This window comes from Hydrocarboniphaga sp. (assembly GCF_028291725.1).
Lineage (GTDB): Bacteria > Pseudomonadota > Gammaproteobacteria > Nevskiales > Nevskiaceae > Hydrocarboniphaga.
Genome location: NZ_JAQGNT010000044.1, coordinates 1 through 87,331 on the forward strand (window position 1 = coordinate 1; position 87,331 = coordinate 87,331).

General features: G+C 62.4%; 71 protein-coding genes. 29 read left to right on the forward strand and 42 right to left on the reverse strand.

The genetic code is table 11. The features are described 5' to 3' along the window. The 10 genes from JWQ90_RS12520 to JWQ90_RS12565 form a co-directional block, all read right to left on the reverse strand. Positions 1 to 538 (reverse strand): energy transducer TonB (locus JWQ90_RS12520; RefSeq protein ID WP_299694318.1); only part of this gene is annotated, 538 nt, incomplete at its 3' end. Between the two features lie 390 nt (positions 539 to 928). Then, positions 929 to 1,420 (reverse strand): VOC family protein, encoded by a 492-nt coding sequence (locus JWQ90_RS12525; protein ID WP_299694321.1) that lies wholly within the window; start codon positions 1,418 to 1,420, stop codon positions 929 to 931. A 33-nt stretch (positions 1,421 to 1,453) separates the two neighbouring features. Further along, positions 1,454 to 2,149, reverse strand: coding sequence for a TetR/AcrR family transcriptional regulator (locus JWQ90_RS12530; protein WP_299694324.1), 696 nt, complete (start codon positions 2,147 to 2,149; stop codon positions 1,454 to 1,456). A gap of 126 nt (positions 2,150 to 2,275) precedes the next feature. Beyond that, a complete protein-coding gene (locus JWQ90_RS12535; protein WP_299694327.1) occupies positions 2,276 to 3,169 on the reverse strand; it encodes a fumarylacetoacetate hydrolase family protein in 894 nt (297 codons plus the stop codon). A 34-nt stretch (positions 3,170 to 3,203) separates the two neighbouring features. Continuing rightward, a complete protein-coding gene (locus JWQ90_RS12540) occupies positions 3,204 to 4,421 on the reverse strand; it encodes an acyl-CoA dehydrogenase family protein (protein WP_299694330.1) in 1,218 nt (405 codons plus the stop codon). Positions 4,422 to 4,431: 10 nt separating this feature from the next. Continuing rightward, a complete protein-coding gene (locus JWQ90_RS12545; protein WP_299694333.1) occupies positions 4,432 to 5,262 on the reverse strand; it encodes an enoyl-CoA hydratase/isomerase family protein in 831 nt (276 codons plus the stop codon). Beyond that, positions 5,262 to 7,445 (reverse strand): acetate--CoA ligase family protein, encoded by a 2,184-nt coding sequence (locus JWQ90_RS12550; RefSeq protein WP_299694336.1) that lies wholly within the window; start codon positions 7,443 to 7,445, stop codon positions 5,262 to 5,264. Before JWQ90_RS12550 ends, JWQ90_RS12545 begins: the two co-directional genes overlap by 1 nt. 7 nt (positions 7,446 to 7,452) lie before the next feature. Then, positions 7,453 to 8,286: an enoyl-CoA hydratase/isomerase family protein gene (locus tag JWQ90_RS12555; protein WP_299694339.1), complete on the reverse strand. Its 834-nt coding sequence runs from the start codon at positions 8,284 to 8,286 to the stop codon at positions 7,453 to 7,455. Continuing rightward, positions 8,283 to 9,440 (reverse strand): acyl-CoA dehydrogenase family protein, encoded by a 1,158-nt coding sequence (locus JWQ90_RS12560; protein ID WP_299694342.1) that lies wholly within the window; start codon positions 9,438 to 9,440, stop codon positions 8,283 to 8,285. The genes JWQ90_RS12555 and JWQ90_RS12560 overlap by 4 nt, the downstream gene beginning before the upstream one ends. A gap of 37 nt (positions 9,441 to 9,477) precedes the next feature. Then, the gene (locus JWQ90_RS12565) at positions 9,478 to 10,704 is read right to left on the reverse strand and encodes a CoA transferase (RefSeq protein ID WP_299694345.1); all 1,227 of its coding nucleotides are present in this window, start codon (positions 10,702 to 10,704) and stop codon (positions 9,478 to 9,480) included. Positions 10,705 to 11,026: 322 nt separating this feature from the next. Between JWQ90_RS12565 and JWQ90_RS12570 the strand changes: the two genes are divergently transcribed. The 10 genes from JWQ90_RS12570 to JWQ90_RS12615 all read left to right on the forward strand — a co-directional run bounded on the left by JWQ90_RS12570 (position 11,027) and on the right by JWQ90_RS12615 (position 21,937). Next, the gene (locus JWQ90_RS12570) at positions 11,027 to 11,674 is read left to right on the forward strand and encodes a sigma-70 family RNA polymerase sigma factor (protein ID WP_299694349.1); all 648 of its coding nucleotides are present in this window, start codon (positions 11,027 to 11,029) and stop codon (positions 11,672 to 11,674) included. Continuing rightward, positions 11,671 to 12,684 carry a FecR domain-containing protein gene (locus JWQ90_RS12575; RefSeq protein ID WP_299694352.1) on the forward strand — a complete coding sequence of 338 codons (1,014 nt, stop codon included), beginning with the start codon at positions 11,671 to 11,673 and terminating at the stop codon, positions 12,682 to 12,684. Before JWQ90_RS12570 ends, JWQ90_RS12575 begins: the two co-directional genes overlap by 4 nt. A 153-nt stretch (positions 12,685 to 12,837) precedes the next feature. After that, the gene (locus tag JWQ90_RS12580; RefSeq protein ID WP_299694355.1) at positions 12,838 to 13,173 is read left to right on the forward strand and encodes an STN domain-containing protein; all 336 of its coding nucleotides are present in this window, start codon (positions 12,838 to 12,840) and stop codon (positions 13,171 to 13,173) included. A 117-nt stretch (positions 13,174 to 13,290) separates the two neighbouring features. Continuing rightward, entirely contained in the window at positions 13,291 to 15,915 is a 2,625-nt protein-coding gene (locus JWQ90_RS12585; protein WP_299694358.1) for a TonB-dependent receptor, read from the forward strand. A gap of 164 nt (positions 15,916 to 16,079) precedes the next feature. Beyond that, the gene (locus tag JWQ90_RS12590) at positions 16,080 to 17,405 is read left to right on the forward strand and encodes an MFS transporter (RefSeq protein WP_299694361.1); all 1,326 of its coding nucleotides are present in this window, start codon (positions 16,080 to 16,082) and stop codon (positions 17,403 to 17,405) included. A 295-nt stretch (positions 17,406 to 17,700) separates the two neighbouring features. Further along, positions 17,701 to 18,639, forward strand: a complete 939-nt coding sequence (locus tag JWQ90_RS12595; protein ID WP_299694364.1) for an SDR family NAD(P)-dependent oxidoreductase — start codon at positions 17,701 to 17,703, stop codon at positions 18,637 to 18,639. 82 nt (positions 18,640 to 18,721) lie between these two features. Beyond that, on the forward strand, positions 18,722 to 19,909 hold the full coding sequence (locus JWQ90_RS12600; protein ID WP_299694367.1) for a cytochrome P450: 1,188 nt from the start codon (positions 18,722 to 18,724) through the stop codon (positions 19,907 to 19,909). 37 nt (positions 19,910 to 19,946) lie between these two features. Further along, entirely contained in the window at positions 19,947 to 20,699 is a 753-nt protein-coding gene (locus tag JWQ90_RS12605; RefSeq protein ID WP_299694370.1) for an enoyl-CoA hydratase/isomerase family protein, read from the forward strand. Positions 20,700 to 20,728: 29 nt separating this feature from the next. Beyond that, positions 20,729 to 20,932, forward strand: coding sequence for a tautomerase family protein (locus JWQ90_RS12610; RefSeq protein ID WP_299694373.1), 204 nt, complete (start codon positions 20,729 to 20,731; stop codon positions 20,930 to 20,932). 15 nt (positions 20,933 to 20,947) lie between these two features. Further along, positions 20,948 to 21,937, forward strand: a complete 990-nt coding sequence (locus JWQ90_RS12615) for an aldo/keto reductase (RefSeq protein ID WP_299694376.1) — start codon at positions 20,948 to 20,950, stop codon at positions 21,935 to 21,937. Positions 21,938 to 22,030: 93 nt separating this feature from the next. On the opposite strand, the gene JWQ90_RS12620 is transcribed toward JWQ90_RS12615, so the two are convergent. From JWQ90_RS12620 to JWQ90_RS12630, 3 genes are read right to left on the reverse strand one after another with little or no spacing between them, the layout of a single operon-like run. Next, the gene (locus JWQ90_RS12620) at positions 22,031 to 22,948 is read right to left on the reverse strand and encodes an oxidoreductase (RefSeq protein ID WP_299694379.1); all 918 of its coding nucleotides are present in this window, start codon (positions 22,946 to 22,948) and stop codon (positions 22,031 to 22,033) included. A 29-nt stretch (positions 22,949 to 22,977) separates the two neighbouring features. Next, positions 22,978 to 24,177 carry a DUF1214 domain-containing protein gene (locus tag JWQ90_RS12625; protein WP_299694383.1) on the reverse strand — a complete coding sequence of 400 codons (1,200 nt, stop codon included), beginning with the start codon at positions 24,175 to 24,177 and terminating at the stop codon, positions 22,978 to 22,980. 1 nt (position 24,178) lies between these two features. Further along, positions 24,179 to 25,339: a sulfotransferase gene (locus JWQ90_RS12630; RefSeq protein ID WP_299694386.1), complete on the reverse strand. Its 1,161-nt coding sequence runs from the start codon at positions 25,337 to 25,339 to the stop codon at positions 24,179 to 24,181. Between the two features lie 285 nt (positions 25,340 to 25,624). Here JWQ90_RS12630 and JWQ90_RS12635 point away from each other — a divergent pair, with 285 nt between their 5' ends. The 11 genes from JWQ90_RS12635 to JWQ90_RS12685 all read left to right on the forward strand — a co-directional run bounded on the left by JWQ90_RS12635 (position 25,625) and on the right by JWQ90_RS12685 (position 39,923). Beyond that, positions 25,625 to 26,983: a hypothetical protein gene (locus tag JWQ90_RS12635; protein WP_299694389.1), complete on the forward strand. Its 1,359-nt coding sequence runs from the start codon at positions 25,625 to 25,627 to the stop codon at positions 26,981 to 26,983. Beyond that, positions 26,980 to 28,392 (forward strand): acyl-CoA reductase, encoded by a 1,413-nt coding sequence (locus JWQ90_RS12640; protein WP_299694392.1) that lies wholly within the window; start codon positions 26,980 to 26,982, stop codon positions 28,390 to 28,392. Before JWQ90_RS12635 ends, JWQ90_RS12640 begins: the two co-directional genes overlap by 4 nt. After that, positions 28,392 to 29,762 (forward strand): hypothetical protein, encoded by a 1,371-nt coding sequence (locus tag JWQ90_RS12645; protein WP_299694395.1) that lies wholly within the window; start codon positions 28,392 to 28,394, stop codon positions 29,760 to 29,762. Before JWQ90_RS12640 ends, JWQ90_RS12645 begins: the two co-directional genes overlap by 1 nt. A gap of 100 nt (positions 29,763 to 29,862) precedes the next feature. Next, on the forward strand, positions 29,863 to 31,128 hold the full coding sequence (locus JWQ90_RS12650; protein ID WP_299694398.1) for a sulfotransferase: 1,266 nt from the start codon (positions 29,863 to 29,865) through the stop codon (positions 31,126 to 31,128). After that, complete coding sequence (locus JWQ90_RS12655; protein WP_299694401.1) at positions 31,118 to 32,020, forward strand: SDR family NAD(P)-dependent oxidoreductase; 903 nt, start codon at positions 31,118 to 31,120, stop codon at positions 32,018 to 32,020. The genes JWQ90_RS12650 and JWQ90_RS12655 overlap by 11 nt, the downstream gene beginning before the upstream one ends. Then, complete coding sequence (locus tag JWQ90_RS12660; RefSeq protein ID WP_299694404.1) at positions 32,017 to 33,660, forward strand: hypothetical protein; 1,644 nt, start codon at positions 32,017 to 32,019, stop codon at positions 33,658 to 33,660. The genes JWQ90_RS12655 and JWQ90_RS12660 overlap by 4 nt, the downstream gene beginning before the upstream one ends. A gap of 19 nt (positions 33,661 to 33,679) precedes the next feature. Then, positions 33,680 to 34,195, forward strand: coding sequence for a VOC family protein (locus tag JWQ90_RS12665; RefSeq protein WP_299694407.1), 516 nt, complete (start codon positions 33,680 to 33,682; stop codon positions 34,193 to 34,195). Between the two features lie 262 nt (positions 34,196 to 34,457). Continuing rightward, positions 34,458 to 35,402 (forward strand): AraC family transcriptional regulator, encoded by a 945-nt coding sequence (locus JWQ90_RS12670; protein ID WP_299694410.1) that lies wholly within the window; start codon positions 34,458 to 34,460, stop codon positions 35,400 to 35,402. Positions 35,403 to 35,504: 102 nt separating this feature from the next. Further along, positions 35,505 to 37,856 carry a TonB-dependent receptor gene (locus JWQ90_RS12675; protein WP_299694413.1) on the forward strand — a complete coding sequence of 784 codons (2,352 nt, stop codon included), beginning with the start codon at positions 35,505 to 35,507 and terminating at the stop codon, positions 37,854 to 37,856. A 39-nt stretch (positions 37,857 to 37,895) separates the two neighbouring features. After that, positions 37,896 to 38,639 (forward strand): glucose 1-dehydrogenase, encoded by a 744-nt coding sequence (locus tag JWQ90_RS12680; RefSeq protein ID WP_299694416.1) that lies wholly within the window; start codon positions 37,896 to 37,898, stop codon positions 38,637 to 38,639. A 399-nt stretch (positions 38,640 to 39,038) separates the two neighbouring features. Further along, positions 39,039 to 39,923, forward strand: coding sequence for a bile acid:sodium symporter family protein (locus JWQ90_RS12685; RefSeq protein WP_299694419.1), 885 nt, complete (start codon positions 39,039 to 39,041; stop codon positions 39,921 to 39,923). A 151-nt stretch (positions 39,924 to 40,074) separates the two neighbouring features. Here JWQ90_RS12685 and JWQ90_RS12690 read toward each other — a convergent pair whose 3' ends face one another. The 8 genes from JWQ90_RS12690 to JWQ90_RS12725 form a co-directional block, all read right to left on the reverse strand. Further along, complete coding sequence (locus JWQ90_RS12690; RefSeq protein WP_299694422.1) at positions 40,075 to 40,425, reverse strand: DUF4286 family protein; 351 nt, start codon at positions 40,423 to 40,425, stop codon at positions 40,075 to 40,077. Positions 40,426 to 40,586: 161 nt separating this feature from the next. Beyond that, positions 40,587 to 41,915 (reverse strand): OmpA family protein, encoded by a 1,329-nt coding sequence (locus JWQ90_RS12695; RefSeq protein WP_299694425.1) that lies wholly within the window; start codon positions 41,913 to 41,915, stop codon positions 40,587 to 40,589. Positions 41,916 to 41,987: 72 nt separating this feature from the next. Beyond that, entirely contained in the window at positions 41,988 to 44,552 is a 2,565-nt protein-coding gene (locus JWQ90_RS12700) for a TonB-dependent receptor (protein ID WP_299694428.1), read from the reverse strand. Positions 44,553 to 45,040: 488 nt separating this feature from the next. After that, positions 45,041 to 46,336, reverse strand: a complete 1,296-nt coding sequence (locus JWQ90_RS12705; RefSeq protein WP_299694431.1) for an outer membrane protein transport protein — start codon at positions 46,334 to 46,336, stop codon at positions 45,041 to 45,043. Positions 46,337 to 46,426: 90 nt separating this feature from the next. Further along, a complete protein-coding gene (locus tag JWQ90_RS12710; protein WP_299694433.1) occupies positions 46,427 to 47,410 on the reverse strand; it encodes an aldo/keto reductase in 984 nt (327 codons plus the stop codon). A 79-nt stretch (positions 47,411 to 47,489) separates the two neighbouring features. Further along, positions 47,490 to 48,317 (reverse strand): CbbQ/NirQ/NorQ/GpvN family protein, encoded by an 828-nt coding sequence (locus JWQ90_RS12715; protein ID WP_299694436.1) that lies wholly within the window; start codon positions 48,315 to 48,317, stop codon positions 47,490 to 47,492. A gap of 100 nt (positions 48,318 to 48,417) precedes the next feature. Then, a complete protein-coding gene (locus tag JWQ90_RS12720; protein WP_299694439.1) occupies positions 48,418 to 49,557 on the reverse strand; it encodes a spirocyclase AveC family protein in 1,140 nt (379 codons plus the stop codon). 108 nt (positions 49,558 to 49,665) lie between these two features. Further along, positions 49,666 to 51,390 (reverse strand): VWA domain-containing protein, encoded by a 1,725-nt coding sequence (locus JWQ90_RS12725; protein WP_299694442.1) that lies wholly within the window; start codon positions 51,388 to 51,390, stop codon positions 49,666 to 49,668. A 240-nt stretch (positions 51,391 to 51,630) separates the two neighbouring features. On the opposite strand from JWQ90_RS12725, the gene JWQ90_RS12730 reads away from it, so the two are divergent. Continuing rightward, positions 51,631 to 52,287, forward strand: coding sequence for a TetR/AcrR family transcriptional regulator (locus JWQ90_RS12730; RefSeq protein ID WP_299694445.1), 657 nt, complete (start codon positions 51,631 to 51,633; stop codon positions 52,285 to 52,287). An 18-nt stretch (positions 52,288 to 52,305) separates the two neighbouring features. On the opposite strand, the gene JWQ90_RS12735 is transcribed toward JWQ90_RS12730, so the two are convergent. Together JWQ90_RS12735 and JWQ90_RS12740 are read right to left on the reverse strand one after the other, a co-directional pair. Continuing rightward, positions 52,306 to 53,397 (reverse strand): CaiB/BaiF CoA-transferase family protein, encoded by a 1,092-nt coding sequence (locus JWQ90_RS12735; RefSeq protein ID WP_299694448.1) that lies wholly within the window; start codon positions 53,395 to 53,397, stop codon positions 52,306 to 52,308. Between the two features lie 29 nt (positions 53,398 to 53,426). After that, on the reverse strand, positions 53,427 to 53,975 hold the full coding sequence (locus JWQ90_RS12740; RefSeq protein WP_299694451.1) for a carboxymuconolactone decarboxylase family protein: 549 nt from the start codon (positions 53,973 to 53,975) through the stop codon (positions 53,427 to 53,429). Positions 53,976 to 54,304: 329 nt separating this feature from the next. Between JWQ90_RS12740 and JWQ90_RS12745 the strand changes: the two genes are divergently transcribed. From JWQ90_RS12745 to JWQ90_RS12760, 4 genes are all read left to right on the forward strand, one after another. Further along, positions 54,305 to 55,519 (forward strand): amidohydrolase family protein, encoded by a 1,215-nt coding sequence (locus JWQ90_RS12745; protein ID WP_299694454.1) that lies wholly within the window; start codon positions 54,305 to 54,307, stop codon positions 55,517 to 55,519. An 18-nt stretch (positions 55,520 to 55,537) separates the two neighbouring features. Beyond that, entirely contained in the window at positions 55,538 to 56,707 is a 1,170-nt protein-coding gene (locus JWQ90_RS12750; protein ID WP_299694457.1) for a CoA transferase, read from the forward strand. Then, complete coding sequence (locus JWQ90_RS12755; protein WP_299694460.1) at positions 56,704 to 57,144, forward strand: PaaI family thioesterase; 441 nt, start codon at positions 56,704 to 56,706, stop codon at positions 57,142 to 57,144. The genes JWQ90_RS12750 and JWQ90_RS12755 overlap by 4 nt, the downstream gene beginning before the upstream one ends. 221 nt (positions 57,145 to 57,365) lie before the next feature. Beyond that, positions 57,366 to 58,439, forward strand: coding sequence for a Gfo/Idh/MocA family oxidoreductase (locus JWQ90_RS12760; RefSeq protein ID WP_299694463.1), 1,074 nt, complete (start codon positions 57,366 to 57,368; stop codon positions 58,437 to 58,439). Positions 58,440 to 58,616: 177 nt separating this feature from the next. Here the strand turns inward: JWQ90_RS12760 and JWQ90_RS12765 are convergent, their stop codons facing one another. Beyond that, positions 58,617 to 60,056: an efflux transporter outer membrane subunit gene (locus JWQ90_RS12765; RefSeq protein WP_299694466.1), complete on the reverse strand. Its 1,440-nt coding sequence runs from the start codon at positions 60,054 to 60,056 to the stop codon at positions 58,617 to 58,619. A gap of 3 nt (positions 60,057 to 60,059) precedes the next feature. After that, a complete protein-coding gene (locus tag JWQ90_RS12770) occupies positions 60,060 to 60,587 on the reverse strand; it encodes a MarR family winged helix-turn-helix transcriptional regulator (protein WP_299694469.1) in 528 nt (175 codons plus the stop codon). A gap of 116 nt (positions 60,588 to 60,703) precedes the next feature. Between JWQ90_RS12770 and JWQ90_RS12775 the strand changes: the two genes are divergently transcribed. Both JWQ90_RS12775 and JWQ90_RS12780 read left to right on the forward strand, forming a co-directional pair. Then, positions 60,704 to 63,964 carry an efflux RND transporter permease subunit gene (locus JWQ90_RS12775; protein WP_299694472.1) on the forward strand — a complete coding sequence of 1,087 codons (3,261 nt, stop codon included), beginning with the start codon at positions 60,704 to 60,706 and terminating at the stop codon, positions 63,962 to 63,964. Continuing rightward, complete coding sequence (locus JWQ90_RS12780; RefSeq protein ID WP_299694474.1) at positions 63,961 to 65,013, forward strand: efflux RND transporter periplasmic adaptor subunit; 1,053 nt, start codon at positions 63,961 to 63,963, stop codon at positions 65,011 to 65,013. Before JWQ90_RS12775 ends, JWQ90_RS12780 begins: the two co-directional genes overlap by 4 nt. A 55-nt stretch (positions 65,014 to 65,068) precedes the next feature. Here the strand turns inward: JWQ90_RS12780 and JWQ90_RS12785 are convergent, their stop codons facing one another. The 17 genes from JWQ90_RS12785 to JWQ90_RS12865 form a co-directional block, all read right to left on the reverse strand. Next, complete coding sequence (locus tag JWQ90_RS12785) at positions 65,069 to 66,667, reverse strand: GMC family oxidoreductase N-terminal domain-containing protein (RefSeq protein ID WP_299694476.1); 1,599 nt, start codon at positions 66,665 to 66,667, stop codon at positions 65,069 to 65,071. 163 nt (positions 66,668 to 66,830) lie between these two features. Continuing rightward, complete coding sequence (locus JWQ90_RS12790) at positions 66,831 to 67,628, reverse strand: TonB-dependent receptor (protein ID WP_299694520.1); 798 nt, start codon at positions 67,626 to 67,628, stop codon at positions 66,831 to 66,833. Then, entirely contained in the window at positions 67,513 to 69,156 is a 1,644-nt protein-coding gene (locus tag JWQ90_RS12795) for a TonB-dependent receptor plug domain-containing protein (RefSeq protein ID WP_299694479.1), read from the reverse strand. Before JWQ90_RS12795 ends, JWQ90_RS12790 begins: the two co-directional genes overlap by 116 nt. Before the next feature lie 210 nt (positions 69,157 to 69,366). Beyond that, positions 69,367 to 70,500: an acyl-CoA dehydrogenase family protein gene (locus tag JWQ90_RS12800; RefSeq protein WP_299694482.1), complete on the reverse strand. Its 1,134-nt coding sequence runs from the start codon at positions 70,498 to 70,500 to the stop codon at positions 69,367 to 69,369. 17 nt (positions 70,501 to 70,517) lie between these two features. Beyond that, positions 70,518 to 72,710 (reverse strand): 3-hydroxyacyl-CoA dehydrogenase NAD-binding domain-containing protein, encoded by a 2,193-nt coding sequence (locus JWQ90_RS12805; protein ID WP_299694484.1) that lies wholly within the window; start codon positions 72,708 to 72,710, stop codon positions 70,518 to 70,520. Positions 72,711 to 72,733: 23 nt separating this feature from the next. Further along, on the reverse strand, positions 72,734 to 73,939 hold the full coding sequence (locus tag JWQ90_RS12810; RefSeq protein WP_299694487.1) for an acetyl-CoA C-acetyltransferase: 1,206 nt from the start codon (positions 73,937 to 73,939) through the stop codon (positions 72,734 to 72,736). 51 nt (positions 73,940 to 73,990) lie between these two features. After that, positions 73,991 to 74,695, reverse strand: coding sequence for a DUF2889 domain-containing protein (locus tag JWQ90_RS12815; protein WP_299694490.1), 705 nt, complete (start codon positions 74,693 to 74,695; stop codon positions 73,991 to 73,993). A gap of 38 nt (positions 74,696 to 74,733) precedes the next feature. After that, a complete protein-coding gene (locus tag JWQ90_RS12820) occupies positions 74,734 to 75,459 on the reverse strand; it encodes a TetR/AcrR family transcriptional regulator (RefSeq protein WP_299694493.1) in 726 nt (241 codons plus the stop codon). Between the two features lie 26 nt (positions 75,460 to 75,485). Beyond that, positions 75,486 to 77,009 (reverse strand): AMP-binding protein, encoded by a 1,524-nt coding sequence (locus tag JWQ90_RS12825; RefSeq protein ID WP_299694496.1) that lies wholly within the window; start codon positions 77,007 to 77,009, stop codon positions 75,486 to 75,488. A gap of 148 nt (positions 77,010 to 77,157) precedes the next feature. Then, positions 77,158 to 78,198 carry a Rieske 2Fe-2S domain-containing protein gene (locus JWQ90_RS12830; protein WP_299694498.1) on the reverse strand — a complete coding sequence of 347 codons (1,041 nt, stop codon included), beginning with the start codon at positions 78,196 to 78,198 and terminating at the stop codon, positions 77,158 to 77,160. A gap of 102 nt (positions 78,199 to 78,300) precedes the next feature. Beyond that, positions 78,301 to 79,476 (reverse strand): thiolase family protein, encoded by a 1,176-nt coding sequence (locus JWQ90_RS12835; protein WP_299694501.1) that lies wholly within the window; start codon positions 79,474 to 79,476, stop codon positions 78,301 to 78,303. Between the two features lie 41 nt (positions 79,477 to 79,517). Further along, positions 79,518 to 80,369, reverse strand: coding sequence for an acyl-CoA thioesterase II (locus JWQ90_RS12840; RefSeq protein ID WP_299694504.1), 852 nt, complete (start codon positions 80,367 to 80,369; stop codon positions 79,518 to 79,520). 8 nt (positions 80,370 to 80,377) lie between these two features. Further along, entirely contained in the window at positions 80,378 to 80,800 is a 423-nt protein-coding gene (locus JWQ90_RS12845; RefSeq protein ID WP_299694507.1) for an OB-fold domain-containing protein, read from the reverse strand. Positions 80,801 to 80,813: 13 nt separating this feature from the next. Continuing rightward, positions 80,814 to 83,015 (reverse strand): TonB-dependent receptor, encoded by a 2,202-nt coding sequence (locus tag JWQ90_RS12850; RefSeq protein ID WP_299694510.1) that lies wholly within the window; start codon positions 83,013 to 83,015, stop codon positions 80,814 to 80,816. Between the two features lie 446 nt (positions 83,016 to 83,461). After that, positions 83,462 to 83,674, reverse strand: coding sequence for a ferredoxin (locus JWQ90_RS12855; protein ID WP_299694512.1), 213 nt, complete (start codon positions 83,672 to 83,674; stop codon positions 83,462 to 83,464). Positions 83,675 to 83,752: 78 nt separating this feature from the next. After that, the gene (locus tag JWQ90_RS12860) at positions 83,753 to 84,931 is read right to left on the reverse strand and encodes a cytochrome P450 (protein ID WP_299694515.1); all 1,179 of its coding nucleotides are present in this window, start codon (positions 84,929 to 84,931) and stop codon (positions 83,753 to 83,755) included. A gap of 62 nt (positions 84,932 to 84,993) precedes the next feature. Continuing rightward, on the reverse strand, positions 84,994 to 86,421 hold the full coding sequence (locus tag JWQ90_RS12865) for an aldehyde dehydrogenase family protein (protein ID WP_299694516.1): 1,428 nt from the start codon (positions 86,419 to 86,421) through the stop codon (positions 84,994 to 84,996). Between the two features lie 375 nt (positions 86,422 to 86,796). On the opposite strand from JWQ90_RS12865, the gene JWQ90_RS12870 reads away from it, so the two are divergent. Continuing rightward, a partial coding sequence (locus JWQ90_RS12870; protein ID WP_299694518.1) for an electron transfer flavoprotein subunit beta/FixA family protein occupies positions 86,797 to 87,331 on the forward strand: 535 nt, incomplete at its 3' end.

Below are 87,331 nucleotides of genomic sequence, written 5' to 3' on the forward strand. Positions count from 1 at the left end.
TGCAGCGCGACAAGGCCTGCTGTGCCGCCTTGTCCAGACGCTCGAAGCCGCTCGAGGTCTGCACCTTGCTGTCGGTGACTTTGCCGTCGATGCCCACCAGCAACTGCAAAGTGACCGAGCCGGTTTCGCCCAGACGCTCGGACACCGCGGGATAGTCCGGCTCCTTGCAGGCTTTGGCTTTGACCACCGGCGCCTTGGTGACACCGCTGGCCACCGGCTTGGGCGGCGCCGGCGGCGCCGGCTTGCTCGACGTGGTGATCGTGTTCGTCGATACCGGTGCCGATGCGATGTTGATTTCCGGCGGCGGCACGAACGGCGGCGGCGGAATGTCCAGCTTCGGCGGCGGGGGCGGCGGAGGCGGTTCTTCGTCCGTCTTCACTTCATCCAGGATCTTGGTCTCGATCGGCGGCGGCAGCAGCTCAATCGCCTTGCGCGCCAGTCCGTTCACCAGACCGTACACCAGCAGGATGTGAAAAATCACAACGCCGGTAATGCCGATGATGCGTCGCTTCGGATCTTGGCGTTGGCCAAATTCCATCTTGCCTCCATCGATTAATCGTGCCGATTCTCTTCGGCACTGCATGAAGATCGCTGGCTGGCACTCTCCATGGCTTTCCGACTTTCGTGCACGCCGATAGTCGAAGCCCCGGGAATTTCAGCTGTTTTCGTACGACCCGGCACGGACTCGGCAAGCAATCGGGCAAAAAAACCCCGTTGCAGAACAAGGTCGCAATTTCATTTCCATCATCTCCGCCACGCACATCAGGGATTTCGATGGAACCGCACTGCACAAGTGCCCGCTCAGCATCATCCCAAACTTTCTACTACTCCGTTCTATTTATGAACCAAACGGTTGGTTTCATTTTACACGTGATTATTTCGGTGTCAAGGCGGGGAAGCGACGGTTCAGCACCGCGGCCCTGCTGCGTTAGCCAGCTTGCGCCGCCAACGGCAAATGCTTGGAGTGATAGACATGTTCGCTGTCAGGGCGGAACTCGATCAGTTCGATCGAGTTGCCGTCGGGGTCACGCCCATAGATCGCGCGGACCGGGTCTCCGGGCTGGCCGGGAGGCGGCCCGTGAAACCGCATCCCGCAGCTTTGCAGCCGCTGGTACTCGCTGTCGATCTCGGTGACGGCAAAACAGAAATGCGTATATCCAGGATCACAAAGCCGGGCATCCGCAAGCTTTATACCCCGAGGCTCGCTGTATTCAAACAGCTCCAGAAACAGATTGTCACGCTGCAGCATCCAGCTCAACGCCGCCGATCCTTTAACTCCGGTAACGAGTTCGTGGCGCACCGAATCGCGTTCCCAGCCACCGGTTTTTATTAGTCTGAAATCAAATGCCTGGCAGTAAAAGTCCGCAAGACGCTTGATATCGAACGTGGCGATGGCTACGTGGTGTACGCCCAGTATCATGAAACGACCGCTCCTTCCTGAGCCCCGCGGACCTCAACCGGCCTCGTTTTCCAACAGGCCCTTGAATTCCGCGATGACCTCGTCGACTGCAGCGAAGCGCGAACCCATCTTGGTCCGTGTCTCCGGTGATTCGACCGAAGCCAAGATAAACGCCGCTGCCTCGCGGCCGATCGTATGCGGCGTAATCTGGCCGCCCGGTTTGTACCAGCGTATGTAGGACGTGATTACGCCGAATATGGCGAAACTACACATCCTCGGATCCAGCTCAGGATCGAACTGCCCCGCCTTCTGTCCCCGCGCCACGATATCGCGCAGATAGACCGTATAGCTATCGCGATCCTTGGTCACCAGATTGCGCTTTTTCACGGGCAGATATTTGCTGTCGTGAAGAAATACGATGCCGCGATGCATCCGTTCGACCACCGCATTAAGAAAGATGTGGCCGTAGCTGAAAGCCGTAATCTGCCGGAGCGGATCCGACGCAAACTGCTCGGCCAGCCGCATATTCTCATGCAGGCCTTCATGCGCGACCTTGACCACGTCGAAAAGCAGATCTTCTTTTGAGCTGATGTAGTGGTACAAACTGCCCTTCAGAACACCGACCGAATCCGCGATGTCGTTCAGGCTGGTGCCGTTGAACCCTTTCTCGGCGAACAATTCACCCGCGATGTGGACGATATCCTCATAGCGTCTCTCGTTGTTCTCTTTCCGCCCTTTCCGCGCTGCCATCGACGTCCTTCATTGAGTGCCTGTTGGCACAAGGATAGCGAAATAGCCGTTTAAGCATAAGGCGACCAACCGTTCGACTGGTTCGGGCCCCGGGGGCCGGCGGCCCCCAAACCTGAACAAGCCTGCTTACGCCGCCTTACCGATCGTGTTGCGGAGCGTGCCCAGCTTGGGCGCTTCCAGCTCCACGACATCGCCGGCGACCAGCCAGTGGTGCTTCTCTTTGCCACTGGTGATCCGCAGTTCGATGATGCAGCCGCTGCCGCAGGTCCCTGAACCAATGACGTCGCCCGGAACCAAGCTCACGTCTGCCGAGGCGTGTGACAGGACGCGCGGCCAATTGAAGTACATCTCGGACAGCTGCCCGTTGGACCAGGTTTCGCCGTTGACGCGTGCCGTCAGCGGCAGCTTGAGCCGGCCGCCCTCCTCCTCGAACTCGTCCGGAGTGACCAGCCAGGGGCCGAACGAGGTCGCGAAATCCTTGGCCTTGACCGGGCCCATGTACAGCTGCATTTCCTTGGAGCCCAGATCGCGCGCCGACCAGTCGTTCATCAGGAAGAAGCCGGCGATCGGCGCCAGCCAGTCGCTACCGTCGGCGGGGTAGTCGCGCACCTCGGCGCCGATCAGTGCCGCGACTTCGAGTTCGTAGTCGATCGACTTGGCTTTCTTCGGCGGCAGCACCGTATCGCCGTCGCCGATGATGCAGTTCGGGTTGCTGAAATAGAACACCGGGATTTCGTACCACAGCGGGTTCATCTTGCCGCCGATGCCCTCGGTGCAGTTCTTGGTGTGCGCCTCGAACGCCGAGAAGTCGCGCAGCGACGTCGGCCGCGCCACCGGCGGCAGAAACCTGACCTCGCTCTGCGCAAAACTCCGGCCGTCCTGCCAGGCACCTTTGCCGCGAGCCATCGCGACCTTGATCAGATCGGCCTCGGTCACGCCGGTCAGCTCCGTGACCTTGTCCTCATCGATCCGCACCAGCCTGATTTCGCCCGTGGGCAGTACTGCACGTCCTAATTTCATTTCTCTGTTCCTTTGGATGTCTGATCGCTGCCAATCAGCGCCGCGCGAGCGACGCTGCAATGTTTCGCCGCATGATTTCAGCGCTGCCGTCGGCGATGCGGACGATGCGCGACTGCTGCCAGCCCTCGTACAACTTGAGCTCGTTGGTCAAGCCCATGCCGCCGTGCACCTGCATGCAACGGTCGTAGACGCGCGTGCCGAGTTCGGTGGTGTAGACCTTGACCATCGCGACCTGGTCGTTAACCGATTCGCCGCGCTCGAGCCGACGCGCGCAATCGCGCGTCATGCTCTCGGCGGCATAAATCTCGATCGCCGAATCGGCGAGCTGGAACGACACGCCCTGATACTGATCGATGGTCTTGCCGAAAGTCTTGCGTGTGCCGGCGTATTCGCTGGCCTTGTCCAGCGCCCATTTCGACAGGCCGATGCAGCGTCCGGCGTTGTACATGCGGCCGGTGTTGACGCCGGCCATCGCCAGCTTGAAGCCCTGGTTCAATTCGCCGACCAGCGCCGTTGATGGCACGCGCACGTCGCGGAACGACAGGATGCCTTCGTCGCCGCCGATGTGGCCGAACAGCTTGAGCACGCTATCGACCTGGAAGCCCGGCGTCGTCACCGGCAGCGCGAAGCAGCTGACGCCGCCCTTGCGGGTGCGTCTCAGCTCCTCGTCGGTCACGGCCCAGACGAATACCCAGTCGGCCACCGGCGAATTGGTGATCCATTGCTTGGTCCCGGTGATCAGCCAGTCGTCGCCGTCGCGGACCGCCCGGGTGCGCATCGCCAGCGCGTCCGAGCCGGCGTCGGGTTCGGACATGGCGAAGCAGGACGTGATCTGGCCGGCCATCAGCGGCTGCAGCAGCTGTTCCGAAATCTGCGGCGTCAGATACGAGCACAGCAGACTCGGCCCATAGCTCCAGTGCGCGACCGAGGCATACGGCAGCAGACGCGCCGGCCCGTAACGGTGATACAGCGCATCCCATACGCGATACAGCATGTACGCGCCGAAATCGCCGCCACCGATCGATTCGGGCACGAACATGTTGTAGTAGCCGGCCTCGGCCGACTGCTGGCGCACTTCGCGCTTGAGCTTCTTCAGCTCCGGCGAGTAGGCGCCGCGTTCGTCGTAATGCAGGCGCGGATCATCGAGCAGTTTTGCGTGCTCCTTTTCCAGCGGCAGCACCACGGCGTCGACGAAGCCCAGAAGATTCTCGACGACGTCTTCGACTTCCGTTTCGTCCATTTCTACCGACATCAAGGCCTCGCTAAGCTTTCTTGTTGGGTTCGTCGCGCACCGGCTTGGCCGCCGCGCGCGCCTGGAATTCGCGACGGGCGCGATCCGCTTCCGGGCCGTTCTGGCACAGTGCGGCCGTGACTCGTTCCAGTTCGTAATAAGCCTTCAATTCCAGGGTTTCGGCGGCATCGAGCAGGCGCTTTCCAAGCTCCATCGCATGCCCATACGCAGCCGGCAGGCTCGCCGCGTACTCGAGCGCTGCCGCCACCACCGTGCCGCCGGCGACGGCGCGATTCGCCAGTCCCCAGGCGACGGCTTCATCACCGAGCAGCGGCCGGCCGCTGAACAGAAGCTCGGCCGCGCGATGGCGCCCGACGCGCTGAGCCAGGAACCACGCCGCACCGCCATCCGGCACCACACCACGCGATACGAAGGGAGCGACGAACGCCGCGTCGCTCGCGGTGAACAGCAGATCGCAGGCCAGCGCCAGGCTCCAACCCAGACCGGCAGCGCCGCCTTCGACGGCCGCGATGATCGGCAGCGGGAAGCTGCGCATCTTCAGCATCGTCCGCTGCGCGGCATCCAGACGCGCGACCGATGCGGTCGCCCGAAAGCCCGCTGCCGGCGTGCTCTTCAGATCGCCACCGGCGCAGAAATAGGCACCCTCGCCGCTCAGTACCACGGCGCGCAATTCCGGGTTTTCCGCAGCCGCATCCAGCGCCTGCTCCAAGGCCAGCCAGCTGTCCATCGTCAGCGAATTGCGCGCCTGCGGCCGGTTGAGCTTGATCAGCAAGACACCGCCAAGCGGATGCTCGATCTTGATCGGGCTATCCGTCGCATCCGCGGCCGGCCTCGTGCTCATTACGCGAGCACCACAAGAGCATCGAGTGCGACCAGCGTGCCGTCGTCGCTCTGCACCACTGGATTGATATCGATCTCGGAAATCGACGCATCGATCAACGCCGCCGCGCCGAGCTTCTGCATCACCACGATCAACTGGGTCTCCAGCTGATCGGCCTTGGCCGGATGCTTGTGCTGCAGGCTCTGGAACGCGCGGACACTGTGTAGCGCGCGCCGCGCCGCGGACTCGGTGACTGGCGCAACGCAGCGACCGACGTCCTTCAGCTCTTCGACCGCGCCGCCGCCCGCCCCGCACAGAATCACCGGACCGAACACCGGATCGCGCACCAGGCCACACATGAACTCGGTACCGCCACGTACCATCTCGACGATCAGCACGCCTTTCAGATCGGCCTTCGGAACATGTGCATGCACGTCGCGCATGATCTGCTCGAAAGCGTCGCCGACCGCGGTTTCGCTGCCCAGATTCAATTTGACGCCGCCCGCAGCGGCCTTGTGCGGCACGTCCGCCGAAACGATTTTCGCGACCACCGGAAAACCGAATCGCTTGGCCGCAGCGGCGGCCTGTTCGCGGCTCGTTGCGACTTCGGCGCCCGGCATACGCAGGCCCAAAGCGGCGAGCACCTCGCGCGAAGCCGCTTCGCTCAAGGCGCCGCTCCGTGCTTCGTCGCTGCGCGCCTGCGACAGAGCCGAGCTCAACGCCCCGGCTTCGGCAGCGCTCAGAGCCAGCGTCCTGTCGACTTGCGCAGTACGCGGCCGCTCGTTCCAGTTCATCCAGTGGCGGACGGCGCGCAGACAGCGGTCGCTGGAGCGGAACACCGGCAGCCCGGGCTCCGCGTCGAGGATTTCGCTGCCGGGGCATTCCAGCCAGCTGCTGAGCCAGACCGCGGCGATCGGCTTCTTGGAGTTGCGTACCGCTTCGACGATCGATGCCGGGCGCTTCGCCGTGGACGGACCGGTCTGCGACGCGGCGAGGATAATCCCGGCCGAATAGCCTTCGTCGTCGGCGATCGCTTCCAGACACTGGCGCAGCACGTCGTCGGTCGGCGAAGCGGTGGTGTCGATCGGATTGCCGAAGGCGGCGAACGACGGAATCAGCTGGCCGAGACGTTCCAGCGTCCTCGCTGACGGCGCCGGCAGTGGCACGTTCTCGTCGTCGGCCGCGTCGGCCGACATCACGCCGGGGCCGCCCATCGTGGTCAGTATGCCGACGCCGCCGGGCACGTACGGCTTGCCGGCCCAGCGCGCGAACAGCTGACCGGTTTCGATCAGTTCTTCGGTGGTCTTGAACAGCATGATGCCCGCGGCATCGGCCGCCGCCTGGAACACGTCGTAGCTGCCGGCCAGGCTGCCGGTGTGCGATACCGCGGCGCGTCCGCCGGTCTGCGTACGGCCGGTTTTCAGCGCGAGGATCGGCTTGCCGACACGGCGCGACTTGCGGCCGATCTCGGCAAGACCGGTCGGATTGTCCAGGCCCTCGATCACCAGCAGCACCACATCGGTGGCCGGATCATCGAGCAGGAAATTGACATAGTCGAATGCGGTAACGTCCACCGAATTGCCGGTGGTGATCGTGTACGACACGCCGAGACCGCGATTGCGGCGATGGCCTAGATGCGTCGCCAGACCGGCGCTCTGCGACACGATCGCCAGATTGCCCGAGGGAAGATCCATGCGCAGGTCGGGCACGAAAGTCAGCGGCAGATTCTCGCGATAGTTCAGCACGCCCGCGGTATTCGGGCCACCCAGACGCATGCCGGTCTCGATCGCCAAAGCGCGAAGACGCGCTTCCGCGGCGGCGCCGCCTTCGGTCTCGCCGAAGCCCGCCGAAAAGATGATCGCGCTTTTGCAGCCGCGGCCGGCGGCTTCGCGAATCACGCCTTCGACCGCGTCCGCAGGAACCGCGATCAGCAGGCAGTCCACGTCTCGCGGCAGATCCGCGATCGAAGCGACGCCGAGCGCAGCTTCCGGCGCTTTTTCTTTGGCGAAGCGTGGATGGATCAGGTACAGCGGCCGCCCGATATGCGCCTCCAGCAGCTGCCGCTGCGCCGATGCACCAAAGCCCTTGCCCGCGGACGAGGCGCCGATGATGGCGATCGACTTGGGGCTGATCAGCGGCTGCAGCTCCTCGGAACTGTAGAGCCGTTGACGGACACTGCCTGCGGTATCGGATATCGGCGTCATACGTCGATCAGCTCACCGGCGCCCAGTTCGGCTTGCGCTTTTCCATCCAGGCTTTCGCACCTTCTGTGGAATCCGGATGACTCATGTGCGCGTCGAGGTTCTTGTCGGCCTTGGCGACGATCGCGGCTTCGTGCGACGGATGAGACAGGCCGATCATCATGTCGAAGGTCTTCTGCACCGCGGTCGGCGAAGCGGAGGCGATGACCTCAGCCGTCTTGCGGGCGGCGGCCACGGCTTCGGCCGGCGTGTCGAACAGTTCGTTGACCAAGCCGAGCTGATAGGCGCGCTCCGCAGAAAGCGCGCCGCCGCCGATCGCGATCCGCTTGGCTTCGCTCGGGCCGATGATGTTGACCAGGCGCAGCGCGCCATAGCCGCAGATCTGGCCGACCTGCACATGTGTATCGACGAATTTGGCGTTGCGCGAGGCGAACACGATATCGCCATCGGTGACGAAGCCGAGACCACCACCGGCGACGGTACCGTTGACCGCGACCACCACGGGCTTGGTGATACCGGCCATGCGCCAGGTCAGACGCCAGCCTTCACCGGTAGCCTCGCCCGGCAGGCGCAACGAGCCCTGCGACTTGAGCGCGGACACGTCGGCGCCAGTGCAGAAGAAGCGGTCGCCGCTTGCGGTAAACGTGATGACCTTGACCTCGGGATTCTTCTCCAGCGCTTCCCAGGCGTCGCGCAGCTGCACATAGATGTTTCGGGTCAGCGAGTTGCCGGCCTTGGGGTTGTATAACTCCAGCGCAGCGATGCCGCCCTCGATGGAGATCTTGAGGCGCGGCGTGGTGTCATCCACACCATTGGCGGCAGCATTGGTGGCGGTGTCGGTCACTTGAGTAGTTCCTTGGCGATGATGTTGCGCTGGATTTCGGAGGTACCACCGGAGATGCGCAGCACGCGCACGTCGCGATACATCTGGCAGATCGGCGATTCGGCCATGAAGCCGGCGCCGCCGAACACCTGCAGGCAGCGGTCGACGACGCGATTCGCCATCTCGGCGCAGAACACCTTGACCATCGCGGCCTCGGGCGGCGAGACGACGCGATGATCGAGCTGGCGCGCGAGTTCGAAGGTCATCGAGCGCGCGGCGGTGAGTTCGATTACGCAATCGGCGAGCGAGTGCTGCAGCGCCTGATATTCGGAAAGGAAGGAGCCGAAAGTCTTGCGCGTTTTCGCGTAGTCGACGGCGAGTTCGATCGCGCGGCGCGCGGTGCCGAGTGCAGTGGTTGCCATCGTCACGCGCTCTTCGGCGAACGTCGGGAACACGCACTTCAGTCCCTTGCCGACGCCGCCCAGAATCGCGGAATCCAGAACTTCGCAATTGTCGAACAGCAGTTCGGTCTGCTCGAGCGGCTTGCCGCTCATGTTCTCCTGCATGCGTGCGATCTTCAGGCCGGGATTGCCCTTGTCGACCAGGAACAGCGTGAACCCGGCCGACCCCGCCTCCTTGCCCGCGGTGCGTGCCAGCACGAACAGCACATCGGCGCGCGCGCCGAACGTGATGTAGTGCTTGCTGCCGTTGATGACCCAGCCCTTGCCAGTTTTTTCGGCGCGCGACTTCAAGCCCTGCACGTCGGAGCCAGCCTGTGGTTCGGTAACCGCAATCGCCGGCTGCAAAGTGCCGGCGGCGATGCCCGGCAGATATTTCTGCTTCTGTTCTTCGGTAGCCGACAGCTGCAGTACACGCGCCGCGACGCCGTTGGCGACGTTGATCGGGTTCCATAGCGGCTTCGGGCCGCGCGTCAGTTCTTCGTGCACGGCCAGAAAACCGAGATGCGACAAACCCGATCCACCGTATTCCGGAGCTATGGTCAGGCCGAAGTAACCGAGATCGCGCATCTCCTGCAGGATGTCGGCCGGCACTTCACCCGTGGTATAGATTGCGACTTCGCGCGGCAGCACGCGCTTGGTGATCCAGTCGGCGGTCGCCGTTTTGATCGCCTGGATTTCATCGGGAAACGCGATCTGACTTTCTAGGAGGTTCATCGGAGTTCGTTCGATATCGTCGCTTGTGATGGTCGGTCTAGCTGGCTCGTCTGACCGCAGGCTTCACGGCCTCGCGCCCAAGCAAAGCCTGAGTATCCGCTCCAAGCTCTGGCGCCAGCGAAGCTTTGGTCGAACGGCGGCCCAGAATCCGGAACGGCGCGAGCACCGCGCGGATCACCGAGGGGCCGAAAGCCAGGTCGCCGACCATGTCGTTGGCCGCCACCTGGCGGTCCTGCATCAGCTCGGCCGGTGTCGCCACCTTCTCCCACCAGACACCCTCGCGATCGAAACGCTCGGTCCAGTATTCGAGGTTTTTCTGCAAGAAAGCCTCGTCGAAAATCGCGATCAGCGCGGCTGCATTGGTTCGCATGGCTGACGCGCCGGTGAAGCGCTCGTCCCGGCTCAGTTCGGGCCGGTCGATCGCACGGCAGACGCTGTCCAGATGGCGGCCGGCTTCGACCGCGGTCAGGAAGAACCAGCGGTGGTCGGCCGTCTGGTAAGTGTTGACCAGCGGTGTGGAGCTTTTGGCACGCGGGCGTGCTTTCGGCGCGCGGCCGAACGCGGACTGCGCCGCGACGTCGCCCGACAGCAGCCAGCCACCGGTCTGCAGCAAGGACGCCTCGACAATGCCACCCCTGCCGGTTTTTTCGCGATCGAACAGCGCCACCATCGTCGCACTGAATAGCGACAGCGACGTCATCAGATCGCCATAACCACCGACCGGCGCCAGCGGTTCGCTGCCATCGGCCGTGACCTGATGCAGCATGCCGCTGCGCGCCCAGAACGCCCCGGTGTCGAAGCCGGGACGTTCGCGATCCGGTCCGCTGAGGCCGAGACCGGTCAGCGAGCCGTAGACCAGGCGCGGAAAGCGCTGCGTCACCGATACTGGATCAAGACTGGCGCGCTCAAGCGCGCCGTTGCGCATGTTGGTGATCAGTACGTCGGCGGCAGCCAGCAAGGTATCGAGCTCCTGCCGGCCAGCGTCGGTGGTGATGTCCAGTGTCACGCTTTTCTTGTGGCGATTGAGCAGGGTGAAGCCGGGCGACTGCTCCTCGCCGCCGCGCATCGAGCCGGGGAATTTCCGCAGCGGATCGCCGCTCGCGGGTTCGACCTTGATCACTTCGGCGCCGAGATCGGCGAACAAGGCGGCGGCGCTGGGTGCCGCCAGCCAGGTGCCCAGCTCGACCACCCGCAGCGGTCCGAATGCGGCCAGCGCGTCACGAGTGGAATTGGGGTCCGACCCCGGTTGTTTGTGGTCTGTCATGCCAGTCCTGAATTCCCACCGAACATCTATAGTTCTTACGCGGACACCCCATGCTTCGGGCGTACGGTTGCCGGTCTCCCCCGACGATGCCTTTATTCTACCGACCGTTTGGTGCATTCGTAAAGTATGCGCGCTATATTTTGTCGGCGAGCCCATCGGCGAGCCCAGTAGAAGCAAAACGCGGCTGCGGTTTCCAGCCCTGGAAGCTGCAAGCGCACCGGCGTTGATGGAGGAGAAAAGCGATGCCGCAGATCACCCCGACCATTTCTCTGGCTTCTGAAAAGACGGCATTCCCAGAATCATCGGCTCGTTCGTTCTCTTCATGGAAATCGCCAGAATAGAGCGAGACGTGCAAGCCAGGAGAGAAAATCTGTCAGCGCAGACCGCTGCGTCTACGCCAGGCGTCGTAGTGCCGTTCCGGCCCGTGCAGCGGCCGGATTCGGTGCTGCTGCCTGGAATCCGTTCCGAGTTGGAGGCACTGTTCCGCGAGCATCATGTGCGCCTGGTCCGCTTCCTAAGCTTGCGGCTGGGCTCTCGGGAGGAGGCTCAGGAGGCGGCACAGGAAGCCTACATCCGCCTTCTGCAGCGTGAAGGTTCGCCTGCGGACGACAACATCCGTGCACTGCTCTATGTCACCGCACGCAACATCGCCATCGATCGCCTGCGTGAGCGGCGTCGCCACGGGCTTTGGGCTGAAGCGCAGCTACAGGCATCGGATGCGGAGTCGGGGCACGATGCGGCGACGCCCGAACGCATCGTCGCGGGCCAGCAGCAATTGGGACGCCTTCAGCGGCTGATCCAGGATTTGCCGCCCAAGTGCCGCTACGCCTTCATTCGCTACAAATTTCACGGAAGCGACTACGCGATCATTGCCGGCGAACTTGGATTGACCGAGAGCATGGTCCGTAAATATGTGCTGAAGGCGGTGGCTTACTGCGCCCTGCACCTCGATGCGAAAGATGCCTTATGAAGTCATCCGAACTTCCGTCGGCGATCGACGAACAGGCCGCGCGCTGCTACCTGCGGCTACAGGACCCGGAGGTCAGCGGCCCGGATATCGAGGCCTGCCTCGACTGGCTGGAGTTCAGCCACGAGCACCAGGCCGCGTATGAGCGGGTCGAGGCCTTGTGGAAGGTCAGCGCCAAGCTGCCGGCGCCGCCGTTGCCGCAGCTGGAAATGCGCCGCGGCGAGAACCCCGCCGAGCCCGTCCGCGGCCGATTCGGCTGGCTGGCGGTCGCCGCGGCGCTGTTGATCGCAGTGGGTATCGCCGGCGGTTGGCGCTATGCCTTCGAGCCGCAGGCCAAAACGCTGATCTACACCACGTCGGTCGGCGAAAACCGCAGCGTCGCGCTGGACGATGGCTCGACCGTCGTGCTCAGCGGCGCCAGCACGGTGGTGGTCGATTACTCGCGCGCCGAACGCCGCGTGACGCTGTCGGACGGCCAGGCGCTATTCAACGTGGCCAAGGACAGGCTGCGTCCATTTATCGTCTCGGCTGGTGGCGGCCAGGTGCGTGCAGTCGGCACCGCTTTCGATGTGCGCCGCGGCTTGCAGGGCGTCACCGTCACCGTCGTCGACGGCGTGGTGCAGGTCGATCCGCATTCGGGTGTCGACGGGCGCAGGGCCAAGCGGCTCGAAGCCGGCTATCAGCTGAGCTATTTCGCCGATGGCAGTCTCGGTGCCGTCATGCGCGTGCCGCCGGAGCAGGCGCTGGCCTGGCGCGACGGCAAGCTGATCTTTTTCGATCGTCCGCTGGCCGACATCGTGGTCGATCTCAACCGCTATTCGCGGCGCCATGTCGTGTTGCAGGGCGAAGAGATCCGCGCGCTGCGCTTCACCGGCGTCATCATGGTCGACCGGATGCAGGACTGGTTGCGCGGGCTGGAGAAGAGCAGTCCGGTGGTGCTCGTCGAATCCGACGAAGCGCTGGTGCTGAGACAAGTGGCGGCGAGTCCCGGCAAGAGCCGCAAGAAAAAATAATTCCGCCATGCCGCTGATCTTCCCACCCCGGCTGCTATTGGGAGGGGCAGGAGCCCTGCTCGCCGCTCCCTGGTTTTGAACCACGTTCAAATCGCACTCCCAAAATCCAGGCATGAAACGTTCTTCCATCGGGTCAGCAAATGGAAGTTGCCGATGTCGCTTGGTTCGTTCATGCGAAGAATGGTGATCGCAGCTGGGGTTCTGACGGCCGCTACCGCATTCGCACAGAGCAGTGCACTGGATGCACGGGAGATCGTGTTCGACGTGCCGCGGCAGCCATTGGAAACAGCGCTGCTGGTTTACGCCGAGCAAGCGCAAGTACAACTGGTGGTGGCCTCGGGCACGGTTGACAGGCCGCAGATGGCGGGGCTGCAGGGGCGCTATCCCGCGCGCCGCGCGCTCGAGTTGCTGCTCAGAGACACCGGGCTGATGTTCGAGATCGCTTCCCCTGAAACGATCGTGATCTACGGTTTGAAGCCTGACGGCTGAATCCCGGCGCGCCAGTGAGTTTCTACATTCCCAAATAAGCTGTTCAAAACGTTCTTGTGAACCGATCGCCGATGGATGGCCAAGCGGTATCACCTATAAAAATATGAGGAGAGTTTCATGAGAATGCTGCTTCCATCGAAGATCGCACCGGCATCGCGACACCTTTTCGCACCGTTCTGTGCTGCGTTGCTGTTGTCGGTGGCCGGATCGGCGGTCGCTGCTGAAGCTCTGCAACCCGAGCCGCTCGACTTCGATATTCCAGCGCAGGGCTTGCAAGCCGCATTGGTGAAATATGCCGATCAGGCCGGGCTGCAGCTGGCGCTGCCGGCACAGATCGGCGACGGCCTTAAAGTCAGCGGTATCCAGGGCCGCTATACCCGTGCCGATGCGCTCGATCGGCTGTTGGCGGGCTCCGGCTTCGGATACCAGGTAACGGACAACACGCTCACGCTGGAGCCGGCCCGGATCGCGGCAGAGCCCGCCGCACCGGTGCCGGCAGAAACCCAAGCCCCGCCGGCTCAGGCACAGGAAAGCGGTGCTATCGAAGAAATCACCGTGACGGCACGCCGCGTCGAGGAAAAGCTTCAGCAGATTCCCGTCGCGGTTACCGCCGTCACGGAAGCGGCGTTGAGCCAGATGTCGATTCACGAGATGCGGGATCTTTCGGCGGTCGCGCCGAACCTCAATATCAAGCAGTCGTCGAACGACGGCCAATCCGCGCTGGTATCCATTCGCGGCCAGTTGCCGGCCGGCGTTCTGCTGACCACCGACAGCGCTGTCGGAATCTATGTCGACGGCATCAACAACCCGCGTGCAAACGGTTTTCGTTCGGCGCTGGTCGACGTGGCGCGAGTCGAAGTGCTGCGAGGCCCGCAGGGCACGCTGTATGGGCGCAATACGACGGGCGGGGCGATCAGCGTCATCACCAACGCGCCGACCGACAAGTTTGAAGGCTCCGTCAGTCTGACGGGAGGCAACTATGATTCCATCAATGGCGTCGGCATCGTCAACCTGCCACTGAGCGACGAGATCGCGATGCGCCTGGTCGCTCAGCGCGCGGTGCATACGGGTTACGGCAGAGACTTTGACGGCAAGGATCTGGCAGACGAAGACAGCACGTATCTGCGCGGCAAGCTGCGGTTTCAGAACGATGCCCTGTCGGCGGTGCTGAGCACCGACTACCAGAGCGACAAGACGGGTGGCCCGATTTTCAGGCTCAGTGGCCTGACGCAATACACCACACCGGTCGGCGGTCCTGCGACTCGTGAAGTGACGCAGGAACTGGGTTTGGCGCAGACACCCGAGAACTGGGCGATCGCGGCAGCGCAACTTCAGCAGTATGTCTACGACGGCCATGGCAATGCCTATCGCAGCGGCCTTCAGGATAGCTATTCCGACTTCACCGGCAACAGCTCGGGCCTCGACGTCAACTGGACGCTTTCGGACACGCTCTCGCTGCGTTCCCTGACGGGCTATCGACACACCAGGCGCCGCAATCTTCAGGACATCGACAGCACGCCGTTTTCGATCCTCACCGTGCCCTACAAAGTGGATGACGACTTCTACAGCGAAGAGCTGCAGATTCTCGGCAATTTGGGCAGCGTAAATTTCGTCGGCGGCCTGTTCGGGAGCTACGAGGATGGCTATGAGACCAGTGCTCCCGGCTCTCTGGCCGCGCTGACCGCCGCCGCCGGGCGATCGCTCTATTCCACGCAAGGCGGCTTCGTCAAAAGCAGCAGTTACGCAGCCTTCGGCCAGGCCAACTGGAAGGCCACAGACCAGCTGACACTGACTCTTGGCCTGCGTTACACGACGGACATAAAAGAACTGACCGCGGTGTCGCACACCAACCAGGATTACATCTCCGACCCGCTGCCGAGCGGCGCGGCTGGTTGTTCGATTCCTGCTTCACTGCTGAAGTCGCCCGAGCTTTGCCGCGCCGGTTTCAAAGACACGTTCTCCGATCCATCCTGGTTGACGTCGGCGGACTACAAGCTCACCGAGGATATGCTGGTTTACGCCAAGGTGGCGCGAGGCTTTCGCGCCGGCGGCGAGAATCTGCGGGGTCTGAACGCGATCGCACTGCAGCCATTCGGCCCCGAAACCATCACGGAGTACGAAGCCGGATTCAAGGCGGATTTCCTGGACAAGCGTGCACGGTTCAATCTGGCGCTGTTCCACGACGACTACAGCGGCGTGCAGCGTACCGTGTCGCTGTTCAATGGGAGCACCACCACAACCCTCGTCTCGAATGCGGCGCAAGCCAACATCGACGGCGTCGAAGTCGAAAGCATCCTGAGGCTGACGCAGCGCATCACGCTGAGCGCCAATATCGGCTACACCGATGCACGCTACGTGAAGTTCGTCGATGCCACCGGCGACCGCTCGGATGAAGATTGGCCGACGCCGGATTGGACCTATGCGCTTTCGGCCCGCTACGGGGTGCCGCTCAGCACTGGAGAACTGGCCTTCCAGGCCGACTACCAAGGCCAGAGCAAGCAAAACCTCTACCCCGCCGTGGCGAAGCAGCCGGAGGACGTCACTCAGGATGCGTATGGCCTGCTCAACGCCCGCATCAGCTATACCCATGATGCAGCGGACCTTGAGGTTTCGATCTTCGGCCGGAACCTGCTCGACGAGGTTTACGCCGAGAGCGGTCTTTCCACCGAGGGCCTGGGCACGAACTTCCTGAACATCGGCGAGCCTCGCACCTATGGCGTGCAGCTGGTCAAGAAGTTCTGAGGCATGGCCTGAACCGGGCGCCGAACCAGCGGGAACCGCACTGGCCATATCGCACTACGATTCCGAGGCGAGTTCAAGCCCCGGAGTCGTAGTGCGATCCGCGTGCGCGGACATCCGCTGCATTAGCCGAAAGATGAAGCACTCCCTGAGCGGGAATGGAGAGTATGGAAGCGCCCCCGACTACACCGAACGCAAGCTCGTCGACACCGGCAGAACCCACCCCTTATCGTCTGGGCGCCTATGGGCTATTCGTGCTGATGATCGTCTACATGCTGAATTTCCTCGATCGGCAGATCGTCAACATCGTCGCCGAATCGATCAAGGCCGATCTTCATATCAGCGACAAGCAGCTCGGACTGATCACCGGGCTATCGTTCGCACTGCTGTATACGACACTCGGCATTCCGTTGGCGCGGCTCGCCGAGCGCCGCAATCGGGTTCACGTCATCGGCGGCAGCCTGCTGTGCTGGAGCGGATTCACCGTCGCCTGCGGCCTGGTCAATACCCTGGGCGGGCTGTTGCTGACGCGTATCGGTGTCGGCATGGGCGAAGCCGGCTGCTTGCCGGCGGCCCATTCGATGATCGCCGAGTACACGCCGCCCGCGCGACGCGCTCGGGCCATTTCGATCTTCATGGTCGGATCGCCGCTGGGCGTGCTGCTGGGCATGGCGATGGGCGGCATCGTCAGTGAGGCTTATGGCTGGCGCCTGTCATTCATCATCGCCGGCGTGCCGGGGGTTTTGCTCACTGGCCTGCTACTGGCGACGCTGAAGGACCCGAATCGCGCCGGTGCCGGGTCACGATCGGCCCTGCCGCCCAGCCTGAAGCTGACGATGACCGAACTGCTCGGCAAGCCGGCCTACTGGCTGCTGACCGCCGGCGCTTCATTCGGCGCTCTGGTCACCTATGCGCAGGGCGCTTTCATCGCCTCGTTCTTTATGCGCGTGCACCACGATGCGCTGGCCGGTGTGAGCGCGGCTATGGGGCCGCAGGCCGTCATCGGTGTCATTCTCGGCTTGATCCTGGGCATCGGCGGTGCCATCGGCATGGTCAGCGGCGGTCTGATCGCCGACCACTACGGACGGGGGCGCGTGCGCGGCTACGCGATCGTCGCCGCTATTTCTTGTGTGACGGTTGCACCGATGTTTCTGCCGGTGGTGCTGGTCAAGAGCTTCTGGCTGGCGGTCACGCTTCTGATCCCGGCGGCCATCCTCAACACACTCTGGCCGGGCCCGCTGTACGCATCGATCCAGACCATCGTCTCGGAGCGCTCACGCGCGACCGCCGCAGCCATCTCCTTGCTCGTCACCAGTCTGGTCGGCCTGGGCCTGGGCCCGGTTTCGGTCGGCGCCATCAGCGACGCATTGAGCGCCTCCATGGGACCCGCCGAAGCCTTGCGCTGGGCGCTCGCGGTGACGCCCATCGTCAGCCTGCTCGCTGCAGCGATGTTCTGGCTCGCAAGCCGCCGACCCGAAGCCAATCCCCCATGAGCAAGCTCGACGCTCGGCCGACGATTGCACCGGCAATATCGCGCTGTTACCATACCAAACGTTTGGCTCATATCGGTTTCCGCGTTGCGTAACGGGTTGATCAACGCTGCCGCACCTCGATGCTCGGCGTCGCCGGTATCGAAGCGACGTGGCAGACTCCGAGGACATCGAGCCGGTAGGCGGTAGCGGCTTCGGCTCGCATGAATCCGCGGGACATGCTGGACCCGACGCCGGACCCGACGATGTACAGAATCGCGGTTATAAAAATATAGATTCAAGACGTGAGGAGAGCGAGATGAAGCTGCTGGAGGGCAAGGTGATTCTGGTCACTGGCGCGGGCCGCGGCCTTGGCCGCGCACACGCGTTGCTGTTCGCCCAGCAGGGCGCGAGCCTGGTGATCAACGACCTCGGCACCGACATGAGCGGTGCAGGCAGAAGCTCGGAGCTGGCGGAAAGCGTCGTCGGTGAAATTCGCGCCATCGGCGGAGCCGCGGTCGCCAACACCGACGATATATCGAGCTGGAAAGGCGCCGAAGCCGCGGTGCGCGCCGGCATCGACCAGTTCGGCAAACTCGACGGTCTGGTCAACAACGCCGGCAACCTGCGCAAGGTAGAACTGGCCGATCTGACCGAAGACGATTTCGATGCGATTACACGTGTGCATCTTAAAGGCACGTTCGCGATCACCCATCATGCCTGCCACTACTGGCGCGAACGTTTCCTGAGAGGCGATAACCCGAAAGCCTCGGTGATCAACACGATCTCCGACGCGCTGCTGGTGAGCCTGCCTAACTACACGATCTACGGTGCGGCCAAGGCCGGCATCGCACACCTGACCACCTGCGGCAGCCGCGAAGCCCTGGCCTACGGCGTACGCATCAATGCCTATGGGCCCCGCGCGCTGACGCGCATGGCCGGGCCGGCTTTCGCCCAGGCGGAATCGTCGAGCGCCGACGCGATGCATCCCATGGACGCCGGCAATTCCTCGCCGCTGCTGGCCTGGCTGTTGTCGGACCAGTCGCAGCACGTGTCCGGGCAGGTGTTCAACACCGTCGGCGGCGGCATCGGCCTGTGTACGCCGTGGCGAGCCGGCGAGCTGCACTGGCCACCGGAAGGCCATGTGCGCTTTGAGCCGGAGGCGGTCGGTCCGATGATCAATGCCGACATGTTCGGCTGCCGATTTCCGGATCTGAAGCTGGGCGAACCACCCGGCATGGCCGCGCTCAAGAAGTAGCTGCGCCGAACCCTTAAAAAGAGAGGCGGCGAATTCGCGACGCCACTCGCATGCACGATTCACTTCAGGAGTGTCATTGCCTATGACCACCAAGACCTTCAATCCGCTCAGCGCGGATTACCAGCAGAACCCTTACGAAGCCTATAAGTATCTGCGCGAACAGCGCGTGCTGTTTGTTCCGGAACTGAACAGCTGGTGGGTCGGCCGCTATGAAGACGTGCGCGGGATCGCCAACCAGCCCGGCGTTTTTTCCAACGAGAAATTCCACGAGATCAGCCTCGGCGAATTCGACTACGCGCCCGAGGCGGAATCACTGGTCGCGTCCGATCCGCCCATCCACACACGTCTGCGCCGCCTGGTGAATCCTGCGTTCCGTCCGGCGCGGCTGCTGTCGCTGGCAGAGAAGATCAAGAAGATCATCGACTCCAAGATCGATCCGCTGGTCACGCCCGGACACACTTTCGATTTCCAGCACGATTTCTCCGAGTTGATTCCGCTCGACGTGATCGCGCTGTTCATGAACACCGACCTGAGCCGCGTCCAGGACTTCCGGCGCTGGAGCAGCACGATGCTCAGCGCCAGTCAGCGCGCGTCGATGACGCCGGCCCAGCACGACAACATCCGGCTGGCAATCAGGGAGTCGCGCGCGTACTTCCTCGCGCTGATCGCGGAGCGGCGCAAGAATCCGGGCGACGATGTGATCTCCGATTTCGTCCGCGCTGCGGATGCCGGCGACAGCCTGACCGACGAAGAGATTCTGTCGCTGGCGATCCTGCTGCTGAATGGCGGCAACGAAACCACGGCACATCTGCTCGGCAGCGTGATGGCGGTACTCTGGGATCATCCGGAGCAGTTCGAGATCATCAAGAACAACCCGGCACGCATTCCAGATGCGATCGACGAAGTGCTGCGCTATGAGGCGCCGGTGCAGACCGTGTTCCTGTGGACGATGCGCGAGGTCGAAGTCGGCGGCGTGACGATCCCGAAAGACGCAGCAGTGATCGGCTGCTGGGGTTCGGCGAACCGCGACGAGCGCCAGTTCAAGGATCCGGACACATTCAACATCGACCGCGAAAAGCGCGGCCACATGGCTTTCGGCTTCGGCCCACATTTCTGCCTCGGAAACATGCTCGGCCGACAGGAGGTCATCGCGTCGCTGGCGCGTGTGATGGAGCGCATGCCGACGCTGCGTCGCGCCACCACCGGGCCGATCGAGTGGTTGCCTTCCTACTGGGTTCGCGGACCGCGTACGCTGATGGTCACGGTCTGAGTCAGAACTGGCCACAACGCGCAACGCGGAGTTCTGTATGGCATTCGAGCAGGTCCCGGATTGGAAGCATCTTAAACTGAGCCGCAGCGGTGGCGTCACCGAAGTGCTGCTGCATACCGGCGGCGGGCCACTGATCTGGCAGGCCAGCGCCGAGCGCGAACTGATCGAACTGTTCGCCTGGCTCGCGCTGGATCGTCAGACCAGCGTGCTGATTCTGGCCGGCACCGGCGACGTGTTCTGCGCCAACATCGAAGCCACCGAATTTCGCAAGATGTCGTGGCGAGACATATGGTCGGGCGGGCGGCGCCTGCTGTGCGGGCTACTCGATCTGGACATCATCGTGATCGCGGCAGTCAATGGGCCGGCACTCGTGCATTCGGAGATCGCGGTGATGGCCGACATCGTGCTCGCCTGCCCCGAAGCCGAGTTCGCTGACCGCGCCCACTTTCCTCGCAACGTGGTACCCGGTGATGGTGTGCAGCTGGTGTGGAGCGATCGCCTCGGCCCCAGCCGCGCCGCCTATTTTCTGCTGACCGGCAACAGCATCGACGCGAACGAGGCGCTGCGTCTGGGTTTCGTGCACGAACTGCATGCTCGCGAGCAGCTGCTGAGCCGCGCTCACGAACTCGCCGCGGCTATCACCGAGAAAGCACCGGCCGTGATCGCCTACACGCGCGCCGCATTGCGCTCGCGCGAGCGTCGCGGCTTTCGCGAAGACCTCAGCTACGGTCTCGCGATCGAGGGACTTGGCCAGCATGCGATCGGCGTTCGCGGACCCGAGCAGAACTGAATATTCGTCGCCACTTGTAGGAGCCTCAGATGCCGCTGGTTCACATCCACATCTCGGAAGGCAAGACCGATCAGCAGAAGCATGATCTGATGCTCGCCATCACCGAGGCGATCGAGAAAAGCATCAACGCGAATCGCTCGGCGATCCGCATCTTTCTCCACGAACTGCCGCTGACCCATATCATGGTCGCGGGCAATATTCCGGGCGGCGCCAAACCGCCGGCCGCTGGCTGACAAGAGGAAAGCCGCATGAATCGCGTCAAGCTCGGTACTTTGGAAGTATCGGAACAGGGGCTCGGCTGCATGGGCATGAGCGAGTTCCGCGGACACAGCGACTGGGACGAATCGGTCGCGACCATCCAGCGCGCCGCAGATCTCGGCGTGACGTTCTTCGACACCTCCGACATCTACGGTTCGGGCCACAACGAAGTGCTGCTGGGCCGCGCCGTACACGGCTTCCGCAAGAAGGTGGAGATCGCGACCAAGTTCGGCATCGACCGCACCGGCGGTGATCTGGCGTGGACGGTCCGCGGTGATCGCGCCTACGTCAGGCGCGCCTGCGAAGCCTCGCTGGTGCGCATGGAAACCGACTACATCGATCTGTATTACATCCACCAGATGCCGCGCAACGCCGAGATCGAAGAGACCGTCGGCGCGATGGCGGAACTGGTCAAGGAAGGCAAGGTTCGTGCAATCGGCCTGTCCAACGTGACGGCCGACATCGTGCGCCGCGCCTGCGCGGTCGCTCCGATCGCCGCCGTCCAGCAGGAATATTCGATGTGGACGCGTGAAGTCGAAACGATCACGCCGACGATGGCCGAGTTCGGCGTCGGCCTGGTTCCATTCGGCCCGCTGGGCCGCGGATTTTTGACCGGCGCGCTCGAGATAGACAAGCTCGAAGACAGCGATCTGCGCAAGGTCAATCCGCGTTTCACCGGCGACGCGGCGGCCGCGAACCAGGCGATCGTCGACTCGGTGCGCGACGTCGCCAGACGCTATGGCGTGCCGACTTCGCATGTCGCGCTCGAATGGGTGCGTGCACAAGCGCAGCGGCTCGGCGTCAGCGTGGTCGCGATTCCCGGCACCAAGCGCCGCAGGTGGCTGGAAGAAAATGTCGCAGCGCTCGATTTGAAGCTGAGCAAGCAGGACCTGCTGGAACTCGACACCGTCGCCGATCGTGCCGTCGGCGCATCGTTCGAGTTTCAGAAGCGCGTCGCCTGGAGCGACAACAAAAGTTGAGATGCTGCGCGCATCGCCCTGCCGATCAGGCCCGGAACCGGGTTGGTCAATGCGATCAGCAGGCTCGTCGTCATTTCATAACCTCGCATCGTCTTAAAGCGGAAACTGCAGGTTCGCGGCCTGCTCCGACATCCGCCAGAGCTTGTCCTGCAGATTGGGGCTGCCGGCACGGCCTGGCATACGCACACGCACCGGCAAACCCCAGAGCTGCATCGGCCCGCCGGGTGCAAAGAACTCGCCGCCTTTTGCCTGCGGATCGAGCGCCGCGCGCAGCGCCGGCAACGCGCCTTTTTCAGCGCTCTGAAATTGCAGCAGGCTTTTCGCCAGCGAGGGTTTCATTCCCCCCATCGGCGACCGGATCAGATCGGTACGCGCGCCGCCCGGATGCGCAGCGACCGCGATCGTCGAAGCCCCGGCGCGATCCAGCCGAAGCTGCAACGCACGGGTGAACAGCAGTATCGCCAGCTTCGATCGTGCGTAGGCCAGGAATGGCTGGTAGTTGGCAGCGCCGCCCCGCCAATCATCCGGAATATCGTGCGCGACGTGATAGGCCAGGCTGCTGATTCCGACCACCCGCGATCCCGGCGCTTTCAGCAGCGAACCCAGCAGCAAGGCGGTCCAGACGAAATGCCCGAGGTGGTTGACCGCCATCTGCGACTCGACGCCTTCCGCCGATACGGCGAACGGCGGCGTCGCGATGCCGGCATTGTTGATCAGCAGATCAATGCGGGCATGTCGCCGGGCCAGGACATCGGCTGCCGTTCGGACCGAATCCAGACTTCCCAGATCGACCTGCAAGGTTTCTATTGTTCTGGAGCCGGTTTTCTCGCCGATAGCGGCGGCCGCATCCTGCGCCCGCTGTTCGCTGCGACAAGCCAGCACGACCGTCGCCCCGCGTTGCGCCAAGACGCTGGCGATCTGCAAGCCCAGTCCGGAGTTGGCGCCGGTGATCACGGCAACGCGTCCGCATTGATCGCGGATCGCGGGGCCATCCCAAGGTTTCCAGCTCATATGGACTTCGCACCTCGCCGCTGCGTCTACTACCAATCGACGCCGCGGCGGCGCTGCGACAGTAAGCGACGCCGCAGGATCTCGCTGCGCTCCTCGGGCGAAATGCGGCGCGTCGTGGCGGGCAGTTCATCCTTCAGCGTGCTGAATGGCACGGTCTTCAGCGTCGGAATCGGCACGTCGTCGCTCCAGTTGTAGCGCGCGGCGATCAGGCCGTGGCGATGACCGCTCGCATCGAGCCAGTTCGGCACGCCGGGGTCCTGGTGCGCGATCACCGCGCGAAACTTGCCGTCGTCGTCGATCACCGCCTGATGTCCGTTGATTGAAACCTGCCGGCCAAGCCAGTCGTAGATTTCCCAGAACGGGCTCATCAGCCCGAACATCCAGTATTGCGCCTGCGGCGGCGTGACTTCGAGAATGATGGCCTCATCCGGACCCAGCGTGAAACGTCCACGGCCGTAGCGCTGGGCGCGGAAGGCATTGCCCTCGCCGATCAGGCCCGACGGGAACGGCACGACGCCGGGCTCGCCCTGATAGTGCAGCGCAATGCCCTGCTTCAGCGGCGCCCATACCGTGTCGACGAAGTTGATCAGGCGCTCGAAATTGTCGACGTGATGCTTGGCGGTCAGCGCCTGCCGCGGATAGGTCGCACCGATTCGTTCGATATAGAAATCGCCGGGGACCTCGTTCTCGTAGTCGTAATACCACTGGCGGATATACAGATGCGCGTGGCCTTCCGGCAACTTCACCCAGTTCCTGCCCTGCTGCTCCTTGCTCAAGATCACCTCGAAGCTGCCATCCTCCTCGAAGTGCATGTCGCTCTTGCCGCCAACGATGTCGCGCATGCCGCCGATGCTGACCGCCTTGCTGAGCTGCGCGATATCGCCGTCCCACATCTCGATATCGAACAGCTTCGCCGTGCCGCGCTTGCCGAAAATGCGGTAGGAGTAATCGCCGTGGAGATTGACGAAGGAGTAGGTGCCGTCGGGGTTGGTGTAGCCCCAGTTCAGCCAGGGCGAGATGATCTTGATGAAGCTCGGATAGTCCGGGGTGTTGCCCTCGAGCTGGGACACCAGGCCCGCCGAAAAAACGCGGGTGAAGTAACGCAGCGCCTCGCCTTGCAGTAAATCGTCGGTGATCTGCTTGTCGCCGAAAACCACTTCATCGCCGCGGCGCAGCAGGGTTTCCACCAGCCGCGTGGCCAGCGCACGGAAATCGTAGTCCTTGCTCATCTCATGCTCCTGAGGTTTTCACGCCGATGCGGCCGAAGCGTTCGCCACACTGTTTGATGTAAGCCGAGAATGCGGATTGCAACTGCTCCGCTGTCAGCCCATAACGCTCCAGTGAATACCGGTGCTGGCCGAACGGGTGCTGCGGGTTGCTGGCTTCCCAGGCCAGCATCGCTTTGGCGACACTCTCGTCCAGAGACCGACCGCTGTTGGCGTAGAGATCGCGCACGGCCGGGATCACGTCGTGATGGATGTCGTCATAGCAGATATCGAAGATCCGGCCGTTGTTCAGGCGATCTCGCTGTTCCAGATGACGGTTCAGTATCTGCGACCACCAGATGAGCTGCTCGGCGCCGAGTTCGGCCAGGTCGATGTCATGGGTCAGCAGGTGCCGGAACACTTCGACGATCCTGCAGCTCGACGGCAGCGCGACCAGCGGATCGCGATAGGTGTGCACCACGACCGCGTCCGGGAAAACCTCGAACAGCGAATCGAGATTGCCGATGTGCAGCGGCGACTTCAGCACCCAGGGTCGCTGGCCCTCGGCGCCACGCTGCCATTGGATGTATTGCAGGATCTGCTTGAAGTACGCGAGCGACTCGCGATCCGGATTGCCGTTCACGCGCTGCCAGAACGAGGGCGCGCGCAGGCGCGTGCAATTGGCCTGGGATTGGAAATCCGTTTCGATGACGAAAGACTCTTCTTCCGGCGCATCGACGAAGGCCGGATGCGCAGTCAGAAAATCCGCGGAATGCTGCGCGATCAGATCGATGTAGCCGGAGCCGATGGCGATTCTCGGATCCGGCTCGCCAGCGCGATGGCCAGGCACCGGTGCGTAGTTCAGGATTTGCCAGAACGGCAGGCTTTGCACGGCGGGATCGGCCGCCAGTACGCGTTGCAGCTTGGTGGTTCCCGTGCGCGGCATGCCGGTAACGAAGACCGGGGCGCGCACGATCTCATCGTTGATCTCCGGATGCTTTTTAAGATCGTCCACCCAGCGCAGCCGGTTGATCAGCCAGCCGACGATCACCATGCCGAGGCGATCAAAGGCCGCTGCATCCAGGTGGGCCTCGCTCGCCACGCATTGCAGCCACCAGGCACAGCGTTGGACGAATCCCAGGTCGCCGAAATCGTCCAGACCCGCCTGCTCACTGGCGGCGGCCATCAAGGCCCGCGTTTCAAGCAATGAAGTCTCCGCAGAATCATCACCCGCAGTTTGCCTGGCTGCGGCCACCCCGTGATTCGCCAATGCCGTGCTCCAATGCCCTGAAAGAAGATGGTGTCAACGCCGCTATCTTGGTCGAATGCAGCGTCGATTGGCAGGAACATTTCTGCTCTTTTTGAAGGATGCTGCTGAATGTTATTGGCGAGTCGCCGGATGGCTGACTAAGCCGAAGAACGCTTGTGTAGCATGCAGCCACCGTTGCGGCGCGGGCCTACAGGTGAGTGCGTGAACTTCATCGAGCAACTGACATCCTTCGTTGGCGCTGATGACCCCTACGACTACCGTCTGAGCGATGTGCGCGAGCTGCAGCTCGCTGCTGCACATCAGCGCTTCGAGCGTGCACGCGGCGCGATGCCAGTGCTCGACCGGCGGGCCTCGGATTGCGGAATCGAGAAGATCACGCAGGTCCGCGATCTGGTGCCGCTGATGTTCTCTGACGCGACCTACAAGAGCTATCCGGACTCCTTCATCGCCCAGAGAAAATGGAACGCGCTCGGCGCCTGGCTGGATGCCTTGTCGACTTCGGCCGGCGCCGCGCAACTTAACTACGATGGCGTCACCGACATCGACGGCTGGATCGCGCGGCTGGCCGACCACGGTCACACCGTCTACGTTTCGAGCGGCACCTCCGGCCGCTGTTCAATCTTCCAGGTCAGCCAGGCCGACCGCGAAATGGACGTACGCGGTTTCCGCTCTGCGTGGCGCTGGAAGGCAGGCGTGCAGCCGGACCGCAGCCGCCCGGTGTTCGCGCTGATGCCGCGCAGCGGCGCCCATCGCATGATGGATACCTTCGGCATCGTCGTGCGCGACTTCGGCCGGCCTGACGCCACCTATTTTCTCAGCGACACGCCGCTGCTCGTCAGCGAGGTCAATCGCATGGCGCGCCTGAGCAAGGACATCGCCGCGGGCACCGCCACGCCCGGCGATATCCACGCGGCTGAACTTGCGGTCGCCGCCAAGCAAGCAGCTTCGCGTGAGGCAATGAGACGCATGGGCGAGGCCGTGACCCGACACCGCGACGAGCCCTCGTTCTTCGTCGGAACCTGGGCTCCGATGTTCGCGCTGGCGCAAGCCGCCAAGACCTCCGGGCTTGTTGGCGGTCTGCATCCCGATACCTTGTTCCAGACCGGCGGCGGGCTAAAAGGCGCGGTGCTGCCGAACGACTACCGCGAACAGATCGAGAGCATTCTGGGCCTCAAGCCCGCGCGCAATCTCTCGCTCTACGGCATGACCGAGCTGACGCCGTTCATGCCGCAATGCGCGGCCGGCCACTATCACCTGCCGCCGTGGCATGTGGCGCTCGTACTCGACAAATCCGGCGAGCAATTGCTCGCGCCGGAGGACGGACGCGTCAGCGGCCGTCTCGCTTTTTTCGACGTCAGCATGGACGGCCACTGGGGCGCGTTGGTATCGGGGGATCACGGCACGCTGCAGCTGACGCCTTGTGCCTGCGGTCGCCGCGGTCCCTCGCTGCTGCACGACATCGTGCGCTACCGCGACCTCCCCGGAGGCGACGACAAAGTGAGCTGCGCCGGAACCATCGATACCTATGTGCGTGGCGTAATCGGAGGCGAGACTTTATGAGCAGCTTGACGGGCACGGTGGTCGGCAAAGTCATCAAGGTGCCGCATATCGTTCACGGCAAGGCGGTGTTCGGCGATGCGGTTGAACACCGGTCGCGCGTCGGCGACCTGTTTCTGACGCCCAAACTTGATCTCGACGCCCTGGTCCGCCCGCGCAGCGAGCCGGGCCCGGCCTTCGAAGTTCCGCTGCGCGAGATCCTGGACCTGCTCGGCGAAACCGGACGCCGTCTGAATCTCGACACCAATCCTCATCTTGCCGAAGCACTCGATCTGATCTCCGCCTCGAGCCGGCACAGCCGGCGCGTGGTCGAGAACACCTACCGGGTGATCGGCCAGACTTTCGAGCCCGGGGCCCTGGGCTACCAGGTCGAGCGCGAACTCGGTCCCGGCGTCATCGACGGCTGGGTGCCGGTGTACAAACCCAATGCGCCGAGCTGTCAGGTCCGCGCCTTCCCGCCGCGGCTGGTGCATATCATGGCCGGCAACGGGCCGCCGGCGGCGTCCATCAGCATCATTCGCGGCGCGCTGACCAAGGGCATCAATCTGCTCAAGCTGCCGTCGAATGATTTGTTCACGGCGACGGCGATTCTGCGCACGATGGCCGACATCGCGCCCGACCACCCGACCGTGCGCTCCTTCTCCGCCGCTTATTGGCGCGGCGGCGACGAGGCTGTCGAACGCCTGATCTACCGGCCGCAGTATTTCGACAAGCTCGTCGCCTGGGGCGGCGAAGCCACGATCCGTCACGCGCTGAAATACGTCGGCCCCGGATTCGAGTTGGTGCAATTCGATCCCAAGGTTTCGATGTCGATGATCGGCCGCGAAGCGTTCTGCGACGCCGAGACGCTGGAGCGAGTTGCCGGGCTGGCGGCGGAAGACGTCAACATGATGAATCAGGAAGGCTGTGCCTCCAGCCGTCATCAATTCGTCGAAGGCGACGTCAAAGAGGTCGACCGCTACTGCGCGGCGCTGGCGCGCCAGTTGGCGGTCGACCGCTTCTGGGGCGATGGCAAGATCTGGAAAACACCGGCCGACATCCGCGACACGGTCGAGGGGCTGCGCTTTACCGGCACGCACGCGGTCTTCGGCCACTACGACGGCCGCGGGCTGGTCGTGCGCTCGAACGAGCCGGTGGACTTCCACCCGATCGCCAAGACCGTCAACGTCATTCCCGTCGCCAGCCTGCGCGATGCGGTGCGCTACGCCTCGGTCGCCACGCAGACCGTGGGCATCTACCCGCGCGAGCGCAAGGCCGAAGTCCGCGACGCGCTGGCGAATGCCGGCGTGCAGCGAGTGGTGACGCTCGGCTCGGCGATCGGCCTCGCCACCACCGGCCAGGGCCTGCCGCACGATGGTTTTCTGCCCTTGCAACGGCTGATGCGCTGGGTCAGCGACGAGGAGTCCGAGTGATGGCCGGCACGACCACGGCACTGGATCAACTCCTCGCACGCATCGACGACGAAGACCCCTTCTACTACCGTCTCGAAGATGTCCGTGCGCTGCAACTGCAAGCAGCCGACGAGCGCTTCCAGCAACTGCGCCAGCAGATGCCGGTGCTGGATCAGCGTTCCCAGGACACCGGCACGGAGCGCATCTCCGGCCTTGCCGACATGCTGCCGCTATTTTTCTCCGACGCCACTTACAAGAGCTATCCGGAGTCGCTGGTCGAGCAGCGCAACTGGAAAGCGCTCGGCTCCTGGGTCGAGGCGACTTCCGCCGGCGCAAACATCGCGCAAGTCGATGTCGAGGGCGTGCAGGACATCGATGAATGGCTGGCGCGGCTGCGCGACGCGGGCCAGTATCTTTACGTCTCTTCCGGCACTTCGGGCCGCGTGTCGCTGTTCCACGCCAGCGCCAAGGATCGTGAACGCGACCTCGCGATGTTCCGGCTCGCCTGGCGCTGGGCCACCGGCGCGGTGCCGGACCAGAGCCGCCCCGTGTTCGCCCTGTTCCCGGTCAAGGGCTCGCACCGGATGATGGACAGCTTCGGCCGCATCGCGCGCGATTTCGGACGCCCGGACGCGATCTATTACCTGTCCGACCAGCCGCTGCGCGTAACCGACGTCAACAGCCTGGGCCGCTTGCGCAAGGCGATCGGCGCCGGTACCGCGACGCCGAGCGAAATCGACGCTTTCGAACAGAAAAGCGCGGAAAAGCAGGTCGAGATGCAGCAGTCGCTCGAACGCTTGGCGGACGCGGTGGTACGCCATCGCAATGAACCCTGTTTGTTCATCGGGACCTGGGGACCGGAATACAGGCTCGTCAAGACGGCGGTCGATCGCGGTCTGGCAAGCGGAGTGCACCCTGATTCCGTCATCCTCGCCGGCGGCGGTCTCAAGGGAATCGTTCTCCCGCCAGACTTCAAGGAACAGCTCCAGCAGGCGCTGCGGCTCGACAATTCCCGCTATCTGCTGCTCTATGGCATGGCCGAACTCTCGACCATCATGCCGGCCTGCTCGCAGCGCCGCTATCACATTGCGCCCTGGATGATCCCAATCGTCCTGGACAAGGACAGCGAGCGGATTCTCGAGCCGAAGGACGGCCGCTTGACCGGCCGACTCGGCTTCTTCGATCTCGCCCTCGAAGGGCGCTGGGGCGCGCTGATCAGCGGCGACCACGGCACGGTCGATCTCAAGCCCTGTCCCTGCGGGTGCCCGGGCCCGAGCATCCTCGACACGATCGTGCGCTATCTGGATCTGCCGGGCGGCGACGATCGGGTGAACTGCGCGGGCACCATCGACGCCTACGTGCGCGGTGCGCTCGGCAGCGCAGTGGCGTAGGCCGGTATCACCACGAAGCCAACAAAACGCGGACGCAATACGCCGTCGCAGATCACTACAACAAAAGGGCGACCAGAGCCCAACTACGGAGGAGATTCCCGTGAATGTAGAAGCAGAAAGCAGGTCACCCACCGGTGTGCGGCTCGAATCGGGCGTTGAGAACAGCGGTGCCGATCCAGGACTGAAGGATCTGGAGCCCGCTGCGCTGCTTGCGGCGGCATCAAAGGAGGCCGGGCTGGACGACTACGGCGACGAGGCTTTCATCGAGCCGCTCACGCAGCTGATGCGCTCGATCATAGCCGAAGCAAACCTGAGCGCGATCGGTCTTCTCGGCACGCGCGCGCGGATGGTCCAGTGCCTGGTGAACCGCCTGCGGCTGCAGCAGGACCTCAAGCGGTATCCGGAGATACTCGACGAGGACGTGTCCGATCCGATCGTGATCGTCGGTCTGCCGCGCACCGGCACCACCAAGCTGCAGCGCATGCTGTCCAACGATCCGGCGGTGCAGAGAACGCCATTCTGGCTGCTGCTCAATCCCGCGCCGCTGCCGGGCTGGAAACGCGGTGAGCCCGACGCACGCATTGCGCTGGCGCAAGTACAGGCCGAGGCGCTCGCACAGCAACCCGATTTTCTCGCCGCGCATCCGATGGCGGCCGAAGAAACCGAAGAAGACGTCTTCATGATGGAGATGTCCTTCGAGGGCATTCTGCCGCTGACTCAGTATCGCGTTCCCTCGTTTCATGCCTGGGTGCGTGACCGGCCGCGGCAGGCTTTCTATGCCTACGAAAAGATTCTGTTGCAGTACCTGCAGTGGCAGGGCGGCGGCCGTCGCGGCCGGCCCTGGGTGCTCAAGGCCACCACGCATCTCGGCGACCTGCAGGCGCTGATCGACACGTTTCCGGGCGTGACGCTGGTGCATTGCCACCGCGATGTCAGCACGTCCATGGCCTCGACGATACGCGCCGCCGAAGGCTTCCGCGGCCTCATGGCCAATGATCTCGATCTCGTCGCGCTGGGCGCGGACTACCTGCGCATCTACGCCGACGAGATGTCGCGCTATCTGCCGCAACGCAAGCGGCTCGAATCATCATCGGGAATCATCGACGTGCGCTACGACGACATCGTCCACGATCCGATCGCCGTCATCCGCGGGATTTACGCCGTCCGCGAGCGGGTGCTCACGCCCGATGGCGAAGCCGCAATGCTCGGCTGGCAGGACGAAAATCCGCAGTACCGCTACGGAAAAATTTCCTATTCGCTCGAACGCTATGGCCTGACCAAGACGGCGGTCGAGCAAGCATTCGCGGGCTATCGGCAGCGCTTCGCGGAATGGCTAGGTAACCAAGGAGGAAGCAATGAGACTTGAAAATGAAGTGGCCATCGTCACCGGTTCAACCAAGGGCCTGGGGCGTTTCGTCGCGGAGCGCTATGCGGCGGAAGGGGCAAAAGTCGTCGTATCGGGCAGGAACGCAGAGGCCGGCAACAGGGTGGTAGCGCAGATCGCGGCCAAAGGCGGCAGCGCAATTTTCGTGCGCGCGGATGTGATGATCGAAGAGGACGTCAAGAACCTGATCAAGACCGCCGTCGATACCTTCGGCAAGCTGAGCATCATGGTCAACAACGCCTGCCCGACGGAATTCGTCTACGACGCCGCGATCGCGGGTGACGCCAGCGGCAGCGCTACCTCGCGCAGAGACGGATCGGTACGAAACATCTCCACGGAGAACTGGCAGCAACTGATACTCGGAACGCTGACCCAGGTGTTCTGGTGCTGCAAGTATTCGATCCCCGAGATCGCCAAGGCGGGCGGCGGCTCGATCATCAACGTCTCGTCGCAATCGGGCATGCAGGCGCAAGCCGGCCTGGCCGGTTACTCGTCCGGCAAGTCGGCCCTGTTTGGGCTTACCCGCTCGATTGCCATCGAGGAAGCGCCCAACGGCATTCGCTGCAATTGCATCTGCGTCGGCGTGATTCCCGGCGAGGCGCCGGCCGCTGCGGATAAGGCAGAGGCGGCGGCATGGGAAGGCGAAGTCGGTTCCTTCGGCTGGGCCATACGGACCGCGCCCTTGCTCGGCATGGGAGAAGGCGGTGACATGGCCAACCTGGCGCTGTTCCTCGGCTCCCGCGAATCCAAGTATCTGACCGGCCTGATCGTGCCGGTCGACGGCGGCTGGACCATCAACTCGCACCTGCCTTCGCTCGATCTGCTGCACAAGGAAGCGGAACAGACCAGAGCGAAAGACCGAGGTGCAGCATGAAACCCAATACGCGTCGGCCCGTCCCTAAACACCCCTTCCTCGCCGACTCCTCGTATACGACCGGCCACGTCAACGTTGCGATCGCACTCAATACGCCGGCGATCGGCTTCGGCGATATCGGCCGTCCGCTGAGTGCCGACGAGATCAGCTGGCTGCCCGCCGGCGGATACATCACCAGCATTCGTTACTCGGGTGTGTATCCCGATGGCAGAAGAGTGGCCTGGACCGGCGGCGGCTCGCTGCTCTACAAGTACGACGCCGACAGCAGAGCGGTGCTGGCCGAGACGGAAGTCTTGCCGATCGGCATCCGCATGACGGCCGAGGCAGTCCGGCGCCATGTGGACAGGATCGACAGTCTCAGCGGCAAGGAACAACTGGCAGTGGCGATCCCGCCGATCAGCACCGACCTGGCGCCCGTCGTCTATACGATTTATCACAACTTCGTCAGCAACGAGAACGAGCAGTATCTCGGCGTCAACGACCTGGCAAACAAGCGCATCCAGCTGCGTGTCTATGGCGATGCCGTCGAAGGCGACCCTGCCTCCGCTATCGCTTTGCGGCGCGAACTGACCCTGCCGGATGCGGACCCGTTCAAGGCCATGCTCTTCAGCATCAGCATGACCTTCGATGGAACGGTGCTCGCGATGCTGACCGACGGAACGCTGTTTGCGATCTCGCGCGATCTGAAACTGCTGGATCGCATCTCGCTGGCCCACGATCCGATCAACGCCACGCCCGGTGCGGCCGGCAAAGACAACGAGACCCTCAACCTGTTCGTGCGCAACGTGCTCTCGCTGGACGACGATGGCGGCATCTACATCCTGCCGCGCGATTATCTGCACCGTGTGCAATGGACCGGCAAAAAGTTTTCTCGGGATGAGGCGGACGGCGCCTGGCGCGTCGCTTACGACTCCGGCCCCAGAGGTTCCGGCACGTCGCCCAACATGATGGGTTGGGGCGACGACGAGGACAAGCTGATTATTCTGTCCTCGGGAACCGAGCCCTATGTGATGGCCTACTGGCGCGACAAGATTCCACACGACTGGAAGGGCTTGCCCGGCGAGGACCGCCGCCTCGCGGCGCGTGCGCCGGCGTACTACGGCGATGAATACCATGCAAAGGGCTCGATCAAGGAATTCACCAATGCCGTGAAGGGCTACGGCGTGTTCTTCGGCAACGACATGGCGGTGGGAAACTACGCCAGGGATGTCGGGTTCGTATCGACCGCCGAAGGCGGCGGTTATGCGTCGATGGACGAGTTCCTGGCGTTTGCATTCGGCGTGGGCAAGAAACCGGAATACACGCCACGCGCCGGCCTCAAGCTCGAATGGAATCCGCGCAGCCGCAGCTTCGACCACCAGTGGCGCACGCAGCGCAGCTTCGCGACCATGCTGCCGATCATCGACGGCAACGATGTGCTGTATTACATCGGCACCGAGAACGGCGTCTGGACACTCGAAGGCATCGACTGGAACACCGGACAGCTCAAGTTCAAATACGAGCTCGGTAGCAGTCAGCGATTCAATCCGGTAGGGACAGCGCTGGAGATTGCACCCAACGGCGCGCTGGATTGTCCCTGCGGCGGCGGTCTGGGCTGGGTCAGGGTGTTGCCCAAGCCTGCTGCAGCACCGGCTTCCTAAGTCATTCGGAGAGACCCGCATGGCCGAGACGCGAGCCTTCAACACAATGTACCCCGGCTATTTCCAGACGGCCTACGTCACGACCGACATCGACCGCGCCCAGGAGCAGCTTGGCCGGGCGCATGGGATTCGGGACTGGTATACCAACCGCCGTTTCGAATATGCCGTTGCTCCCGGCAAAACCGCGACGATAGCGCTCGCGCTTGCGTATGTCGGTGACAGCCAGATCGAGATCATCGAGCCGATGGCCGGTGAATGTGCGTTCTACCGGACGGCGCTCACCGACACGAGAGACTTCCAGCTACGGTTTCACCATCTCTGCCAGGCTTTCGACACAGTTGAACAGTACGAGGCGAAGTTCGCCGAACTCAAAGGCGAGGGCGTCGATCTGCCCGTACAGATCACACGGGATATGAACAACGGTCTGTCGCTCGCCTGCTACGCCGATTTCCGGCATCGCTGCGGACATTTCATCGAATACGTCTGGTTCAGCGAACTGGGGCGTTCCTGGATGAGTTCGGTGCCGCGCAATTGAAGGTCGATATGGTTTCAGCGTCATGTCCCTGCGACGATCGAACGCCCCGGTTTTCCGGCGGTTCGCATGAATTATTCTGCTGACTGGGAAGTATTCTGCTACCCGTTTTTGCCGGACGTTGCGTTCTCCAAACCGCGGAGCAATGATCCCGCATACATTCATATACCCCTGCATCGACGGCATTAGATCGTTTATGCATTGCGCCGTGCGGAATGAGCGCAGGCGTCAAAAATATAAAATAGAAAGCGATGGAGAGAGAAGCATGGTGTCTTTAGCAAATCGCCCGAAAGCCGAGGTGCGTCCCGATGATTCCATCGAACGGATCGCGTCCTTGCACCCCAATCACGCCAAAGTGATCGCATCCTCCGACGGGCTCGGCTGGCAGGGGCTGCACCTGGAGGTCTGTACCAACATCGGATATGACGGCGATGAGCTGATGGTGGATGGCCACTATGTGGGCATTCAGCTCAATGACGAGTCCATGGTCATCGGCAGACGAAACGCAGCAGGCGGCTGGTCCGAAACGATCATGCCGTCTCGATCGCTGTGGATACATCCGGAAGGCACGCCGTTTTCTGCGCGGCACTCGAGTTTTTCGCGCTGGGCGGGCGTCGTCATCGACGGCGAGTTCCTCGATTCCGTCATGGGACAGCATCACGAATTGCGTGCCGGACACGTCGTCGAAGACAAGCTGCTGTCGCATTTACTCGCCGCCTTGGTCAGCCAGATCTGCGACGGAGACCCGCGCACGGCACTGAACAAGGCACTATCGACTTCGCTGATTCATACCTTCGTGTTCGCCCTCGGTTGCCGACAGGGAGCGCCGGCGCCGGCCTTGCTGCATTACGGCGGCATTGCGCCCCATCAAATAAAGGCCTTGAAGGCCTGGCTGGATGAAAACATCGGCAGCGCTTTGAAAGTGGAGGCGATGGCGGCCCGCGTCGGGCTGTCAACAGCGCACTTTGCGCGCGAGTTCAAACGATCCACCGGCATGACGCCCTGGGCCTACGTTGTGGAACTGCGCCTGAATCTGGCGCACAAGCTGTTGCTCGCAGGCGAAAACGCCCACGATGTCGCCACCCGTTGCGGCTTCGCCGACCGCTCGCATCTCTGCCGGGCCTTCAGGGCGCGCTTTGGTGTATCGCCACGCGAGCTTGCGGCTCGTTCCATCGGCTTGAGCGATGCCGGAAACAGCGTGAAAGCTTGAGCCGTAGTCGTCTGAGCTTCATCAATCGGCGGCCTCCCGGATTGATCTGGGTATCGGCCGCAAAAAAAAATTAATAAGTTGTTCCAAGTGTTGGGGGAAGCCATGAAATCCGCAGGAAATGTTCGCCGTTATCTGGTGTCATCAAGCGCAGCCGCGATGGCTTTATGCATTTCTGCCCCGGTGCGTAGCCAGACCGACAGTGTGCCCAGTCCAGAGGCCACGCCGCCGGGAACCGGCGACATAGAAGAGATCGTTGTCACAGCACAGCGTCGCAGTGAAAAGTTGCAGGATGTTCCGATCTCCGTCACCGCGATATCGCCCCAGCAGATTGAGGATCTGAATCTCGTAACGGTTAAAGATGTGCAGATCATCACGCCCGGCCTGACTTTCGAGTCCGGCTACAACTACGCGCAACCCTTCATTCGCGGTGTCGGCACGTCCAATCCAACGCCCGGAATCGAAAGCGCGGTCGCAACCTATGTCGATGGTGCGTACGTCCCGCGAGCGATCGCCCAACTCACCGACATGTTCGATATGGCCGACGTCCAGGTCATCAAGGGTGCGCAGGGCACGTTGTGGGGGCGCAATGCCACCGGCGGTGCCCTGCTCTATACGACGGCCGATCCAGTATTGAATGAATACTCGGCGACCGGCACGGCGGAGGTTGGGAACTACCGGCATTGGGTCGGCGAGGCGGTGACCAATGTACCACTGGCGGACACGGTTGCGCTGCGTCTTGCCGTCCGAGGCTCCAGCCAAGCGGGATACATCAACAATGTTTTGAATGGTGACGAACTCGGAGGGCGGGGGAGCACGAGCGTTCGTGGCAAAGTGAAATGGGCAGCGACGGACAAGTTCACCGCGGTGTTCACAGGGGAATACTACAAGGCGGACGACTTCCACAATGCGCTGGCGGAGCGTGCGCCCGCGCCTTACTGCACCGCCTGCCTGTTTGTGCCGGCCCCCCCTCCGCCGGTTTCGGGCTTTTATGATGTTGCCCAACCCGATACAGCGAAGCCTTTCCTGACGACGGCGGCGAACGGCAATGTCCATCTGACTTATAACGGCGACACCTACGACATCAACAGCGTCACCGCCTATCGCCATGACAAAACCTCGGTCACGGTCAATCAGGGCTTCGCGAGTTTTCCATTTTTCGATTATGGGGCGGTCAACGGCGGGACAACCTGGGGCGAAGAGCTTCAGGCGGCATCGAAGTGGGATGGAATGTTCAACACGCTGGTCGGGCTGTCTTACAACCACGACGACAGTTACGACACCACCTTGCTGACCGGTGCCGCCTTCGCCGCCCTGGCCGATGTCCCCGGTGGGTATCCGTATGCCGACGACGACATCGTCACGGAATCAGTGGCGGGATTTGCCGAGCTTTATGTGACGCCCATCGACAAGCTGAAATTCACTTTCGGTGGCCGCTACACCATGGATGATCGAGAGCTTACCGGCAAGGAAAACCTTGCGGCCAACCTGGCCCTGGCACCGCCTGGAACTCCGATGGAATTCACCAAAGACGCGAAGTTCTACCAATTTACGCCGCGCGTCGTCGTTGCTTACGACCTCGACCCGGTCAATGTCTACGCCAGCTGGAATCGCGGCTTCAAGGCCGGCGGCTTCAACACGCCGACGTTCGCGCCGCCGCCGGTGATTGATCCGGAGTTGATCGACAACTACGAGGTCGGTGCCAAATACGTTTCTCCCGATCGTCGTTTGAGAGCCAATCTGGCTGGCTTTTACTACAACTACTCGGACATCCAGGTTTACACCGTCAACAACGCGGAGGGCGGGCAGCACCTGGAGAACGCGGCGAAGTCCACCGGCTATGGCGGGGAGCTTGATGGCAGCTACAAGCTTGCCTCCTGGGTGAACGTATTCGGCAATGCCGCTTATCTGCATGCGGAATACGATTCCTATCCCGACGCATCCGTGGTCTATCCATGCCCCGACCCCAACACCGGGACCTATGGCCCGGCCTGCCAGCAGGCGGCGACGGAGGCCAACCCGAATGGCGATCCCAAGGTGGGCCTGGTTCAGGGCACCGCCGATCTGACGGGCAAGACGCCGCCGCGAGCCCCGCGCTTCACCGGCTCGCTGGGTTTTGATATCCATTTGCCGCTGGGTGACTCCTGGACCGGCAACTTCAGTACCGTCGCGCGCTACACAACCCGCTACGATTTCTATCCCGACGCCGGCGGTCCGCTGGGCAACGACTATCAGCCGAGCTATACGCTCGTGAACGTCACCGGGTATGTCGAACCCGCGCACATCCAATCCAATGTCCTGGGGCTGACGGCGTACAAGATTGGCTTCTATGTCAACAATGCCACCGACGAAAAGATCTACGCGCTGCGTAACACCTCGGCAGGCTTCGGGATCGCCGATCAAGTGCTGGAACCGCGCACCTACGGCATTCGTCTGTCGGCAGCCTGGGGTTCCTGATTGACGCTCACAAGCATCACGCGACAGGAGCCGATGATCATGGGCAGAGTCGGCGGCAAGGTTGCCATCGTCACCGGCGCTGCGCGCGGCATGGGCGCGTCCCATGCGCGCCGCCTGGTCGCAGAGGGTGCCAAGGTCGTGCTGACCGACGTGCTGGACGCGGAAGGCGAGGCGACGGCGCGAGCGCTCGGAGGCAATGCCCGCTACCTGCACCAGGACGTGACCAGTGAAGCGCAGTGGCAGCAGATCGTCAGCGACACCGAAGCTGCCTTCGGCCCGGTGTCGGTGCTGGTGAACAACGCCGGCATCGCAAGCTGGGGGGCACTCGAAACGCTAAAAGAGGCGGACTACCGGCGCATTATCGACATCAATCAGGTATCGGTATTTCTCGGCATGAAATCCGTGCTGCCTTCGATGAAGCGCGCCGGCGGCGGTTCCATCGTCAACATTTCGTCGAGCGCGGGGCTGGTCGGCGTTCCGCAGTGCCTGGCCTATGTCGCGTCCAAATTTGCGGTGCGCGGCATGACCAAGACCGCTGCGATCGAGTTCGCGCCCTACAACATTCGCGTCAACTCGATCCATCCCGGATTCATCCGCACACTGATGGCCGTACCGGGCCCGGAAAGCGAAGCCCTGCTCGCGGGCGTCGTTGCGGCGACGCCCGCGCATCGCATGGGCGACCCCGACGAAGTGTCCAGCATCGTGCTGATGCTGGCATCGGATGAAGCGCGCTTCTCGACCGGGGCCGAATTTGTCGTGGATGGCGGCCTGACCTGCCAATAGCGCAAAACAAGCGCGGGAAGATTGCGATCGTGCCCCGCGCAGCAAAGCGGGTCCAGGGGCTGGCGGACGTACTTTCGACAGCGGAGCCCGGCTACGGGGCGACGTCCAGCGGGTTTATGCGGTTTTACGGCGAGATACTCGAGCTTCGGTTTGCGACGTTGCCGATTCCCACTCCAGCGCGGATCTTGCGGGCACCCGAACAGTGTGCACGAGAACCTTGATGACGAGTCGCGACAACAACCATCATCTCGCACAGGAAGTCGTCGACTTTTCTCGCCGGCTCATGGCTGCCCAGATCAGGCGGCTGGAACAAAGCCGGTGCGGATTGAGCAAACCAGGCTTCAGCGTGTCGACAGTCTGCTCGACTCCTCGTCGCAGACCTAGAGAGACCTCCAAGGTATGAATACTCAGTTTTTCCCATTGGTGATCGGTGTCGTGATGCTGAGCCTCGGGCTTTCGCTGACGCTGGCTGACTTCCGTCGCGCGGCCCAGATTCCGCGCCCCATCATGGTTGCTCTGTTTTGTCAGACTGTGGTACTGCCGGCCATCTGCTTTCTGATCGCCAATCTTTTTTCGCTGCCTCCGGCACTGGCCGTCGGCCTGATGCTGGTGGCCGCGGCTCCCGGTGGAGCGTTCGCAAATATCTTCAGCCACCTGGCTGACGGCGATCTCGCATTGAACCTGACACTCACGGCGATAAACTCGGTGCTGTCGATCGTGACGCTGCCCTTGATCGTTGCCTTATCGATGAGCTACTTCATGGACGAGGGCCGCACGATCCCGTTGCAGTATGGCAAGGTCATACAGCTTTTCGCGATCATCGTTGCCCCGGTGACCATCGGCATGCTGCTACGCCACCGCTTTCCACATCGGGCGGAGCGTCTGCGTGGACCTGTAAAACTCATTGCCGGCATTGTAGTGCTGGCAGTGGGGGTGCTCGCGCTGGTGACGGGCTGGGACACCCTCGCGAAGCACTTCGCGATCCTGGGTATGGCGGTTCTCTTGCTCAATATCATCAGTCTGGTCGTCGGTTATGCGGTCCCACGGCTGATGCACTTGGGTCGAAGCCAGGCCATTGCGATCAGCATCGAGATTGGTCTGCATAACGCAGCGCTGGCCATCACTATTGGCTCCAGTCCGCAGCTACTGGGCAACGCCGACATGGCAGTACCGGCGGCCCTTTACGGAACGATCATGCCCTTCGTCGCGGCGTGTTTCATATTGGTGGTCAATCGCATCAATCGTGGCGATCCCGCCTCCACTCCACCATCTAAGCGATCGTGAGCTTTCCGAGCAGATCTTCAATCTCGCAGGCCATTATTTCGGTGTCCGGCAGCAACACGTCGGGCTCTTCTAGACCGACTTCGGCGTCCACAGCAACCTCGCCTACCGTACGCGCTATGGACTGCGCGTCGAATGGAAGTTTTAGGTCACCTTACTTCAAGTAGCGATCGCCAATCGATTCGACCAGAAAATTCGGGCTTTCCGCAAGATCGACCACGGGATCAATTCTCATGCCGGGCATCGTCGCGACCAGCTTTTCGATGATCGTTTTCGATTTCCCGCTTTCGACTTCGTACATGACCATGTACCGGTATTGGTGTTCCGCGCCGCCCATCTGATGCGGCGCCAGTTTGAAGCGGCGCCCCGAGATGAAGCCGTCGATCGCAACGACCTCTTTCAGATGGACCTTGTCATACCATTGGTTGTATTCGTCTTCCTTGCCGGGCAAGGGATTCGTGAACGCGATCAGGTAGGCCGTTTGCGTCTTTTTTCCCGATTTCATCGTTTACTACTCCTCAGCCAGATTTCCTACGCGCGATATTGCGAAGATGTTCGGAGTTGGCATCCCCGGCATGGCGGGGCCGCCATCAGACTAGCCGCGGTGCTTCGCCACCAGGTCGGGCTGCCCGCGCAAGCGCGACCTGAGGGCAGCAACGACTTCATTCAGGGCGTCGCCGGAAGCTCGGCCGGCTCCGGCGCTGCAGCATCCAGCGGAGCCTCCGTCGGCGTCGCTTCCGCCGCAGGTCCCGTCGCCGGCGTCACGAGCGTCGCAGGATCGGCGCTCTCGGTGATGCGCAATTCGACACGGCGGTTCAACTCGCGACCTTCGTCGGTATCGTTGTCGGCAAGCGGCTGGGTCTCGCCTAAGCCTTTCGATGTCAGCCGGGCGGCATCGATGCCATGGGCCGTCAGATAGTCGACGACGGATTGAGCGCGGCGCTCTGATAGCTCCTGATTGTAGGAATCCGAACCCTTGCTGTCGGTATGTCCCGAGACCTCGACCTTGATGTCCGGTCGCGCGATCAGCTCAGAGGCAACGCCTTCGAGTATCGTTTCGGCATTGACGGTCAGGCGTGCCTTGTCGAATTCGAAGTTGACACCGCGGAGCACGATGACGTCGCCAACCGTACAGCCGCGCAAATCGACTTTTGCGCCCGGTTCCGGCGTCTTGCAGGGCGGCGGGGGCAGCGGCAGCGGGCAACCCCTGCTGTCTACAGATGTGCCGGCCGGCGTGCCCGGACACATATCGAGCGCGTCGGCAACGCCGTCACCATCGCTATCCGACGGTACGATCGGCGCGACGATCTGAGCGGGTTCCGGCGGCGCTTCCGGAATCGGTTCAAGACCGAAGGGAAGATGCAGACCAAGATTGAAGATGACGTCGCCGAAATGCAGCGGCGCATCGACATCCGGCCGACTATTGGTGAGTTCGTCCGGGTCTCGCGTGCGCTCGCCATACTGATAGAGCGCCTCGATCCTCAAGCCGAACTTATATCGTGACACTTTGAACGGAATGATGTCGCCGATGCCGGCCTGGACGATCTTCGCACTCAGCGAAGCATCGACGTCCGGATAATTCTTGATGCTGATACCACCGGCTCCCAGCAGCACGTAGCTGTTGGAAATCATGCGACCGATAAACGAGTTCTCGCTGGGTTTGGATTCCGACAGGCGGAAGGGAAACAGCAAGCCGTCGACCAAGCCACCCGACACTTCCGCGTCCGAGCCGCTGCTCATCGACTGGGTGAAGAAGCCGCGGGCTTCGATTGCGTAGTAGTCGGCCCGATAACCCGGCACCAGGGTCCCGCCGAGGCGGGTTCCCAGTTCGCCGGCACCGACGGTCATGCCGACCGTCGCCATCGGCGCAACGTAGCCGCCGTTGTAGAAGACGTCTTCGGAAACATCCTGCTGTTCCGCCCTGGTCGACTGGGCTGCGCAGGCCGAAGCGGCCAGCATCACGTACCCGATAACTTTGTATGGATGATTGTTCACGTACCGTCCCCTCGCACCGCAGAATGGTTGAAGTCTTGGAATGGAGTCTTGCCACCTATCAGGGCCAGCCGACTACAAATCCCACTGCAGCCGGAGGCCGTAGGTGACGGGTGCGGACAGCTTTTTCGAGGTGTCGAAATCGAACTGTTGAATCGTCTGGTAGTACTTCTGATCGGTCAGGTTGTTGCCGAACAGCGTGATACGCGTCTTCCAGGGCTCGTAGTAATAGGCAATGTGGCCGTTGAGTATCGTGTACGAATCCTGCTTGGTCTTCTCGCTATTCGACGCGGCAAAGTAAAAGCCGCTGCTGTAGTAGGCGTCGACGGTGAATTCCAACTGGCCGTTGCCAAGATCAAATGCGTAGCTCGGGCTGATGTTCCCCGACAAGGTCGGCGTACGTACTGTCTTGTTGCCGGTGAAATCGCGCCCGGGAGTGACACCACCGCCGACGATAAACCCGGTGCCTCCGTAGAACAGGCCCGTGGTGTCGTCGAAGCCGCTGCCGTTCGGGTAATCGGTATAGCGGCCATGCAAGTAGGCGCCGCCCGCGGTCAGCACCAGGCCGGGCAGGCTGTCCGGCAATACCTGCCAGGTTGCATCGAAGTCGGCACCCGTGATCTTGGCCTTGCCGGCGGTTTCGAAATCGGTCACGCCACCGCTGGTAAGCGACACGATGCCGACCTGGAGATCGTCGATATTGTTCTGGAAAACGGCCGTGTTGAAGCGCAGCGCGCCATCCAGCAGCGTCGCCTTGTATCCCAGTTCGTAGGCCGTAACTTTTTCAGGCGGTACGTACGAAGGCGGGAACGTGATGGCGATGATGTTGAACGTGCCGCTCTTGAAGCCCTGACTGAAGGAGCCGTAAACGTGCTGCTCATCGCTGAACTTGTAATCCAACACCGCCTTCGGCGAGAAGTTGGATGTTTTGGCAGACTGCGGTGCGAACGAAAGACCCGGGATCAGCTGGTCCCGATTGAGCGGATTGCGCACGAGAACTTTTGACGCTACCAGATCGCGCGTTTCTTCCTGGTACCGACCGCCGAGCGTCAAAGCGATCTTGTCGGTCAGCTCGGCGGTACCCTGGAAATAGCCGGCGATGGACTGGGTGTCCAGAATGCCGTTCAGCACGACGGTGGCAACGCCATTGTCGTTCGGATTTCCGTTGATCAGATCCAGAATATTCAGCGGATTGCCCGGGTCCGCCAGGTTGGGGAAGTTCTCCAGCAGGTCGACGACCGGCGATGTCAGCCCGTTGAGCGGGTCCGCCAGATAGTCGAGCACGCCGTTGCCCACATTGAACTCAATCGAATTGTAGCCAGCGGAACTCTTGATGTAGTAAATGCCGCCAACCAACTGCAGCCAGTCGGGTGCCGACTCGTTCGAGATAAACTGAAGTTCTGCGGTCTTCACATGCGCGAACTGTCCGGTAGTCTCGAACGACACAAGCGGCTGTTTTGATCCGTCGTAGTCGACTCTGACCTTGGCCGGCTCGATTTCCTGAACGGCGCCGAGAAAGCGCGTGTCGAAATAGTCCCAGTGGTACTTGAGGTCCGTATTGAACACGCGCGAATGAATATTGATGTATTCACCGGTGTTGTCGCCGTTGACATAGTCCGGCGATGCCCTCACACCCAGCGCCGTACCGAGCGGCGTCGGATCACCTGCAGGAAGCAAGGCGCCATATGAACCCTGGGTGTTCAGGTAGGTGTATCCGAAGATCCCCTTCAAATCCTCAATAGGCTCCCAACCGGCTTTCGCCGAGTATCCCTGTGAAATCTCGGGTGCCATCGGGCCGGCATGCGCGGGGTCGTCGTTTTCCTTGTAAAAGCTGTCTTCGTGGTAATACAGGCCGGACAAAGACACCGCAAAGGATTCGCTCACCGGGATGTTGGTGAAGGCGCGTAAATGCGTGCTGTCGTAGCTTTCTCGACTGGCGGTGATCGAGGTCTCGAGCACCCCACCCGGATCGGGCTGCTTGGTGATGATACTGATGGCGCCGCCCGAAGAGTTTCGCCCGAACAGCGTGCCCTGCGGCCCCTTCAGCACTTCTACGCGCTCGACGCTGCCCAGCGATGAGGCCAGACCGAAACCGAATGGGTAATAGATGCCATCGATGTAAGTGGCGACGCTGGAGTCCGCCGACGGGATGAACGTATCCGAGCCCACGCCCCGGATGTAGATGAAGGTATAACCAACCAGGGTGTTGTACTGGAGGCCGGGAGTTACGAGCGCGAGCTTGCTGGGCTCTTCGATGCCCTTGGCATCCAGCTGAGCAGCACCGAACGCCTGAATCGAAATCGGCACCGCCTGCAGGTTTTCTTCACGCTTCTGAGCGGTGACAACCACTTCCTCGATCATGCGGTTGCCGGACGACGCGGGCGCGGCCTCAGGCGCCTCGGCCTGTTGAGGTTCTGCCGGAGAGACACCGACCGCGGCAGGCTCGGCACCGGCAACAGGCACGTCGGCCGGTGCAGCGCTGACAGCCGGAGCCGGAGCGGGCGGATCGCTGGCGACAGCCGCCGGCGCCTGCTCGGGTGCACCGGGCTGCACACCCAAATCGCCACCACTTTCCTGGCCGTAAGCAGGCCCCACAACGCCGAGTGCAGCAAAACTGGCCAACGCAACGTGTCGTAGCATTTTGACTCCCCTCCCAGAAGCACGACTGAGCCATGCCCTGAATGTTTTAGGTTCTTCGTGTGGTCAAGAAACGAATGGCGGACCGGTCCGACTCGCACATCGGCGTCTTGCGTTACGCCAGACCGTCAAGATCGACACATGGTCCCGAGCGTTGCGCCGGAGCTTTGCGGCTCGTTGCGCAGAACGGGTTCAAGACGGACTTCACAATCCACTACACCATTTGAATCCCCTCCTCCGCCGCAGCATGTAGCCGTTGGCCATGCCTTATTTTTTATGTACTTCAACCTACTATTTGATAAGCCGAATGCTTCGCTCGTTTGCTCGAGCGAAAACTCAGCGACTACTTTCGTACCGTTTAGCTGATTACGAACCAACCGTTTGGTTTTGGTGACTATCCATTAATGTGATCCGGCTGTCAAGATTTTTTCGGGCCTTGAGATTCGCTCCGCAACGCATCAGCCGCAACGAAAACGCCGCTTGCGTGAAGCTCACCAACGATGGCTGAGCACCCACTGCATGACGATAGCTTCCCATCGGTTATGCGCGTCGACGCCGAAAGGCGCTTGTGTGTTCGTATAGGTGACTTTGACCGGAGGCTCGTAGTACGCGCTGGCGGAGAACTCCCAGCTTTTCGCGAGTTCCTGCGTAAAACCTACCGCATACGCGCGATCGGTGGTAACGGCGAACAGCGGATTGGTTGTGTCTTTCGGAACCGGATTCCGGCCGTAGTTGTAGCCGAAACGAATCGTCGTATCGCCATCCAGCTTGTACGCCGCGCCCGCCGCCACGACGTACTGGTCGCGCCAGTCCAAGGCCGAAGCGAGCATAAGGTTCTGCGGCACGTTCGGATTGTCCGGGTTCGATGCGAGCAGCGTGGAGGTCTTCATCGAACTCGACCAGTCCACCCAGTTCACGTCCGCAGCAAGCAGCCACGACTCGCTGGGTTTGAACGAGATCCCGACCCCGGCCTCCTGCGCGATCGCCAGGCCGGCCAGAGATGCGTTCCGGTAGACGACTCGGCCCTGGCCGATCGCGTCGTAGTTGAAGGTGGCGTCGCCCCCTTTGAGTTTGAGCGGCGTTTTGCTCGTATAGGCGGCAGCCAGCACCCATTGCTCGCCCAGCCGATATTGAAGTCCGAGCTTTCCGTTAGTCGACCAGCCCGCCATTCCGTCGGCTCGAAAGCCAAAGAAACCCGCCTCTCCGTTGGGATCGGCAAACGATGTGTCCGGAAAAAACTTTTCGCGAGCCATCGAATAGGTGAGTCCGAACGAGGTGCCGATGCTGAGGCGTTCGCTCGCCTTCCATGCGATGCCCGGCTCGATTTTGAACGATCCGAACGCGGCGGAGATGTCGTCTTGAGACCCGAAGGCGGTATTCAGATTCTCGTAGCTGAAACCGACTCCTCCCTGCACGAAGAAACCGATGCCGGCGACGATCCTGCCATCGGCATTCGGCCGAACATACCCGCCGCTGGCGATCACCGAGAACGGGTTGCTGACCTTCTCGTTGTTGCCGTATTGATCGCCGTGTCGGTTGCCGACGTAGTAGAAAGGCTCGACATCAATATCGAAGCGCTGAGTCTTGATCTGCGTCATTCCCGCCGGATTGAGATTGAGCGCAGAAGTATCGCGCGAAACCGCGAGATCGGCGCCGCCCATTCCGCTGGATTCTGCTCCGTAACCGATATCGTTGAGCCCGTTTCCGGCCGGAGCGACGCCGGGCATCAGCGCCAAGCCGCAGGTGATCGCGACCCGGAATCGCAGGCCGCGTTCGGAAAGCTTCATTGATTCCTTCCCCTTTATGTCCAGATATCGAACAACGCAGGCCTTCTTTGGCGCCCGTCACAGCTCGATCGCTTACTTGCTGCGCTTACGTCACAGCAGCGTGCCGCCGCTGGCGGTCCCTATACGAGCGAGGCCATCGATTCTCTGCAGAACCCCGGCATTCAAATGCACACTCGCCGCCTTCGTGTTCTCGAGAACGCGCTCTTCGCGTCGCGTTCCCGGAATTGGGAAAATGTCCGCTCCCTGATGGAGCAACCAAGCCAAAGCCAGCTGCGCATTGGTGATCCCCAGTTCGGCGGCGATGTCGGACAAGGGCGCGAACCGGTCCCGATTGACCGTCAGGTTCTGCTGGCTGTATCGCGGATCGCCGTTGCGAACGTCATTGACCTGCGGCGTATCGGTGTTTCCGGCCAGAAATCCGCTACCCAGCGGTGACCAGCCGACCAGAGCGATACCGAGTTCGCGCAAGCTCGGCAGCAGATCCCGTTCGGCTTCGCGGCGCCATAGCGAATATTCATACTGGACTGCGGCAATCGGATGAACCGCATGCGCGCGCCGGACCTGCTCGGCGCTAACGTTGCTGAGACCCAGATAGCGAACCTTGCCGGCACGCACTGCGGCGGCCATGGCATCCACCGTCTCCTCGATCGGCGTTGCCGGGTCGGGATAATGGAGGTACCAGAGATCGATGGAATCGGTTTTGAGTCGGCGGAGACTGGCGTCAAGGGCTCTGCCGGCATAGCTCGCGGAGCCATTGATCTTCAGCGGGAAGCCCCTGCCCGTCATCAGTTCCGAACCGCTTTCGGACTCGTCGGAGACGATGCCGAATTTGGTACACAGGAAGGCGCGGTCGCGTTGACCCTTCAACGCGCTTCCGACCAGGACTTCGTTGTGACCATTGCCGTAGAAGTCGGCGGTATCGATCATCGATACGCCGAGATCGAGCGCTCTGTGTATCGTGCGGACGGCCTGGCTGTCGTCGGATGGCCCGTAGTAGCCTTCCAGCACCATCGCGCCATAGCCGATGCGCCCCATTTCCGGGCCACCCGCTCCTAGCTTTCGCCTTTCGATCACGTCTGCCTCTCCCCGAACCCCAGATCGTTGCCAGACGCTGCCATCGGCGCATGCTCGACTTGCAACCGACAGCGCGGACTCACTTCGTGATGTAGACGTCGACCATTTCCATCAAACTGGCAGTGATCGCCGGGTCGTCGCACAGCGGGCCGATCATGCCGGCCTCCACGGCTTCACGAGGGCGGAGGCCGGCGCGAATCAGGTCGGCCGCGGCAATCAAGGAACGCGTGGAGGACACTTCCGGCAGGCCGGCGATGTCCAGCGTGCGGATCGCGCCGGCGAGACGCACAAGATCGTCGGCGACTTTCGGATCCACGCCGCTTTCCTTGATTAGAATCTCGAGTTCGATGTCGGCAGGCGGAAAGCCGAGTTCGATCGACGCCATGCGCTGACGGGTCGAAGGTTTCAGATCTTTCAGGATGCTTTGATAACCGGGGTTGTACGAAATCACCAGCATGAATTCCGGTGAAGCCGTCAGGGTTTCGCCCAGGCGCTCCACATAGAGTTGCCGGCGGTAGTCGGTCAGCGCATGGATCGCGACCGTGGTGTCGGCGCGAGCCTCGACGACTTCGTCCAGATAGCAGATCGCGCCCTGGCGGACGGCGCGGGTCAAGGGACCGTCGATCCAGACGGTCTCTCCCCCTTTCAGAAGATAGCGGCCCAACAGGTCCGCCGCGGTCAGGTCTTCATGACAGGAAACCGTAACCAGCGGACGGCGCAGCTCGGCCGCCATGGACTCCACGAAGCGCGTTTTGCCGCATCCCGTGGGGCCTTTCAGCATCACCGCATGACGGCTCTTCCAGGCCGCTTTGAAGACTTCGGTTTCGTTGTGGACCCTCCGGTAAAACGGAATGATCGACTCGCTGGTCGCCTCATCGCCGTCGTTGCTTTGATAGGAATCAGGCATTCGCGATCTCGATTTAGTTGTGCGCCCTGGGGTGGGGCTTTTTTGTAAGCAGCCGACGTCTCGCGGACGGTGTCCGCCAGGCGTCGGCGTCTGGCAGGGCTCAGTCCACCGTCAGCTTGAAGGGAACCAGCTGCGGTACTTGCGCGTTCTCCGGCATCGTGATTTCACCGTTGGGGCCGATGTTGATCGCATCCCGGCGCGGCAGTGCTACGTTCTTGCCCTGGCAAACAAAGGACGTGTCCGCTCCGCAGAGACCATGCGTGTACCAGGACAGCTCCTGAATTTCCTTCGGCCAGGCGTCGCCATTCAGATTGATCAGAATGTGCGGAACGCTGAACAGCGTGAAGAACGCGGCGTTGATCGCACCCGAGAACGCAAAGAAGCGCAGCCACTGCTTGCCGGATGAGCTGACGTTGACCTGGTCGAGGCCGCGCTCCGCCAGGGTTTCACCTTTGTCGTTGCGGAAATAGTAGAACGCCGCGAAACCGACGAAGCAGGCACCGATCAGGATCGGCTCGAAGATCGGGAACTTGAAGCGCGTATCGTTCAGGATCGACAGGTGGTTCGGCATGCCGCCGTAGTGATACAGGCCCATCGCGACCCAGATCATTTCAACGATGAAGTCACCGATGGCGATGGCGACGAAGTAGTTGAAGAACAACTTCGGTGTCGACATGTTCGGGTTTCTGGATTTCATGCTTTGCATCCAGCGGGTGCCGAAGATAACGGCAAGTGCGCTGAGCACGATGTAGAACGCAAGATCCCAGGCCAGCGGTTCTGCCAGCAGGCAGCCGCCCGGAGACTGCCAACCCGGAATATGGCAGGACCAGCTGCCCAGATTGAACATCGCCGAGTTGTAATTGAACGGCAGATTGTTGTAGTTCGGCAGCGCGTCCTGCCACCAGATCGCCCAGAAGCCGAGCAGAAAAATGCCGTCGACGCTCATCTTGCCGGTCTTGAACAGCGGCTTGAAAACCCACCAGTACAGCGTCACGACGATGGCCGCTCCCCAGAACCAGGTGTTCGCCGTTTGAGCCAGATCCATCCACTGCGGTACCGGCGTCGGCCCCGGCGGAACCCGCTTCATGTCACCGTAATACCACCATGATCCGAAGATGTACAGCTGCAGCAGCCAACAGAAGACACCGGCGCCCGCCCACCACAAAATTGCCTGACTCTTTTGTCCTGCGATCGGCTCGGCCCTTACGCCGGTCCGCATCGGTTGAGATATCGTCGCCATTTCTATTCGCTCCTCACTTCGTCCACATGAAAAAATAAAGGGTGCTCGTACCGCGTCTCTTCGCGAATCACCACGGCTACCCCACCTACCCGAAACACTGGCCGCCGTTTATGCCGCCGCCTTGCGCCTGCGCCCACCGGCGGCGCGCCTGAGCGCGCTACCGAACAGAGGTTCGGCATAGCGATTCAGATCGCGCGGAGATTCGAGACTGGCGTGACCGACATTGCCCCAGACGCGATCGAGCGCGTCCTTCTTGCGAGGCGATCCGACACTCAGGCAAACACAGCCGACACCGCGCTCCTCGGCCTCGCGCAGCGCGCAGCGAACGTCCTGCTCGGCATAAGTATCTTCATACGAGATGTCGTACGGCAGGCCGTCGGAGACGACGATCAGCAGCTGGCTTTCGCTGTGCGCCTTACTCGACAGCAGGTGCGTTGCGTGCCGTATCGCGCCGCCCATGCGCGTGTAGCCGCTGGGATTCAGCGAATGCAGGCGCGAGCGCGCGTCCTGACTGAAGCGCTCGCCGAACTCCTTGATCCTCAAAAATCGCACGTCGTTGCGGCCGAAGGACCTGAAACCATAGGCGGCGACAATGTCACCGAGATCGTCCAAAGCGGCGACGATGTCCTGGGCCAGTGTGCGCTGCAGTTCCCAGATCGACGCGCCATTGGCCTGCTGGTCGCCGGTGGACCCTGATGCATCCAGCAGCACGATCGCCGACAGATCGCGGCCGGTTTTGCGGCGCGTTTCGTAAACCTTCTCATCTCCGGAATAACCGGAGGCCTGATCGACCAGAAAGCGGATCAGTGCGTTCTCGTCGAGATCCTCGCCGTCGGCCTGGCCGTGATGACGAACGTAGGTGGTGCCGAGTCTCGCGAGCCGGCGGCGCAACATCCGGTCCGGCACGCCGGCATCGAGTTGCCGGGTCACCGCGGCTTCGTAGTGCGCGACCTGACACCAGTTCGGCATATAGGACTGGGAATCGTGATTCCATTCCGGATACGCGGTACCGACATTCGGCGATGCATTCCATTCGCCGGGACGCAAGGCGGTCGCGATGATCTTGGCGCCCGCTCCGATCTTCTTCATCCACTTGACGGAATTCCCCATCATTTCGACGCCGCCGCCCTGATCGCCGGTTTCGCTGGGCGAGCGCTTGGCGCCGAACAGATTCTTCAGGAATCGCGACACCGGGCTTTCCGGCAGGGGGCCCGCCATCTTCGACAGAATGGTCGAGCGCTGCGTGTTTTCGTTTTCGTCGTCGTCGCCTTCGTCGTCCTCGTCTCGTTCCTGCGAGGCGTTCTGTTCGGCTTGCAGCCTTTCTCTCTCGCCGATCGGTGAACCGCCGCCACCGCTCAGACCTTGAGCCTTGAGCAGCGACACCGGACGGATCAGGCCGAACAGTTCGGGCCGTTCCGCGATCGAGCGCTCGGCTGAAGCCCGGATCAAGGATTCTTCGGCCGATGCACTCACGGCGCCGTTCCAGCTGGCGGCGATGCGTGTCTGTATCCAGCGCGGCATCGTTGTGCCGACCGCATGCGCCGCCCTGATGGCCTCCAGCGTCAGGTAGCGAGCCGCTACCCGTTCACGGCCGACCAGCTTCACGACGGATTTCCGCTCGAAACCGCCGCAGCGCAGAATCGCGGCCTGCGCTACCAAAGCCACCAGATGATTTTCATCGTCACCCTGCGGCAGATAGACGGTCTGCCCGTCGGTATGCACCACCGCAAGCTTGCTGACTCCGGTCGCGATACTGTGACCGACGATGGCCGACGCCAGCAGCGCGTAGCGCTTCTGGCCCGCCATGCTGATCGGCTGCACACTGTCGGACATCAGGACCCCGCTGGATGGTGTTGAAGTACGGCGGCAGGGCCGCGGTGTCAGCCGCGCCCTGAAGACGTTCATCTCGCTCCGCGGAGCCATGGTGGCCGCGACCATGGGACTGCATCCGTTGAACCGAACGTGACGAAGATGCTAGTCTGAACATTGTTCGCATTCTATTCGCATTCTGTTCGCTTTCCTGAAAGCTCGTCTGAGCATGCGATCCGTCATCAGCCAGCGACAGGAGAACCGATGTTCAACAAATATCCTGCGGACGACGCGACCCGTGCATTGACGCATCGAAAGGCGCCGCAGCAGAAGCGCAGCCAGATGACCGTGCAGAGCATCCTGCAGGCGACGATGGAACTCGCAGAGGCCGAGGGTTTTCTGTCGCTGGGAACGCGGCGAATCGCCGAGCGCGCGGGCATCAGCCCCGGCTCGCTCTATCAGTATTTCCCCACCGTGGAAGCCATTCTGCTGACCATCTACGAGGAGACCGCTTCGAGGGTCACGAAGAAATTTCGCGCCAAGATGCTCAGCATCATGGAAGCGCCGATGGAGACCGTCGGCCAGAAAACGCTGGAGTTGCTGCTGAAGGAGTACGAGGCCAATCAGCTGATCCTGCATCAGATGGTGATCGAGAGACCGCAGCTGATGATGACGCCCGGCGCGGCCTCGCTGGAGCGGCTGTTTGGCGCCGGTGTGCGTTTATATTTCAGTCAGTTTTCCGGATTGAACGAGCGCGACGTCGAGCGGGTTTCGTTCTTCCTCGACATCGTCGTCATCGGCAGCTTGCGCAGCTATCTTTCCGAGCGGCCTCTGCAACTTTCACGCAAGGCATTTCTCGACGACCTGGTCAAAGTCACGGTCAGCTATGTGAGAAGCCAGAACTGGAAGGTGACGGCATAGAACCGCCAGAGCCTGACGCTAGTGGCTTACACCCCAGCGCTCCAAGGTTTCATCACCCGGGCCGCGAGGCGTGGTTTCACCTGGGGTGCGGGAGAAGCGAGGCGCTGGCGCGCTGTAAGCAACGCCTTCGGATTCGATGTATCCATCGCGCGCCGCCATGTGCGCGTGGCAAGGTGCCTCGTCGAGTTCCAGCACCGGAGCAAAACAGCAGTCGCTGCCTTCCAGCAGCGAGCTCCATTCATCGCGGCTTTTGCTCTCGAATATTGCAGCCAGCTTGGCGGACTGTGCCGGCCAATCGTCCGTCTGATATTGCCGCTGGGCCGCTTCCGGCTCGGCGCCGACTTTCTGCAACAGTAGCGCGTAAAAGTTCGGCTCGATCGCGCCGACCGAGATATATCGGCCGTCGGCGCATCGGTAGCAGCGATAGAACGGCGCGGCACCGCTGAGGAAATTGCGATCACGCTGTAATGACATGCCACCGCTGGCGACGACGCCGGCGAACATCGTCATCATCGACGCCGCGCCGTCGACAATGGCGGCATCGACGATCTGACCCTGCCCGGACTTCTGCCGCTCCCACAGCGCAGCCATGATGCCGAAAGCAAGATAGACCGAGCCGCCGCCGAAGTCGCCGACCAGGTTCAAAGGCGGAATCGGCGGTTCGCCGGACTTGCCCATTGCCGCCAGCGCGCCAGTCAACGCGATGTAGTTGATGTCGTGACCGGCCGCCTGCGCGAGCGGGCCGGTCTGGCCCCAACCGGTCATGCGACCGTAGACCAGGCCGCGATTGCGTTCGCAGACCACTTCCGGCCCCAGGCCCAGTCGCTCCATGACGCCGGGACGAAAACCTTCGATCAGCACGTCCGCCTTGTCGATGATCCGCAGACACTGCTCGCGCCCCAGCGGCGAACGGATATCGATCGTCACCGTACTGCGCCCGCGGCTCATCGCCGGATTGTCGGGATAGCCATTGCCACCCGCACGGTCGATACGCAGCACCTCGGCGCCGAGATCGGCCAGCAACATCGCACAATGCGGACCCGGGCCGATGCTGGCGAATTCGACCACTTTCAGTCCGACCAAAGGACCCTTGAGTTTCGGCTGGCTCATGCTTGTCCCTGCAAATTCTGCTTTTCTGTTTACACGGATTCTACGGATTCTATTTCGACGCCCAGAGAGACGACGATCCGGCAAACCATGTTGTAAACCGACACCACCGAGACAATCTCTATTATCGATTGTGCGCCCGGAAACCGAGTCTGCAGCTCACTCATCGTTTGCGGCCGGATCGCAACGCTGCGCGTGCTTTCGAGCGCGAATTGCAGCAAGGCGCGCTCCTTCTCATCGAACAGCGGCGACGACAGTGCCTGCTCGATCGTCTTCAGCGCATCGAGCTGCGCCTGCGAACCGCCGGCCTTCAGAAACACCGGCGAATGGTGATGCACTTCGTAAGCGGCGCCGGTGAGCTGAGCGGTCGCGCAGATCAGCAGTTCGCGATACCGGTCCGCGAGAGCCAGGCCGCCGCGTACTTTCGGCAGCAGCAGGTTGTAGCCCTCGGCGAACGGCAGGCTATGCAGCAGCATCCGGTCGATATTGATCAGCTTGCCGCCGCGGCGGGCACGAATCACTTCTGCGATGCGCTCCTGCTCGGGGCTGGCGCCATCTTGATAGGGTGCAATCACAGGCACGATGAAATCCTCCATTGAAGCTTGCCGGTTGTCCCCGGCAAGCGACCGGCAAGCGGCAGAGAAACAGACTTACGCAACGGCTGCGACGCAGTGGATGCAATTGCGCCAAACGATTGGTAGTCTATAGCAAGGAGAAAGACAGGTCATCGGCGTAGCCTGGTATTGAGGCCGACGACGCAGGTTGTCGCCATAGAAGAACAGCGGTTACCGCTTGACGCTGGAGCGGCACGCCCATTAATCTACCAACCGTTTGGTTCAACACACATCATGCATTGAAGACATTGCGGCTTCGCAACATTGCCGACGATTGACTAGCGAGGGTATTCAAGATGACGACGCTGCCGTACAAAATGATCGACGCCGATCAGCATATCTATGAAACCGACGACTGCTTTACCCGGTATCTGCCGAAGAAAATCTTCGACATGGGCAAGGCCGTACATGTGGTGCGCGAAGAAGGCGAAAAAGAAGGCCGGATTTTTCTCGGCGACCAGAAGATTTCGTTCTTTGGCCGCAACCCCTGCGACGCCACCGGCAAGCCCGGCGCCTTGATCGAGTACTACAAGAACAAGGACAAGCACGGCTCCGGCAACATGCTGTTCCACAGCGGCATGATCACCGCCGAGGATCTGCCGCAATCGCGCAAGCGCGAAACGCGCCTGAAATGGCTTGACGTCGAAGGCGTAGAGGCCGCGATCATGCTGCCGACCATCGAGGTCGGCGTCGAATATCAGCTGAGCAAGGATCCGGTGGCGCTGAAGGCCAATCTGACGTCCTACAACGAATGGCTTTACGACGACTGGGGCTTCGGCAAGGACGGCCGCCTTTTCGCCGTGCCCTGCCTGTCGCTGGTCGACATCGAATGGGCGGTCGAAGAGCTGAAGCGCAATCTGCAGCGCGGCGCCAAACTGGTGCATCTGCGCGCGGGCCCGGTCAACGGCCGCTCGCCAGCTGACCCGAAGCACGACCCGTTCTGGGCGGTCTGCGAAGAAGCCGGCGTGCCGGTCGCGTTCCATCTCGGCAACAGCGGCGAAACCGATTACTACTCGTCGCTGTGGAGCGAGAACGCGCTGCCGCCGACGCATCGCTTCTCGCCGTTCCAGCGCGCCACCTGCTTCGGTGATCGCGCGATCGCCGACACGCTGCTGGCCCTGATCACGCACAACCTGTTCGGCCGCTTCCCCAAGCTCAATGTGCTGTCGATCGAGTTCGGCAGCGAATGGGTTGCGCCGATGATCAAGAAGATGGATCGTGCGGCCAAGATGTGCGGACCGAAGGACTGGCTGTTCGGTGAAGTCAAAGAACGCCCGCGCGATGTGTTCAGGCAGCACATTAAAGTGGCGCCGTATCCCGAGGACGACATCGTCGGCCTGGCCAAACTGATCGGCGTCGACGCGGTTCTCGGCGGTTCGGACTGGCCGCATCCGGAAGGCGTGTCGTCTCCGGTGGAGTTCTACGAGCACATCAAGGAAGGGCTCAGTGAGCAGGAAATGAAACAAATCATGCGCGACAACACCGGCAAGCTGTTGGGTCTGGTGAATTGATGGCGGAGCGCTCGCCCAGTGAATGGCGGAGACAGTAGACCGGAGGCGCCTCGGCGCCTGCGTGTCGTTGAACTCGGGTCCTGGCTCGCTGCGCCGGGCGCGGCCGCTCTGCTCGCCGATATCGGGGCGGAAGTCATCAAGATCGAACCTCCGTCCGGCGATCCCGGACGGAGGTTCATCGCTGCCATGGGCGGCGCCGCGGAAACCACTCCGAGCTTCTCACTGCTGAATCGCGGCAAGAAAAGCGTAGTGCTCGATCTGCAGCAGAAGCGCGATCACGATCTGTTGTCTCGGCTCTTGTTCGACGCCGACGTATTCGTCACCAATCTGCGCGCAGGATCGCTGGCGCGGCTCGATCTCGAGCCCGACACCGTTCGGGCGCGTTATCCGCAACTGATTTTCGCCTCGATCAGTGGACTCGGACTGCGCGGACCTGAACGCGATCTGCCGGTATACGACGTTGGTGGATTTTGGGCGCGTAGCGGTTTGATGCATCAACTGGTTCCGTCGGACGGGATTCCGCCCAGCCCGACCGGCGGCTTCGGCGACCTGATCACTTCGCTGTCTCTATACTCCGGCATCGTCACCGCCTTGCTCGAGCGCCAACGAACCGGCAAAGGCAGTCTGGTCGAGACCTCGCTGATGCAGGCCGGTGCCTTCATGGTCAGCGGCGATCTGGCGGTGCAGGCTTCACACGGCCGGGTCCATGGACAATCGATACGCAGCGAAAGCCGGACACCTCTGGTCAATAGCTATCGCAGCAGTGATGGCCGCTGGTTCTTCCTGACCTGCGTGGAAGCGCGTCGCCATTTGCCCAAGGTCTGCAAAGCCATCGGGCGCACCGACCTGATCAAGGACCCACGCTTCGCGACTGCGAAATCGATACGTAGCCATGGCCGCGAACTCGTCGCGATCCTGGACGAAGCTTTTTCGCAGATGACCTTGGCCCAGTGGGCGCAGCGCTTCACCGAGGCCGATGTATGGTGGCAAGCCGTGGCGACGCCTGAAGATGTACTCAAGGATCCACAAGTGCTGGCCAACGACATGACACGCCTAGTAGGCGACGGGACCGGCATTCATCCGATGGTGACCTCGCCTTTCCAGCTGTCTCGCGGTCAGTCGGCCGTGGCTCGCGCACCCGATCTGGGCGAGCACACCGACGAGGTACTGCGGGAGCTTTCCCAATGACGCCGCCGCAAGCGGACAGCGAATGGATCCAGGTTGAGGATCTCGGCCCTTACGTCGAATTGTTCGGGCCGGTGTACATGCGCATGCTGGACGCGCGCACCAGCGCCGGCGAGATCATCCGCTTTGGATTCCATGTCCAGCCTAAACACTGCAATCTGAGCGGCGGTTGCTCCGGCGGCATGCTGGCGAGTTTTCTCGACATCGCGCTGGCGCGCACTGGCATCCTGTCGCGCGGCTACGAGCATCGGACGCCGACGATCAGCCTGCAGATGGATTTCCTGCAACCGGCACGCGTCGACGAATGGATCGAGAGCCGTGCGAAGCTGATCCATTCCTCCCAGCGCATGGGCTTCTGCGATGCGACCCTGGTCGGGCCGAGAGGGCCGGTCATGCGCGGCAGCGGCATCTTCCGCATCACCAGCGGGCCGTATATGTGATGTCAACACGATACGCCGCGCCATAAAATGAAGTTAGAACTAGTGGTGCGGCACATTCATTTCGAAACGTCATTCCCGCGCAAGCGGGAATCCAGAGTTCGCGGGGGAGCCGCTAGACGGCCCTGGATTCCCGCTTGCGCGGGAATGACGGTAGCTTGCCAATGTTTCGTTATTACTGTGTCACTGCATTAGAAACAGATAAAAGACCAGGAGATCCAACCATGAGAATCGGAGTGCTGGGTACCGGCAGCTTCGCCCGGCGCGGTCCGCTGCCCGCCATCACGCTCGCAGGCATGGAGCTGGAAGCGATCTACGACATGAGCCCCGCTGCCGCTGCCGAAGCCGAGCAGCTGTTTAAACCGAAATATGTCTGTGGCAGTGTGCAGGAACTGCTCTCTCTGAAGACCGTCGACGCGGTATTCATCGCCTCGCCGCCTTCTTCGCATCTCGACGTGGTCAGCGCGGTGATCGCCGCAGGCAAGCCCTTCGTCTGCGAGAAACCGATCACGCTATGTAGCGCGGACGCACTCAAGCTTGCAGAACTCGCGCGCAAGCCCGGATTGCCGAACGCGGTCGATCACGAGTTCCGCTATGACCCTGGCATGCTGATGATGAAGCAGCTGATTGCCGACGGCTATCTCGGCAAAGTGCGCAACTCGTTGCTGTCGGTGATCGTCGCCCATTCGGTCAATCCGCAGTACGAGGCACTGATCTACTGGAACTTCAACCACGTCGCGCGCATGGGCGGCGGCGTGCTGCCGCAGCTCAGCTCGCATCTGATTGATCTGCATCTGCACCTGTTCGGCGGCATCGAAGCCAAGGCCGGATATCTGGCGACGATGGTTCCAGAACGGCCGATGCCACCCGAAGTGCGCGGCGGAGTCCCGGGGCCGATGCGCGCTGTCGAGGCCGAGGACACGGTCGCGCTGGCCGCCCGGCTGCCGAACGGTGCACCGGCGGCGCTGTCGATCAGCTGGGTCGCGCCGTGTATGCCGGAACTGCGCTGGGCGGTTCACGGCGACAAGGGCGCGCTGGTTTACCAGGGCAACAATGGCTGGTTCGGCGGCCGGCTCAGCGGCCAGTGCCTCGGCGAATCAGCCCCCGGAGCGATCGAATTGCCCGCGATCCGCAGACTGGAATCGGAGCAGGATCGCTCGCGCTATCAGCAGGATCTGATCGCGGCGCTATTGCGCAACTTTGCCGATGTCGTCGGCGGCAAAGATGTCCCGGTTCACTATGCGACGCTGGCCGACGACGCAAAGTGCTGGCAGAACATCGAGCGCTGGAGAACCTGAGCAGAGTCAAGCCGGCGGTGCCGGTATCAACTCGTAGGGCGGGTCATGACCCGCCGTTTTGGCACACTCAGACAGAAACTGGCGGGTCGCGACCCGCCCTACGCCGGGGCCTGTTCCGGTCTGAAGACACGCAGCGTCGCCCTCGCTACGGCGTTCGAGAAATTCACAGCCTCTGAGTCAAGCTGGCGGTGCCCGTATCAGGCCATCACTCAGGCCACCACCCAGCGACTGGATCAGAGCCAATCGAGCGAGGGCCAGTTCCGCATCGATCTGCAGCGCGGCATCCCGCGTGCTCAGGAATTGAGTCTGCGCGGTGATTTCGCTACGCCTGTCGTCCATGCCCTGACTGACACGAGTCTCGGTGGCCAGCCGGACTTTCTCCGCTGCCAGCAGCCGCTGCACCATCGTCTCCCGCCGCCCAAGCAGTGTCTTACAGTCCAGCATCCGCGTGGCTACGTCCTGCGCTGCGCCGACCACGACCTCGTCGTAAGCCGCGACGGCACTGTCGAGATTGGCCTTGCGCACTCCGTATTGCGCGCGCAAGCCGCGGATATCGAAGATTGGCAGATAGAGCGCCGCGCCAAGACTCGCCGCCTGGCTGCCGGTATCCGCCAATTTCGACAACTGCAGACTCGACAGTCCCGCCAGCGCCGAAAGCCGTAAATCCGGGTAGTAAGCGGCTCGAACCTCATCCACGTTCTGCACTGCTGCCTCCACTCGCCAGCGGCTTGCGACGATATCCGGACGCCGCGCGATCAAACCCAAGCCGAGATCGGAGGGTGCGTCGAGTGCGGGAACGATTGCGGTAGCGGTACGCTCCAGCAACAGTTCATCGGGCACTACTCCGGCCAGCGCGGCAATCGCCAAGCGATGTCGCTGACGCGAAGCCTCGCGCAGCAACACCGCGTCGCGTGCCCGATCGGTTTCGACATCCAACTGATACAGCGGCAGGCCATCGTCCAACCCTTGCTGTGACCGCAGCTGTTGCAGATCACGCCAGCGCGCAAAAAGCGAGACTTGCTGCTCTGCGATATCAAGCCTGGCCGTGTCGCTCTGCCACGACAGATACTCCGATGCGATCGCGGTGATCAGAATCAATCGACTCGCGGCTGCCTCCGCTTCTGCCGCACGCCCACGGTCGACGGCGGCGGTGATCGCGGAACGTTGACGCCCCCACCAATCCAGGTTCGCCTGGAATTGCAGCGCCGCATCGGCCTGGCTGTACCAGTCGAACCCCAGCAGACGACTGGAAATCAAGCCGTTCTCGCTGAGCTGATTACGCGAAATATCCGCAGTCGCCGCCAGTTGCACACCACTTTGGGCCTGGGCCAGCGCCGAAGCCGCATCGGCAGCGGCGATTCGCGCCTGCGCCGTCTTCAGACTCGGCGAGCCCTGCAGGGCGGCGCCGATCAATTCGTCGAGTTGCGGATCTCCAAAAGTTTTCCACCAGTCTGCTACCGGCCATACCGCCGCTCCCGCGACAGCCTCATTCTGCTCAACCGGAGCCAGCTGCCGCAGTGTCGGCGTACTTTTGACGGGCGGCGCCACGCACGCGACGAGCAGAAACGCTGTGGCTAGCGCTAACCCCGTAACAGCTTTGGCTGGACAGAATCTCATCCGTCAAATCGATGCACGCATCCGCCGCTCGCCGTTGGCCAGCGACGCAACAAAGCGCCGCAGCAGCTTGTCGAGCTGAGTAATGTCCGCGGGCTTCAGCCCTTCGAGGGCCAGCGACAATGGTGCAGCCAGTGTCGGCAACGTCGCGCGCACCAGGCGCCGACCCTCCGCCGTGATGCGGATGATGCGGCGTCGGCCATCATCGCCGTCGGTGCTCCGCGAGACATATGACTGAGATACCAGCCCTGCGAGGATATGCGTCATATTCGCGCGCGTCTGACCCACCAGCTCGCAGAGCTGGCTCGGAGTGGCAGTTCCCTGTTCACTGCTAAAGATCAGCATCAGCGTATGGAACGAGCTCTCGGTGAACCCGAACGGGCGCATCACCGGCTCGAGAAAGTTGGACAGTCCCTGGTTCGCAGCACGCATCAGACGCATCAACGCGATGATATCGACCGGGACCCCGGGCATGTTGTCCACCATGCGCGGCGTGCTTGCATCGATTGCATCGACCCGGTCGGTTCCCTTCATAATGATCGTATGGTAGTTTAACGCTGTACTAAATACTAACAGCTCCTCGCCGGCGGCGCACGAATCAAAGCACGATTCGAAAACCGCTCGACGACAGGATCTCTCGGGGAGATGGCGTGGGAATTTCCGGCCGTATCGCGGCCTATTTCCTCGGCTCGCAAATCACGCCACTGATTGCGATCGCCGTGCTTGTAGCCGGCATTTTCGCGTTGCTGGTGACGCCGCGCGAAGAAGAGCCCAAGGTCGACATTACGCTGGTCGACATCTTCATTCCCTATCCGGGCGCATCGGCACGGGATGTGGAAGCGCAGGTGACGAGCCCCGCGGAACGCCTTCTGTCGCGCATATCCGGCGTCGATCATATCGTCTCTGCGGCTCGCCCCGGAGCGGCGCTCATCACTGTGCAGTTCGTCGTCGGGCAGGACCCGACGCAAGCGCTGGTGCGGCTGCAGGACACGATCAACGCCAGCCGCGACTGGCTTGATCCCACGCTGGGAATCGGCGAGCCCCTGATCAAAAGCCGAGCAATCGACGACATTCCGGTTTTCACGGCGACCCTGTGGACCCGCGATCCACAGCGCAGCGCCTACGATCTCGGCGAAGTGGCCCGCAGCCTCGAAGCGGAGATCAAGCGCATCGCCGGCACGCGCGACGTCGAGATCATCGGCGGACCGCGGCGCGCGTTGCGCATCCTGCTCGATCCCGCGCGCCTGCAGGCTTATGGTCTTGCCCCGCTTGAGCTGCGCGACAAACTGTTGCTCACTGCACGATCACAGACCGCGGGAACCCTGGTCAACCAGGACCGCGAGATCCTGGTCAGGACCGGCGAAGCATTCCAATCGGCGGACGACGTCGGCAGGGTGATCGTCGCGGTACACGACGGGCGGCCGGTGTTCTTGTCGGAGGTCGCCAAGATCATCGACGGTCCCGATCAGCCGACAGACTTTGTCTGGTTCGGCCCCGGACCTGCGAGTTCGACGGCATCGGACGGTGTCTATCCGGCCGTCACGCTGACGGTGTCGAAGATGAGCGGCGTCAACGCTTCGGCGCTGACGGCGACCATAGAATCCCGCCTGAGAAGTTTGCGCGGCGTTTTGATACCGGATGGCGTCGAGTTCGCCATCACCCGCGATTTCGGCGAGACCGCAGCTGAAAAATCACATGTGCTGATCTTCAAGCTGGCGTTCATCACCTTGCTGGTCACCGTCATGGTGCTGATCGTGCTCGGCTGGCGCGACGCGCTGGTGATCGGGATCGCGGTGAGCCTCACGCTGCTGATGACACTGTTCGCGTCCTGGGCGGTCGGCTTCACCATCAACCGGGTGTCCTTGTTTGCGGTGATCTTCTCGGTAGGCTTCCTGGTCGACGATGCGATCGTGGTCGTCGAGAACATCAACCGCTGTCGCGGCCTGCGGCCGCACGATCGGCTGATCGACATCATTCCACGAGCAGTCGACGAAGTCGGTAGCCCGACCATCCTGGCGACGTTCACGGTGATATTCGCGCTGATGCCTCTCGCGGTCGTTCCGGGCTTGATGGGCCACTTCCTGCGAGCGGTGCCGATCAATGCGTCGATGGGCATGTTCCTTTCGCTGGTCATCGCCTTCGTCATCACGCCGTGGCTGACGCTACATATCTTGTCTTCGGGCTCTCACGCCAAAGCACATGCCGATGCAGGCGCCGCATCGAAGCCAGGCCGCATGCAGCTTGCGTTCAACCAGCTCACACGCCGTACGATCGGCCTGCTGATCGACCCACAGCGAGGCCGGCGGCGACGCCGTTTTCTGTACGCTGGCGTGATGCTCGCAATCTTGGCGGCACTGTGTCTGCCGGCGTTCAAGATCGTGCTGCTGAAGCTGCTGTCGGTCGACAATCAATCGGAAATCCTGGTCGTGCTCGACATGCCGGTGGGCACACCGGTCGAGACCACGTCGAATGTGCTGCTGGAAATGTCCGATGTACTGCAGCAGATTCCGGAGATGACCGACTACGAGATCTATGCGGGAACGGCCAGTCCGATCAACCTGCAGGGCCTGGTGCGGCAGTATTACCTGCGCCAGTCGCCCGAACTCGGCGTGATCCACGTCAACCTGCTCGATCGCGAGCATCGCAAACACCAGAGCCACGAAATCGCGGTATCGGTGCGCGGCCGCATCGAGGCCATCGCCCGCGATCACGGCGGCGACGCTCGCCTGGCCGAGGTGCCGCCCGGCCCGCCAGTGGTCTCACCGATCGTTGCCGAAATCTACGGTCCTGACTACGACGGCCAGAAAGCCGTGGCGCGTTTTGTTCGCTCGGCATTCGAAAGCACGCCGGACAGCATCAGCATTTACGACAGCCTCGGCGGTACCGGCGAGCAGGCGACACTGCGGATCAGAGACCAGAAGGCGGCCCTGCTGGGAGTGAACCAGACCGACATTGCCGAGGTGCTGCGCATGGGGCTGTCGGGACGCGAGGTGCTGACGCTGAGCGATACCCAACTGCAGCACGGTGTGCCGATCCGCCTATTGCTGCCTCGGGAAAGCGCGGACTCGATGCAGCAGCTGCTCGATCTCGGTGCGAGATCGGCGAGCGGCGAACTTGTTCCGCTCTCGGCACTGGTGGACATCGTGCCGGGGACGCGCGACAGCGTCATCCTGCACAAGGACTTGCGGCCCGTCGTATATGTATTCGGCGATCTGGGCGGCAAGCTGGACTCACCGCTGTACGGCATGTTCGATATTCGCGCGCGCCTTCAGCAATTGGCGCCGAACGAGGCTTCACTTCCAGACGGCAAGCTGCATGATTTTCTGACCGGAATGCCCGACATCTACGACGGTTACAGCGTCAGATGGGACGGCGACTGGGACATTACTTTCAAGACCTTCCGCAACATCGGCGGCGCCTACGTCGTCGGGCTCAGCTTCATCTATCTGCTGCTGGTGGCCTATTTCAAGTCGTATGTCACGCCGCTGCTGGTCATGGCGCCGATCCCGCTGACGATTATCGGCGTGCTTCCCGGCCACATGCTGCTCGGCATGCGCTTCACCGCGTCGTCGGTCATCGGCATGGCGGCACTCGCCGGCATCATGGTGCGCAACTCGATCCTGCTCGTGCAGTTCATCGACGAACAGGTAGCGGCCGGCACGCCTCTGGACGACGCGGTGATCGATTCGACGATCGCGCGTGCGCGGCCGATCGGCCTGGCCGGGCTTGCCGCGATGCTCGGCGGCATTCTGCTGATCGACGACCCGATCTTCGGGGGCCTCGCTACCAGCCTGCTGTTTGGAGTTTTCGCGGCGACCGCGCTGACCTTGCTGCTATTGCCGCCGCTCTACCACGGTCTGCTGCAGCGGCGCTTGAAACACCAGAAAGCCTTCTTGGATGACGTGCAATGAAACAGTGCCCGATCGTAGAACTGATGGCCCTCATCGGCGTCGCCGGCGCCGCGTTGTCGTGTTCGACATGGGCCGCAGGCGCCGAGAGGCCACGCGAGACCAGCAAGGTCGAATGGCGCGAAGTCGCGTCGTCCTGGCCCGCCGAAGCCAAAGTCGAAGCGGCGCGCCAGGCGACGATAGAAGCGCAGGTCGGCGGCCGCGTCAGCGAGCTGCCGTTTGACGTGGGCCAATCGGTACGCCGCGGTCAGGTACTCGTACGCATCGAGGACCGCGAAGCCCGCGCCGCGATGGGTTCGCGCGAAGCACGCACGCGACAGGCCGACGCCGAGCTTGCCCATTCCAAGGCGCAGTACGAGCGTGCCGAGCGCGTGCGCAGCCTCAATCCCGATGCCCTGAGCGAGTCTGCGCTCGGCGAGGCGCGCGCCGCCTATCAGAGCGCCCTGGCGGCGCAGGCTTCGGCCCGCGCCGAACTGGGCCTGGCCGTGATTACCGCACCGTTCGACGGCATCGTCGCGCGCCGCGACATCGCGGTCGGCGACATGGCCGCTCCCGGCAAAGCCTTGCTGTGGTTGTACGACCCGTCGAGTTTGCGGCTGGTCGTGGACGTGCCGCAGAGCCGGCTGGCCGACGTGCAGGCGAGCCCGCACGCGAGCATCGAACCGCGCGACTCGCAAGCCCTGTTCGAAGCCCAGCGCATCGAGTTCCCGCCCGCGGCGGATCCACGTACGCAGAGCACGCGCGTACGCGTCTATCCGCCGGACGGCATCACCCAACTGCGGCCTGGAACCTTCTCTCGCGTGATTTTCTCGGGCCCGCCAAGCCAGACGCTCACGATCACGCAGGACGCCGTGCTGCGGCGCGGCGAGATTACCGCCGCCTATACCGTCAATGCCGATGGCTCGCTGTCGATGCGCCAGATCCGGGTCGGCCGTGCGGTCGCTGGAGACCGGCTCCAGGTTCTGGCCGGGCTGAAAGCGGGACAGTCCGTGGTCCGCCGTCCGGTCGAGGCCGATATCCGTAGACGCTCGTCCGACGGCCCGAAGAAATAGCCGAAGACTGGCCCCTCGAACTAGCCAGCCAATCTACCATCCTGCAACGGCTCGCTCAGGCGTCGCCCCAATCTTCACCGATCATCTGGGCGCCCTTCTCGGCGATCATGATGGTCGGCGCGTTGGTATTGGCCGAAGGCAGGGTCGGCATTATGGATGCGTCGATCACACGCAAACCCTTGAGCCCGATGACACGCAGGCGCGAATCGACGACGGCGTTGTCGCCAGCGCCCATGCTGCAGGTTCCGGCGGCGTGATAGCCGATGCCGATGTTGTCCGGAATCCAGTCCTGCCACTGCCGGTCTTCGGTCAGCGGTTTCAGCGGCGACAACGGGCCGATCAGATACTTCGCGAATGCGGGTTGCGCGAAAATCTTCTCGATGATCCGGCAGCCCTGCACCATCGCCTCGGCGTCGCGCGCATCGCTGAGCAGGCGGTAGTCGATCACCGGTAGATCCTGTGGATCCTTGCTGCGCAGCGTAATCGTGCCCCGGCTATAGGGCCGCAGCGGATTCGCCGCCATGTACACGCCCGGCTTCTTGGCCAGCGCCGGCTTGCTGCCGGTGAAGTCGATCGCCAGCGGCACGAAGCTGATCTGCATGTCCGGATCTTTCAGGTCGGAGCGCGTCTTGAAGCAGGCCATGGCCTGATTCGCCGACGTCGTCAGCATGCCCTGCCTCGACCTCAGATATTGAATCAGCGAACGCAGCAGATTGATCGGGCCGAGCTGGGTGTTGTAGGTCGGGATATTGACCTGCTTGGAAATGCCGACGACCGGATGTTCCTGCAAATTCTGGCCGACACCGGCGACATGCAGCCGCGTCACAATTCCGGACTTCGACAGAGTCTCGCCTGGGCCGATTCCCGAGCGCATCAGGATCGCCGGAGACGAGATCGCACCCGCGCTGAGGATGACTTCGCGGCGCGCACGAATCTCGACCCGATTCGCGCCCTGACGATATTCCACGCCGACGACGCGTTCGTTCTCGATCACCAGTTTGTCGACCATGCAATCGGTCAGGATTTGCAGATTCGGGCGAGCGCGAGCCGGATCGAGATAGGCACGCGCAGTACTGGCCCGCTCGCCGTTCTTCATCGTCGTCAAAGACAGGAACGCGCCGAACTGATCGCCGCCGCAATACTCGTCGAGCTTCGGTACGCCGGCCTCGCCGCAGGCGTCGACGAACACCGCTGCGATCGGATGCGAGACGCGCGGCGGCGATACCGTCAGCGGACCCTCGCTACCGTGTACCGGGCTGATCGGGCCGACATAGGTTTCGGAGCGGATGAAATACGGCAGCACTTCGTCGAACGACCAGCCCATGCAACCCGCTCCGGACCAGCCGTCATAGTCCGAGCGTATGCCGCGGATATACACCTGGCCGTTGATCGAGCTGCTGCCGCCGAGCATCTTGCCGCTGCTGGCCGGAATGACTTTATTGCGGATGAAAGAGTCCGGCTCCGCCTTGTACTGCCAGTCGCGCTTGGAGCCCATCAAGGCGAAGAATCCGGCAGGCATGCTACCGAGCAAACCCGGCGGCTCCTTGCCGGCTTCGAGCAGCGCAACCTGGACAGGCGACGAAGCGGAGAGCCGGTTCGCCAGTACACAGCCCGCGCTGCCGCCGCCCACGATGACATAATCGGCTTCCAGCATCACTTCTCCTCACTCGTTATTACTCGTTATTTTTGGCGATCCACCTAAAGCAGCCGAGACCGCGGCAGCGGCCGGGATCGCGTGCTCATTATCAACCGCATTCATCGTCAATACCTACCAAACGATTGGCTTATTTTATTGCATGAATCGGGGCGCGAAGTCATCAAAAACTCAGGTCCGCGATAAGCCCGTACTGAACACCATAAGCCAGCGTGCTCAAAATGCCGAAGTCCGTCTGGAATTTGCTGATGTGATAGGTCTCGTCGAAGATGTTCTTGCCGAACGCGGTCAGACGCAGCTGCCAGGGCAGATATCGATAGCTGACATGGGCGTTGACCAGCTGATAGGCATCTTCCTTGTAGTCCGGCTTGTTCTCGGCGCTGTAGTAGAAGCCCGAGTTGTAGTAGGTATCGGCAGCGAGCTCAACCTCGCCGTTGGAACCGGCGCCCAGCGTCTGCGATATACCGAGGCCGCCGGACCATCTGGGCGTGCGTTCGACCCTGGCACCGGAGAAGTCCTGATTGTTCTGGTAAATACCGGTGGTTTCGTTGTAGCCCTGGCCTTCGCTGTATTTCTTGTATTTCGCATTCAAGAAAGCGCCATTGGCGGTGATGACCAGGCCCGGATCCCAGTCGGCAAGAGGGACCAGCGTCAGGTCGAACTCGGCGCCTTTGACGTCGGTCTTCTCGGCGTTGCCCAGCGATACGGCACCGCCGGAAATCAGCGATACGAAACCGACCTGCTTGTTCTTGATCCGGTTGTCGAAGACCGCCGAATTGAAGCGCAGCAAATGGTCGAAGAAGTCGGCCTTCATGCCAAGCTCGTACGTGGTGACCAGCTCGGGCTCAACGAAGGTCGGCGGCGCATAGATATTGATGACGTTGTAGGTGCCGCTCTTGAAGCCCTGCGACCGCGAGCCGTAGAACATCACACCCTGGCTCGGCTTGTAGCTGGCGACCAGGCGCGATGAGAAGTTCGTCGTATGGTTGCTTTGCAGCGCGAACGGCAACACCGTCACCAGAGTGTCCGTGGCCGGCAGATATACCGCCGTATCCGCATAAGTCAGAGAGCGATTTCGTGCCGACGGCGCCGCGGGCATGAACATTGGCGTCGATGTCCTGGTTCAGCGTGTCGATCAGCTTTTCGAAGAACGGAGAATCCGGAGGGCTGATTCCGGACAGGCTGAAAAGATTGTCGATCAGATTGGGCGCGGGTTGCAGGTAGATGTGCTTGAAACCGCCTTCGCCCTTCAGATAGTAGACTCCAACGACCCAACTACAGGACTCGCCGAGCCAGCCACCGGGCTTGGACAGCAACTGCAGTTCCGCAGTCTTGGCCTTGGTAAATTCGCCTTCGGTACTGAACGACACCAGCGGATACATCGTGCCGTCGAAATCGTACGCGGAGTAGTCGGAATTCGTCAGCTGATCGGCGCCCATCAGCTTGGCGTCGAACCCGGCAAGATTCCAGGTGATCGCGGCCGCCGCGACATCGTTGCCGCCGGTCAGATACGAAGGAAAGTCGGTATTCGCGACCCGATTGTCGCTGTTGTCCTCGCCTATATTGACGAAAGAGAACAGCGGGCTGGCCTTGATGTTCTTCGAGATCAGGCTGCCGGTCCCTTTCTGCTCCGACTTGAAATACGAGGCGTCGAGATTCAGATCGTCGGTGAGCTGCCAGTCGACTCGCAGCCGTCCGGACTTGGACTGCTGCGGAACCAGTTCCCGAGACACATGGGTGTACTGGTTGTCCTGATCCTTGTATAGAAGATCGAGGCTGACACCCAGGCTCTGGGTGATCGGCACATTGAAATACCCCTTCGCGCGGCGCTCGTTGTAATTCCCCAGTTCGCCCTGCAAATCCGCCGCGAATTCACCGCCCGGCTTTTTTGTCACGATGCTGATGGCGCCGCCGGTGGAATTGCGGCCGAACAAAGTGCCTTGCGGCCCCTTCAGAACCTCGACATGCTCGACACCACCGAAATCGGTGGAAAAGCCCTGCGATGTCGGGACAAATACGCCGTCGACATAGGTGGTCACGCTCGGGTCGGCGGAGGGCACGAAGGCGTCGCTGCCGACACCGCGAATGTAGATGAACGAGAACCCGCCGAACTCGCTGATCGTCATCGCCGGCGTGATGTAGGGCAGCGCCTTGGTATCGAAGACGCCGCGTGCATCCAGCGCCTCCGCGCTGAAAGCGGCGATCGAGATCGGCACGTCCTGGATCGCCTCCTCGCGCTTCTGCGCGGTCACCACGACTTCTTCGATCAATCGGCTGCGCCCTTTCGGGGCTTCGTCCGCGGCCGGTGGCTCGGCATCCGCCAGCGGCTCGACCGGGATGACATCGAGTGCCGCCGGCTCCGCCGACCGATCCGAAGACATCCCGGTGTCAGGTGCGGCTGCGTCGGCAACTGCGGAGTATGCGGGCGACGTCGTCGCAAGGCCTGATAGCGCCAGCAGCGCAGCCGCGAGCGTGCGAAGTATGTTCATTTGGTCTCTCCTTCCAATGCACATTGTTGGAGCCCGAACATCCCCCCGCTCTGAATGGCAGGTTTACTTGGGGTCCGGGCTTACTGCCTGGTTGCAGGTTTTCTATTGCGAAGCGGCTGCTGCGACGCAGCCGATCCAATCATCAGCCGTACCTCCTGTCGTTCGCTTCCGATGTGGAGCCTGGGACGTGGAGCCTGGAAATTGCGCTCGTCAGAGCGCGCGGCCTATCACTTCCTTCATGATTTCCGAGGTGCCGCCGTAGATGCGCTGCACACGGGCATCGCGCCATAGGCGTGCGATCGGATACTCGTTCATGTAACCCGCGCCGCCGTGTAATTGCAGGCCGGCATCGACGACCTGCCATTGCAGCTCGGTGTGCCAGAGTTTGGCGGCGGCGGCTTCCTCGGGAGTGAGCTGCTCGGCCACATGGCGCTCGATCGCCCAGTCCAGATGCGCCCAGCCGACCTGCAGCTTGGACGCCAGATCGCCGAGCACGAAGCGTGTGTTCTGCATCTCGAACAGCGGCTTGCCGAACACGATGCGGGTCTTGGTGAACGCGACCGTCTGGTCGAACGCGTGCTGCGCCGCGGCCTGCGCGCTGATTGCGATGCCGAGGCGCTCGCGCGGCAACTGGTGCATCAGGTACAGAAAGCCCTTGTTCTCTTCGCCGATGACGTTGCTGACCGGTACGCGCACGTCGTCGAAGAACATTTCGGAGGTGTCGGTCGCATGCTGGCCGATCTTGTCGAGATTGCGTCCGCGACGGAATCCGGCACGCGATGCTTCGACCAGAATCAGGCTGGTGCCCTTGGCACCTTTCTCCGGATCGGTCTTGGCGACGACCAGGATGATGTCGGCGGTCTGGCCACAGCTGATGTAGGTCTTCGAGCCGTTGATGACGTAGTGCTCGCCTTCACGGCGCGCGCTGGTGCGTATCGACTTCAGATCGGAGCCGGCACCGGGTTCGGTCATCGCGATCGCGGCGACCGCCTCGCCGCTGACCATCTGCGGCAGCCACTTCTGCTTCAGCTCTTCAGACGCGTAGCTGATCAGATAGTCGACGATGATGTCGGACTGCAGCGACAGGCTGACGACGACGCCGGTGTAGGCGATCTCCTCATCGAGAATCGCGTTGTAGCGAAAATCCAGGCCGAGGCCGCCGTAGGCTTCCGGCACGGTCGGGCACAGGAAGCCGGCTGCGCCGGCAGCCAGCCAGAACGAGCGATCGACCATGCCCTGTTCTTCGAAACGTTCGACATGGGGCAACAGTTCACGCTGGAAAAACCTGCGCACGCTGTCGCGGAACATCTCGTGGGTTTCGTCGTAGACGCTGCGCTTGCTCATCGTGAGTTCTCTTGCGGTCAGACGTTGGAGACGACGGGCGCCACCGGCGCGTAGTACGCGGCGTTGCGATCGGCCATCTCACGCAGCTGCGAAGGTACCGCGAAGCGGGCGCCATGCCGGGCCGCAAGCCGGTCGCAGCGGCGCACGAACTCGGCGGTGCCGATCTGGTCGATCAGCGACAATGGGCCGCCGGTCCACGACGGGAAACCCCAGCCGAGCAGCGCGCCGATATCGGCATCGCGCGGATCATCGATCACGCCGTCGGCGAAAATGCGCGCGGCTTCCAGCGACTGCCGGTACAGCAGGCGCTGGCGGATTTCCTCGATGTCGGCGGCGCCCGGATTCTTCAGCTTGACGCTGACGAACTCGGCCAGCCCCGGCCACAGCAGCTTGTCGCCGCCGTCCGCCGGATAGTCGTAGAAGCCCTTGCCGTTCTTGCGGCCATGGCGTCCCTGCTCGGACACCAGCAGCGCCAGCATGCGGTCTTCCTGAGTGGCGACGAACGCGTCACCGAGATCGGCCTTGGCCTGCTGGCGCGCCGACAGGCACAGATCCAGGCCGACGTCGTCGCACAACTCCAGCGGACCGCGCGGCATGCCGGTGGCGCGGCCGATATTGTCGATGACGATCGGTGACACGCCGTCGGCCAGCAGCTCGTAGCCTTCGTCAAGATAGGTGTGGAAGCTGCGCGAGGTATAAAAGCCGCGCGAGTCGCGCACGATGATCGGCGTCTTGCGGATCTTCTGCACGAAGTCCACCGCGCGCGCCAACGTCTTCTCGCTGGTCTTGTCACCGCGGATGATCTCGACCAGCGCCATGCGGTCGACCGGCGAGAAGAAGTGCATGCCGATGAAATTTTCCGGCCGCTTCGAGTGCTGCGCCAGCCCAGTGATCGGCAGGCCCGAAGTGTTGCTGCCGAACACGGCCTCGGCACCGAGATAAGCTTCGGCTTTCGCGGTCACGTCGGCCTTGAGCTTGCGATCCTCGAATACCGCCTCGATGACCAGGTCGCTGCCTTCGACTTTCGAGTAGTCGCCGGTCGCGGTGATTCTGGCCAGCAGCGCATCGGCCTTGTCGCGTGTGGTCCGGCCTTTGTCGACCGCCTTGGCAAGCTGCTTTTCGATCGCCGCCTTGCCGCGTGCCGCATCGGCGTCGCTACGATCGATCAGCACGACCTCGATGCCGACTTGCGCACTGACCTGGGCGATGCCGGCGCCCATCATGCCGGCGCCGAGTATCGCCAGCTTGCGCACCTCGCGGCGCTCGCTGTCGGCGATCTTGACGCTGCGCTTTTTCAGCTCCTGCATCGACAGGAACAGCGAGCGCACCATCGCCTTGGCCTGCGGTGTGTTCTGGGTCAGCACGAAGTAGCGCGCTTCCAAACGCAGGCCGGTGTCGATCGGCACGGTCACACCTTCGTAGACGCAGCGCAGGATGTTCAACTGCGCCGGATAATTGCCCGAGGTAGCCTTGCGCATACCGGCAATGGCCATCGTCATCGCTACACCGACGGCCTCGTACGGGCTGCCGCCGGGCAGTTTGTAGCCCTTGCGATCCCAGGGCTGGCTGCCAATGCCGCCGCCACGGATCCAGGCTTTGGCGGTCTCGATTTCCTTCCCGGCAGAAACCAGCAGATCGACGAAGCCCAGGTCCCTGGCCTTGGCCGGCGTCACCGAGTTGCCGTCGAGCAACAGCGGCAGCGACTTGGCCAGGCCGATCAGACGCGGCAGACGCTGCGTGCCGCCGGCGCCCGGCAGCAGGCCGATCCTGGCTTCCGGCAGGCCGAGCTGGATGCGCGTGTCATCGACCGCAACGCGGTAATGCGTCGCCAGCAGCATTTCGAGCCCACCGCCGAGCGCCAGGCCATTGATCGCCGACGCCACGGGTTTGCCGCACAACTCCAGCGCGCGCAACAGGTCACTGAGTACCGCAACACGTGCGAGCTCGGCACGGATCGCGGCCTCGCTGCTCGGAATCGCACCGCTGTTATTAGCATCCTGCTCATCGAGATCGGCACCGGCGCAGTAGCCGTTGGCCTTGCCCGAACACAGCACCAGGCCCTTTACCGCTGCATCGGTTTTGACCCGAGCTATCAGTTTTTCCAGATCATTGAAGACACCTTGCGTGATGGTGTTCATCGAACGGCCTGCGACATCGAGCGCCGCTGTCAGAATGCCGTCGGCATCCAGTTCAAGCTTGAAATTTTCCATGGTGGTTCTCTAGATTCGTTCGACTAGATACGCTCGATGATCGTGGCCGTGCCCATGCCGGCGCCGACACAGAGCGTGACCAGCGCGGTGCTCAGGTCCTGGCGTTCGAGTTCGTCGAGCACGGTGCCGAGCAGCATGCCGCCGGTCGCACCCAGCGGATGCCCCATCGCGATCGCGCCGCCGTTGACATTCATGCGAGCGGGATCGATCTGATAAGCCTGATTCAGACGCAGCACCACGCTGGCGAAAGCCTCGTTGAGCTCCCACAGATCGATGTCGTTCTTGCTCATGCCGGCGCGCGCCAGCACCTTGGCGGTGACGAATTCCGGACCGGTGAGCATGATGCTCGGCTCGGAGCCGATCGAAGCCATCGCACGAAAGCGCGCACGTGGCTTCAACCCCAGCGCCTGGCCGATTTCTTTGGAACCGATCAGTACGCCGGACGCGCCGTCGACGATGCCGCTGGAATTGCCGGCGTGATGCACATGCTGCACGCGCCCGACTTCCGGATAGCGCTGCTTGACGATCTCGTCGAACACGTAGGCGCCCATCTCGGCGAAGCTCGGCTTGAGCTTGCCGAGGGATTCCACCGTAGTCTCCGGGCGCATATGTTCGTCGCGATCGAGCACGGTCAGGCCGAGCGCATCCTTTATGGCGATTACCGATCGCGCGAAGCGCTGCTCGTGCCAGGCAAGACCGGCGCGGCGCTGACTCTCGACCGCGTAGGAATCGACGTCGTGGCGCGAAAAGCCGTAACGTGTCGCGATCAGATCGGCGCTGACGCCCTGAGGAATGTAGTAGCTCTTGAACGCGATGCTCGGATCGACACTCCAGGCGCCGCCGGCCGAACCCATGGGCACCCGGCTCATCGACTCGACACCGCCGCCGATGGCCAGATCGGCTTCACCGCAGATCACCTTGGCGGCAGCGACGTTGCAGGCCTCGAGCCCGCTCGCGCAATAGCGATCGAGCTGCACACCGGCAACGCGATGATCGAAGTCGGCGTTCAGCACCGCGATGCGCGCGATGTCGGCGCCCTGCTCGCCGACTGGCGCAACCACGCCGAGAACGACGTCGTCAAGCCTGGACGTATCGAGCCCGTTGCGATCGCGCAGTGCCTGCAGGACTTGCGTCGCCAGTTCCAGCGCCGGGATTTCGTGCAGGGCACCATCTGCCTTGCCGCGTCCGCGCGGGGTGCGCACGGCGTCGTAGATATAGGCCTCAGCCATGAGTCATTCCTGGTTCGTGTGAAGATTGAGAGATCGGCACCGGGGTCCGGGTCAGGCGGCGAAACGAATCCACTCGTTGTCGGCGGCCGTCAGACGTTCCGGCATTTGTGAAAAATTCTGTCGCGAGTCGGGATGCGCGACGGCCAGGCGGTTGCGTTCGGGTTGCTGAACCCAGCAACCTCCGGTCGGCCTGGCGCCGGACGGGATGCTTTTCTCCATGCGCCGGCCGGCCGAGATGAACACGCCGCGCCTCAATACCAGCGCGGCTTCGGATTCATCCTCGCTGAGTTGGTTGGCGACCCAGTCGGTGAAGCCGCTACCGATGCTGCGGCGCGTATACGGATGCGGCTCAAGGATGATGTCGCCATCCATTTGCCACTCCAGCACATCGCTGCCATCGCGTTGCAACCTAGCGCTCACTCGCCCGTCTGCGCTGTCGGGGATCACCATGTCGTAGCGGCGCTGGCGTATGCCGCGCGCGGCCGCGGCGACCGCAAGCGCCGCGATATCGAATTGATGCGTGCACTGGTGCCGGGCGTCGGTTACGCGGAACGCCGCGGCCATCTTCCCCGACAGCGGCATGCCGACCAGCTCGTGCAGACGCTGACCGGCTGCGGAGCACAGGTCGTAAGGCGAACGCAGGGCTTCGGTAGACGTCGATATCACCTGACCGGCGTCGTAATGAACCACGACACGGAAATGGTGATAGTCATCTTCCACCACGGCACGTGCCTCGCCGGTGGATCCCTCCTTCATCCGCGTTGCGATGCGGATGACTCGGCGAAACGCCCCCTTCATCCAGGCCGCCCCGGCACCACTTTCCTACGGGCCGCTTTCGGTACCGCAGGAGCGGCCTGCCCGACACCGCGCAGCAGCAGTAGCGAGAAGTAGCGCGCGACATCTTCCGCGGTGTGCCGCTTGCCCGGCTTGAACCAGCGATGCGTCCAGTTGAGCATGCCGAAGGCGCCGTTCGCGACCATCGTCAACGGGATATCGTCACGGAATACACCTTCGGCGACACCCTGTTCGAGTATCGTCAGGAACTGCGTTTCGCAGTCCAGCGAGGCCTGATTCAACTGCCGCGCAAGATCAGTTTCGGTTTTGCCAACGTTGTTCAAATCGTTTTGGATGAACGAGTACATATGCGGATAGTTTTCCGCATAGGAGCGCATCAGCTGCAGTACGAAGCGCTCAAGCTTCTGTGGCGCCGGAGCATCTTCGGCGGCGATGCGGGCCGTCACCGCAAGGTTCTCCATCACCACGCCCAGCACCACTACGCGCAGCAGATCTTCCTTGCCGGCGACGTAGTAGTACAGCGAGGCGCGATCGGTACCGAGCTGCTCGGCAACGTCCAGCAGCGTGGTCTTGTCGTAACCGACGCGCTGAAAGACCTGCGCCGCGGCCGCCACGATTTCAGCTCGGCGCGCTTCGTAATTCTCCGCCGCGCCCGCCGCCGCGGCACGGCGGCGGCTGCCGATGCGGCTTTCGGGACTGCGCTTGTTGCTCGTGGGACGGGGCATTTTGACTGGTTCCTGTACGCGATCGCCTACTGCGGCCTCGGCGACCCAGCCAGGCTGGCGCCGTACTTTTTCTGCATTTCCACTTTCGATAACTTGCCCTGCTCGGAACGCGGCAGCAGCTCGTTCACGATCAGCACGTAGCGCGGCACTTTGTAGTTCGCCAGATGACTGCGGCAGTGCGAAACGACTTCGGCGGCGGTCAGCGGCCTGTCGGCGTTGACGATCGCGCCGATGGCTTCGCCATAAGTCACGTCGGCCACTTTCAGCACCGCCGCCTCGACGACGCCGTCCAGCGTCAACAGCGCCTTCTCAACCTCGGTCGGGCCGACGTTGAAACCGCCGGTGATGATCACTTCCTTGATGCGGTCGGTGACTTTCCAGATGCCGTTTTCGTCGTAGCGCCCCATGTCGCCGGTATGCAGCCAGCCGTCCTTGATCGCCGCGGCGGTGGCCTCTTCATCGCCCCAGTAGCCTTCCATCAGGCCGGGACCACGGACCATGATCTCGCCGTCCTCGTTGGCCTTGCACGGCGTACCGTCGGGCCGCAGCGCCTTGACCTTGCGGAACACGTTGCCGCGTCCCCAGCCGGCCGGATTCTGCCTTGCGCCTTCGATCGGCATCGCCGAGAAATGCCCGCCCGCTTCGGTGGAGCCATAGGTCTGTCGCAGCGCCGCACCGCGCGCCACCCACTTGTCGAATTCGTCCAGCGGCACCGGCGCGCCACCGATGATCGCGTAGCTCAGCGCCGACAGATCGGCCTGCTGAAACTCCGGCAAGGCGGAGATGCGCTGGAAGATCAACGGCGGCGCCATCAGCGAGCTGCAGCGCTCTTCGACCAGCAGCCGCAGCGCCTCGCGCTCGTCGTACTTCGGCATCAGGAACACGGTGCCGCCGATCACCGAGGGACGCAGGATCGAGTTGATGAAGCCGCCCATCGGCGTTAGCGGCAACACGCCGACGATGCGCGCCTCGTGGCCCATCGCCGGTTCCACCAGCGCCCATTCCTGGATGATGCTGAGTAGGCTGCGCATCGTGAACGTGGCGCCCTTGGGCAGGCCGGTCGAGCCGCTGGTGTAGACGATGGCCGCGACCGAATCGATGTCGATATCCGGGCGCTCGAAGCGCAGGTTCTCGCCCTGGCGCAGTTCGCAGACCTGGGTCAGCGGCAGCAGCTTCAACTCCGGCGCGAGCGCCGAGGCTTCACGCATCATCGTCATGTGGCTGTCGGCGACCAGCACCAGATGGGTGCCGGTTTTTTCGGTCAGCCCGCGCACTTCGTTGATGACGGAACGCTCGCTCAGCGGCGCATGTACGCCGCCGACCCGCAGGATCGCCAGCGAGGCGATCGCCCATTCCAAAGAGTTGACGCCGATCACGCCGATACGCTCGCCGGCTTTCGCACCATTGTTCGCCAGATAGCGTGCGACGCGGTCGACCCAGGCGTCGGCTTCCGCAAACGTGACGACGTCGCCCTGAAACACGATGAAGCGTTTGTCGGGCTTGTTGACGGCCCACCAGCGCAGGCCGTCATCGGTCGATGCGTAATTCATGCTCACCCCTCCAGCGTTTGCTGATTCTTTTTTTCTTGCTCAGCGCCAGCGCCGCCGCGCCTGAGGCTGCGGCTGCGGCTCGGCATGGGCGACTGAAGCTGACCGCGCTGGCTTCACGAGCGCAGCGGCGAGCCTGGTTCGAGCCGCGTTATGCGGCCAGCGTCGGTGCCGATTCGGTTTCCTTGACCGGCGGCGGTTTGATCTCGTCGTCGTAGAACTTGGCGGTGAAGTTGCGCAGCGCCAGCCAGCCGGCGACTTCCTCGCGAACCAGCGCCGGATTGGCGCGATACTCCATGTGCTCCCAGATGTCGCGGTCGCCGCCGGCACGCATGCCGATCACCTCTTCGGCCTGCGCGGCGATCATCGCCCTGGCGAAGCTGTCCGGCTCGTCGCCGGTGTCGCCTGCCTTGCGCTTTACCGCCGTGGTCAGGCGCACTTCGGAACGCAGATCGTCGATCGGCACCATGCCGCTGACGAAGCCCATGTCGCGCAGCCCCGACAGATGCGAATACACCAGGCCGATGCCCCAGATTTCGATCTGGGTCTGCAGGCGGGCGATGCCCTTGACGGTGTCGATCGCGCCGAAGGTCTCGACATAGAAACTCTGGCCGCGGTCCTCGAACTTACCCATGCCGGGCTCGTCCGCGGTCCAGTTGTGCACGTACTTCAGATGCGGCACGTCGACTGCGTTTTCCACCAGCAGCTGCGGCGGAAAGTTGGCCTCGCCCTTGATGCCGCCGTGCGGATAGACCGGGTAGTAAGCGTCGTCGTGAAACTCAGGAACGATCGGCGGCTCGTAATCGGGCGCGCGTCCGTCGGATGCGTACCACATCAGCACCAGGCCGCTTTTCTCGATCACCGGATAGCGGCCGAGCTTGGCGGACACGCGCTTCTGGCGCGAGTAAGGCACTTCGACGTTGGCGCCTTCGGCACTCCACTTCCAGCCGTGGAACGGACAGGCGATGTGTTCACCGCAGACCTTGCCGCCATGGCCCAGATGCGCGCCCATGTGGCGGCAATGCGCGTCGAGAATATTGACCTTGCCGGACTCGGACCTATACATCACCAGTTCGAGATTGAAGTACTTGGCCGGGCGCACATCGCCGGCTGCCAGCTCGTGCGACCAGGCGACCTGATACCAGCCGCGCGGAAATGTCTTGTACGGGAACCCGCGGAGTCTGCTGCCCATTTCGATATCCTACCAATCGTTTGGCTTTTCTGTGGGAGACACGATATGCCAACTCCGGCCCATCGTCAACACCGCGTTGACGATGGTGATGCCGGGCTTCGATCAGGGCCGGCTCAGCAGCATGCAACCGCCGAAAATCCCGCCGCCCGCGGCCGCCACGCTGATCCTGGGATCACCCATCACCTGGCGCTCGCCGCCGAGTCCCCAGAGCTGTACGCAGGCCTCGTGCAGATGGCCGAAGCCGTGCAAGCGACCGGCCGACAACTGGCCGCCGTGCGTGGTCAGCGGCAGCTCGCCTTCGAGCGCGATGCGTTCGCCGCCTTCGAGAAATTCGCCGGCTTTTCCGTGCTCGCAGAAGCCGAGCGCATCGAGCCATTCGACGGTCAGGAAGCTGAAGCCGTCATAGAGCTGCGCCACGTCGACATCCTTCGGGCGCAGTTCGGTGTGCTGCCACATCATCTTCGCCGAGTCGTAGCAGGCGGTCTCGTCGAGCGCGCCCTGGCCATAGGCGTAGCGGCTCTTGAGCGCCGAGCCCACCGATTCGACGACCAGCGGCGGATGATGGATGCCGCGTGCTGCTTCGCGCCGCGACACGATGACCGCGGTCGAGCCGTCGATCGGCACGTCGCAGTCGAGCAGACCGAACGGCGACGACACCATGCGCGCCGACAGGTACTGCTCCATCGTCAGCGGCTGACGAAACACCGCTTTCGGATTGAGGCTGGCGTTGCGCCGGTTATTCAACGCGATCTGGCCGAGGTGTTCACGCTTCAGGCCGTGATCGTGCATGTAGCGCTGCGCATACAGCGCCATCAGATTCGGCGGGCGGGCGCCGTAGGGCATGCACCACTCGCTCCAGTGCCGCGCCTTGGTCTTGCCGAACACTGCGGCGCGATTGCCCTTGGCGCGCTGCGCCGAGCCTTCGGTGACCGTACGGAAGCACAGCACGTGGCGAGCGGTACCGGTTGCGACCGCCATGCAGGCGCTCATCACCGGCCCGAGTTGGCCGCTGGTTTCGGCTTCGCCCTTGTACCAGTTGACGTTGAGGCCGAGGGCGTCGATCACCTCGCCCGCACCGGCTCCGCCATAGCCGGCGTCGGTATTGTCCGAACCGGGGAAAGTCGCAAGACCGTCGATGTCGTCGGGCGTCAAACCCGCATCGGCGATCGCCGCCAGCGCCGCCTCGGCGGTCAGCGAAAGACCGGAACGGCCCAGGTATCGGCCGATATCGGATTGACCGATGCCGGTCAGCACCGCCTTGCCATCGAATAGATTCATCGCATGTCTCTTGATAATGGCTCGAGCTTGGCGGCTCGTGGTCAGCGGCTGGACATCGCGCGTGCGCGGCCCTGCTGGAATGCACTGGCGCTTTTGGCACCGGATTCATCGCAGATCACGGCCGATGTCGCCGCAAAACCGTGATGGGACGGCCCCGATTCGACGCGTACGCGCCGCCAGGCAGCCAAAGGCAGCGCCGAGTACCAGATCACGCTGAGGTCCAGGCTCGCGGTCACGATGCGGGTCGAGGCCCGCGCCCTGCGCGTGGAATCGAGCATATGCGCATCGAAGGCGATGACGTCGAACAACTGCGACAGCAGTGCGCTCGGCTTGGTGGCGACCTGTCGGGGACGAACCCACAGCTCGACGAAAGGCGGCCCCGACTGGAAGCCGCTGTCGTCGGCCGGATAGTCGATGGCACGCTCGTCGAGTACACCCATGAACGGAATCAGTTCGGAACGAAACCGGATCTGCGGGCACGCCAGCGGCACCGGCGTCGAGTGCTCGCTAAGATCGTTGCCCGGTGTCGGCAGGCTTTCGCCAAGCCAGCACTGCAGCGTTACCGTCGGCGCGGCGTTTTGATACAGCACGACTCTGACCGAAGCCGCGGACCGACCGCGAACCAGCGTCTCCACCTCGATACTCGCCTCGCCGACACGCGTAGCGCCCAGAAACTGCAGCTGACAGGACAGCAGCACCGGCAGCTTCACCGCCTCGGCCGCAGCAGCGAGGGCCAATGCCGCGGTATAACCGCCAAATACACGGTCGTCGCCGAAAGCCCAGTAGCGGCTGATATCGCGACGATACCGATCCGATCCGCCGGTCAGCGACAGCTCGTCAACCAGAAAATCTTCCTGGTCGCTCGGGTCGACGAATCGGGTCTTCACGGGCATGCTGTCATCTACGCGGGGCGAAACACCGGCAGCCAGGCGTCTTCCACCGGCTCGAAAGCCACCTGCACCGGCATCCCGACACGGACTTCTTCCAAGGCGCAGTCGACGATGTTGGTAATCAGATTGACGCCCTTCTGCTCGGCAATTTCCACCAGCCCTAGAATGTAGGGACCCGAAAATCCCTCGCTCCATGCCTGATGATTCACCGTGAACGACGCGAGCGTGCCGCGGCCCGACACGGTTTGCGCTGCGACGTTCATCGACCGGCACGCGCGGCAAACCGGCACCGGCGGATGCAGGTAGTAGCCGCAATCGCCGCAGCGACAAATGCGCAGTTCGTTGCGAGCGCCGGCCGTCCAGAACTCGCGGCTGTCGTCGGTGATGGCCGGCGCGAAGTAAGGCACCGGTGCCGAGCGCGTGCTGCTGGTCATGGTTTCTCCTTGCCTACTCGAAGCTCGCGGTGAAGCGAACGCCGAAGGTCATCGGCTGGGCTACTTGGTCGACGACGCCGAACGGAGCCGAGGTCGCCCGCTGCAGGTAATACTTCTCATCCGTCAGATTGTTCACGTAGATTCCAGCCGTGTAGGCGCCTGATTCGGGACCCAGGGTGGCGGTCAGATTCACCAGCGTGTAGGCCGGCTGATAATCGTAGCGCAGGTTGCCGCCACGGCCCGGATAGAAGTCGTATTCGGAGGTGTAGCGCCCGATGACGCTGGCGTTCGCCAGCCAGCTGCCCCAGACCACGGTATGCACCTGCGCACCGAGCGAAGCAGTCAGGTTGGGAGCGCGGCTCAGCGGTGCGCCTTCGAGATCTTCGGTTGCCTTGGACAGACCCGTCGGACCTGCGTTGTTGACCTGCGCCGCCTCGTACTGCGTGTAGCGGGCGTGCAGCAGCGCCAGGCCGCCGATCAGGTCGAGCCAGTCCACCACCGCGTACTGGCCATCGGTCTCGAAACCGTAGCCGCGCGCCTTGCCCGCGTTCTGCGTGATCAGGCCGCCGGCAGTGAGATCGACGATCGGAACCTGGATGTCGCGATACAGATACAGGAAAGTCGCCGCGTTCAGACGCAGCCGGCGATCCTCCGAAACGTATTTAGAACCGAGTTCGAAGTTGTCGATCTTCTCCGGGTCGACCCCGACCGACGGTGCGAAAGCCGGCGTCGAATAGCCACCCGCCTTGAAGCCGCGGTTCCAGCTCGCGTAAGCGTTGACCAGGTCGAACTGGTAGGCCAGTACCACGCGAGGCGTGAAGCTGTTGAAGCTGTCGCTCTGCTCGAAATCCGAGGGACTTCCGGCCGGCGCGAACTGCGCGAAAATGACGTCGCCGTTGATGTGCCCGGACAGGCTGCGCTTGTCGTGCGTGTAGCGTCCGCCGGCGGTCAGCTTCAGCCGCGGGGTCGGCGTCACGTAGGCCTCCGCGAAGCCTGAGTAGGAGTCGGTCTGAACGTCGTTCTTGCCGACCGGATTCAGCGGCCCGAAGGCATCTCCGGAGATGTCTGCGTCGAAGTAGGCGTTGTCGTGCAGATAGCTCAAGCCGACCATGCCATTGAGCAGGCCCTGGTAGTCGGTGGCGGCCTGCAGCTCCTGGGTGAACGCACGGCCGCCGGTCTTGGCGTCGAACTTGAACAGCGGCGCGCCGGTGTAGTCCTGATCGCTGATCACCGCGGTATCTTCGTCGCGAATCGCGGACACGCTGTCGAAGCTCAGCGAGTTGGCCTTGTAGCCCATATGCAGATTGACACTCCTGGCACGGGTGCGCGTCGGTGACGAACTGCTATTGTCGACGTCGTAGAAACCACTGACCGGCGATTGCGCACGCGGATCTGCGCATCCGACGCAGTTGGGCGCCGCAGCGCGCTCGGCGATGCCGTTGTTGCCGTCGACCATTTCGCTGTACTCGACGCCGAGCACCGATGTGAATCCTTCGATCGGCGTCCACTTCGCCTTTGCGCGCAGGATCTGCGAGTCGCGGAAACCGAATTCACCACCGTCGTTGAGATTGGTGATGAAGCCGTCCTGGCTGGAAGCCCGTCCGCCGATGCGGACCGACAGCGTATCCGTCAGCGGCAGGTTGGCGACGGCCTCGGTCAACTGGTGATCGAAGCGACCGTATTCCTGAGCCAGATGCAGTGAGCGCGTATCGGTCGGATCGGCGGTCGACAACAGGATTGCGCCGCCGGTCGCGTTGCGGCCGTACAGCGTGCCTTGCGGTCCCTTGAGCACCTGCACCTGGCCAATGTCGAACATGTCGGCAACCGTGCCGATGCTGCGCTGCAGATAGCCGCCATCGACGTAAGTCGCAACCGCGCCTTCCAGGCCCGGATTCGGCAGATTGGTGCCAACGCCGCGGATGAAGGTCTGCGCATAAGCGAAGCCGCGGTCGAAGACCAGGCCGGGGGAAATCAGCTGTATGGAATCGGTGCTGGTGAGATTCAGATTCTCGATCTGCTGCGGCGTGACCGCCGTTATCGACATTGGAACCTCCTCCAGCTTCTGCTGACGGCGCTGCGCCGTCACCACGATCTCTTCGATCGTCGCACCGGGCTTCGCGATCGAATCGGTGCCTGCTGCAGGCGCAGCCGCTGCGGATGAAGCAGCCGCTCCCTGCGGCGCATCGGCGATGGCAGGGTCCGCAGCTGCCTGCATCTCGGCGGGAATCGGTGCCGCATCAGGCCGAGCAATGGCCTGGGCCAGGCATTGAACAGGCAAAGACGCGATAACTGCGGTGCAGGCAATAGCCAAGCTTGTTGTTTTCAAGATTTTTCTCTCCGTATCCCACAAGGTCCGCCGGGATTTTTTTGTCGACCCTTTTCAGGTCTGCGGCGGGACAATCGAATCATAGGTTGGCTCATTTCAATACATCAACCAACCGTTTGGTTTCATTGATGGCCGGTATTTAGGAAACGACAAACGGTGCAGTACCGCCCGGATGAGATCTTCGGCGATCGCGCCGCGTCACAAGTCTCGTCACAAGGATCTACTGGTGACACGTGGATCAACGGCCGATCGATGTGATGCCATTCAAGCTCTGCCCTCGACCACGAGTTCAGCAAGGCTTCAAGAGTCGCTTCCCTGCGACTCGAAAACGGACCTCAGCCCTGGTCCCAGCTGATGGCGCACTCCGGGCACGCACCAATCGCGACGTCGATCGCGGCCCGGTGTGCCGCGAGATCGGCGCCCGGCAGCACGAATGCCTGATTCGTATCGTCGGTGTAACCAAACACTTCCGGTGCTTCCTGCAGACAGCGGGCATGACCCTGGCAACGCGTGTGATCGACCTTGATCGCCAGCTTGGAGTCACTCATCACTCTTCTCCTTTATCGGGTTGGCGGATGTGGCACTTTTGCGCCGAAACTTCGCCACCTATTGTTATGGGCCTGGGTCTATTTTTTCTTGCGCGTCAGCGGTAAAGCCCGGATGCCACGCACCGACGCACCTTCCCAGACCACGGCGTTCGGGTCGGACAGTTCAAACTGATCGAGGCTCGGCAGCAGAGCCTGCAGCACGATCTGCAATTCCAGCTTCGCCAGATGCGAACCCAGGCAGCGGTGCGGCCCCATGCCGAAGCCAAGGTGGCGGTTGGGGAATCGGTTGAGCACGACCGAATCCGGATCGGGGAACTCGGTCGCGTCGCGGTTGGCGGCGCCAAATAGCAGCATCACCATCTCGCCCTCCTTCATCGGACAGCCGCCGACCGCGGTATCGTTGCGGGCGGTGCGCGCCTGCGCCGGTGCCGGGCTGACCCAGCGCACCAGTTCGTCCATAGCCAGACGCCAGGTAGTGTCGTCGGCTGCAAGCAACTCTTTGCGCGCTTCGGGGTGCTGCACGAAATACCAGATCGATCCGCTGATCGCGGAGTTGGTCGTGTCCAGTCCGGCGAGCAGTAGCAGCAGCGACATGCGCAGGATTTCGCTGTCGTCGAGCGAGCGACCGCGGACTTCGGCCGTGACCAGGCCGCTCATCACGTCGTCGCCAGGATTCGCACGGCGCTTGGCCACTTCAGCGGCAAGGAAGCCCATCAGGTTGGCGGCTGCCTTCTCCGGCTCGTACAGGAAGATCAGATCGTCAGCCCACTTATTGACCTCTGCCGGGCAGTCAGCGATGCCCATCAACTTCAAGATCACTTCGCGGGTTAGTGGGATGCCCAGCTGCGTCGGCACGTCGAAGCCGTCCGAAGCCAGCAGCGGTTCGATGTACTTCGCCGCCATGCTCCGGACCATGGCCTCATGCGCAGCGACTTTGCCGGGCGTGAAGAACGGATTCAGGATCACCCGATAGAACAGGTGATCGGGCGGGTCGTAGTTGATAGGCGGGAACGGCGGCGTGACCAGCGTCGGAATCGTGGTCTGCTTCAAATGACTGGAGAAGATCTGCGGATCACGCGCGATTTCGCAGACTTCGTTGTACCGCGACGCGACGTGGAAGCCGTCGTACTTTTCGCTGTACGTGAGAGCTGGACCCGACTGCAGCTTTTTCCACCGCGGCCACGGGTTGTAGACCGACTCGTGATCGCGATGATCATATTCCGCGAAAACACGATCCAGGCTGTTTTCTTCCGACATTGGCTTGCTCTCCAAAGATGTTCGTTTCGCTCGAAGCCTGCGCGTGGGCTTGGAGCACCCGCTCAAGCCGCAGGGCTGGCGATGGTTTTGGACTGCAGGAACTCCTGCCAGCCTTCGACTCCGTGTTCGCGGCCCAGCCCGCTCCTGCCGAATCCGCCGAAGGGCGTGTCGGCCGAGTTGTGTATCGAGTTATTGATGCTGACGGTGCCGGTGCGCATGCGCCGGGCAACGCGCCAGGCGCGATCCACATCGCGACTCTGCACATAGCCTGACAGACCGTACTGGGTGTTGTTGCCGATGCGCACCGCTACCTCGTCGTCGCCCTCGTAGCGAATCACGGTCAGCACCGGACCGAACACTTCGGTCTGCGCGAGTTCGGAATCCTGATCGACATCGACGACGACGGTCGGCGCGTACCAGTAGCCCTTCCCGCCCCGGTCGAGACGATGGCCGCCGGCGACCACGCGCGCACCGGCTGCGCGTGCACGGTCGACCAGCCCTTCGATCGAGGCGAGCTGCCGGGCATTGATGATCGGCCCGACCACCGTTTCGATTCTCGCCGGATCACCGACCGGGACCTGCACGACCATCGCGGCAAGGCGCTCGACCGCTTCGTCGTAGAGACTCGCGTGCACGATCATCCGGGTGGCCAGCGTGCAGCCCTGGCCACTGTTGAGCATGCACATGCCGACGCCGTGCGGAATCGCGAAATCCAGATCGGCATCCGGCAGGATTACGTTCGCCGATTTGCCGCCGAGTTCGAGCACGCACTTGCGGATGCCATTGGCGGCTCGTTCGGCGATGCGCTGGCCGACCGAGGTCGAGCCGGTGAAATGGAACATGTCGATGCGCGGATCGCCGGTCAGTCCGTCGCCACCGATTTCGCGCTTCGACGCGCTGATAACGTTGAACACGCCAGCGGGAATATCGGTGTATTCCTTGACGATGCGGCCCATCAGCGCCGCGGTCAGCGGCGTCTCGGATGCCCCTTTCAGAATCACTGTGTTGCCGGTCGCGAGCGCCGGAACAATCTTCCATAAGTTGAGCATGAACGGCGCGTTCCAGGCGGTGATCGCCGCGACCACGCCATGGGGCTCGTACGTGACCTTGCGCAGACTGCGCATGCCGAGCATCTCGTATGCCGGATAGTCGGTTTCCCACGCGAACGTATCGATCAGATCGATCGAGTAACTCATCTCCTCAATCGTCAGATCGATCAGCCCGCTGATGCTGGAGCAGATGCCGGCTTCGGCCAGCTGCACGGCCTTGAACGCGGCGGCTTCCTTGCGCAGCCCGGCCTGGAACTGAAGCAGGCATTGCTTGCGAAAGGCGTGACCTGTGGACCAGGAACTCGTGTCGAAGGCTTCGCGCGCCGCTTTGACCGCCTCGGACACATCTTCGGCGGTGCCGTCGGCAACCGTACCGACGATCGATTCATCCGCCGGGTTGAGCACATTGAATCGGGCCTTGCTGGAGGACTCTCTGAGCACTCCCGCTATGAATAGCAATCCGTGGTTCGGATCAATCACCGGACATCCCCTCCAGGCTACGCACGCGCTCTCGTTTGACGGTAGGCGCTTTTATGATGGAATATTGAACACAAACCAAACGATTGGTTCATTGCGAAGTCAAACTTAGCCTAAATCAGAGGCACAGTCAAAGCCCTTGCGATGTGGGGGCGAACCGGATTTCGATTGATTCACTGACGGTATACAGGATCTCGCCCCAGGAACAAACAGACCGCAACGAAGCGCCCGACACGAGGAGAGAACGGCCAGGATTCGATCTTTTTTCCACAGCCCTGCTCGCTATCGGACTTCTTGAATCGAGCCGGGAGCACTTCCAACCATGCGTTTCCACAAGACATGAAAGTACTGGTCAGCGTCAAGCGAGTGGTGGACTACAACGTCCGCGTGCAGGTGAAGTCTGACGGCTCGGGTGTGATCACCGACGGCGTCAAACATTCGATGAATCCCTTCGACGAGATCGCGATGGAAGAAGCGGTCCGCCTGAGGGAGAAAGGCAAGGTCACCGAGATCGTGGCGATCACCATCGGCGGCGCCAAGAACGAGGAGACCCTGCGCTCGGCGCTGGCCTTTGGTGCCGACCGCGCGATCCATATCAAGGAAGAAGGCGACATCCAGCCGCTGACGGCGGCGCGCGCTTTCGCCGCTGCGCTGAAGCTCGAAGACGCCAAGCTGTTCTTCGCCGGCAAGCAGGCGATCGACGACGACGCCAACCAGACCGGCCAGATGGTCGCCGCCCTGCTCGACATCGCCCAGGCGACGTTCGCCTCGAAAGTCGAAATCGACGGCGACAAGGCCACCGTGACCCGTGAAGTCGACGCGGGCCTGGAGACGCTGGAAGTCGATCTGCCGGCCGTCATCACCACCGATCTGC

What these genes read in the sequence shown, in the direction of transcription:
- JWQ90_RS12525 (WP_299694321.1), bottom strand. Translation starts at nt 1,420, where the DNA reads ATGATACTGGGCGTACACCACGTAGCCATCGCCACGTTCGATATCAAG.
- JWQ90_RS12530 (WP_299694324.1), bottom strand. Translation starts at nt 2,149, where the DNA reads ATGGCAGCGCGGAAAGGGCGGAAAGAGAACAACGAGAGACGCTATGAG.
- JWQ90_RS12535 (WP_299694327.1), bottom strand. Translation starts at nt 3,169, where the DNA reads ATGAAATTAGGACGTGCAGTACTGCCCACGGGCGAAATCAGGCTGGTG.
- JWQ90_RS12540 (WP_299694330.1), bottom strand. Translation starts at nt 4,421, where the DNA reads ATGTCGGTAGAAATGGACGAAACGGAAGTCGAAGACGTCGTCGAGAAT.
- JWQ90_RS12545 (WP_299694333.1), bottom strand. Translation starts at nt 5,262, where the DNA reads ATGAGCACGAGGCCGGCCGCGGATGCGACGGATAGCCCGATCAAGATC.
- JWQ90_RS12550 (WP_299694336.1), bottom strand. Translation starts at nt 7,445, where the DNA reads ATGACGCCGATATCCGATACCGCAGGCAGTGTCCGTCAACGGCTCTAC.
- JWQ90_RS12560 (WP_299694342.1), bottom strand. Translation starts at nt 9,440, where the DNA reads ATGAACCTCCTAGAAAGTCAGATCGCGTTTCCCGATGAAATCCAGGCG.
- JWQ90_RS12565 (WP_299694345.1), bottom strand. Translation starts at nt 10,704, where the DNA reads ATGACAGACCACAAACAACCGGGGTCGGACCCCAATTCCACTCGTGAC.
- JWQ90_RS12570 (WP_299694349.1), top strand. Translation starts at nt 11,027, where the DNA reads ATGGAAATCGCCAGAATAGAGCGAGACGTGCAAGCCAGGAGAGAAAAT.
- JWQ90_RS12575 (WP_299694352.1), top strand. Translation starts at nt 11,671, where the DNA reads ATGAAGTCATCCGAACTTCCGTCGGCGATCGACGAACAGGCCGCGCGC.
- JWQ90_RS12580 (WP_299694355.1), top strand. Translation starts at nt 12,838, where the DNA reads ATGTCGCTTGGTTCGTTCATGCGAAGAATGGTGATCGCAGCTGGGGTT.
- JWQ90_RS12585 (WP_299694358.1), top strand. Translation starts at nt 13,291, where the DNA reads ATGAGAATGCTGCTTCCATCGAAGATCGCACCGGCATCGCGACACCTT.
- JWQ90_RS12590 (WP_299694361.1), top strand. Translation starts at nt 16,080, where the DNA reads ATGGAAGCGCCCCCGACTACACCGAACGCAAGCTCGTCGACACCGGCA.
- JWQ90_RS12595 (WP_299694364.1), top strand. Translation starts at nt 17,701, where the DNA reads ATGAAGCTGCTGGAGGGCAAGGTGATTCTGGTCACTGGCGCGGGCCGC.
- JWQ90_RS12600 (WP_299694367.1), top strand. Translation starts at nt 18,722, where the DNA reads ATGACCACCAAGACCTTCAATCCGCTCAGCGCGGATTACCAGCAGAAC.
- JWQ90_RS12605 (WP_299694370.1), top strand. Translation starts at nt 19,947, where the DNA reads ATGGCATTCGAGCAGGTCCCGGATTGGAAGCATCTTAAACTGAGCCGC.
- JWQ90_RS12610 (WP_299694373.1), top strand. Translation starts at nt 20,729, where the DNA reads ATGCCGCTGGTTCACATCCACATCTCGGAAGGCAAGACCGATCAGCAG.
- JWQ90_RS12615 (WP_299694376.1), top strand. Translation starts at nt 20,948, where the DNA reads ATGAATCGCGTCAAGCTCGGTACTTTGGAAGTATCGGAACAGGGGCTC.
- JWQ90_RS12620 (WP_299694379.1), bottom strand. Translation starts at nt 22,948, where the DNA reads ATGAGCTGGAAACCTTGGGATGGCCCCGCGATCCGCGATCAATGCGGA.
- JWQ90_RS12625 (WP_299694383.1), bottom strand. Translation starts at nt 24,177, where the DNA reads ATGAGCAAGGACTACGATTTCCGTGCGCTGGCCACGCGGCTGGTGGAA.
- JWQ90_RS12630 (WP_299694386.1), bottom strand. Translation starts at nt 25,339, where the DNA reads ATGGCCGCCGCCAGTGAGCAGGCGGGTCTGGACGATTTCGGCGACCTG.
- JWQ90_RS12640 (WP_299694392.1), top strand. Translation starts at nt 26,980, where the DNA reads ATGAGCAGCTTGACGGGCACGGTGGTCGGCAAAGTCATCAAGGTGCCG.
- JWQ90_RS12645 (WP_299694395.1), top strand. Translation starts at nt 28,392, where the DNA reads ATGGCCGGCACGACCACGGCACTGGATCAACTCCTCGCACGCATCGAC.
- JWQ90_RS12655 (WP_299694401.1), top strand. Translation starts at nt 31,118, where the DNA reads ATGAGACTTGAAAATGAAGTGGCCATCGTCACCGGTTCAACCAAGGGC.
- JWQ90_RS12660 (WP_299694404.1), top strand. Translation starts at nt 32,017, where the DNA reads ATGAAACCCAATACGCGTCGGCCCGTCCCTAAACACCCCTTCCTCGCC.
- JWQ90_RS12665 (WP_299694407.1), top strand. Translation starts at nt 33,680, where the DNA reads ATGGCCGAGACGCGAGCCTTCAACACAATGTACCCCGGCTATTTCCAG.
- JWQ90_RS12670 (WP_299694410.1), top strand. Translation starts at nt 34,458, where the DNA reads ATGGTGTCTTTAGCAAATCGCCCGAAAGCCGAGGTGCGTCCCGATGAT.
- JWQ90_RS12675 (WP_299694413.1), top strand. Translation starts at nt 35,505, where the DNA reads ATGAAATCCGCAGGAAATGTTCGCCGTTATCTGGTGTCATCAAGCGCA.
- JWQ90_RS12680 (WP_299694416.1), top strand. Translation starts at nt 37,896, where the DNA reads ATGGGCAGAGTCGGCGGCAAGGTTGCCATCGTCACCGGCGCTGCGCGC.
- JWQ90_RS12685 (WP_299694419.1), top strand. Translation starts at nt 39,039, where the DNA reads ATGAATACTCAGTTTTTCCCATTGGTGATCGGTGTCGTGATGCTGAGC.
- JWQ90_RS12690 (WP_299694422.1), bottom strand. Translation starts at nt 40,425, where the DNA reads ATGAAATCGGGAAAAAAGACGCAAACGGCCTACCTGATCGCGTTCACG.
- JWQ90_RS12700 (WP_299694428.1), bottom strand. Translation starts at nt 44,552, where the DNA reads ATGCTACGACACGTTGCGTTGGCCAGTTTTGCTGCACTCGGCGTTGTG.
- JWQ90_RS12705 (WP_299694431.1), bottom strand. Translation starts at nt 46,336, where the DNA reads ATGAAGCTTTCCGAACGCGGCCTGCGATTCCGGGTCGCGATCACCTGC.
- JWQ90_RS12715 (WP_299694436.1), bottom strand. Translation starts at nt 48,317, where the DNA reads ATGCCTGATTCCTATCAAAGCAACGACGGCGATGAGGCGACCAGCGAG.
- JWQ90_RS12720 (WP_299694439.1), bottom strand. Translation starts at nt 49,557, where the DNA reads ATGGCGACGATATCTCAACCGATGCGGACCGGCGTAAGGGCCGAGCCG.
- JWQ90_RS12725 (WP_299694442.1), bottom strand. Translation starts at nt 51,390, where the DNA reads ATGTCCGACAGTGTGCAGCCGATCAGCATGGCGGGCCAGAAGCGCTAC.
- JWQ90_RS12730 (WP_299694445.1), top strand. Translation starts at nt 51,631, where the DNA reads ATGTTCAACAAATATCCTGCGGACGACGCGACCCGTGCATTGACGCAT.
- JWQ90_RS12735 (WP_299694448.1), bottom strand. Translation starts at nt 53,397, where the DNA reads ATGAGCCAGCCGAAACTCAAGGGTCCTTTGGTCGGACTGAAAGTGGTC.
- JWQ90_RS12745 (WP_299694454.1), top strand. Translation starts at nt 54,305, where the DNA reads ATGACGACGCTGCCGTACAAAATGATCGACGCCGATCAGCATATCTAT.
- JWQ90_RS12755 (WP_299694460.1), top strand. Translation starts at nt 56,704, where the DNA reads ATGACGCCGCCGCAAGCGGACAGCGAATGGATCCAGGTTGAGGATCTC.
- JWQ90_RS12760 (WP_299694463.1), top strand. Translation starts at nt 57,366, where the DNA reads ATGAGAATCGGAGTGCTGGGTACCGGCAGCTTCGCCCGGCGCGGTCCG.
- JWQ90_RS12765 (WP_299694466.1), bottom strand. Translation starts at nt 60,056, where the DNA reads ATGAGATTCTGTCCAGCCAAAGCTGTTACGGGGTTAGCGCTAGCCACA.
- JWQ90_RS12770 (WP_299694469.1), bottom strand. Translation starts at nt 60,587, where the DNA reads ATGAAGGGAACCGACCGGGTCGATGCAATCGATGCAAGCACGCCGCGC.
- JWQ90_RS12780 (WP_299694474.1), top strand. Translation starts at nt 63,961, where the DNA reads ATGAAACAGTGCCCGATCGTAGAACTGATGGCCCTCATCGGCGTCGCC.
- JWQ90_RS12785 (WP_299694476.1), bottom strand. Translation starts at nt 66,667, where the DNA reads ATGCTGGAAGCCGATTATGTCATCGTGGGCGGCGGCAGCGCGGGCTGT.
- JWQ90_RS12795 (WP_299694479.1), bottom strand. Translation starts at nt 69,156, where the DNA reads ATGAACATACTTCGCACGCTCGCGGCTGCGCTGCTGGCGCTATCAGGC.
- JWQ90_RS12800 (WP_299694482.1), bottom strand. Translation starts at nt 70,500, where the DNA reads ATGAGCAAGCGCAGCGTCTACGACGAAACCCACGAGATGTTCCGCGAC.
- JWQ90_RS12805 (WP_299694484.1), bottom strand. Translation starts at nt 72,710, where the DNA reads ATGGAAAATTTCAAGCTTGAACTGGATGCCGACGGCATTCTGACAGCG.
- JWQ90_RS12810 (WP_299694487.1), bottom strand. Translation starts at nt 73,939, where the DNA reads ATGGCTGAGGCCTATATCTACGACGCCGTGCGCACCCCGCGCGGACGC.
- JWQ90_RS12815 (WP_299694490.1), bottom strand. Translation starts at nt 74,695, where the DNA reads ATGAAGGAGGGATCCACCGGCGAGGCACGTGCCGTGGTGGAAGATGAC.
- JWQ90_RS12820 (WP_299694493.1), bottom strand. Translation starts at nt 75,459, where the DNA reads ATGCCCCGTCCCACGAGCAACAAGCGCAGTCCCGAAAGCCGCATCGGC.
- JWQ90_RS12825 (WP_299694496.1), bottom strand. Translation starts at nt 77,009, where the DNA reads ATGAATTACGCATCGACCGATGACGGCCTGCGCTGGTGGGCCGTCAAC.
- JWQ90_RS12830 (WP_299694498.1), bottom strand. Translation starts at nt 78,198, where the DNA reads ATGGGCAGCAGACTCCGCGGGTTCCCGTACAAGACATTTCCGCGCGGC.
- JWQ90_RS12835 (WP_299694501.1), bottom strand. Translation starts at nt 79,476, where the DNA reads ATGAATCTATTCGATGGCAAGGCGGTGCTGACCGGCATCGGTCAATCC.
- JWQ90_RS12840 (WP_299694504.1), bottom strand. Translation starts at nt 80,369, where the DNA reads ATGCCCGTGAAGACCCGATTCGTCGACCCGAGCGACCAGGAAGATTTT.
- JWQ90_RS12845 (WP_299694507.1), bottom strand. Translation starts at nt 80,800, where the DNA reads ATGACCAGCAGCACGCGCTCGGCACCGGTGCCTTACTTCGCGCCGGCC.
- JWQ90_RS12850 (WP_299694510.1), bottom strand. Translation starts at nt 83,015, where the DNA reads ATGCAGGCAGCTGCGGACCCTGCCATCGCCGATGCGCCGCAGGGAGCG.
- JWQ90_RS12855 (WP_299694512.1), bottom strand. Translation starts at nt 83,674, where the DNA reads ATGAGTGACTCCAAGCTGGCGATCAAGGTCGATCACACGCGTTGCCAG.
- JWQ90_RS12860 (WP_299694515.1), bottom strand. Translation starts at nt 84,931, where the DNA reads ATGTCGGAAGAAAACAGCCTGGATCGTGTTTTCGCGGAATATGATCAT.